The sequence below is a fragment of the Loktanella sp. S4079 genome (assembly GCF_000967725.1).
Lineage (GTDB): Bacteria > Pseudomonadota > Alphaproteobacteria > Rhodobacterales > Rhodobacteraceae > Yoonia.
In genome coordinates this window covers 1-115343 of sequence record NZ_JXYE01000004.1, presented here as the reverse complement: position 1 = coordinate 115343, position 115343 = coordinate 1, and the positions used below count along the sequence as shown (strand labels likewise).

At 54.5% G+C, this 115343-nt stretch carries 108 protein-coding genes, 2 tRNA genes and 1 pseudogene (1 of these 111 running past the window's edge); 74 read left to right on the top strand and 37 right to left on the bottom strand.

Annotated features, from left to right (window positions below; all coding sequences use genetic code 11):
- The 4 genes in view from TW80_RS12565 to TW80_RS12550 are tightly spaced (at most 55 nt apart) and all read right to left on the bottom strand, a layout consistent with a single transcriptional unit that may run on beyond the window.
- Window positions 1-228, bottom strand: partial view of a hypothetical protein gene (locus TW80_RS12565; protein WP_045997783.1) — the 5' portion only. It extends 138 nt beyond the left edge of the window; 228 of the gene's 366 nt are visible here — the first part of the coding sequence; the start codon lies at window positions 226-228; its stop codon lies off the left edge, out of view.
- A gap of 55 nt (window positions 229-283) precedes the next feature.
- Window positions 284-1180: an adenosylcobinamide-phosphate synthase CbiB gene (gene cbiB, locus TW80_RS12560; protein ID WP_239450546.1), complete on the bottom strand. Its 897-nt coding sequence runs from the start codon at window positions 1178-1180 to the stop codon at window positions 284-286.
- A complete protein-coding gene (locus tag TW80_RS18405; protein WP_045997781.1) occupies window positions 1177-2112 on the bottom strand; it encodes a threonine-phosphate decarboxylase in 936 nt (311 codons plus the stop codon). Before TW80_RS18405 ends, cbiB begins: the two co-directional genes overlap by 4 nt.
- Entirely contained in the window at window positions 2109-2483 is a 375-nt protein-coding gene (locus TW80_RS12550) for a DUF1636 family protein (RefSeq protein ID WP_045997780.1), read from the bottom strand. Before TW80_RS12550 ends, TW80_RS18405 begins: the two co-directional genes overlap by 4 nt.
- A gap of 206 nt (window positions 2484-2689) precedes the next feature.
- On the opposite strand from TW80_RS12550, the gene TW80_RS12545 reads away from it, so the two are divergent.
- Window positions 2690-3070, top strand: coding sequence for a response regulator (locus tag TW80_RS12545; protein ID WP_045997779.1), 381 nt, complete (start codon window positions 2690-2692; stop codon window positions 3068-3070).
- Here the strand turns inward: TW80_RS12545 and TW80_RS12540 are convergent.
- Entirely contained in the window at window positions 3045-4019 is a 975-nt protein-coding gene (locus TW80_RS12540; RefSeq protein WP_045997778.1) for a glutathione S-transferase family protein, read from the bottom strand. The genes TW80_RS12545 and TW80_RS12540 overlap by 26 nt on opposite strands.
- A 174-nt stretch (window positions 4020-4193) precedes the next feature.
- On the opposite strand from TW80_RS12540, the gene TW80_RS12535 reads away from it, so the two are divergent.
- From TW80_RS12535 to TW80_RS12490, 10 genes are all read left to right on the top strand, one after another.
- Entirely contained in the window at window positions 4194-4964 is a 771-nt protein-coding gene (locus TW80_RS12535) for an HAD-IIB family hydrolase (protein ID WP_045997777.1), read from the top strand.
- Between the two features lie 19 nt (window positions 4965-4983).
- Window positions 4984-6204, top strand: a complete 1221-nt coding sequence (locus tag TW80_RS12530; RefSeq protein WP_045997776.1) for a glycosyl transferase — start codon at window positions 4984-4986, stop codon at window positions 6202-6204.
- 205 nt (window positions 6205-6409) lie between these two features.
- Window positions 6410-6631 carry a DUF6732 family protein gene (locus TW80_RS12525; RefSeq protein WP_045997775.1) on the top strand — a complete coding sequence of 74 codons (222 nt, stop codon included), beginning with the start codon at window positions 6410-6412 and terminating at the stop codon, window positions 6629-6631.
- Window positions 6628-7863 (top strand): sirohydrochlorin chelatase, encoded by a 1236-nt coding sequence (locus TW80_RS12520; protein ID WP_045997774.1) that lies wholly within the window; start codon window positions 6628-6630, stop codon window positions 7861-7863. The genes TW80_RS12525 and TW80_RS12520 overlap by 4 nt, the downstream gene beginning before the upstream one ends.
- Window positions 7864-7900: 37 nt before the next feature.
- Complete coding sequence (locus TW80_RS12515; protein WP_045997773.1) at window positions 7901-8536, top strand: precorrin-8X methylmutase; 636 nt, start codon at window positions 7901-7903, stop codon at window positions 8534-8536.
- The gene (locus TW80_RS12510) at window positions 8529-9731 is read left to right on the top strand and encodes a bifunctional cobalt-precorrin-7 (C(5))-methyltransferase/cobalt-precorrin-6B (C(15))-methyltransferase (protein WP_045997772.1); all 1203 of its coding nucleotides are present in this window, start codon (window positions 8529-8531) and stop codon (window positions 9729-9731) included. Before TW80_RS12515 ends, TW80_RS12510 begins: the two co-directional genes overlap by 8 nt.
- A 46-nt stretch (window positions 9732-9777) precedes the next feature.
- Window positions 9778-10479 (top strand): precorrin-2 C(20)-methyltransferase, encoded by a 702-nt coding sequence (cobI, locus tag TW80_RS12505; RefSeq protein WP_045997771.1) that lies wholly within the window; start codon window positions 9778-9780, stop codon window positions 10477-10479.
- Window positions 10470-12305, top strand: coding sequence for a precorrin-3B C(17)-methyltransferase (gene cobJ, locus TW80_RS12500; RefSeq protein ID WP_045997770.1), 1836 nt, complete (start codon window positions 10470-10472; stop codon window positions 12303-12305). Before cobI ends, cobJ begins: the two co-directional genes overlap by 10 nt.
- A gap of 21 nt (window positions 12306-12326) precedes the next feature.
- On the top strand, window positions 12327-13094 hold the full coding sequence (cobM, locus tag TW80_RS12495) for a precorrin-4 C(11)-methyltransferase (RefSeq protein WP_045997769.1): 768 nt from the start codon (window positions 12327-12329) through the stop codon (window positions 13092-13094).
- An 88-nt stretch (window positions 13095-13182) separates the two neighbouring features.
- Window positions 13183-13530 carry a hypothetical protein gene (locus TW80_RS12490; RefSeq protein ID WP_045997768.1) on the top strand — a complete coding sequence of 116 codons (348 nt, stop codon included), beginning with the start codon at window positions 13183-13185 and terminating at the stop codon, window positions 13528-13530.
- 6 nt (window positions 13531-13536) lie between these two features.
- On the opposite strand, the gene TW80_RS12485 is transcribed toward TW80_RS12490, so the two are convergent.
- On the bottom strand, window positions 13537-14706 hold the full coding sequence (locus tag TW80_RS12485; protein WP_045997877.1) for a MalY/PatB family protein: 1170 nt from the start codon (window positions 14704-14706) through the stop codon (window positions 13537-13539).
- A gap of 110 nt (window positions 14707-14816) precedes the next feature.
- Between TW80_RS12485 and def (TW80_RS12480) the strand changes: the two genes are divergently transcribed.
- The 6 genes from def (TW80_RS12480) (at window position 14817) to TW80_RS12455 (ending at window position 18576) form a co-directional block, all read left to right on the top strand.
- Window positions 14817-15338, top strand: a complete 522-nt coding sequence (gene def, locus TW80_RS12480; protein WP_045997767.1) for a peptide deformylase — start codon at window positions 14817-14819, stop codon at window positions 15336-15338.
- A 4-nt stretch (window positions 15339-15342) separates the two neighbouring features.
- The gene (def, locus tag TW80_RS12475; protein WP_045997766.1) at window positions 15343-15804 is read left to right on the top strand and encodes a peptide deformylase; all 462 of its coding nucleotides are present in this window, start codon (window positions 15343-15345) and stop codon (window positions 15802-15804) included.
- Complete coding sequence (def, locus tag TW80_RS12470; RefSeq protein WP_045997765.1) at window positions 15801-16301, top strand: peptide deformylase; 501 nt, start codon at window positions 15801-15803, stop codon at window positions 16299-16301. Before def (TW80_RS12475) ends, def (TW80_RS12470) begins: the two co-directional genes overlap by 4 nt.
- 69 nt (window positions 16302-16370) lie before the next feature.
- Complete coding sequence (gene fmt / locus TW80_RS12465) at window positions 16371-17270, top strand: methionyl-tRNA formyltransferase (protein ID WP_045997764.1); 900 nt, start codon at window positions 16371-16373, stop codon at window positions 17268-17270.
- Window positions 17271-17335: 65 nt separating this feature from the next.
- Window positions 17336-18145 carry an aldo/keto reductase gene (locus tag TW80_RS12460; RefSeq protein WP_045997763.1) on the top strand — a complete coding sequence of 270 codons (810 nt, stop codon included), beginning with the start codon at window positions 17336-17338 and terminating at the stop codon, window positions 18143-18145.
- Complete coding sequence (locus TW80_RS12455; RefSeq protein WP_052700982.1) at window positions 18142-18576, top strand: VOC family protein; 435 nt, start codon at window positions 18142-18144, stop codon at window positions 18574-18576. Before TW80_RS12460 ends, TW80_RS12455 begins: the two co-directional genes overlap by 4 nt.
- Window positions 18577-18584: 8 nt before the next feature.
- Here TW80_RS12455 and rtcR read toward each other — a convergent pair whose 3' ends face one another.
- Window positions 18585-20159, bottom strand: coding sequence for an RNA repair transcriptional activator RtcR (gene rtcR / locus TW80_RS12450; RefSeq protein ID WP_045997761.1), 1575 nt, complete (start codon window positions 20157-20159; stop codon window positions 18585-18587).
- Window positions 20160-20335: 176 nt separating this feature from the next.
- Between rtcR and TW80_RS12445 the strand changes: the two genes are divergently transcribed.
- The 5 genes from TW80_RS12445 to TW80_RS12425 all read left to right on the top strand — a co-directional run bounded on the left by TW80_RS12445 (window position 20336) and on the right by TW80_RS12425 (window position 25288).
- Window positions 20336-21892, top strand: coding sequence for a vWA domain-containing protein (locus TW80_RS12445; protein WP_045997760.1), 1557 nt, complete (start codon window positions 20336-20338; stop codon window positions 21890-21892).
- An 879-nt stretch (window positions 21893-22771) separates the two neighbouring features.
- Window positions 22772-22846: transfer RNA gene (locus TW80_RS12440), tRNA-Asn, on the top strand.
- A gap of 4 nt (window positions 22847-22850) precedes the next feature.
- Window positions 22851-22926: transfer RNA gene (locus TW80_RS12435), tRNA-Gln, on the top strand.
- A gap of 106 nt (window positions 22927-23032) precedes the next feature.
- The gene (locus tag TW80_RS12430) at window positions 23033-24445 is read left to right on the top strand and encodes an RtcB family protein (protein ID WP_045997759.1); all 1413 of its coding nucleotides are present in this window, start codon (window positions 23033-23035) and stop codon (window positions 24443-24445) included.
- Window positions 24446-24700: 255 nt separating this feature from the next.
- A complete protein-coding gene (locus TW80_RS12425; protein WP_045997758.1) occupies window positions 24701-25288 on the top strand; it encodes an ankyrin repeat domain-containing protein in 588 nt (195 codons plus the stop codon).
- A 192-nt stretch (window positions 25289-25480) separates the two neighbouring features.
- Here TW80_RS12425 and TW80_RS12420 read toward each other — a convergent pair whose 3' ends face one another.
- Window positions 25481-26491: a serine hydrolase domain-containing protein gene (locus TW80_RS12420; protein WP_045997757.1), complete on the bottom strand. Its 1011-nt coding sequence runs from the start codon at window positions 26489-26491 to the stop codon at window positions 25481-25483.
- 184 nt (window positions 26492-26675) lie between these two features.
- Here TW80_RS12420 and TW80_RS12415 point away from each other — a divergent pair, with 184 nt between their 5' ends.
- The 11 genes from TW80_RS12415 to TW80_RS12365 all read left to right on the top strand — a co-directional run bounded on the left by TW80_RS12415 (window position 26676) and on the right by TW80_RS12365 (window position 37895).
- On the top strand, window positions 26676-27881 hold the full coding sequence (locus TW80_RS12415; protein ID WP_045997876.1) for an aminopeptidase P family protein: 1206 nt from the start codon (window positions 26676-26678) through the stop codon (window positions 27879-27881).
- 181 nt (window positions 27882-28062) lie between these two features.
- The gene (locus TW80_RS12410; RefSeq protein ID WP_052700981.1) at window positions 28063-29715 is read left to right on the top strand and encodes a Hint domain-containing protein; all 1653 of its coding nucleotides are present in this window, start codon (window positions 28063-28065) and stop codon (window positions 29713-29715) included.
- Window positions 29716-29833: 118 nt separating this feature from the next.
- Complete coding sequence (locus tag TW80_RS12405; protein ID WP_045997756.1) at window positions 29834-30625, top strand: L,D-transpeptidase; 792 nt, start codon at window positions 29834-29836, stop codon at window positions 30623-30625.
- Between the two features lie 128 nt (window positions 30626-30753).
- Window positions 30754-31833, top strand: coding sequence for a hypothetical protein (locus TW80_RS18215; protein WP_045997755.1), 1080 nt, complete (start codon window positions 30754-30756; stop codon window positions 31831-31833).
- A gap of 3 nt (window positions 31834-31836) precedes the next feature.
- A complete protein-coding gene (locus TW80_RS12395) occupies window positions 31837-32058 on the top strand; it encodes a hypothetical protein (RefSeq protein ID WP_045997754.1) in 222 nt (73 codons plus the stop codon).
- On the top strand, window positions 32051-33166 hold the full coding sequence (locus TW80_RS12390) for a hypothetical protein (RefSeq protein ID WP_045997753.1): 1116 nt from the start codon (window positions 32051-32053) through the stop codon (window positions 33164-33166). Before TW80_RS12395 ends, TW80_RS12390 begins: the two co-directional genes overlap by 8 nt.
- A 66-nt stretch (window positions 33167-33232) precedes the next feature.
- The gene (locus tag TW80_RS12385) at window positions 33233-35173 is read left to right on the top strand and encodes an AAA family ATPase (protein ID WP_045997752.1); all 1941 of its coding nucleotides are present in this window, start codon (window positions 33233-33235) and stop codon (window positions 35171-35173) included.
- 61 nt (window positions 35174-35234) lie between these two features.
- A complete protein-coding gene (locus TW80_RS12380) occupies window positions 35235-35576 on the top strand; it encodes a hypothetical protein (RefSeq protein ID WP_045997751.1) in 342 nt (113 codons plus the stop codon).
- A gap of 13 nt (window positions 35577-35589) precedes the next feature.
- Window positions 35590-36939 carry a DUF6638 family protein gene (locus TW80_RS12375; protein ID WP_045997750.1) on the top strand — a complete coding sequence of 450 codons (1350 nt, stop codon included), beginning with the start codon at window positions 35590-35592 and terminating at the stop codon, window positions 36937-36939.
- The gene (locus TW80_RS12370; RefSeq protein ID WP_045997749.1) at window positions 36939-37214 is read left to right on the top strand and encodes a hypothetical protein; all 276 of its coding nucleotides are present in this window, start codon (window positions 36939-36941) and stop codon (window positions 37212-37214) included. Before TW80_RS12375 ends, TW80_RS12370 begins: the two co-directional genes overlap by 1 nt.
- A 9-nt stretch (window positions 37215-37223) precedes the next feature.
- Window positions 37224-37895, top strand: coding sequence for a DUF1523 family protein (locus tag TW80_RS12365; protein WP_045997748.1), 672 nt, complete (start codon window positions 37224-37226; stop codon window positions 37893-37895).
- 83 nt (window positions 37896-37978) lie between these two features.
- On the opposite strand, the gene TW80_RS12360 is transcribed toward TW80_RS12365, so the two are convergent.
- From TW80_RS12360 to TW80_RS12345, 4 genes are all read right to left on the bottom strand, one after another.
- Window positions 37979-38554 carry a DUF6882 domain-containing protein gene (locus TW80_RS12360; RefSeq protein ID WP_045997747.1) on the bottom strand — a complete coding sequence of 192 codons (576 nt, stop codon included), beginning with the start codon at window positions 38552-38554 and terminating at the stop codon, window positions 37979-37981.
- Between the two features lie 135 nt (window positions 38555-38689).
- Entirely contained in the window at window positions 38690-41005 is a 2316-nt protein-coding gene (locus tag TW80_RS12355) for an aldehyde dehydrogenase family protein (protein WP_045997746.1), read from the bottom strand.
- A 4-nt stretch (window positions 41006-41009) separates the two neighbouring features.
- Window positions 41010-41909, bottom strand: coding sequence for a deoxyribose-phosphate aldolase (deoC, locus tag TW80_RS12350; protein ID WP_342585906.1), 900 nt, complete (start codon window positions 41907-41909; stop codon window positions 41010-41012).
- Between the two features lie 198 nt (window positions 41910-42107).
- Window positions 42108-42875, bottom strand: coding sequence for a helix-turn-helix transcriptional regulator (locus TW80_RS12345; protein ID WP_239450545.1), 768 nt, complete (start codon window positions 42873-42875; stop codon window positions 42108-42110).
- A 178-nt stretch (window positions 42876-43053) separates the two neighbouring features.
- Here TW80_RS12345 and rpe point away from each other — a divergent pair, with 178 nt between their 5' ends.
- The 4 genes from rpe (at window position 43054) to TW80_RS12325 (ending at window position 46817) form a co-directional block, all read left to right on the top strand.
- Entirely contained in the window at window positions 43054-43737 is a 684-nt protein-coding gene (rpe, locus tag TW80_RS12340) for a ribulose-phosphate 3-epimerase (protein WP_045997743.1), read from the top strand.
- A gap of 145 nt (window positions 43738-43882) precedes the next feature.
- Entirely contained in the window at window positions 43883-45229 is a 1347-nt protein-coding gene (locus TW80_RS12335) for a DUF4153 domain-containing protein (protein WP_162197172.1), read from the top strand.
- The gene (locus tag TW80_RS12330) at window positions 45226-45906 is read left to right on the top strand and encodes a response regulator transcription factor (RefSeq protein WP_045997742.1); all 681 of its coding nucleotides are present in this window, start codon (window positions 45226-45228) and stop codon (window positions 45904-45906) included. The genes TW80_RS12335 and TW80_RS12330 overlap by 4 nt, the downstream gene beginning before the upstream one ends.
- The gene (locus TW80_RS12325) at window positions 45891-46817 is read left to right on the top strand and encodes a sensor histidine kinase (protein WP_045997741.1); all 927 of its coding nucleotides are present in this window, start codon (window positions 45891-45893) and stop codon (window positions 46815-46817) included. Before TW80_RS12330 ends, TW80_RS12325 begins: the two co-directional genes overlap by 16 nt.
- 23 nt (window positions 46818-46840) lie before the next feature.
- Here TW80_RS12325 and TW80_RS12320 read toward each other — a convergent pair whose 3' ends face one another.
- Window positions 46841-48061, bottom strand: a complete 1221-nt coding sequence (locus TW80_RS12320) for a urate hydroxylase PuuD (RefSeq protein WP_045997740.1) — start codon at window positions 48059-48061, stop codon at window positions 46841-46843.
- Between the two features lie 89 nt (window positions 48062-48150).
- On the opposite strand from TW80_RS12320, the gene TW80_RS12315 reads away from it, so the two are divergent.
- The 9 genes from TW80_RS12315 (at window position 48151) to TW80_RS12275 (ending at window position 57193) form a co-directional block, all read left to right on the top strand.
- Window positions 48151-49071: a LysR family transcriptional regulator gene (locus tag TW80_RS12315; RefSeq protein WP_045997739.1), complete on the top strand. Its 921-nt coding sequence runs from the start codon at window positions 48151-48153 to the stop codon at window positions 49069-49071.
- Window positions 49072-49131: 60 nt separating this feature from the next.
- A complete protein-coding gene (gene puuE / locus TW80_RS12310) occupies window positions 49132-50532 on the top strand; it encodes an allantoinase PuuE (RefSeq protein ID WP_446720135.1) in 1401 nt (466 codons plus the stop codon).
- Window positions 50529-51008 carry an ureidoglycolate lyase gene (locus tag TW80_RS12305; protein ID WP_045997737.1) on the top strand — a complete coding sequence of 160 codons (480 nt, stop codon included), beginning with the start codon at window positions 50529-50531 and terminating at the stop codon, window positions 51006-51008. Before puuE ends, TW80_RS12305 begins: the two co-directional genes overlap by 4 nt.
- Before the next feature lie 58 nt (window positions 51009-51066).
- The gene (locus TW80_RS12300) at window positions 51067-52377 is read left to right on the top strand and encodes a uracil-xanthine permease family protein (RefSeq protein WP_045997736.1); all 1311 of its coding nucleotides are present in this window, start codon (window positions 51067-51069) and stop codon (window positions 52375-52377) included.
- Window positions 52378-52537: 160 nt separating this feature from the next.
- Complete coding sequence (gene phnC / locus TW80_RS12295; RefSeq protein WP_045997735.1) at window positions 52538-53359, top strand: phosphonate ABC transporter ATP-binding protein; 822 nt, start codon at window positions 52538-52540, stop codon at window positions 53357-53359.
- A 57-nt stretch (window positions 53360-53416) separates the two neighbouring features.
- Window positions 53417-54325, top strand: coding sequence for a phosphonate ABC transporter substrate-binding protein (gene phnD, locus TW80_RS12290; RefSeq protein ID WP_045997734.1), 909 nt, complete (start codon window positions 53417-53419; stop codon window positions 54323-54325).
- A 69-nt stretch (window positions 54326-54394) separates the two neighbouring features.
- Window positions 54395-55264 (top strand): phosphonate ABC transporter, permease protein PhnE, encoded by an 870-nt coding sequence (gene phnE, locus TW80_RS12285; protein WP_045997733.1) that lies wholly within the window; start codon window positions 54395-54397, stop codon window positions 55262-55264.
- Window positions 55261-56562, top strand: a complete 1302-nt coding sequence (gene phnE, locus TW80_RS12280) for a phosphonate ABC transporter, permease protein PhnE (RefSeq protein ID WP_045997732.1) — start codon at window positions 55261-55263, stop codon at window positions 56560-56562. The genes phnE (TW80_RS12285) and phnE (TW80_RS12280) overlap by 4 nt, the downstream gene beginning before the upstream one ends.
- 1 nt (window position 56563) lies before the next feature.
- Window positions 56564-57193 (top strand): chloramphenicol acetyltransferase, encoded by a 630-nt coding sequence (locus tag TW80_RS12275; protein ID WP_045997731.1) that lies wholly within the window; start codon window positions 56564-56566, stop codon window positions 57191-57193.
- A 116-nt stretch (window positions 57194-57309) separates the two neighbouring features.
- Here TW80_RS12275 and TW80_RS12270 read toward each other — a convergent pair whose 3' ends face one another.
- The gene (locus tag TW80_RS12270) at window positions 57310-58500 is read right to left on the bottom strand and encodes an alpha-D-ribose 1-methylphosphonate 5-triphosphate diphosphatase (protein WP_045997730.1); all 1191 of its coding nucleotides are present in this window, start codon (window positions 58498-58500) and stop codon (window positions 57310-57312) included.
- A gap of 70 nt (window positions 58501-58570) precedes the next feature.
- Window positions 58571-59281: a phosphonate metabolism transcriptional regulator PhnF gene (gene phnF / locus TW80_RS12265; RefSeq protein WP_045997729.1), complete on the bottom strand. Its 711-nt coding sequence runs from the start codon at window positions 59279-59281 to the stop codon at window positions 58571-58573.
- A 104-nt stretch (window positions 59282-59385) separates the two neighbouring features.
- On the opposite strand from phnF, the gene phnG reads away from it, so the two are divergent.
- From phnG to TW80_RS12250, 3 genes are read left to right on the top strand one after another with little or no spacing between them, the layout of a single operon-like run.
- Window positions 59386-59838 carry a phosphonate C-P lyase system protein PhnG gene (gene phnG / locus TW80_RS12260; RefSeq protein ID WP_045997728.1) on the top strand — a complete coding sequence of 151 codons (453 nt, stop codon included), beginning with the start codon at window positions 59386-59388 and terminating at the stop codon, window positions 59836-59838.
- Window positions 59838-60395, top strand: coding sequence for a phosphonate C-P lyase system protein PhnH (gene phnH / locus TW80_RS12255; RefSeq protein ID WP_045997727.1), 558 nt, complete (start codon window positions 59838-59840; stop codon window positions 60393-60395). Before phnG ends, phnH begins: the two co-directional genes overlap by 1 nt.
- Window positions 60395-61477 (top strand): carbon-phosphorus lyase complex subunit PhnI, encoded by a 1083-nt coding sequence (locus TW80_RS12250; protein ID WP_045997726.1) that lies wholly within the window; start codon window positions 60395-60397, stop codon window positions 61475-61477. Before phnH ends, TW80_RS12250 begins: the two co-directional genes overlap by 1 nt.
- 2 nt (window positions 61478-61479) lie before the next feature.
- Here the strand turns inward: TW80_RS12250 and TW80_RS18130 are convergent, their stop codons facing one another.
- A complete protein-coding gene (locus TW80_RS18130; protein WP_157033268.1) occupies window positions 61480-61725 on the bottom strand; it encodes a hypothetical protein in 246 nt (81 codons plus the stop codon).
- Between the two features lie 44 nt (window positions 61726-61769).
- Between TW80_RS18130 and TW80_RS12240 the strand changes: the two genes are divergently transcribed.
- The 4 genes from TW80_RS12240 to phnN are packed head-to-tail and all read left to right on the top strand — an operon-like array spanning window position 61770 to window position 64626.
- A complete protein-coding gene (locus TW80_RS12240) occupies window positions 61770-62603 on the top strand; it encodes an alpha-D-ribose 1-methylphosphonate 5-phosphate C-P-lyase PhnJ (RefSeq protein WP_045997724.1) in 834 nt (277 codons plus the stop codon).
- Window positions 62600-63370: a phosphonate C-P lyase system protein PhnK gene (gene phnK, locus TW80_RS12235; RefSeq protein WP_045997723.1), complete on the top strand. Its 771-nt coding sequence runs from the start codon at window positions 62600-62602 to the stop codon at window positions 63368-63370. The genes TW80_RS12240 and phnK overlap by 4 nt, the downstream gene beginning before the upstream one ends.
- 34 nt (window positions 63371-63404) lie before the next feature.
- Window positions 63405-64082, top strand: coding sequence for a phosphonate C-P lyase system protein PhnL (gene phnL, locus TW80_RS12230; RefSeq protein WP_045997722.1), 678 nt, complete (start codon window positions 63405-63407; stop codon window positions 64080-64082).
- 1 nt (window position 64083) lies between these two features.
- Window positions 64084-64626, top strand: coding sequence for a phosphonate metabolism protein/1,5-bisphosphokinase (PRPP-forming) PhnN (gene phnN, locus TW80_RS12225; RefSeq protein ID WP_045997721.1), 543 nt, complete (start codon window positions 64084-64086; stop codon window positions 64624-64626).
- On the opposite strand, the gene TW80_RS12220 is transcribed toward phnN, so the two are convergent.
- Window positions 64608-65285, bottom strand: a complete 678-nt coding sequence (locus tag TW80_RS12220; RefSeq protein WP_045997720.1) for a DUF1045 domain-containing protein — start codon at window positions 65283-65285, stop codon at window positions 64608-64610. The two genes, phnN and TW80_RS12220, sit on opposite strands and share 19 nt — an antisense overlap.
- 34 nt (window positions 65286-65319) lie before the next feature.
- On the opposite strand from TW80_RS12220, the gene TW80_RS12215 reads away from it, so the two are divergent.
- Window positions 65320-66465, top strand: a complete 1146-nt coding sequence (locus TW80_RS12215) for an alpha-D-ribose 1-methylphosphonate 5-triphosphate diphosphatase (protein WP_045997719.1) — start codon at window positions 65320-65322, stop codon at window positions 66463-66465.
- A 54-nt stretch (window positions 66466-66519) separates the two neighbouring features.
- Here the strand turns inward: TW80_RS12215 and TW80_RS12210 are convergent, their stop codons facing one another.
- The 4 genes from TW80_RS12210 to ettA form a co-directional block, all read right to left on the bottom strand.
- Window positions 66520-66729, bottom strand: a complete 210-nt coding sequence (locus TW80_RS12210) for a cold-shock protein (RefSeq protein ID WP_045997718.1) — start codon at window positions 66727-66729, stop codon at window positions 66520-66522.
- 240 nt (window positions 66730-66969) lie between these two features.
- Window positions 66970-67176, bottom strand: coding sequence for a cold-shock protein (locus TW80_RS12205; RefSeq protein WP_045997873.1), 207 nt, complete (start codon window positions 67174-67176; stop codon window positions 66970-66972).
- A gap of 407 nt (window positions 67177-67583) precedes the next feature.
- Window positions 67584-68300 carry a S1 family peptidase gene (locus TW80_RS12200; RefSeq protein ID WP_162197171.1) on the bottom strand — a complete coding sequence of 239 codons (717 nt, stop codon included), beginning with the start codon at window positions 68298-68300 and terminating at the stop codon, window positions 67584-67586.
- Window positions 68301-68432: 132 nt separating this feature from the next.
- A complete protein-coding gene (ettA, locus tag TW80_RS12195) occupies window positions 68433-70088 on the bottom strand; it encodes an energy-dependent translational throttle protein EttA (RefSeq protein ID WP_045997716.1) in 1656 nt (551 codons plus the stop codon).
- A 330-nt stretch (window positions 70089-70418) separates the two neighbouring features.
- Between ettA and TW80_RS12185 the strand changes: the two genes are divergently transcribed.
- From TW80_RS12185 to TW80_RS12175, 3 genes are all read left to right on the top strand, one after another.
- Window positions 70419-70859, top strand: a complete 441-nt coding sequence (locus TW80_RS12185; protein WP_045997714.1) for a universal stress protein — start codon at window positions 70419-70421, stop codon at window positions 70857-70859.
- Window positions 70860-70894: 35 nt separating this feature from the next.
- Window positions 70895-72421, top strand: coding sequence for an alanine/glycine:cation symporter family protein (locus TW80_RS12180; RefSeq protein WP_045997713.1), 1527 nt, complete (start codon window positions 70895-70897; stop codon window positions 72419-72421).
- A 310-nt stretch (window positions 72422-72731) separates the two neighbouring features.
- Window positions 72732-73133, top strand: coding sequence for a GFA family protein (locus TW80_RS12175; RefSeq protein WP_045997712.1), 402 nt, complete (start codon window positions 72732-72734; stop codon window positions 73131-73133).
- 123 nt (window positions 73134-73256) lie between these two features.
- Here the strand turns inward: TW80_RS12175 and TW80_RS17875 are convergent, their stop codons facing one another.
- The 11 genes from TW80_RS17875 to TW80_RS12120 form a co-directional block, all read right to left on the bottom strand.
- The gene (locus TW80_RS17875) at window positions 73257-74696 is read right to left on the bottom strand and encodes a type IV pili methyl-accepting chemotaxis transducer N-terminal domain-containing protein (RefSeq protein WP_084625784.1); all 1440 of its coding nucleotides are present in this window, start codon (window positions 74694-74696) and stop codon (window positions 73257-73259) included.
- A 197-nt stretch (window positions 74697-74893) separates the two neighbouring features.
- Window positions 74894-76486, bottom strand: a complete 1593-nt coding sequence (locus TW80_RS12165; protein WP_162197170.1) for a phosphate ABC transporter substrate-binding/OmpA family protein — start codon at window positions 76484-76486, stop codon at window positions 74894-74896.
- Window positions 76487-77021: 535 nt separating this feature from the next.
- A complete protein-coding gene (locus TW80_RS12160; protein ID WP_045997710.1) occupies window positions 77022-78095 on the bottom strand; it encodes a BMP family ABC transporter substrate-binding protein in 1074 nt (357 codons plus the stop codon).
- A 24-nt stretch (window positions 78096-78119) separates the two neighbouring features.
- The gene (locus TW80_RS12155) at window positions 78120-79034 is read right to left on the bottom strand and encodes an ABC transporter permease (protein WP_045997709.1); all 915 of its coding nucleotides are present in this window, start codon (window positions 79032-79034) and stop codon (window positions 78120-78122) included.
- Entirely contained in the window at window positions 79034-80113 is a 1080-nt protein-coding gene (locus tag TW80_RS12150; RefSeq protein ID WP_045997708.1) for an ABC transporter permease, read from the bottom strand. Before TW80_RS12150 ends, TW80_RS12155 begins: the two co-directional genes overlap by 1 nt.
- A gap of 45 nt (window positions 80114-80158) precedes the next feature.
- Complete coding sequence (locus TW80_RS12145; protein WP_045997707.1) at window positions 80159-81682, bottom strand: ABC transporter ATP-binding protein; 1524 nt, start codon at window positions 81680-81682, stop codon at window positions 80159-80161.
- The gene (gene xdhC / locus TW80_RS12140) at window positions 81679-82419 is read right to left on the bottom strand and encodes a xanthine dehydrogenase accessory protein XdhC (protein WP_045997706.1); all 741 of its coding nucleotides are present in this window, start codon (window positions 82417-82419) and stop codon (window positions 81679-81681) included. The genes TW80_RS12145 and xdhC overlap by 4 nt, the downstream gene beginning before the upstream one ends.
- Window positions 82416-84716 carry a xanthine dehydrogenase molybdopterin binding subunit gene (gene xdhB / locus TW80_RS12135; RefSeq protein ID WP_045997705.1) on the bottom strand — a complete coding sequence of 767 codons (2301 nt, stop codon included), beginning with the start codon at window positions 84714-84716 and terminating at the stop codon, window positions 82416-82418. Before xdhB ends, xdhC begins: the two co-directional genes overlap by 4 nt.
- On the bottom strand, window positions 84713-86068 hold the full coding sequence (xdhA, locus tag TW80_RS12130) for a xanthine dehydrogenase small subunit (RefSeq protein ID WP_045997704.1): 1356 nt from the start codon (window positions 86066-86068) through the stop codon (window positions 84713-84715). Before xdhA ends, xdhB begins: the two co-directional genes overlap by 4 nt.
- A 353-nt stretch (window positions 86069-86421) precedes the next feature.
- Window positions 86422-86709, bottom strand: coding sequence for an ArsR/SmtB family transcription factor (locus tag TW80_RS12125; protein ID WP_045997703.1), 288 nt, complete (start codon window positions 86707-86709; stop codon window positions 86422-86424).
- A 294-nt stretch (window positions 86710-87003) separates the two neighbouring features.
- Window positions 87004-87996: a hypothetical protein gene (locus TW80_RS12120; RefSeq protein WP_045997702.1), complete on the bottom strand. Its 993-nt coding sequence runs from the start codon at window positions 87994-87996 to the stop codon at window positions 87004-87006.
- 367 nt (window positions 87997-88363) lie between these two features.
- Between TW80_RS12120 and dnaE the strand changes: the two genes are divergently transcribed.
- A complete protein-coding gene (gene dnaE / locus TW80_RS12115) occupies window positions 88364-91867 on the top strand; it encodes a DNA polymerase III subunit alpha (RefSeq protein WP_045997701.1) in 3504 nt (1167 codons plus the stop codon).
- On the opposite strand, the gene TW80_RS12110 is transcribed toward dnaE, so the two are convergent.
- Window positions 91864-92169 carry a hypothetical protein gene (locus TW80_RS12110; RefSeq protein ID WP_157033267.1) on the bottom strand — a complete coding sequence of 102 codons (306 nt, stop codon included), beginning with the start codon at window positions 92167-92169 and terminating at the stop codon, window positions 91864-91866. The genes dnaE and TW80_RS12110 overlap by 4 nt on opposite strands.
- 344 nt (window positions 92170-92513) lie before the next feature.
- Here TW80_RS12110 and TW80_RS12105 point away from each other — a divergent pair, with 344 nt between their 5' ends.
- Window positions 92514-93434 carry a Hint domain-containing protein gene (locus TW80_RS12105; RefSeq protein WP_162197169.1) on the top strand — a complete coding sequence of 307 codons (921 nt, stop codon included), beginning with the start codon at window positions 92514-92516 and terminating at the stop codon, window positions 93432-93434.
- A gap of 4 nt (window positions 93435-93438) precedes the next feature.
- Here the strand turns inward: TW80_RS12105 and TW80_RS12100 are convergent, their stop codons facing one another.
- Window positions 93439-93642: a SlyX family protein gene (locus tag TW80_RS12100; RefSeq protein WP_045997870.1), complete on the bottom strand. Its 204-nt coding sequence runs from the start codon at window positions 93640-93642 to the stop codon at window positions 93439-93441.
- A 147-nt stretch (window positions 93643-93789) separates the two neighbouring features.
- On the opposite strand from TW80_RS12100, the gene hisS reads away from it, so the two are divergent.
- The 4 genes from hisS to TW80_RS12080 are packed head-to-tail and all read left to right on the top strand — an operon-like array spanning window position 93790 to window position 98477.
- Window positions 93790-95280 carry a histidine--tRNA ligase gene (gene hisS, locus TW80_RS12095; RefSeq protein ID WP_045997699.1) on the top strand — a complete coding sequence of 497 codons (1491 nt, stop codon included), beginning with the start codon at window positions 93790-93792 and terminating at the stop codon, window positions 95278-95280.
- Window positions 95280-96353 (top strand): ATP phosphoribosyltransferase regulatory subunit, encoded by a 1074-nt coding sequence (locus TW80_RS12090; protein ID WP_045997698.1) that lies wholly within the window; start codon window positions 95280-95282, stop codon window positions 96351-96353. Before hisS ends, TW80_RS12090 begins: the two co-directional genes overlap by 1 nt.
- Window positions 96350-97042, top strand: coding sequence for an ATP phosphoribosyltransferase (hisG, locus tag TW80_RS12085; protein WP_045997697.1), 693 nt, complete (start codon window positions 96350-96352; stop codon window positions 97040-97042). Before TW80_RS12090 ends, hisG begins: the two co-directional genes overlap by 4 nt.
- 46 nt (window positions 97043-97088) lie before the next feature.
- Window positions 97089-98477: a pyridoxal phosphate-dependent decarboxylase family protein gene (locus TW80_RS12080; RefSeq protein ID WP_045997696.1), complete on the top strand. Its 1389-nt coding sequence runs from the start codon at window positions 97089-97091 to the stop codon at window positions 98475-98477.
- Between the two features lie 3 nt (window positions 98478-98480).
- Here the strand turns inward: TW80_RS12080 and TW80_RS12075 are convergent, their stop codons facing one another.
- Window positions 98481-98912 (bottom strand): DUF1489 family protein, encoded by a 432-nt coding sequence (locus TW80_RS12075; RefSeq protein ID WP_157033266.1) that lies wholly within the window; start codon window positions 98910-98912, stop codon window positions 98481-98483.
- Between the two features lie 148 nt (window positions 98913-99060).
- Between TW80_RS12075 and TW80_RS12070 the strand changes: the two genes are divergently transcribed.
- Window positions 99061-101343 (top strand): adenosylcobalamin-dependent ribonucleoside-diphosphate reductase, encoded by a 2283-nt coding sequence (locus TW80_RS12070; protein WP_045997694.1) that lies wholly within the window; start codon window positions 99061-99063, stop codon window positions 101341-101343.
- 248 nt (window positions 101344-101591) lie between these two features.
- On the opposite strand, the gene TW80_RS12065 is transcribed toward TW80_RS12070, so the two are convergent.
- On the bottom strand, window positions 101592-101849 hold the full coding sequence (locus TW80_RS12065; protein ID WP_045997693.1) for a helix-turn-helix domain-containing protein: 258 nt from the start codon (window positions 101847-101849) through the stop codon (window positions 101592-101594).
- Window positions 101850-102044: 195 nt separating this feature from the next.
- Between TW80_RS12065 and TW80_RS12060 the strand changes: the two genes are divergently transcribed.
- From TW80_RS12060 to TW80_RS18540, 3 genes are read left to right on the top strand one after another with little or no spacing between them, the layout of a single operon-like run.
- Complete coding sequence (locus tag TW80_RS12060) at window positions 102045-102467, top strand: hypothetical protein (RefSeq protein WP_157033265.1); 423 nt, start codon at window positions 102045-102047, stop codon at window positions 102465-102467.
- On the top strand, window positions 102374-103057 hold the full coding sequence (locus TW80_RS12055; protein WP_239450544.1) for a metallophosphoesterase: 684 nt from the start codon (window positions 102374-102376) through the stop codon (window positions 103055-103057). Before TW80_RS12060 ends, TW80_RS12055 begins: the two co-directional genes overlap by 94 nt.
- Window positions 102945-103268 (top strand): type II toxin-antitoxin system Phd/YefM family antitoxin, encoded by a 324-nt coding sequence (locus tag TW80_RS18540; protein WP_084625782.1) that lies wholly within the window; start codon window positions 102945-102947, stop codon window positions 103266-103268. Before TW80_RS12055 ends, TW80_RS18540 begins: the two co-directional genes overlap by 113 nt.
- A 195-nt stretch (window positions 103269-103463) precedes the next feature.
- Here TW80_RS18540 and TW80_RS18400 read toward each other — a convergent pair whose 3' ends face one another.
- A complete protein-coding gene (locus TW80_RS18400; RefSeq protein ID WP_239450543.1) occupies window positions 103464-106607 on the bottom strand; it encodes a Hint domain-containing protein in 3144 nt (1047 codons plus the stop codon).
- A 605-nt stretch (window positions 106608-107212) separates the two neighbouring features.
- Between TW80_RS18400 and TW80_RS18395 the strand changes: the two are divergent.
- The 7 genes and pseudogenes from TW80_RS18395 to TW80_RS12005 all read left to right on the top strand — a co-directional run.
- Window positions 107213-107350: pseudogene (locus TW80_RS18395) on the top strand (IS30 family transposase); the annotation flags it as partial.
- A 523-nt stretch (window positions 107351-107873) separates the two neighbouring features.
- A complete protein-coding gene (locus TW80_RS12030; RefSeq protein WP_045997687.1) occupies window positions 107874-108158 on the top strand; it encodes a helix-turn-helix domain-containing protein in 285 nt (94 codons plus the stop codon).
- A 177-nt stretch (window positions 108159-108335) separates the two neighbouring features.
- On the top strand, window positions 108336-109028 hold the full coding sequence (locus tag TW80_RS17685) for a hypothetical protein (protein ID WP_157033264.1): 693 nt from the start codon (window positions 108336-108338) through the stop codon (window positions 109026-109028).
- Window positions 109025-111202, top strand: a complete 2178-nt coding sequence (locus TW80_RS12020) for a Mu transposase C-terminal domain-containing protein (protein WP_045997686.1) — start codon at window positions 109025-109027, stop codon at window positions 111200-111202. Before TW80_RS17685 ends, TW80_RS12020 begins: the two co-directional genes overlap by 4 nt.
- On the top strand, window positions 111195-112211 hold the full coding sequence (locus TW80_RS12015; protein WP_162197168.1) for an ATP-binding protein: 1017 nt from the start codon (window positions 111195-111197) through the stop codon (window positions 112209-112211). Before TW80_RS12020 ends, TW80_RS12015 begins: the two co-directional genes overlap by 8 nt.
- Before the next feature lies 1 nt (window position 112212).
- Window positions 112213-114042: a TniQ family protein gene (locus TW80_RS12010; protein ID WP_045997684.1), complete on the top strand. Its 1830-nt coding sequence runs from the start codon at window positions 112213-112215 to the stop codon at window positions 114040-114042.
- A 180-nt stretch (window positions 114043-114222) separates the two neighbouring features.
- Window positions 114223-115011 carry a metallophosphoesterase gene (locus TW80_RS12005; RefSeq protein ID WP_045997683.1) on the top strand — a complete coding sequence of 263 codons (789 nt, stop codon included), beginning with the start codon at window positions 114223-114225 and terminating at the stop codon, window positions 115009-115011.
- Window positions 115012-115343 lie beyond the last annotated feature (332 nt).

Below are 115343 nucleotides of genomic sequence, written 5' to 3'. Positions count from 1 at the left end.
TATGTCTTCGACGACCCGAGGTGGCACATGTTGGGACATGGCGATATAGCGTGGTGACATCCAGCTTTCGATTTGTTCGGGCGGTGCGTGATACCACGCACGCGACGAACTGACGGCGCGGACGCCAAAGACGACAGCCCCTAAAATACCAAGCACAAGCAAGACGAGCAGCCCGCGCCGAAGTAGCCGCAGGTGTCGATCTGAAATGCTGTGTTTCCGTTCGGGCATGTCGGTTTCTCGCGCGGTGGGACTGGGGAGGTGGATTAAAATCCACCCTACGTGACTACAGAATACTGATGAGAAGCGCGAAGCACAGCCCCAGTCCCCAAGTTTTCCAGAGGACCTGCACGGCTTGATCGATATGGCTTGCGGATAGCTCGTGCTCACCGGCCTCGTTCACAAACGGAAAGTCGCGTATCTCGCCGTCATAGCTGCGTGGCCCACTCAGCGCGATATCGAGGCCATGTGCCATTGCGGCCTCTGGCCAACCGGCATTGGGCGAGCGGTGCAAGGGTGCCTCGTTGATGATCAAGCAGAGGTTTTTGCGCCCCGTGACAGCCCAAATCATGACTGCGCTAAGCCGTGCTGGAATGATGTTCAGCAGATCATCGAAACGGGCGGCCGCCCATCCAAAGGCTTCGTGTTTTTCGGTGCGGTAACCGATCATACTGTCAGCTGTATTGGTGATTTTATAGATCAACAGTCCGGGTAACCCGCCGACTGCAAACCAGAACGCTGGTGCGATAACCCCGTCCGAGAGGTTCTCAGCCGCGCTTTCGATTGCGGATCGGGCAACCGCGCTTTGGTCCATGTCCTTGGTGTCGCGCCCCACGATCATGGAAACTGCCATACGCCCATCGCCAACCGATAACCGGAGCGCTTGTGCGACCGCAGTGACATGCTGGGCGAGTGATTTTTGCGCCAAGAGAACTGCAAGGATCAATACATCTGCAAGCCCTGTTGGAAGACATTGGAGAAGCCATCCCAACAAGCCTGCCGTGCTGACCAAGCTCGCCATGACGAGGAAACCCTTGAGACGTTTATGTTGCCCGGCGTTAAACTGTTGGTCACACCAACCGATCAGTTGCCCCATAACCACAGCAGGGTGGCGTACCCGTGTCCAAAGCCATTTGGGCTCCCCTAGGGTGGCGTCTAGGATCATACCTAAGAACAGGGTCAAAACGCGGCTTCCAATTGCGCCCAACGATCTGCGGGCGGCAACCCAAGGCGCAGCCAGTCTGGGGCGTAGGGAAATATCCGTGACCAAACGTAGTGCTGCGCGAGTTGATCTTGGGCGGCTTGGGCGTTTTGCACTTTGTACAGCCGGAACAAGCTGGTTCCACCGATCAATACGGCTCCATGCCCGGTCACAAGCGCGTCTAGGCGTGCGGCGTCTTTGTCTAGTCGCTTGCGTGTTTGATCGGCCCATGCCGGGTCGGACAATGCCTCTGCCCCGATTGTCAGCGCGGGGCCCGAAATTTGCCATGGCCCCAATAAATCCCGAAGCTGCGCAATAATCTGGGGATCGCCAATCGCAAAGCCCAGGCGCACACCGGCAAGGCCCCAAAATTTACCAAAACTCTTGAGCACAACAGTGCCGGGACGGGCGGCCAGATGGATCAGTGATTGATCTGGCGTCACATCGGCAAAGCTTTCGTCGATGATAGTGAAAGGCGCGTCGAGCGTATTTTTGGTCCAGAGATGCCCATCTGGATTATTGGGATGCACCGCGACCATCGCTTGCGACGTGCCTTCAGAGATTTGCCAGCCAGCGGCCTGAAAAGCAGCGCCATGTTCGTTGTAGGTTGGTCCGGGGATATGGACCTGACCCGCAGGGGCAGTGCGCGGCAGAGCAGCGATAATGGCCGAGGCGCCTGTCGCGCCGATAATGTCGGCCGTGTCAGGAATATTCCAGAATGTACGGGCGCGGGCATAGAGCAGATCAAACGCACCGTGGTCAGGCAGCGCGGTCCAAGCATCGTTGGAAATATTGGGGATCGGATATGGGACTGGGTTAATGCCAGTGGATAGATCCAGCCACTGCGCACGGGTGCCGCCGTATTGCGCAATTGCGGCGTCTATTCCGCCGCCGTGATCACGTGTCTTTGTCATGCGTCTTTGGGCAGAGGCGGGTGACGGGTCACGAAGTGCCCTTTGATGGCTTGTGGCCAATCGCGGAAGGGGACTTGCCCTGTTTCGCTCTTGCTGTGGGATAATGCGTAGGCGACGATGCCCGATGCAGCCTCGGTTGTGGCCTCAAATTCGCCAAGCGTATAAGATAGCTTGCCTTCAGCTTGAATTGCGATATTGCAGCCGCGCTTGCACCCCATCAGGCATGAAACGCGACGCGTCTTGACCCCGGACAGGCCGGTTGCGGTCGCTTCGATCAAATGCGCAAGGCGTTCGCCGTCGGTATGGGACATGTCGCCCTGGTCCCAGCCTTCGCGTTTGCAGGTGTCACAAATGGTGATCCATGTGGTCATAGGTATTGCCTGTCGTTGGTCGTGCGTGTTTCAAGCGGATTCGCGCCTGAACCGCAAGGTTTAGCCGAGTAACCTGTCTTTTGGTATAGGTCGGCCTTGCGCGTTAACTATTCGTTAGGGATTCGGGCGGAATTGAGGATATGTGCGATCCAATTTCGGAGATTTAACGCACAAAACATAGTATAAGTCCTGTAATCGGAGAGAAAATGCACGTCTTAATTGTCCAGAGTAACGTAAACTTGGGTGAGCTGTGGAAGCGCCACCTAGAGCGTTTACGTGCGCGAGTGACATTGGTGCAAACCGGTGCCGAGGCGCTATTGGCGCTCGAAAATGATTCTTTTGAAGTAATTGTCCTAGATCTTGTGCTGCGCGAGGGGAGCGCATTGGCGGTCGCCGATGTCGCGCAGTATCGGCAACCGAACGCTAATGTCGTCTTTGTCACAGACACCACCTTTTTTTCAGATGGGTCCATCTTTAACCACAGCGCAAACGCGCGTGCATTTATCGAAAGCACAACCCCGCCAAATGACTTGGCGGCGATTGTTGAACACTATGGTCAGCCTAACCCCGACCGTGCGGAGCGCTAAAGTCGATCTGCGGGTTCACAGGGATGATCCGATTGGGATTAATCGTATCGTGGCTATAGTGATAGTGCCGGACAATGTGATCCATATGAACCGTCGCGGCGACGCCAGGGCGCTGATATAGTTCGCGCGTAAATCCCATGAGGTTGGGGTAGTCGAGGATCCGCTTGCGGTTACACTTGAAATGCAGGTGGTAGACGTTGTCGAACCTGATCAATGTGGTCCACAGCCGCCAGTCTGCTTCTGTCAGGGGGTCGCCAACCAAATAACGCGACTCGCTAAGGCGTTGTTCAAGCCAATCGAGGCTCTCAAAGAGAGGATGTACTGCCTCGTCATAGGCCTCTTGGGTGGTGGCAAAGCCAGCCTTGTAGACGCCGTTGTTCACGGTGTCGTAGATGCGGTTGTTCACCGCCTCGATGTCGTCGCGCAAATGTTCCGGCCAGTAGTCATCTGTGTTGCCGGTGATCCCGTCAAACGCGCTGTTTAGCATACGAATGATTTCGGCGGATTCGTTGGAAACGATTGTATTGCGTTGTTTGTCCCACAGGATGGGCACGGTGACGCGGCCAGAAATCTTAGGGTCGGCTTTGGTATAGATGTCGCGGGCGTAGGCCATGCCAAACAGTTCATCGCCAGTTGCACCGTCAAAATCAGTGGCAAAGGTCCAGCCGTCTGACAACATATCGGGATGCACGACAGATACCCCAATGTGATCCGTTAGGTCCTTGATCGCGCGAAAGATCAGGGTGCGGTGCGCCCATGGGCAGGCATAAGAAACATAAAGGTGATAGCGGCCGCTTTCTGCCTGAAAGCCACCTTCGCCAGAGGGGCCAGCGCTGCCGTCTGCGGTAATCCAATTGCGAAATGCTGTGGTAGAGCGGATAAATTTGCCGCCTGATTTCTTAGTGTCGTACCAAGCGTCATCCCAGACGCCGTCAATCAACTGACCCATCGTGGCCTCCTGTTTCTGCGTTGGGACTATAGTTATCCCATGTTCATTTTGTGACAAATCCCGCCTAGGGCGCAGGCATCGTGCGCAGTCGCACAGGCGGATTATGCTGCAACTGCAAAAAGAATCTCTGTTCAAGGGTTGCATCCTGCGCGATCACGTATGAACCTGCTTTGTATGAAAGCATCTTCTTCTCTTGTCGTTTTTTCGGATCTCGACGGGACGCTATTGGATCATCACAGCTATTCATGGAACGCGGCCCAGCCCGCGTTGGACATGCTTCGACAGATCAATGCAGTGCTGGTTCTATGTAGCAGTAAGACCGCAGTTGAAATTCGCGAGATCCAAGATGCGCTGAATATCACCGATGCACCGGCAATCGTGGAAAACGGGTCGGGTTTGCTGACAGATGACCCAGCGGGCGCAGATCAGTATCAACAGCTGATTGCAATCCTGAATACGCTGCCTGTTGACTTGCGCCAACACTTTGAAGGGTTCAGCGACATGGATGCCGCGCGCCTGTCTGATGTTACAGGATTGGATCACGATGGTGCTATCGCCGCTAAATCCCGCGCGTTCTCTGAGCCCGGATTGTGGGGCGGCACTGACCATCAAAGGCAGAAATTTATCGCGGCTTTGTCCGATAGGGGCGTTTCTGCACGCGAGGGCGGGCGTTTTCTGACCCTGTCTTTTGGTGCGACCAAGGCCGACGGTATGGCAAAAGTGATCTCTGCCTTGCAGCCACGCCATACAATTGCGCTGGGCGATGCACCTAATGACATCGAGATGCTGAATGCCGCTGATTATGGCGTAATCGTCGCCAATCCCGCGCGTCCTGCATTGCCACTGCAGCCGGGCGAAGAAACGGGCCGGATTATTCGCACCAAACTGCCCGGACCAGAAGGCTGGAACCAGGCCATGATACAGTTATTGGCCCAATTGAATTGAACTTAAAGAAAGCGAGCACATGGTCGATTTTCATCAAAACGGTAACATCGCGACACTTCATAATCTGCGCACGCGTTCTCTTGCTGAAATGACTTATGAGCTCGAGACATTCTCTCAGTCGCGGAAAATGTCACTGATCCTGCCCTGTCTTTATTCAGAGCTTGAGACTGACGCGATGCCAAATATCTTGGCCGAGCTGTCAAAGGTGACGTATCTGCACCGCATTATCATTGGGCTAGATCGCGCAACCGAGGATCAGTTTCGTCATGCGCAAGAATTCTTTACCGGGCTAAACCAGAACCATGTTGTTATCTGGAATGACAGTCCGCGGATGAAAGCGTTGGAAAAGCGGCTTGATGATCTGGGGCTTGCGCCCAATGAACAGGGTAAAGGCAAGAATGTTTGGTCGTCGCTCGGGTATTTGATCGGCTGCGAAGATAGCGCGGTTATGGCGATCCACGACTGCGATATTCTGACCTACACCAATGACATGTTGGCGCGGCTGGTCTACCCGGTTGCGAACCCAACCTTTCCCTATCAGGTCGCCAAAGGATACTACGCACGTATTGGCAACGACAAGCTAAACGGCCGCGTCACGCGTTTGCTGGTCAGCCCGTTGCTAATCGCGCTCAAGCGCGTTGTTGGGGATCGCGATTATCTCGATTATCTGCGCAGTTTCCGCTATCCCCTATCGGGTGAATTCGCGATGCGCACGAATATCTTGCCGGATTTGCGGATACCCTCTGACTGGGGACTCGAGATTGGGGTGTTGTCAGAGGCATGGCGCAACCTAGCACCCAAAGCTGTCTGTCAGGTCGAAATTGCTGATGCCTATGACCACAAACACCAAGAGCTAAGCCCAGAGGATGCCGCAGCCGGGCTGAACCGTATGTCGACGGACATCTGCAAGGCTATTTTCCGCAAGCTTGCCGCTGATGGCACGATCTTTACTGCCAATGTGTTCCGTACACTGAAGGCGACTTATTACCGCAGCGCTTTGGACTTGTTGGATGCCTACTACAACGACGCGCTCATGAATGGGCTGTCGATTGATCGCCACGCAGAGGAACGCTCGATTGAGCTGTTTGCAGAGAATATCATGCGTGCGGGGCAGTTTTTCTTGGAAAATCCGCATGAAACCCCGTTTATTCCGACTTGGAACCGGGTGCATGCGGCGGACCCCGATTTCTTGCGGGATATGCAAGAGGCTGTCGCTGCCGACACGGCTGAGTATAGTTGACGCCGCGGATAAAACATCAATCGCCGCATATCGCATTGCCCGGAGGGTGATGTCGCTTTATACGAATCCCTAGACGAAGCCCCTCAGGGCCAGAACGGTTGGAGGCGCGGCGGTCGACCCAAAACGGGGACCAAAGCACCACGTCGTCACATCCTACGCTGCCTGCGTGGGGTCTCTGGTCATGAGCCGAAAACGGAGAGACCAGATGCGCGCACTGCTTACACTCACCCTTGTGATGGTCGGTTCGGCCGCCACCGCCCATCCCGGCCATTGGGCTGATGCGGCGGGTCATGATCATTGGGTCGCGGGTGTGGCTATTGGTCTGGCAGGGCTTGCGGCGATTTGGGGCGCGCTCAAGGGCAAAAAGGCCCAAGACGACGCCGAAGACATCGACAACGAAGAAGAAGCCGAAGGCGAAGCAGCATGAAAACCGGTGTAATGATCTGCGGGCACGGGTCACGCAGTCAGTCCGCTGTTGATGAGTTTGCGACGCTTGCTGAAAAACTGCCGGCCTATTTGCCCAAAGATTGGTTGACCGATTACGGGTATCTAGAGTTTGCGAACCCGGTCATTCGGGACGGTCTTGATCGTCTGCGCGAGGCGGGCTGCGACCGCATTCTGGCCGTGCCGGGCATGTTATTTGCCGCGATGCACGCCAAAAATGACATACCGACTGTGCTGAATACCTATGCGACAAAGCATGGCGTTTCCGTCAGCTACGGCCGTGAATTGGGCGTCGACCCCAAGATGATCGCCGCCGCTGCCGGACGTATCCAAGAAGCGGTTGATGCCGCAAATGCGGAACACGGCGCGCTGCCGCTCGAGGAAACATGCCTCGTGGTGATCGGACGTGGGGCGTCTGACCCTGACGCGAATGGTAATGTGTCAAAAGTTGCACGTATGCTCCAAGAGGGCATGGGCTTTGGCTGGTGCGAAGTTGGATATTCCGGCGTCACCTTTCCTTTGGTCGAGCCGTGTTTGCAGCATGTCGCGATGCTGCCCTACAAGCGTGTCATTGTCTTCCCGTATTTCTTGTTCTCCGGGATTTTGATCGACCGGATTTACGGGTTCACGGATCAAGTGGCTGCTGAACATACCGATATTCAATTCGTAAAAGCAGGTTATCTAGGGGACCACCCTAAAGTGCTGGAAACCTTTGCAGAGCGGATCATGGAGCAGACCAGCGATGCGCCGCCGCCTAACTGTGGTATCTGTGGCTACCGTACGCAGGTGCTTGCCCTCGAAGAAGGCAAAACCCATAGCATTAGTGTCGCTGAGCGGCGTCACCCTGCCTTTGGCGCGGTGCCACCGGCGACATGCGTTTTGTGCAAATATCGGACACAAGTGCTTGGGTTCGAGGGAGAGGTCGGCGCCGTTCAAGAAAGCCACCATCACCATGTCGAAGGGCAGGGCGCGAATGCTCCGGGTTCCAACGTCAGTGATTGTCAGATGTGTGATAGCTTCTGCACGGGGATGTGCCGGCTAGAGATGGTGCACCATCACCACCATCATCATGATCATAACCACGGCCATGATCACGGGCACCATCACCATCATGACCATCACCACGATCATGACCATGATCATCACCACGCGCCTTACCCGCATGCCAAACACCCACACGGTCCGGAAAGCGCGCGCAAAAATCGCAAGGGCTAAGGCCCTGCGATCTGTCCTGTTAACTGAAAGCTAGAATTTGCGTCCCTACGAAAAAGACCCAAAAGCCATCTACGCGCAAAGCTTTGCCACCGTCCGTGACGAAGCGCGACTAGATCGTTTTGCTGCTGATATGCGCCCTTTGATTACGCGGGTCATTCACGCCTGCGGAATGGTCGAGGTTGCTGATCGCTTGGCGTTTTCACCAGCGGCCTATGCGGCGGGTCACGCTGCGCTACAGGCTGGTGCGCCAATTTTGTGCGACTGCGAGATGGTTGGAGCCGGGATTATCCGTCGCTACCTGCCCTCTCAGAATGAGGTGATCGTCACGCTAAATGACGCCACAGTGCCAGATCGCGCCGCAACAATTGGCAATACGCGCTCGGCCGCTGCGGTAGAGTTGTGGCGTGATCATATCGAAGGCGCAGTTGTCGCAATCGGAAACGCACCTACTGCCTTGTTTCATCTGCTAGAACTGATTGATCGGGGCTGGCCAAAACCCGCTGTCATTCTTGGTTTTCCGGTCGGGTTTGTCGGCGCCGCAGAAAGCAAAGCAGAGCTTGCCGCGCGCCCAAGGGGATGCGAGTTCGTCGCCTTGCGCGGACGACGTGGGGGATCAGCGATTGCATCAGCAGCCGTCAACGCATTAGCAGCGGGGTTGCCCGAAGATGTCTGAACCTTGGTTGCACATTGTTGGTATTGGTGAAGATGGGCTTGATGGGTTGACGCCTGCAACGCGCGCGGTTGTCGCAGCGGCCGAGGTCATCATCGGCGGTGAACGGCACCATAATCTCGCTGGAAATACCTCAGCAGAGCGGATGGCTTGGCCGTCCCCCTTTGACGCGATGATCGAAAAAATCGAGAACCTTCGTGGACGCCGTGTCGTTATCTTGGTCACGGGCGACCCCTTGTGGTTTTCGGTCGGCGCGCGCATTGGCCGTGCGATTGATCCAAAGGAAATCATCTATCATCCGCAGCTTTCGGCCTTTCAATTGGCGTCTGCACGGATGGGCTGGTCGCTCGCTGATGTTGAGACACTGACAGTTCATGGTCGCCCAGTTGAGCAGATGATCGCGTTTATTCAGCCCGATGCCCGATTGCTCGTGCTTACGACCGGGGCAGAGACCCCGGCACAAATTGCGCATTTCCTGACAGAACGCGGATTTGGGCGTTCAAAGATGACCGTTCTTGCCGCGATGGGTGGCAAGGATGAGGCCCGCTTTGACGGCTTGGCGGAAAGCTGGGCGCATGAGGTGCCTGCATTCAATACGCTGGCTGTTGAATGTGTTGCCGCCCCAGATGCGGCTTTGCTACCGCGTGTGCCGGGGCTTGCGGATAATCTGTTTCAGTCAGACGGCACCATGACCAAGCAAGAGGTGCGCGCCGCGACCCTTGCAAAGCTTATGCCAATGCGCGGCGCCCTGTTGTGGGATATTGGCTGTGGTTGTGGATCTGTCGCAATCGAATGGATGCGTGCCGCCCGCTATGCGCGTGCGGTGGGTATTGAACCGCGCGCTGATCGCCGCGCGATGGCGGCTGCAAATGCCTTGGCGCTTGGTGTGCCAAAGTTAGAGATTGTCGAAGGCACCGTTCCGGCCGCATTGGTTGGTTTAGAAGCGCCCGACGCGATTTTTATCGGCGGTGGTCTGAGCCGCGAAACATTTGACGCCGCATGGGCCGCTTTGCGGCCCTTAGGGCGGTTGGTTGCGAATGCTGTAACGCTTGAGAGTGAGGCCGCACTGATTGCGCTTCATGCGGAATTTGGCGGAGATCTGGTTAAGATTGCGACCCATCGGGCAGAACCAGTTGGGCGGTTGACTGGGTGGCGACCTGCGATGCCAGTCACGCAATGGAGCCTCGTGAAACGATGATGGGGTGCCTCCGGCGGGAGTATTTTGACCAAAGCGAGGATGGGCAATGAGCGGAACCTTATACGGGGTTGGGCTTGGGCCAGGGGCGTCAGATTTGATGACCTTGCGGGCGGCGCGCCTGATCGAAAATGCACGCGTCATTGCCTATCCAGCCTTGGCGGGTGGTGAGAGCTTTGCCCGTGCGATTGCGGCGGACCTTATTGCGTCTGACACGCGGGAAATTGTGATGGATGTGCCCATGACCGTCGCGCGTGCGCCGGCGCAAGAGGCCTATGACCAAGGCGCCGCAGAGATCGCTGCGGCGCTGGAGACCGGGCAGGATGTTGTCTGTCTGTGCGAGGGCGATCCGTTCTTTTATGGGTCGTTTATGTATATCTATGCCCGCCTTGCTACGCGGTTCGCGGTTGAGGTCGTACCCGGTGTGACCTCGATCACGGCTTGCGCTGCACGTGCGGGTATGCCGCTGGCTGCCCGCAATGAGCGGTTGACCGTATTGCCTGGGCCGTTGCCGGAGCAAGAATTGCGCGCGCGCATCGAAGGTGCAGAAAGCGTTGTGATTATGAAAGTCGGTCGCCATTTGCCCAAGATCAGGGCTGTGATCGACGCATTGGGGCTAACAGACGGTGCCGTCTATGTTGAGCGCGCGACATTGCCCCAAGAAGTGGTGTTGCCGCTGTCCGAGGCACCGGAGAAGGCGCCTTACTTTTCTATGATTTTGCTGACGAAGGGGGCCGATCCATGGCTTTGAATTCTGCTGCGCGTGATGCGCAAAAGCCAGTTGTTTTGGCCTTGTCCCGATCCGGTGAAAGCACTGCACATCGCGTTGCAGAACTATTGGGCTGTCAGGTTCATGGGCGTGACGGGCGCGTTGATCGTGCTGATGCGTATTTTGCCAATGCGCTTGATCATGTTCGCGACCTCTTTGCGGCGGGTGTTCCTGTGATTGGCGTTTGTGCTTCGGGGATATTGATCCGGGGGGTGGCGTCATTGCTGGCGGATAAGACGGCGGAACCACCTGTGGTTTCGGTGTCTGATGACGGTGCAGTGGTTGTTCCACTGCTGGGTGGGCATCGCGGCGCGAACCGTTTGGCGCGTCAGATTGCGGATGGGATTGGCGCGCAGGCCGCCGTGACGACCGCGGGTGATGTGGCGATTGGCGTCGCATTGGATGAACCGCCCCTTGGATACCGGCTTCAGAATCCGCAGAACGCCAAGAGCGTGATGGCGGCGATCCTATCGGGTGGCGGCGTGACTTGGTCGGGTGAGCAAATCTTTGACGCCGATTTGCCTGCGGGTGATGCAGTCAACATTGTTGTCACAGAGGCTGATGAAACAGGTGATGATGCCAAATTGGTTTATCACCCGCAGCGCATTGCGCTTGGTCTTGGGTGCGCGCGCAATGCCGATCCCGAGGAAATGTGGGCGCATGTACAGCAATCGCTTTGCGCGGCCAACCTCGCAGCGGGTGCAATTGCTTGTGTGGCCTCAATTGACCTTAAGGCGGATGAGCCTGCCATCATTGCAGTGGCTGAGCGTTTGAGGGTTCCACTACGCGTCTTCACAGCGGCTGAGCTTGAGGCGCAATCGGACCGTTTGGCAAATCCATCTGATGTGGTGTTTGCCGAGGTCGGTTGTCATGGCGTTTCAGAAGGGGCGGCTTTGGCGGCGGCGGGCACGGATGCGGTGTTGATCGCAGAGAAAAGCAAGACCGCGAATACCACTTGCGCTTTGGTGCGCGCACAAGCACCGATCACGCAGATGCAGGGGCATTCTCGTGGGAAACTGTCGATTGTCGGGATTGGGCCGGGGCAAGCGTCATGGCGTACGCCTGAGGTGTCCAAACTGGTTGCTGATGCCGAAGAGCTTGTTGGTTACGGGCTTTATATTGATCTGCTCGGGCCGCTGGCTGCTGGTAAGACCCGGTCAGACTTTCCTTTGGGTGGCGAAGAAGACCGCTGCCGTTACGCGCTGGAACAAGCGGGCCAAGGCAAGAACGTTGCATTGGTTTGTTCTGGGGATGCGGGCATTTATGCAATGGGTGCGCTGGTCTTTGAATTGTTGGATCGTGGACCAGATCAGATGGGTGTTTCTGACGCGGCGCGCCGGGTCGAGGTCGTGTGTTCGCCGGGTGTGAGTGCGTTGCAAGGCGCGGCAGCACGCGCGGGTGCGCCTCTTGGGCATGATTTCTGCGCCATTTCGCTGTCGGATTTGCTGACCCCACGCGAAGATATTGTCAAACGGCTGCACGCAGCGGCGCAGGGCGACTTTGTCATCGCGTTCTACAATCCAGTCTCGATGCGTCGCCGGACGCTCTTGGCTGAGGCGCGCGATATTCTGTTAGAGCACCGCCCAGCAGATACGCCAGTGATGCTGGCGTCGTCGCTTGGCCGCCCCGACGAGAATATCCGCTATCGCCGTTTGGACGAATTACAGGTTGATGAGGTCGACATGTTGACCGTCGTGTTGATTGGGTCATCCCATTCAAGACTGGCGCAATTGGGCACAGGCCCACGGATGTACACCCCGCGTGGTTATGCGCGCAAAATTGACGGCGATTTGTCGGATGCCGGATAAGGCTGAATAAGGAACAACAAGATGACAGTCTTTTTTATTGGTGCTGGGCCGGGTGACCCCGAGTTGCTGACGCTCAAGGCCGCGCGGGTCATTGGCGAATGCCCGGTGTGTCTTTATGCGGGATCCTTGGTGCCAGAGGCCGTTGTGGCCTGCGCCCCCAAAGATGCGCGGGTGATGGATACGGCCCCTATGACCTTGGGCGAAACCCACGCCGAAATCGTAGCAGCCCATGAAAAAGGGTTGAACGTCGCGCGTGTTCACTCGGGCGATCCGTCGCTTTACGGCGCGATTGCCGAGCAGATTCGACTACTCAAGGCCGAAGGAATTGATTACCAGATCATCCCCGGTGTTCCGGCCTATACAGCCGCTGCGGCTGCGTTGGGAACCGAACTGACGATCCCCGAAGTGGCGCAATCGATCGTGCTGACCCGCGTTTCGATGAAATCGACCGGCATGCCCGCTGGTGAAACGCTTGAGAATTTCGCGCGGACAGGGACAACATTGGCAATCCATCTGGGTATTCGTGCGCTCAAGGATATCGAACGCAAGCTGACCCCATTCTATGGCGAAGATTGCCCCGTCGCCGTTGTCTACCGTGTGGGCTGGCCAGATCAATTGATCATCCGTGGCACATTAAGCGATATTCGCGAAAAAGTACGGGCCGCAAAGCTAACGCGCACGGCGCTGATCATGGTGGGTCAGGCCCTGTCGGATAACAATGGGTTCCCAGATTCTGCGCTTTATGATGCGACGAAACCGCATGTATTGCGTCCGGTGCGTACCGAATAGGCAGTACTAAATTCCTAGATAGAATCTGAATTCGTCACTTGATGTTTACCAAATGGTGCGCATGCTAAGACGTAGAGGAGGGGGAACGATGTATGAATTCTTGCCAGAGGCTGTGCGTCTTGGCCTCGAAGAGGCCCGTAAAGCCGCGCTAAAGCGCAAAGATCGGCTATCTGTTCACGACGGTGAAGACACCTATCGGATTCGTAGGTTCTGGGATGGTGGGTTTGCTCTCGATCTTGATGGGTCTGATCGTTTGCGTGGGCATGTCGATATTTATGATGGCCCGAAGCATCTTTATCAGTGTCTTGTTGTGTCTTCGGTCGCCGAAGACAACGAACGTGTTTTCGAATTTAAGTGGCTGCGTCCTGTTACGGATCGGCCTGCTGCAGATTATGAAACGCCGGAGTTTGCTCCAGCAGGGCTGCTGGAGCGTTAAGCGCATTTACTGAAGGTCGCTGAACGCCTTTTGTAAGCGTCCGACCGCATCTTCGATCTGTGCCTTGGGCGCACCGATGTTGAACCGCAGAAAATCGTCGCCACCTTTGCCAAAGGTAGGGCCGTGGTTTGCTGCGATTTTGGCGGATTGTTCGACACGTTTGGTGAATTCTTCTTGTGGCATACCGGTGCCGGAAAAATCCACCCAAGCAAGATACGTGGATTCCAGGTTCATCGAGCGTAACCCTGGAATGCTGTTGATCCCGGCATCAAATATTTTGCGGTTTTGATCCAAATAGGCGCGCAGGTCATCCACCCATGCGGCGCCTGCCGGTGAATAGGCGGCTGTGGCCATATGTAGGCCAAAACTATTCGGTGAAATCCCAAGAGCTGCCATACACCGCCCGAATTTGGCCCGCAGATCCGGGTCTTCGATGATGACATTGCCCGAGTGGCTGCCGGCGATGTTAAAGGTCTTGGTTGTTGCGGTCATCATGACCAGACGGTCTGTGATCCCTTCGATGTGCGTCATCGGGGTGTGGGTTTGACCGGGCATTGTCAGATCATGGTGGATTTCGTCGGATACCAAAATCAGATCGTGACGTTTGGCGAACGCTGCGACCTCTTGCAGTTCTTGCTTGGTCCAAACGCGGCCACCGGGGTTATGCGGTGAACACAGGATCAACATCCGCTCATTGCCCAGCATCTGCGCGTCATAGGCATCAAAATCTAGCTCGTAGCGTCCATCATTATTCACGAGCTCGCATTCGACAACTTGGCGGTTGGCGGCATGGATGACGCGCGCAAAGGCATGGTAGACCGGGGTAAATAGGACAACACCATCACCCGGACGCGTAAAGGTTTCGATACAAAGTGCAGTGCCGTTTACCAGCCCATGCGTGGTGAATATCCATGACGGATCAATGGTCCAACCGTGACGCTCTTGCATCCACCATTGAATGGCGCTGCGATATTTGCTTTCGTCGCCAAAGTAGCCGTAGACACCGTGGTCTACCATGTTTTGCAGAGCGTCCTTGATTGGGTCCGCGGCGCGGAATTCCATATCGGCGACCCACATGGCCAGACCGTCATCTGGAGAGACGCCATAGATATCCTGCATTGCGTCCCATTTGACGCAGTGGGTGTTCCGGCGGTCAACGGGGGTATCGAATGTCATGGGGCTCTCCTTGAAACTTGGGGGCAGGGTTGCCCAGCCAGAAATCATGTGCAAGTGCGATATTGTACCCTTTGCTTGCGATACACTGGCAGAGCGATTAGATCAGCGACATGGCTTTACGAAAAATACTCATTCACCCTGATCCGCGGCTCAAGAAGGTGACCGATCCGGTCCCGGCTGTCACTGACGACATCCGGCGGCTCGCTGATGACATGCTGGAAACCATGTATGATGCGCCGGGCATTGGGCTCGCTGCGCCGCAAATTGCACAGATGATGCGCATAATTGTGATGGACTGCGAAAAGGACGAAGGGGCGACGCCGTCACCCATGGTTCTTATCAATCCGCAGGTTGTCTGGTCATCCGATGAACGCAGCACCTATGACGAAGGGTGCTTATCGATCCCTGATCAATACGCCGAGGTCGAACGCCCTGCCGAGGTTGAGGTCGAATGGCTCAGTCTCGACGGCAAGACGCAACGCGAAAAATTCGATGGGCTGTGGGCGACATGCGTTCAGCATGAAATCGACCATTTGGATGGAAAGCTATTCATCGACTATCTCAAGCCGCTCAAGCGTCAGATGATCACGCGCAAAATGCAAAAGCTAAAGCGCGAATTGGCGCGGAGCTAGGCGCGTGGCAATCCGTGAGTTGCGCTTTGAAGGTGATCCCGTGCTGGATGCGATTGCCGCCCCGGTCACGGTATTTGATGACGCGCTCGCTGATCTCGCGCGTGATATGCTTGAGACAATGTATGACGCGCCCGGACGCGGTTTGGCCGCGCCGCAGATCGGTGTGGGTCGGCGTATCTTTGTCACAGACGTCACGTGGAAAGACGCGGACCCAACCCCATTGGTATTTGTGAACCCCACGATTATCAGCGCGTCTGAAACACATGCAGTAGGACCCGAGGGGTGTCTGTCCATCCCCGGTCGCACCTTTGCTGTGCCGCGCCCAACGTGGGTTGAGATGCGCTGGCAAGTGCTGGACGGAACAATTCAAACTGCCCGTTTTGAAGGGGCGCAGGCGATTTGCGCTTGCCACGAATTGGACCACCTGAACGGCATATTAATTACACAGACAGGACAAGAACAATGATGCATCGCCCCTATGTTATGTGGCCGCACGAAGTGTTGCGCACCGCCGCCAAGCCTGTTGAAGAAATTACACCCGATGTGCGCGCGATCTGGGATGAAATGATCGTCGCAATGGATACGATGCCGGGCGTTGGCCTTGCGGCGCCGCAACTGGGGATCGGGTTGGCCCTGGCCGTGGTTGATGCCTCTGAAACCCGCGGCAAGGCGGTACGCATGGCGAACCCTGAGGTCCTGCATGCGAGCGTAGAGCCGCGTGTGCACGAGGAAGGATCGCCAAATCTACCGGGCGTCTGGGCTAAGGTGTCGCGCCCACGCGCCGTGACTGTCAGGTTTCTAAACGAAGACGGGACCCTAGAGGAACGCGATTTCGTCGGCCTTTGGGCGACATCGGTCCAGCACCAAATTGATCATTTGGCTGGCAAGATGTTCTTTGATCACTTAGGGCGGGTTAAGCGCGATATGCTGATCAAGAAGTCGCGCAAATTGAACAAAGGCTAGCGGCGATCAAATTTAGCTAAATTTGATCTATCTGGTCGCGCAAATTATTCGGCTGACAAGAGGTGCATCATGCGTGTCGTCTTTATGGGAACTCCAGATTTTTCGGTACCTGTGTTGGACGCATTAGTTGATGCGGGGCATGAGGTCGTTGCTGTTTATTGCCAGCCGCCGCGCCCTGCTGGTCGCGGTAAAAAAGATCGACCCAGCCCAGTCCAGCAGCGCGCAGAAGCCTTGGGGTTGCCCGTTCGCCATCCGGTTTCCTTGCGCGACCCTGACGCGCAATCTGAATTTGCAGCGCTGAATGCAGATATCGCAGTCGTGGTCGCCTATGGTCTGATTTTGCCTCAGGTCGTGCTGGATGCGCCGCGTCATGGTTGTCTGAATATTCATGCCTCACTATTGCCACGCTGGCGCGGGGCTGCGCCAATCCATCGGGCGATTATGGCGGGTGACGCGCAGACTGGTGTTTGCATCATGCAAATGGAAGCGGGGCTTGATACCGGACCGGTTTTGTTGACCGAGGCCACTGAAATCGGAACAGAGGAAACCACAGGTCAATTGCATGACCGGCTTTCGCAGATGGGCGCGCGATTGATTGTGCGGGCGTTGGCTGAATATCCGACGCTCACACCGCAGGTACAGCCTGACGAAGGTGTCACCTATGCTGCCAAGATTGATAAATCAGAGGCGCGCGTGGATTGGTCCAAACCAGCAGCCGAAGTTGATGCGTTGATCCGTGGACTGTCACCGTTTCCCGGCGCGTGGTGCGAGGTCGCGGGTGAACGCGTGAAGCTCCTTGCCAGTCGCACTGTGCCGGGGCAGGCCGCTGCGGGCCGCGTGTTAGACGGATTTACCATTGCTTGCGGATCGGGTGCTGTCGAGATCACGCATGCGCAGCGCCAAGGTAAGAAAGCAATGCCTGCAGATGACGTGCTGCGCGGGCTGGAGCTGGGTGATCAGTTAGACTAGTCGGTTTGCCCCTTGGTTTGCGTGACGTAAACGTTATAGTTCCCTTTGCTACAGGGGGGAATCTGATGCAAAATATTCCGCAAATTGGCTACGGCACATGGAACCGTCCCGGCGAGGAGGCATATCGCGGGACGCTTGCCGCGCTAGAGGCCGGGTATCGCCATATTGACGGTGCTGAAGGGTATCAAAACGAAGAACACGTCGGGCGAGCGATTGCAGATTTCGCTTTGCCGCGCGAGGAACTGTGGGTCACGACAAAGGTCGCGCCTGAGAGCTTTGGGCCGGGGCAAATACGACCACATGTCGAGGCCTCGCTCGAAAAGCTCGGGGTCGGCCCCGTTGATCTTTTGTTGCTGCATTATCCGTCCATCGACGACGAGTACGACATCAATGATTACGTGGCCCAATTCGCAGAGGTCTATGATTCCGGGCTGTGTCGCAATATCGGTGTTTCGAATTTTACCAAACACTATCTGGGGCAGGCCCTCGATCTGTTGGGGGATCGGCCAATCTTGACTAACCAAGTTGAGCTGCATGTGTTTATGCAAAATGTTCCGATTGTTTCCTATTGCCGGGCGCAAAATATTCCGATCACGGCCTATTCGCCCTTGGCGCGCGGGGCGGTCAAAGATGATCCCGTTCTGACCGAAATCGCCAGAAACCACAGCGCAACCGCGAGCCAGATTGCTTTGGCGTGGTTGCTCAGGGAGGGGCATGTCATCATCCCGTCCTCTGGTTCGCCTGCCCGCATTCAAGAAAACCTCGCCGCCGCCGATATCACATTGTCAGAGGCTGAACACGCACGGATCACCAAGCTGGAACGCGGGATGCGGCTGGTCAATGGGCCATGGTGCCCTGAATGGGATACGGAATGAGCACTCCACCGTTTTCATTGGTTGGGATCGACCATGTGGTGTTCATCGTGGATGACATGCCCAAGGCGCTGGCATTTTACCATGACGTGCTTGGGTGCGTGGCTGGCTATTCCTACCCAGCAATGGGGATGGAGCAAGTCTGGGCTGGGGCGGCCTTGATTGTTTTGTGGGATGTTACGCATCCGGGCGCGCAAGCTGCTGTGCCGCCAGTTGCCGGTGGTCGCAATGTTGATCACGTCTGTATCGCCACCAGCCCCTTTGCGCCGGACGCGATGCGCGCGCATCTTGCTGCCCATAACGTGCCAATTGACCGAGAGGCCCAGCACGGCGGCGCGCGTGGCGTCGGACATTCGTTCTACATTTTTGATCCCTTTGGCAATAAGCTGGAAATCAAGGGGCCTGCCGAATATCCCGATGGGCGGGACGCTTGATCTGGTTGCTATTCTTGGCATTTGTTCCAATCGAGGTCGAACCGTTCAAGGTATTTGCGTAGACGATCAGAGTCGTTCTTGCTGGTTTTCGTCGCGCGCGAGGCCGCAAATAGACGCCGCCCTGCGGCACTCAGGCTTGCGCTTTGGCGGCAGGCGCGGATGACCGCAGCGAGTTGAACACGGTCAAATTCGTCGATGTTGTCGGCCCGTGATCCGATGACCGCGTGCAAGAGCGCCATATCAGGGTCTTGGTGTGCCGTGCGCCAAACACCACTGATCGTTGCAATTTCGGTCTGGACCATGGCCTTGGTAATCCGCCCTTGCGGGGCAAGCGTATACATACGCTGAATAGATGCGCCCAGATCGCGAAAGTTGCCAGGCCAGATCGTGCCGGGATCGGTCGCGAAGCGTTGGTAATGCTCTAGCGCATCGGCGTTAAAGGTCACGCGGGTGCCCGAGAGTTTCTCCATCCGGGTCATTTCATGTGCGATGTTTGGGGCGATATCCTCGGGGCGGTTGCGAAGCGCAGGCAGGGTGAATGTCCATAGGTTTAGCCGGGCGAACAAATCCGCACGAAAACGCCCAGTCGCAACGAGATCCGCAAGATCGCGGCCAGCGCCCGCGATGACATGAAAGCGGCTGGTGACTTCATAGTCTGATCCAAGCGGTAGGTATTTCCCGGTTTCGATCGCGTGCAGGATCATCGCCTGCTCATCGAGTCCAAGTTCGTCAATCTCATCAAGGAAAAGAACCCCACCGTCCGCCTCGCGCAAGAGGCCGGCGCGTTCAGAGTTGGCGCCGGGCAGGGCGTGCCGTCGATGTCCAAACAGGGTCGACATTGCGCGTTCGCCTCGTAAGGTCGAGCAGTTCACATGCACCAAGCGCCCCTTGATGCGGCGACGTTGAAGCTTGAGCTCATAAAGCCGTGCAGCGAGATCGGATTTACCAGTTCCTGTTGGCCCCATTAGCAACAACGGCGCGTCAGAGTTCGAAACGACAATTTCCATCCTGTCGATCATATCATTGAAGGCAGGGTTTTTGGTGTCGATCCCACCCTTGAGCAGGGTATTGTATTCTTTGGTCGTAAGATCAAACCGTTGCTGCAGGGCATTATATTTCGATAGATCGAGATCGACGACCTGTATTGATCCCGCATCTGGATCGTCGCCGCGTGGCGGACCGGATTGGACGAGCTTGGCCGGGATATGGCGCGCCTCTGCAAGGAGGAACCAACAGATTTGCGCAACGTGTGTCCCGGTCGTCAGGTGGATAAAGTAGTCTTCGCGTTCGTCATCAAAGCCATAGTCGCGTGCGAAGTCGTACATCGCGCCGTACATTTCCTCAAAGTCCCACGGATCGGCGACCTCTATTTGGTGCAGTAAGACTTCGGTCTTAGGAGAGCCGCTTTCGATATCTTCCTTGACCCGATTGGCCAGTTTCGACCAGCGACGGCTATGGATCAGCTCAATCCGATCGACAGGAAAATCATCATGCTGAGTGATTTGTACCGAAGGCCGCCATCTGCGGCGTTTGCCAGCGTCCAGAGTCGTCCCGAGGAAGCCAATAACCACCTGCGTTTTCATATGATTATCCAAATTTATAATATACGATATTCTTGTATCGTAATAATTGTTGTGGATTTGGCAATATTTAAAATAGTTGTTTTATATCAGTTCGCTAGCGGTAATTCATTTTTCTTTCGTTCTTTGCGACGGCTTGGGGCAAAACATCCTCACAAACGAAACGAAGGACGAAGACAATGGCAAACAAATCCGTGTTTGCATCGCTGAGAGGGCGGTTGCTGCCAAAAACAGACACAGTTAATGCTGTCGACGCAGCCGCATATCGGTACACAGATGCGCATGCGCTTGCTCAGGTCGCAATGACCGGAACATTCGGCGCGACATTTTATCAAACGCCGCTGGATGAACTGGCCCGCACGGTAGAGCTGGCAAATACGGTTGATCCGTCATTTCTGGCGCAGGCTGCCGTGTATACCCGTAAAAACGGGCATATGAAGGATATGCCGGCTGTGCTTTTGGCGGTTTTGGCGGGGCGTGACCCGATTTTGTTCCAGCGCGTCTTTGGGCGCGTGGTGGACAACGGCAAAATGCTGCGGACCTTTGTGCAGATCATGCGGTCTGGGCAAACGGGGCGTAAATCGCTTGGTACTGCGCCAAAGCGGATGGTTGCGAACTGGCTGAACGCGGCGTCTGATCGTGCGATCTTGCAGGCGAATGTCGGCAACGACCCATCGCTTGCTGATGTGATCAAGATGGTCCACCCGAAACCGGCAAGCAAGGAACGTGAAGCCTTGTTTGCTTGGGTGATCGGAAAACCATGTGACGTGGCATTGCTGCCGCAAGCTGTGCAGGATTTCCTGCGGTTCAAAGAGACGGGCAAAGGCCGCGTGCCGGACGTTCCGTTCCAGATGCTGACTCAGCTACCGCTGTCGACAAAGCAGTGGGCGACAATTGCTGAAACGGCGTCTTGGCAGATGACCCGCATGAACCTGAACACGTTCTTGCGTCATGGTGTCTTGGCCATACCAAAGATGCGCCGCTTGATCGCGGATCGTCTGCGGAACCCAGAGCTGATCGCAAAGGCGCGGGTGTTTCCGTATCAGCTGATGACTGCCTATCAGGCGATGTCGGCCGATATGCCGCAAGAGATCCGGGACGCGTTGCACGATGCGATGGAAACATCGGTGCGCAACGTACCGCGATTGCGTGGTCAGGTGGTTGTGTGTCCAGATGTGTCTGGGTCCATGTCCGGTCCGGTCACAGGCTATCGCCATGGTGCCACAACGGTGACACGGTTTGTCGACGTTGCCGGGTTGGTGTCTGCCGCAATATTGCGTCGCAACCCTTCGGCCACTGTGCTGCCGTTTGAATTGCGAGTGCGTGATGTCCGGCTAGAGCCACGCGACACCATTATGACCAACGCAATGCGTTTGTCTGAGCAATGGGGTGGCGGGACAGACTGCACCGCGCCGTTCAAGTGGCTAAAGGTCAAAGGGCGCGCGCCGGATCTGGTGATCATGGTGTCGGATAACCAATCTTGGGCGCATGCCCAATATGGTGACAACGGCACAGCGATGATGCGCATGTGGGAAGAGCTGAAACAGCGCAACCCAAAGGCCAAATTGGTCTGCATAGACATCGCCCCATATGGGACGACACAGGCGAAAGAACGCGACGATGTTCTGAACATCGGTGGGTTCTCGGACACGGTCTTTGACCAAATTGCAGCTTTTGCGAGCGGCGAGATGGGACCAGACCACTGGGTCGGCCAAATCAAGGCTGTTGAGGTCTAAAAAACGGGGTCAGGCGAAAAAGCCTGACCCAACCCGAGAATTCTGGCGTGAACGCGCCATTGACGAACGTAAACTGAAAGGAAGAACACCCGGCGAATGCCGGTGGAACTACAGGTTAGAGCGTCGGCTGATATGTCGAAGGAGCGGGTTCAAGTGCCGCCGTCATGCAAATGATGTAGCTTATTATCGTTTCACCCCGTCTTGTCGTCGGAACCGATAGATAAATACCTTGGCAAATGCTGATGGAACTACATGCACGGGAGATGTCGCAGGTTCAAATCCTGCATATCGTATCCAGGAAACTGGTTCGATTTTAGCTCAGTGGTCAGAGCACTCCCCCTCGTTTCATCCCAACCTTGTTGCCAAGGCCCAGACATTATCTTGGCGAATGCCAAAGGAACTACATCGCACCAAATGCGGGAGCATCCGAGCGGGTTCAATTCCCCTCCTTGCGTGCGCCCATACGGCAAACCGTTCCGTTTGGAACGGGGGCGGGACCCCGAGACTGTTTCTTTACTCTTGTCGCCAAGACTAAATCATTTCTGGCAAATGCTAGTGGAACTACAATTGGTCGCGGGTTCGAACCCCGCCGCTGATTTTGTTGGTGTAGCTCAGTTGGTAGAGCAGTTCTTTGTTTCACGCCTTGTTTGTTGCCAGAGTTAATTTTTTGCTTAGCGAATGCTGAGTGGAACTACATTTTGGATGTCGAGGTCGTGGGTTCGAATCCCACTCCTGCTACCATGGCAGGATAGCTCAGTGGCAGAGCGCGTAACGTTTCACTCTTTCATTGTCGCTAGGCACCATGTTTCGACTGGGTAGGTTCGAATGCAAATTCGCATTTGCGGCAGATGCATATGTGTCTGGTCTACCCACCACTATTCGGCTGTAGCTCAGTGGCAGAGCGCCTGACTGTTAATCAGGATGTCGTAGGTTCGACCCCTACCAGCCGAGCCAATTTTGGAAGGTAGCTCAATTGGCAGAGCACCGGTTTTTGGTACCGTAGGTTACAGGTTCGAATCCTGTCCTTCCAGCCAGATAAAAGGATTGTCCGGGGGAATGCCCGTGGGAATACATCGCTTAAAACGGTCGCGGAAACGCATCTCACGAAGACTTGTCCCCCGGACTAAAGAGACAAAGAAAATGACGAACGTAGAAGTCACTGGTGAACATCTGAAAGAATGGGGGCATACCCCGGGGCCGGAATTCGGTCGCCTGTTGGAATTTGCCCAAGCGGCAGCCGCAGCGGGCTATGATGCGGCACAAATTCAGACCAAACTGGATGGTATGAAACCGCCAGCGCCTCCGCCGCAGCTTCCGTTGCAAAAAGCGGACGAGGTGCCATTCCACTTTAATATCGAAGCTGGGGATGACGCGGACGAGATCACCAATCTTGAAATGGTGCGTGAAACGATGATGGCTGTCATGCGCACTCCGACGGTGACGGCAGCGGCTGTAATGCCAGATGCTTGTCCTGCGGGTCCCAAAGGTACAATTCCTGTAGGTGGGGTTGTCGCGGCCAAAAACGCCATTCATCCCGGCATGCACTCTGCGGATATCTGTTGTTCGGTGATGATGACGGACTTGGGCGATATCGACCCCAAAACCGTCTTGGATGCCGCCGAGAAGGTCACACATTTTGGTCCGGGTGGGCGTCAAAATGGTAATCGCTTTACCCTGTCGCAAAAGCTGATGGATGCGTTTAGAGAAAACCGTTTCCTGAGCAATCCCAAGATTCTCCGCATGGCGGTTGAGCATCTTGGAACGCAAGGCGATGGGAACCATTTCCTGTTCGTTGGACGCTCGCGCAACACGGGGCGCACGGCCATCGTGACGCACCACGGTTCACGTGGGCCAGGTGCTGTGCTGTACAAGCTTGGCATGGAAGTGGCAGAGAAATACCGCCGCAAGCTGTCTCCTAAGACGCTCAAGCAAAATGCGTGGATTCCGGCAGATACGGACGACGGCCAAGACTACTGGGCCGCGCTTCAATTGATCCGCAAGTGGACCAAAGCAAATCACAACGCCATCCATCAGGCGACTGTCGAGGCGTCAGGTGCGCAGCCGGGTGAGCGGTTCTGGAACGAGCATAACTTTGTCTTCAAACGGGGTGATTTGTTTTTGCATGGCAAAGGCGCAACGCCAGCATGGGGCGAATACGCCAATGATGCGACTGGGCTGACGCTCATTCCGTTGAATATGGCGCAGCCAGTTCTTGTCGTGCGCGGGAAAGACGCCGACCATGGTCTTGGGTTTTCACCGCATGGCGCTGGGCGTAACTTTTCGCGCTCTGAACACAAACGCCGCATGGGTGAGATGACCGCACAAGAGGCGCTCGAACAAGAGGCTCAGGGGCTCGACATTCGATTCCCGGCGGGTGGTATCGACGTGTCAGAACTGCCGTCTTCGTATAAGAACGCAGCGAATGTTGTGAGGCAAATCGAGAAATTCGATTTGGCAGAGATCGTCGACTACATCGACCCCTACGGCTGTATGATGGCTGGCGATGTGCCACCATTCTGGCTGAACAAGAAGAAAAAGAAAGGGCGGCGCTAGAGCGAGCCCTTTGCCCTAAATAGTGCAGCGTGGGGCCGAACACCCGATTGGCCCTACGCTATGTCGTTTTGCTGCCTGCCAAAATACCTGAGGGAACTGTCTGCGACAGGGGTCGGCAATGCGGACAAAGCACTCTTTCGCTGCGGTTGCTCCAATGTCGGCCTGCAGAGAGGCTTCAACAAACACTTCTTTTGGGAGCGTTTAAGGCTAAGGCTTGAAAATCAAAATATTGACTGACAAGGGAAGGTCAGAGCTTTGTTTAAGGATGAAGATTTCCCCAAATTCGAAGAGGCTTGGGACGCATTCAGTAACGCCGATATTGCGCGCCTCGAGAAGATAGCGGCGACAAGTGAATTGCCGCATGGGGTTGATCCGTGGTCAGGACGCTATTGGTTAAGCCTTGCAATAGGATCGGGAGAACCAAAGTCTGTAGAGTGGGTACTTAGCAAGGGCGTTGATGTTCACTATATCGAGGACGGATTTTCAGCGTTGATGGACGCCCTGCAACTTGAGAGCGATTACCATCTTACACATAACGGTGATCCAGCTGGTGCAACCGCAATTGTGCTCAATATAATCGACCAACTGGTTGCTGCTGGCGTTGATGTTAACCAGTGTCTGAATCTAAACTATACGGCATTTCATTCAGCTGTAGCATGGTCGTCGATCACTGTTATACGACACCTCCTAGACCTCAACGCGGACCCGAGTGTTTGTAACACAGATCATTGTACAAGTTATGGTAGTCCAGTGGATCAGGCAACCCTTCTAAAGCGCTGGGAAGTTCATGCAATGTTGTGTGAAGCACTGGGCCTTGCACCGTCTGGTAGGCCCCTACAGTAGACTCCGTTCAGTAACCAAGTTGTTGTTGTACGTTTTTGTCGTCTTCCGTAATAGCAACCGCTCGCGGCAATTCAGAAATTTGGCAAAGAGGGCTCAAAGCGGCCATTGCGCTTCGGGGTTTCGAGGGCTTAACTTGCTTCATTTAACGCACAGCATTGGCTGTTAGAGCGCGGTTCTTTGATCTGGGTTTGTTTATGCCATGAACAGGTCAGGGGTTAGCTGATCAAGAAGTGCATCACTTTGTTTGGGTGCAAAGACGTTGGTGGCAATCGCTGTAACTGTTTGCTGCTCTGGTGCGATCCACAGTTTTGCGTACCACATGGTATTTGACCCGTTATGCCAGATGACGGGCGCCTGCGCGTGCTGCGGGTCTACGACCCAGCCAAGCCCATAATCCCCGGGCCCCGCTTTCTGCATCAGTTGCAGCGTCTCATCTGATAAAACGCCGGGAACGATATCTCCTAGCTGCGCTTGCCCCCAACGGATCAGGTCTGCCATGCTTAGGTGTATGCCGCCGGCTGGTCCCATCCATTTTGGGTTGTCTGATCTGGAATGGTCAGGGGGAATTGGGCGTTTGAAGCCAAGGATGCTTTGGTGCCCATATGCGACCTGGGGGTGATCCGGGGCGCCAAACCCAAGCGAGTTTAGCCCCAATGGTTTCGCGATTTTTGTTTGGATCAGGTTGTCCCAACGCGACTGGCATATCGTTTCAGCGATGAATCCCGCCATAACATACCCGATGTTGGAATAGACAAATTGCCCTGTTTCAAGGGGAGTTGGCTGTTTCCAAAGGTTTGACAAGATGCTGGCGCGGTCGTGGCCGCTTTGCCGCATAAGGTGCGGTGGGGCATTCGCCATAAGCCCAGCACTATGCCCAAGAAGTTGCTGTAACGTGATGTTCTGCCAGTCGGCATGCATTTGATCGGCATGTTGAGGCAGATATTGTACGATGGGTTCGCTCAAGGAAAGCAGCCCGTCTTGCGCCAAAAGCATGATCAGCGTGGCGGTGAAGGATTTGCTAATTGAACCAATATGCCAGGCCGCGTCATCGGCGACCATTTCTGTGCCAGATTTAACCGTGGGCCCCGCGGTTAAAACAAAGGGTTCGTCTGTGCCTCGGGCATAGGCGACAGCGGTTGCGAATTTGGGTCGCGGTCCAATGTTACGGGTAAATGTTTCGGCGAATTGTTGTTGAATGGGCATGTCGTGCTCGGTTGGTTTGGGTGCGATTACGCTAACCGAAGATATGTGCAGGCCCTAGCATTGATTGGCCCTTTTTATTGCATTGCGAAACTTCGCGGCTTAGCCTTGTTTTGCAGCGATGGCGTCGTTGCGATTTCTTTACATTTCTGTCCTGAACGCCGGGACCTTTTCGCAAGGGTCTGACATGACGACACGTCCACAATATTATCGTTTTCACCAAGGTGCCGAAGTCCTACCGTTTCCGGCGTCCGAATATGAGGCGCGCCTGACTAAACTTCGTACAGCGATGCAAACCCAAGGGATTGAGGCGGCGGTTTTTACGTCGATGCATAACATCGCCTATTATTCGGGGTTTTTGTATTGTGCCTTTGGGCGGCCTTATGGGTTGGTGGTGACGCAAAATGATTGCGTAACGATTAGTGCAGGCATCGATGCCGCGCAGCCTTGGCGGAGGTGTTATGGCGATAACATCACCTACACCGATTGGGAGCGTGACAATTATTGGCGCGCTATTGTTTCCGTTACGGGGCAGGGCGCGCATGTCGGATATGAAGCCGATCACATCGCGCTGTTGCAGTTTGAAAAACTGATGGCGTTTATGACACCGGCCGAAACCACTGATATTGCGCCAATCACGATGCGTCAGCGCATGCATAAATCCTCTGCTGAACTCGAACTGATCCGCGCTGGTGCCGCCGTCGCCGATGTCGGTGGTTATGCAATCCGCGATGCGATCAAGCTGGGCGCGCGTGAAATTGACGTGGCAATGGCTGGGCGCGACGCGATGGAACTTGAAATCGCAAGACGGTTTCCTGATGCAGAGTATCGTGACACTTGGGTGTGGTTTCAATCTGGGATTAACACCGATGGCGCACATAACCCTGTAACTGCACGTGTGCTGGAACGGGGTGATATTCTGTCGCTCAATACATTTCCGATGATTAGTGGCTACTACACCGCGCTTGAGCGCACGCTATTTGTACAGGATGTCGATGCTGCCAGCCTCGCCATTTGGGAGGCGAATGTCGCGGCGCATGAATACGGTATGTCGTTGCTTGTTCCTGGCGCGCGTTGTTCAGAGGTCACCGCTAAGATCAATGCATTCTTTGCAGAGCGTGATTTGCTGCAGTATCGAACGTTTGGATACGGACATTCGTTTGGCGTTCTGTCGCATTACTATGGACGCGAGGCGGGGTTGGAACTTCGCGAAGATATCGACACGGTGCTGGAACCTGGCATGGTGATTTCGATGGAGCCGATGTTGACAATCCCCGAAGGAAAACCCGGAGCGGGCGGCTATCGGGAACATGATATCCTTATAATCACAGAAGATGGAAACGAGGATATTACCCAGTACCCATACGGGCCCGCGTTCAACGTGGTGGGGTAATTTCCGATACATTTGCCAAAAAGGGGGACGCCATAGTAGTAATTGTCGCTGAATTGTCTAGGGTTTATTTATTAACTATTGGCCCTTACGATTCAGGGGCGAAATTGAATAGTGAGCAGCATGCAGTCATTGTATTTGCGGTAAAGAGTAAATTGCCGCTTTGCTCATAAGGGCGGCCTATATGGCGGATAACGATAGCAATAACCCTGCGACCGAAAAGGATCAGAGTATTGCCGGAACATCTGGCGCTGATCAGCTAACGGGCGGATATGGGAACGACAACATCGCTGGCGGTGCCGGCGATGATGTTTTGCGTGGTGATGGGCCGGTCGGGAACGCTTGGCATTTTGAAACCTTTGATCACGATTTTGGATCGAGCGATAATCAGGCGTTTGACATCGGCCTTGATACGAGCGAGCGCACAGCATCGGGCTATGTGACCGACTTTAACGTCGAAGCGATTACCAACACGGTGCGCGGCACAACGGGCGATCCAAGCGATTTTGGCGTAATCTACACGAACACAATTACCGTCGGTTCGGGCGGTACTTATCAGTTTTCGACGACCTCTGACGATGGCTCGACGCTGCAGATTTTTGATTCATCGTGGAATTTGGTGACTTGGGATTCTCAGACGTCACCGGGCGCAAGCAATACTTACCTCGATAACGATGACCACCAGCCGCCCGAAACCGAAAGCGGAACGGTGACGCTCGCTGCCGGCGAAACCTATATCATCCAAATTCGATACTGGGAAAATCTTGGCGGGAACGTCTTGGGGGCGACGGTCAATGGGCCAGATACCGGTGGGGCCAACCAAGATTTGGCAACGTCTTCGATGCTTAGCGGCGCGCCGGGGCCATCCTATTCAACAACAGGGGTTCCAGCCGGAGTAGAAGGTGACGATGTCATTGACGGTGGCGCAGGTAATGACGTCATTGACGGTGATGCGGGCAATGACACCCTGATTGGCGGGGCTGACAACGATACGCTAACCGGCGGCGAAGGCAACGATACCTTTGTCTATAATGCGGGTGATGGCGATGATGTAATCACCGACTTTAACACCGGTTCCGGGCAGGTGTTGGATGACGGCGATGCCACAAACAACGATGTGCTTGATCTGTCGGCCTTTTACAGCAACCTCGCAGAAGCGCGCGCCGATCTGAATGACGATGGCGTCCTGAACAACGCGTCGCTTGGTGGTGGTTCGATCACATTGACTGGGGTGAACGCGAGCGACCTGACCTCGGACAATGTTAATCTGGCGTGCTTTGTACGGGGTAGTCGGATCATGACAACGCGCGGTGAGATTCCTGTCGAGGAACTGACCGCAGGGGACAAGGTGCATACTGTCGACAATGGCGTGCAGCCGGTGCTGCATGTCGTGTCCCGCACGGTTTCAGCGCGCGGGCGCTTTGCGCCGATTGTGATATCGAAAGGCGCACTGGGGAATGAGCGTGACTTGCTCGTCTCTCCGCAGCACCGGATGCTGATGTCCGGCTGGCAGGCCGAGGTGATGTTCGGCGAAGGCGAGGTGTTGGTCGCAGCAAAGCATTTGGTAAACGGCGACAGCATTTACCAACAGCGCGGCAAAGAGGTGGAATATTTCCACATCGTCTTTGAACGTCACGAGATTATTTACGCAGAGGGCATCCCAAGCGAAAGCTTCCTTGTCTCGGCGCAAAGCGTCAGTCAGCAGGAAAAAGAAACGTTTGATGAACTGATCGCTCTTTTCCCGGAATTGGTCACTGCGCCGGACAAGTTTAACCGTTCTGCACGGCGCACGCTCAAGCTACACGAGGCGAGCCTTCTTACTGCTACGCAACATTAATCTGTCGAAATTCGGTTGTGTCACGGATATGGCGCATCTGCAGAATTCCTCTGGCTTGCGGTTTTGTCTTGTCAGGTCACAATGCTAAGACAGACAGGTTGAACCACGGGAATTACTCATGCGACCCAAGACTTATCTCACTCGCCGTTCGTTTGGCGCAATGTTGTTGGCGAGCACGGCTGCCGCTTGTGCCGATCCAGATGCTGATCCGGATGCGCAGCCAGCCGCAGAGGATTTCGTCGAAGGGTATGGCCCGATTGAGGATGCGGGCTATCGGCTGCCGGGGATCCCATCTGAGTATCTACAAGGTGTGAACCGGCGCGCTTCGGGGATCTACAACGGGGAACAGCGCGGCAACACGATTGACGTCGATCCCTTTGCTAAATTCCTGTACCACGTCCGCGAAGATGGCACGACAACGCGCTATCCCGTGGGCGTTGGGCGTGCAGGTAAATCTATCCGTGGTACGGCAACGATCCGTATGAAGCGCAAATGGCCAAGCTGGACACCAACCGCAAATATGCTGCGCACAGAACCCGAGGTTTACGGCGATCTGGCGGCAGGTATTCCCGGCGGACTACGCAGCCCTCTGGGCGCGCGCGCCTTGTATCTCTATCGTGGGTCACGCGATACCTACTACCGTATCCACGGCACCAACGATCTCGAATCTATCGGAAATTCCGGGTCTGCCGGCTGTATCCGCATGTTCAATCAGGATATCATTCATCTGTTCGACCAGATTGATGTTCCTATGCGGGTCCACATTCGTGATGAGGCAGAATCGCTGCGGGTTGATCCAGAAAACTTTGAACGCGGGATCGAATTGCCTCCGAAAATTATCGACGCCGAAGAGTTGCTTGGCCCAGAGGCCGTGGCCGCAGATCATCCACCGGTTTTTGATGACGCTTAGCGCTTTATTTTGGCGGCACGTCTTGTAAGAATTGCGCCTGACACGCACGGATTACTTTGCCGTGCGTTTGAAAATGATGTTAACAGTTCCTACATTACTGTTATCACAGAGTTATAGAGGAATTTTGAATGGCGGATTTTCAAACTCAGATTCAGGAATCACAAGCGCAAGTTGCCGAAGCGCAAAGCAAGATTTCAGAGCTGACCAGCCGAATTGAAGTGGCTCGCACAAAGATGGCCGAAGGCACAGATATTTCGGTCGACATCGAAAATGCGACATTAGAAGACGTCCACGCCCACACCGAGGAAATGACCGCGAATATTGCCGAGCTGATTATGGGCTTGGATGATGTGACGGCTGCCTTCTCCAAGGACTTTGAGGACATGCGCTCAAAGACCGGGATGGAGACCTTTATCGGTATTTTTAGCAAGGCAAAGTCCGAAAGCATGCGTCAAGAGCGCATGCGTACCGCGTCAATTGATGACAAGTTGCAAGACCTGATCAGCAAATCTGATGTGATTATGAAGTTACTCGAAGGGCAGTTGAATGTCCTGAACGAGCAAAAGCAAAGCGTTGAAACCAATTTGGGCGGAACCCTGCAAGAACGTGAACTGGTCGTTAGTGAACTTGAGGCGGTGCGCGCTGAAATTCTGGCCGTTGATCCTGAAATCATCACGCTTGAAGGCAAAATCTCTGTCGAACAAGACGCTGCCGCCCGCACCAAACTGGAAACAGAGCTGGCTGCGCTGAACACGCGCTACAATGAGATGGTTCAACAAGAGCAGGTCAAGCTGGCCAAGTCGCAGACGCTCGAGCGTTATATCGAAAAGGGTAAGACCTGGATCGACAGCTTGCAGAACCAAGCGGCCACTCAGATGGTTCTCATCAACAAACTGCAGACAGACACCAAACAGCGCGTCGTGTTGTACGATGCATTGTCGAAGTCCCTTAAGACTGCGCAACAGCAGGATGTGGCGCATAAGATTAACGAAATTGGTGTGAAAACCGACCAAGAGGCCCAAACCGCAATGGCCGCCATCGGTGCCGCTACCAACGCGCGTATGGCCGACATGATGGAAGCCCACGAAGATCACATGGTTTTCGCCCGCGAAGTGCTGGAGCAAAAAGCCAAAGCAGATGAGCGTTTCGTGCGCCGCTTTCAGGCGATCGTGGACAAGCACGATAGCAATCAATACGGGGCCGAGTAGGGCGTGAAACGCCGGAATATTTTTCTTGTTTCATTGTTTGGTGGGTTGGCATTTACGGATGCGTTCCACCCATGGCCCTACGGTTGGTCAGGGCTGCCCGAGCTGACAGAGCGGCTCTTTGAGGCTTCGGTTTTTGCGGTGCTAATGGCGCTAATTGGTCCAAAAGGATACGAGAATTTGTTGATGCAGGGTGCTGGTGGACCGAGGATTGCGAAGGATGACTAACCTTCAAGCTGACCACATGAAGCTCGAAGATACCCATGTCACGCGGCGCTATTTCGGCAAGTTCGCGCGGATCACGGGTTACCTGACCAAGGTTGCGGCAACAATGGAGGCCGAGGGGCGTTTTACCCGCCGCGATATTGAGGCCTTGGCGGGATATCTAGTCGGGTTGAACTGGACCTTTACCGCGTTGGCGCACAAATACCATTTTGCGGGCCGTTTTGCGCACGCAGGGGCGTTGACCTTTGATCGGGTGGAAAGCGGGTTTCCGGTCTATCAAGAACTGCTCGAGATGGCCAACGACGCGCAGCAAGCGGAGCGTCATTTGGCAACCATGCCCGATGTTGAAACACTCAAAGACCAGATGGTCCGCGTTATCCTAGGTGATCAAACGATCCCAACAAAACTGCAATACGCCCTGTCACAGCGGCTTTATTACGAAGAACTCGCCCGCGGTGACCAATTTTGGGCGCGCAATGACCCGCAGGCCGTCTGGGTTCGCAATCAAGAAGATAGGCGCGAATTCTTGGTGCATTGGGCTGTCTATGATAGCCAAATCAATCTGCCGACCATCTATTTGATGGAGCTTGAGGATACGGGCCGTACGGGCCTACCCAAAGATGAACGTCGCTGGCCCGAGGCGCAGGCGCATCTTATGGCGCAATCCGTTGCGGGCCTGAAATTGCTGACCATCGCCAAAGGTTTTGACGAGGATTTTGACGATCTGCATCCAACGCGGCTGCGGCGTTTGCATATCGGCCCGATGTATAGTCACGCCTTTACCCGTCAATCAGGTCCGCTGCGGGAAGTGCTCGAGGCAGCAAATTCACCCGTGGGCGAAGATTGGGCGCTGGTTTGGACTGAGGAAGAGTTGGTTTCGGAGCGGGTCGAGCATGTAAAGTCGGGTTGGTTTGGGTCGGTCGAGCGTCAGATATTTTCGCGTGACGTTTTTGAGGCTGGCGGGTCCGCGACAGGTGCAACGCGGATGGAACGGTCTTTGATCATGCCTGAACGACCTTATCAGGCCCTGGCTGAGCGAAACCCACCGGGGTTTGGGAGCGTGCGCAAATTTGTAGTGAGCGAAAACGGTCGCGTATTGAGCTACCGGTAGAACAACAAATTTCTAGAAATTTGTTGGCCTCCGGCGGGAGTATTTTGAACAAAGCGAGGGTGGGCAATGAGCCAGACAAGTGATCAAATGGAATTGCGCGAAGAAGATATTCGCAAGCATTATGTGCCTGCCGCCGAAATGCTTATGCGGCTTGATCACTCTCCGCGATTGGCCAAGGCACGGCTGTCACTTGAGGCGCCTGAGAAATCGCCAGATGTCGCGGCGACCCGTCGTCGGTTTCGTTCGACCACGCCTGGGTTGCTATCGCGTACGACTGCGACTGCTGGCGGTGTTCGGTTGTTGGACCGTTTGGCTGAGACAGATGATGATGATCCGTTGACATCACCTGCGCAGGCTGCGGTGGCACATGGATTGCGTCGCGCGATGTCGATTGCGCTGGCTGTGGCGGATGCATATGCGGATTTGACCCCGCTGACAGAGCTGAAGCGTATCAACCTTGAAGGGCGATTGTCATCTGAACGGTCCGTAGAGTTCACAGAATATCTTGCTGCAGAAAGCTTGATTGCTTTGTACACATTTGCCAATGCGACGGCCTATTTGCTTGCCAGTCATAGCACTGAGGCGAGTGTTGAGGTTGGAAGTGTCGATGAGGTGCTGACCGACAACGCTCCTTTGGCTTTGCATGGTGCCATTTGGGAACTGGACCAGAAGCTAGGACAGTTTGCCAAGGATGAAGCTACGCTCATTGCGACGGTTCTAGCCTATTGTGAACAGTTGATGGATCGCGTTTCACAGCGCGCAACTACCGCAGGTCGACTGGAGCCTTTTGGCAATGCGACTTGGCGCGTTGAGGCGGACGACTTTACTGTTCAGGGGTTTACCCCCGCCCGTAAGGCCAAGGGCAGCAGTTTAACCATGACCTTCAAAAAGCCGAATGAGGTCGTGGGCAATCACATTGCCAAGTATCAGGCGATGAAGCTGGCCAAAATGCTGATGGCTTATGATTTTGATCGCAAATTAAATCCCTTTGCCGAATTGGGTGGATTTATCTTTACCTTTATGGGTGATGGTAAGCCCGGAACGGGTAAGACGACTCTGATCCAGATGATGGCGGGTCTAATCAATGATTACTGTCAGGTTGCGGGCTATCCGTTTCGCTATCAGAACCTGTCGACGGATAATATTGACAGCTATCAGGGGAAATCAGGACAAAACGCTAAGGCCTTTATCAATAATGTCATTGACCCACATGTAATCGGTTTTGGGACGATTGATGACATTGACCAGCTCGCTGGTAAACGTGGTGACAGACAGTCATCGGCCGGGCAATTGGAGATCACTGCCGTCTTGATGGAGAGTTTTGCAGGGGCAAATACCGTTGTGCGTGGAAACTGTACTTTTGGGATGTTTTCGAACTATCCCGAGAACGTCGATGATGCCCTGCGTCAACGTGCGGGTGCCCGGTTCTTGGTTGATGGGCCGCAGACGCGCGAGGATTACATCGATATCCTGTATCTGCTCATGGGCAAAAATCACGACATCCCGGTTGGCGAACACACGGTGTTTAGCGCTCAGGAAATCCAAAAGGCGGTTGCGGCGTCATTTGATGCACATGCCCGCCCCAAAGAGGTTGGCCTGTTGAATGTCTATGACCGTGTTTCAGCGCAGATCGGAGAGCTTGATACCATTGCGAAACTTGGGACCTATTTGAAAGCCATCCAAGAAGCGGATGAACGGTTCACCGGTCGTGCGATCAAGAATATCACCGACGCAGTCAAAGTTCGCGCGATGGACTTCGAACTGCCAGACGAGTGGATGGAGAACCCAGAGCTATTCCTGTTCAAGGATTACGATACCAAGAAAGCAATGATCAACGATCTGCGCGTGCCAATTACTGTTGATATGGTGGTTCAGGAAATCAACCGCTACGCCGATAGTGAGTTCCGCTATGCGGATAAATCTGACGAAGTCGCGATCGAAAATATGGTGCGCGATTTCGGCCGGCAAGAAGAGGCAAAGAAGCGTTATCTGGAGGGCAAGGGGTGACGTCTACGCAACGCTGTCCCAGACGTGTTCCGGGACCACATCGTAATGCGGAATTTGTGATATGGCGTTAGTGTCCGACAGCCTGTTTTTGCCTGCGTTGGTCATCGCGGTGATTGGCTATCTTGTGCCACGCTTGTTGGGGCGTATCCTGCCAGAAGGTGTGGCCCCACTAATGCTGAATGCGTTTTTGTCAGCCGTTTTGCTGGTGATCATTGCAGCAGGTTTTTTCGTCTGCTTGTACCAGTGGCAGGGCGCATCATGGGGCCAATTCGCGTCGGTCGGCATGGCTGAGAATATTGCATTCTTTGTGCGGCTTGGCCTTATGTCGGCAATCATCTGGGCGCCGATTATGCTACTGTCGGTCGCATCATTACCCCGCAAATGGGTCGAGAAAACATGGTAGATGGGGGCGCATCATGCACCGGCTAATTGAAAAAGGTCTGATGTTTGGCAACTTGGTCAGGGTGGATAGCCCGATCTTGGTTGAACGGTACAATCGTGCGCTTAAACATCTCACTGGCAAGGAAACCGCGCTGGATGTGTTTCATATTGATATATCGGGTTTTAGCCCTGAGATCGGGGATGAGTTCGACGATCAGCTTTACCTCAACCACGCGGGGGTGAACCGACAGTTCATCTTGTTGACGACCGATCAGGCGAGCGCGCCTTTGCTGAATGCAAAGTTCTCAATGGCGCGGGGGATTCTCAAGCAGTTCATAGCTGAAAATCGATCGCAACTCTTTGCTTTGACGACACGCGATGCAGTGGCAGGAGAGCTGGTTAATTCGGTGTATTTGGCGGACACACCAGCGCGGCTGTTTGATATCCGTTCGATTAGGATCGAGGCTGATACCACACGCGGCACCGTTGCGATGGCAGAAAAGCTGGGCCGCAAAATTGATCGTTTCAAGACAGAGCCAGACGCTTGGTTCGATGATGTTTTGATCGCCGAAATGATTGGGATCGCGAAAAAGACTGGTGACGTGGTGCGCAATCCAGTTCAGCTAAAGCAGATGGAGTTCGTCCAAGATAACTTTTGGACGGATCTGTTTGGCAGCATGTATTTGTTTCGAGGCGTCGAACATCCAGCCGCGATTGTCCCCAAGGGGAAAGAGAAACTCGGCAAGCTGCCCATCCCATTTACCTTTGAGTTTTCAGATCGCTCGGCCATCGCGAAATTCTTGCATCTGAATGATTTGGTCGAACCAATCATCGCGGCGCGCGGGGTCGATGCGGCGGCGATTTTGAAGCAAAAGATGGATTTCATCGTCGCTTCGCTTGCTGTGGAAATGGGCGAAAGCCTTCGCGGTGCAACCCGACGCGATCTGCGCAGACTTGGCCGCAATTACGCGCGGCAATTGCCAGAGGCGTGGCAGGGGCTGGCCGCATTGTTGCGGTGGGCGTCAGATGATGGTCCATGGCCCAAAATCACGTCAGAGCACCCCGCATATTTCTATACCCTACGGGCAAAGAACCACGCCGATGCGGATTTGGTGAATATGCTACTGGCCGAGCTGACGCCGCTAGATGTGCGCCAGCTATTCATTTGTCACAAAGATGCGTTTTATCGCGCTTATGCGACGTGGCCCGACGAAAAGCGGGCTTATGTTGCTGATTTTCTTGATCGTGAGTATCAAGTCGATAAGGCAGGTACACGCAAGGCGCTGTATGGGCATGAAGAACCGATGGAAGAGCCAGTTCCAACGCGGCAACCGGATATCATTCATCGGGTCGGCCCATGGGGCGCGATGAATAGGAGGGGCTGATGGGATTTATACGTCTGGTCGTTTTTGGTTTTGTTGGGCTAAGCATTCTCTATCTGATGATTTCCATCTATTCGCGCTCGGTTCGGCGTGAACGGCTCGAGAAAGAATTTGACGCCGATCACCCGGATAGCATTGATCAAGATGCCCGCGATGCCTATGTCGCCGAGGGAATGGCGGCCTACAACAGTTCGATCCGGCCTAAGCTGATCGGTCTTGTTTACGTCGTCCCAACCATTGTGGTCGCGTCGATCATCTATGTCATTAACACGAACTAAGGACTTCTCATGCACCGGATTAAGATCGCTTTTCGTGTTCTCGTCTTTTTGATTTTCGGTCTCTTTTGTCACTATGTGCTGCCTCAGCATGACATCGTGAAACTGACCTCGACCGAGGTAATTCGTACCGACTTTAGCTCTTATAATCGGTTGTTTTATGCGCAGGCAGACAGCGGAGCGACCGAGCAGCCGACACGTGATTTGCGGCTCATCAATACCAGCAAACAGAAGACATTCTTGCTTGGCTTTATCCCGCGCGACAGCGCTGAGGTTATGGTCTATCGCAACGAAGACACAGGGTGGATTTGGCCTCCTTACTTTAAGTTCGACAGTTCCGATCTTCAGGCCGAGGCGGCAAATCTGGCCAAGGGCGACGATTGGGTTGTGATTACGCACTATGGTTGGCGTATTCGCTGGGCGAGCATCTATCCCAATGCGATTGCGATCCGTACGGTGTCCGGTCCTGATGCGACCGTGATCCCATGGGCGAGCATCGTGTTCTTCTTGTCGCTGATCTGTGCGATTGTCTTTGTGCGGGCGATGTGGCGCCAGTTCCGCGAACGCACCGTTGATCCACTGCTTGATAGCGCAGGCCACAAGGTTGATGAGGTCCAAGCCGATATGGCTGAGCGTCGTGGGCGGATATCTCGCTGGCTGGATACTTGGCGATCAAAGAAATGACCAAAGGCCCCGCATTTCGGGGCCTTTTCTTTTGGTTGATAGCGGATCAATCCGTGTTCAGTTGTCTATAAAGCTGTCAGCAATTAGGTTTCCCAGACGGGTGTATCAATTGCAAAAAAGGACCACGCTTTTTCATTCACCTTTGCGCGGTAGACCATAGGGTATTGCGCGAGCGATGCGGCGTATTCGGTCAAGTGCCAAGCCTCATGATCATTCAGCAACAGCATTGCTGTGGTGAGGCAAGGCCAGTCATTCTCAATCCCTTTAGCGCGCGCTAGATCGGGCGCTTTGCGATTGGCGTCAGTGATATGCGTATCGGGCAAACCCCAGCCCCACATCCACGAATGTGTTTGCTCGATCCATGATCCGACGAGGCTGAAATCGGCAAAACAACGTCGCCCGTCTGAATTCGTAAAATAGAATGTGCCTTCTTCGGGCAGAACATTCCAGCGGCCGTCATGGCCACGAATTTTGAATGTCTCGTATAGGCGTTGGCTACTCTCGCTCAGTTGAGCACATGCCGCCTTTAGCGCGTCATCAAAATCTGGCAGATCAGGCGCGCGGTGATAGTTTTCGCATCCCTCGCATTTGATAAATATCCCTTCACCGTCATAAGTATCTGAGGTGCTGTTGTTTTTCTTTTTGAACCAGCCAAACATGAAGTCCCCATAAATAACTTGTTGTGAATGTGATTTGCATCTCAATTCGACAAATTTGTGGCCGCCGCCACTGACCGTTAGGCAAAGAGCGTCTCGAAGCACCCGAGCGCTTCGAGACGATTGTGTGTTTTCCAGCTATTCGCCGTAAGGGATCCAGATATTTTTGACCTCAGTCGCGGCATAGAGGTAATCCTTGGCCGTCGGGGCCAAGTCATGCCCGTTGTTGACCCATGTCCGCTTGAGGTTGCCAGCACTTGCCTTTTCGATTGGCCCAGAAATATCCGCGCTTGAGAATGACCATACGGCATCCACATCCATATGCGCGGCAAGCGTTGCCGAGAGCGCGGTGTGATCACCTGTGATAATGTTCACGACACCCGCGGGCACGTCAGAGGTTTCAAGGATTTGATAGAAATCTGTTGCAGCCAGCGGGTAAGCGTGGCTCGGAACGGTGACAACGCGGTTGCCCATCGCGATGGCCGGGGCGATCGCCGCGACCAACCCTGCAAGTGGCCGATCGTCGCACAAGATACCAATCGTGCCCACGGATTCTTTCATCGCCAAGGCAACGCCACGAATTGGCACACCATGCGCCTGACCATCGAATTTATCGGCCCATGCAGCAGCGCTAAAGAGAGACTGAATTGCTTCATCGACCTCTGCCGCGCCAGATTTTTTACCTGTCATCGCGTTGATCCGGTTGGCAAACTCTTCGGCACGGACAGATAGGTTTTCAGCAATGTAATACAGTATTTGCGCCCGTAGATGGCCGGTGGTTTTGGACCACCCTTTGGCGGCATTACATGCCTCTACCGCGTTGCGGATATCCTTGCGGCTACCAATCGCCGCATGACCGAGCAGTTTGCCCTTGGCGGAAAAGACAGGTTGCGAATATCCCCCGTCAGGACGGGCTTGTTTGCCGCCGATATACAGCTTTGCAGTGCGGTCGAGTGGATCGACGGGCGCGCCATCGGTCCCGGCAAAAATCTGTGCTGGTTTTATCGGTTTAGGTTTTGTTTTTGGCTTGGTGTAGCCTGACAAGCCTTCCCAACCGCCTTCGCGACCAAAGCCGCTTTCGCGTACACCACCAAAGCCAGCGGCGGCGTCCATCATATTGGTGCCGTTGATCCAAACGATGCCTGCGACCAGTTTCGGCGCGATATCAAGTGCGAGATTGATGTTTTCAGACCAGACCGATGCCGCCAGCCCGTAACGGGTGTTGTTGGCAACCTCGACGGCCTCGGATGGCGTGCGGAACGTTGTTGCGGCCAGAACCGGGCCAAAGATTTCCTCTTGCATCAGGGTCGATGCCGGCGACAGCCCTGTGATCAATGTTGGAGGGTAGAAACACCCGTCAGGTGCGGCGATCTGATAGGTTTCGCCTTCGGTATTTGCGCTGACCATTTTAGTGATCTGATCCAGTTGGATCGGGTCCACAATGGCGCCAACGTCGATACATTTGTCGAGAGGGTTACCAATCCGTAAACCATCCATGCGCGTCTTGAGCTTTGCATAGAAACGATCAGCAATGCCTTCTTGGACCAATAGACGCGACCCGGCGCAGCAGACTTGACCTTGGTTAAACCAAATGGCGTCAACCAACCCTTCGACAGCACTGTCGATGTCGGCATCGTCAAAGACGATATAGGGGGATTTGCCACCCAGTTCGAGTGATAGCGCCTTGCCCGATCCGGCAGTTGCTTCGCGGATTTTGCGGCCCACTTCGGTCGATCCGGTAAAGGCGATTTTATCGACTTCAGCCATTGCCAGCGCGGCACCCGTTTCACCGTCACCAGTGACGATGTTCACAACGCCAGCAGGCACACCAGCCTGTGTGCAAATATCGGCAAACACCATCGCGGTCAGCGGTGTGTATTCGGCGGGCTTTAGGACAACGGTATTGCCCATTGCCAAAGCAGGAGCGATTTTCCACGCCAGCATCAACAGCGGAAAGTTCCACGGGATGATCTGGCCGCACACACCCAATGCCTCGCGGTCGGGTAGCTCGTCGTCCATCAACTGCGCAAAGCCTGCGTGGTGATAAAAATGGCGGATCGCTAATGGCACGTCGATATCCCGGCTCTCGCGGATCGGTTTGCCGTTATCAAGGCTTTCCAAAACGGCCAATAGCCGGGCGTGTTTTTGCATCAAGCGCGCGATAGCATAAAGAACCTTTGCACGCGCATGGCCCGATTTCGCCCATGCGGGCTGTGCTTTGCGGGCGGCTTTGACGGCTTCGGCGACCTCATCTGCGGTGCCTTTTGTCACCCCGGCGAGTTTTTCGCCTGTCGCTGGGTTGTTCGTCGCGAAATCGTCGCGCAATGCACCCCATTTGCCGTTGATATAGTGACTTGCGATGCCACCGCGATCTGCGATCCATTTCAGCGCGTCAGTGGCGCTCTCGGGGGCGGGGCCATAGTCCATAGTGTCGAAGATTTCTTTGATGGTCATGATCTTATCCGATCGCGTGACGCCAATTGGCGGAATATGCGCCAGTGACGTGATGTTCGAGTTGCCGTTCGATATCGCCCAATAGGCTGGATGCGCCAAAGCGGAACAGGTCAGGTTGTAGCCAACGGTCGCCCAGTTCGTCTTTGATCATCGCCAGATAGACAAGCGCGTCTTTGGCTTTGGAGATGCCGCCAGCGGGTTTGTAGCCAACTTTGATCCCTGTGCGTTCTTCATAGTCTCGGATCGCGCGGATCATGGTTAGGGTCACAGGCAATGTGGCGTTAATGGGCTCTTTGCCAGTTGAGGTTTTGATGAAATCTGCCCCGGCCATCATGCAAACCAGCGATGCGCGCGCGACGTTGCGCAGGGTGCCCAGTTCGCCTGTGGCAAGGATTGCTTTGACGTGGGCGTCGCCACAGGCGGCACGCATTTCTTTCATTTCATCATAGAGGGCCTGCCAATTGCCCGTCAGCACATGGCGGCGCGAAATAACTATGTCGATCTCTTCGGCACCTGCTTTGACGCTTTCGCCGATTTCGGCGATGCGCAGGTGGAACGGGGATAATCCGGCTGGAAAACCCGTTGAGACGGCGGCGACGGGAATGCCGGATCCCTGCAAGGCATCGACGGCGGTTTCGACCATATCGTGATAAACACAAACTGCGCCTGTAGTCAGGCCGGTCATCCCCAAGGCATCAAGGATATCTGCCCGAACGGGTTGGCGTGCCTTGGCACAAAGGCGACGCACGCGTCCCTCGCTGTCGTCACCAGACAGCGTTGTCAGATCAATCAAGCTGATCGCCTTGCAAAGCCAAGCGGCTTGATAGTCTTTTTTGACGGATCTGCGGCCAGGGAGCGTGGCTGCGCGACGCTCGATTGCTGATGTGTTTGCCTGTGCGGCCATCACCCAATCAAGATCGAGCGGTATGCCGTCATTGCGTTGTTCTTGCACCTGCGGGAGCTGGTGCAAAGCTGTGGTTTCAGTCGTGTGCAAGGGGGCCTCCTGCGTTGCGCAGCAAGAGTGACAGTTTGACTGCCTAAAGGCAAGTTTTGATCAAATGATCAAAACCATTTTTTGAGTATTTTGAACAAAGCGAGGGGGTCAACCTTGGGGCTGGATCAGATTGCTTTGGAATTGGTGCCGGTATTGTAAGGGGGTCATCCCGTGGGCGTTTTTAAATAATTTGTGAAAATGCGACATATTCGGGATGCCGACCTGATCTGCGACGACGCTGACGGGGTCACTGTCGGTTATCAATACGCGCGCCGCATGGTTCATGCGGATATCGTTGATAAAGTCGGAAGGAGTCTGATCGTAGTATTTGCGCATGCTGCGGCTGACATGGGGGTGGGCTTTGCCGGTGATGGCGACAAGCCCAGAAGCCCCTTGGCGAAAGATTGTTGGATCTTTTGCGGCTTGGCAGGCTTGGGCCAGCCAAGCAGGCGTTTGTTCGGGTTGTTGGTCGCTAACGAGGTCCGCGCAGAGTGGCAGCAAGAACGCCTCTGCCGAGAGGGCGTTGCATTTACTGTGTTCCAGTAACACAGCGGCGTGGTTCAATGCGGCTAGCTGCCGAATGTCGCGTTTATGTTGCGACAGTTTGGACTGTGCCCAAAAGAGGTTGCCTTGTAATTCTGGATGGCGCGTACCAAGTGTCTGGATCACCTGTGGGTGGATGCAAAGCGATACAACGAGGGCATGTTCGCCTCTGCCTTGAAGTGCGTGCTGCTGGCCGGGTTGGATGAAATAAACCGTTCCTTCGCTAAGGACTTCGGCCTTTTCACCTAGATGATGCCGGACCTGGCCATTTTGCACCCAGAATAGTTCGTAAAAATCATGCGAATGCAGGTTTTTGGGGCGTTGCGTGGTCAATGTGGCCCGTGTGAGGTGAATACACGCGCCATTTTGAAGGATGTTTTTATGATGCAAAACATGAGCCATGCCCTAACGTAACATAGTGGTTGCTGCGATGCAGCATTAATCTTCTGGGCGTGACAATTCGGCAAACCCACGCTATCTGCTGGCGCAAGTTTATCTATGAGGTGCGCCCATGTCGTTTGATCGTTCTTTGAAGATCGCTCCGTCCATCCTGTCTGCGGATTTCGCGAATTTTGGGCTGGAGTGCGAAGCTATTGAGGCGCAGGGTGCGGATTGGGTCCATGTGGATGTCATGGACGGCCATTTTGTGCCAAATTTGACCTTTGGTCCGGCGACTTGTGCGGCCATCCGCCCGCATATCAAGGGCGTTATGGATGTGCATTTGATGATTGCGCCCGTTGATCCCTATATTCAGGCATTTGCGGATGCAGGTGCCGATGTGATCACCGCGCATGTAGAGGCAGGCCCGCATATTCATCGCACATTACAAGCCATTCGCGCTGCGGGTTGCAAGGCAGGTGTTGCACTGAATCCGGGCACCCCGGTGAGCACGGTGAAATACCTCATGGATATGGTTGATCTTATTTGTGTTATGACTGTGAACCCCGGTTTTGGCGGCCAAAAATTCATCCACAGCCAGATCGAAAAAGTCGCCAAGCTGCGCGCAATGATCGGTGATCGACCGATTCATATCGAGATTGACGGCGGTGTTGATCCAACGACCGCGCCCTTGGTCCGCGAAGCGGGTGCCGATGTTTTGGTTGCGGGTTCTGCCGTGTTCCGCGGTGGAAGCGTTTCTAAACCAGAGGTTTACGGTGAAAACATGCGGGCGATCCGTGCCGCTTGTGACAGCTAACATCTCTGCACAAGTTCTGCACATTTGATCGACGCGAGGTGCACCGAGCGCCCTTAAACCTTTGTTGGAATATCAACAAAGGAGCAGGCGATGATTATTCGAGGTGTGCCACGTAAACTGGCAAAAGATGCATGGTGGCTGGACGATGAATAGGCAGCGTGCAATTGTTTTTGTCACCTTGATTGCATTAACGGATTTCGCGTTCTGGCATGTATTTCCGGGGCTTGGGTTTGCCTTTTGGGTATTGTCGCTGGGGCTGGGTGCACATCTATGTGTCGGACAAGTGCCCCGCCGGAATATCATCATGGCCTGGGGCGTTTTAATCGCGGCTGTTTTGCCAGCGGTCGAACTGGTGCAGGTTCTATCAGTCGTCTTTGCTTTTGCAGGATTAGCGGTATTCGCCATTGTCTTGCTTGATGGGAAATTGCGGTTCTGGCCGATGGTGCGGTTGTGCTGGCTGGGTGTCGTACAGATCGCATTGGATATAGCGGCATCGCCAAAGTGTTTGCCGAAAGGTGGCGAAGTTCGTAGCCGTTTCGCTGCATGGAGCATGCCAGTGATGTTGGGCGGCGTTTTTGCTTTCCTCTTTGTCATCGCGAACCCTGTGCTGATGGGGTGGTTCGATCAATTGGATTGGGGGTACGAGTTCGAGCATTTAAATCTGGCGCGCTTCTATTTTTGGATTTTCTTTAGTGTTTTGATTTGGCCCGTCTTGCGGTTGCAGGCAATGGCGCCGCGATTGTTGCGCGGGCGCAAGACACGCGTGTCCAAGACCCCGAACCCCCTGATAAACGTGGCTTCGGTTACCCGCGCGTTGGTTTTGTTTAACGTGATGTTTGCGGTGCAATCGGTGCTGGACCTATCCTATCTTTGGGGTGGGGTCCGATTGCCCGATGGTGTCAGCTATGCCCAATACGCCCATCAAGGTGCCTATCCTTTGGTGGTTGTCGCGCTCTTGGCGGGTGGATTTGCGCTGTTGGTGCAGCCTTGGCTGAACGGTCGCCGAATTCTGAAGAGCTTGATGTATATCTGGGTCGGGCAAACCGTGCTTTTGGTGCTATCATCAATTCTGCGGCTTGATCTTTATGTTGAGGTCTACGGCCTCACCCGTTTGAGGTTTGCGGCTTTTATCTGGATGACGTTGGTGGCGTTGGGATTGCTGCTGATCGTGATGCAGATCGTAACCAGACAATCGCGGTCTTGGTTTATGGTACGGGTGTCGGGGCTTGGGGTGCTGTGTCTTTATGTTTGTGCCTTTATCAATATTGACGGGTTTGTCGCACGCCAAGGCATTTTGCATGAAAGAACGGATGCCTATTACATTTGCACCAAGCTAAGCGCTGGCGTGTTGCCTGCAATCGCAAAGTACGAGCCGGATTTATGTGGTAATTATTATCCGATACAATTGCGCAAACCTGCCGATTGGCGCGAATGGGGCTATCGGAATGCGCGGCTCCGGCGTAGTTTGGCGGAACTGGAGGCGGCGCAATGATCTTAGTAGCAGATGATGATACGCAAATTCGCGATGTTCTACGGATTGCGTTAGGTCAGGCGGGTTATACCGTTGCAGAGGCGTCAGATGGCCGTGCCGCGCTTGAAGCGGCGCAAAGCCTGTCACCAAATTTGATTGTGCTGGACATTGGCATGCCAGAGATGGACGGGCTAGAGGTATGCAGAGCCTTGCGGAAATCATCCGACGTGCCAATTCTGTTTCTGACAGCCCAAAGCGATGAGGTCGATCGGATCGTGGGCCTTGAACTGGGTGCAGATGACTATGTGGCCAAGCCGTTTTCGCCACGTGAATTGGTCGCACGCGTGAAGGCGATTTTGAAACGTAGTGCTGCCGTGGTGCCAGAGGCCGTGACGCTGCGCCGTGGGGTGCTGACGATTGACCCAGAGCGCCACCTTTGCCACGTTGGCCAGACCCAAGTACCGCTCACAGCACGTGAGATGGAGCTGGCACTGCATTTGATGCGCCGTCCTGACAATGTGTTATCGCGACCACAGATTGTCGATCAGATCTATGGGACAAACGTTCATGTATCGGACAGGACAATGGACAGCCATCTGCGCAACCTACGCGCAAAGCTAACAGCTGCCGGCTGCGCTGACGCAATCGAAACGGTGCATGGCGTCGGTATCAGGATGGGCGCATGCCGCGGCGTGTAATTGCAAAGTGGCGTCCGCCGCTAGCGCTGGTTCTGGGCGGCACCTTGGCTGCGGTATTCTTTTTGCCAATATTGGGCATTACCTATTTTCGGCTCGCGGGTGGCGTGCTTGGCTGGGCCGAGACAGCTTGGATGATTGGGCTGATGGCATTGGTTGCGACCCTATTGCTAGGTTTTTTATTGTGGCGATTGGTATTGCGTCCGGTCAAGACATTGACCCGTTTTACGCGCGCAGAAGGGGCGTTGGATGTGCCGCAGCACTTTGGAACACCCGAATTTTCGCGTCTTGGGCAATCACTGATTTCTATGACGGAAACCTTGCAGAACCGCGAGGCGGTGCTGCGGTCCTATGCGGATCACGTCACGCATGAATTCAAAGCGCCGCTCACCGTGATCCAAGGTGCGACCGAATTGCTCAATGATGATGGGTTGGCTCAAGAGGACCGGGCAAAACTGCTTGCTGGTGTGTCCGATGCGGCCAAGCGCATGCAGGCGCTGTTGGATAGTCAGCGCGCATTGGCCCAAGCGCAAGAACCAATGCCTGAAGGTGAATGCCAACTGTCCGACGTTGCGGCCGGATTTCGGGCTGTGGATGTCGAACAAGATGGGCGCGTGCCGCTCACGCAAGAGGTGTTGATGCTGGTTTTGGGACATCTGGTCGACAATGCTTTGGCTCATGGAGCGACTCAGATCAGAGTGGCCTTTGCCGACAATAAGCTGCGTGTGTCTGACAATGGTCCGGGCGTTTCGGATGGTAATCGCACGCGTATTTTCGATCCGTTTTTTACGACCCGGCGTGACGCGGGTGGCACGGGGATGGGCCTTCCGATTGTTGCCCGCATGTTGCAAGGGCAGGGCGCGCAAATTCGGTTGATCGAAGGTTCCGGTGCGGTTTTTGAAATCAGCTTTTGACTGGAGGTGGATCAAGATCCACCCTACGATCCAGCCCTGTACCAAGCGACCAGTTTGGCGCGATCCTCGTCCGGAAGGGATGTGATATTGGCGGGTGGCATGGCGTGGCTCAACCCGGCCTGTAGGTAAATCTGCCGCGCATGTTGGGTAATGTCGCCGGTGGTCTCGAGGAATACACCTTTGGGTGCGTGTTGCATGTTGCCCCAGACAGGTTCACGCGCATGACACATTGAACAGCGCCCGATGACGATATTTTCAACCTCGGCATATCCTGCGGCGTCAGCGAATTGTTGTTCGTAGCGCGTCAGATCACGCGCGCTTGCATCCTCGTAACTGTCGTATCCCGGCTCGGTCGAGAGCCACGCGATGATCAAAAATAGGATCACAGTCGCGGGCCACGTCCATGTTGGTTTCCCTTTGCGGGCGTGCATGGAGTTAAAATAGTGCCGAATGGTGACCCCCATGAGAAAGACAAGCGCCGCAATAATCCATGCGTATTTGGTGCCAAAGGCCAGTGGATAGTGGTTCGACAGCATCAGGAAAATCACGGGCAAGGTGAGGTAATTGTTATGCGTCGAGCGTAGCTTTGCGATTTTGCCGTATTTCGGGTCGGGGGTGCGTCCGGCTTTGAGGTCGGCCACCACGATCCGCTGATTGGGCATGATGATGAAAAACACATTTGCCGTCATGATTGTCGCCGTAAACGCACCCAGATGAAGCAGCGCAGCGCGGCCGGTGAAAATCTGGTTGTACCCCCATGCCATCGCGACCAGCAGGACAAAGAGAAGCACCATCAGAACCGTTGGCGTTTCTCCCAATGGTGATTTGCATAAGAAATCATAGACCAGCCAGCCCACGGCCAGCGAGGCTGCCGAGATAAAGATTGCCTGCCAAATGGCGAGGTCAGCCTTGGCGGGATCAATCAGGAACAGCTCTGCCCCAGCCCAATAGACCACGGCCAACATGGCAAAGCCTGACAGCCAGGTTGAATAGCTTTCCCATTTGAACCAAGTTAGATGTTCGGGCATCGCCTCTGGCGCAACCAGATATTTCTGGATGTGGTAGAAACCACCGCCATGGACCTGCCATTCTTCGCCATCGGCGGGGCCTGCGATATCACGGTTGAGCGACAGATCGAGTGCGATGAAATAGAAACTGGATCCGATCCACGCGATTGCGGTGATTACATGTAGCCAGCGCACGGCAAAGGCCAGCCAGTCCCAAAGAATAGCGAGATCGTACATAGGTATTCCTTTTTTGTGCCAGTCTAGGCAGGCTCTTGGCTTTCTTGTATTCCCTGATACTGTCTAGCTCTATCAAAAATTGCAGAACAATGTCCTACCTTGAGAATATCCGAACTTTTGTGCGCGTCTACGAATTAGGCTCGATGTCTGCTGCAGGGCGCGATTTGCGGATTTCGCCTGCGGTGACCTCTGCCCGAATTTCACAGTTAGAGGACCACCTGTCGGTGCGCCTATTTCAACGCACAACCCGTAGTCTGACCCCGACGGCACAGGGCAAGGCGTTTTATGGCGGTGCGTGTAGCGTGCTGGATGCAGTATCCTACGCAGAGGCGCAGGTGATGGAGTTGACGGAAAACCCCAAGGGGCAGCTGCATGTCGCTGCACCTTTGGGGGTTGGGCGCCGTCTGATCGCGCCACATGTGCCCGCATTCACAACGGATTATCCGCTGATTGACGTGCGTTTGCGCATGACTGATCGCAATGTCGATCTGACCGCCGAAGGGCTGGATTTGGCATTTCACCTTGGCCAGCCTGCTGACAGCAATTTGCGCCAACGCAAAATTGCAGAGGTCACGCGGGTTCTGGTTGCGTCGCCAAACTATATCGCCAGCCGTGGCAGGCCCGCCGATGGAAAGGCATTGATCAAGGACAAGCATGAATGCCTCAACCTGCGCTTTCCCGGTGCGACAGAGTTTCAATGGCAGCTACAAACCGATAACGGTCCACAGCGTTTTCGTGTGCAGGGGCGGCTGGAAAGCGACGATGGCGATGTGCTGACCGATTGGGCGCTATCGGGGCAGGGGGTTGCGATGAAGCCACGATTTGAGGTGGCAGAACACATTGCGTCTGGCGCATTGGTCGTTGTCGCAGAGCGTACTCCCCCGATGCCCGTGCAAATGTCTTGCCTATACACGCATCGCAGGCATCAAGACCCTAAGACACGCCTATTCATGGAGTTTATGGTTGATCGGGTGGCAAATGCTATTCGGACAGCCGAAAGTCTTTCGTAAAAGTTTTGAAAAAATCCCGGATTATTTCGGTCTAGGCTAAGAATGAAATAGGAGACCCGCGTGCAAAGATATCCGCGTGACATGATCGGCTATGGTGCCGAACCCCCCGCAGCAAACTGGCCGAACGGGGCAAAGATCGCTGTCCAGATCGTTCTGAACTACGAAGAGGGCGGCGAAAACAATATCTTGCACGGTGATGCCTCGTCAGAGGCATTCTTGTCTGAAATCGTTGGTGCAGCGCAGTGGCCCGGTCAACGGCATTGGAACATGGAAAGCATCTATGAATACGGTTCTCGTGCCGGGTTCTGGCGGCTGCATCGGTTGATGAAGGATTTGCCGATCACCGTTTATGGCGTCGCAACGGCATTGGCGCGAAGCCCTGAACAGGTCGCTGCGATGAAGGAAGCAGGTTGGGAAATCGCCAGCCACGGTCTGAAATGGATCGAATATAAAGACGCGCCAGAAGATGTCGAACGCGCTGACATGGCCGAGGCTATTCGCCTACATACCGAGGTCGTCGGTGAACCGCCACGCGGTTGGTACACAGGGCGGTGTTCTGACAACACGGTGCGGCTCGCTGCCGAAACAGGCCAGTTTGCCTATGTGGCTGATACCTATGCGGATGATGTGCCATATTGGTCCGAGTTTGGCGAAGCCGACCAGTTGATCGTGCCATATACCTTGGATGCTAACGACATGCGCTTTGCCACGCCGCAGGGGTTCAATTCAGGGGCGCAGTTTTTTGATTATCTCAAATCCAGCTTTGATGCGCTTTATCGCGAAGGCGGGCGGATGTTGTCGATTGGATTGCACTGTCGTCTGATCGGTCGTCCGGGACGGGTCGAGGCGCTGCGCCAATTTATCGAATACGCCCAAAGCCACGCGGACGTCTGGTTCGCTACCCGCGAACAAATCGCCGATCACTGGGCGGCGACCCATCCGCATCAGCGCTTTGCACGACCATCACAGATGGATCGCGCCACATTTGTCGAAAACTATGGCAGCGTGTTCGAACATTCCCCTTGGATCGCAGAACGTGCGTTTGATCTGGAGCTGGGGCCAGCACATGACACGTCGGTTGGGCTGCATAATGCCTTGGCTCGCATGTTCCGATCGGCAAGCGAAGAAGAACGTCTTGGCGTGCTCAAGGCGCACCCTGATCTGGCGGGGAAACTGGCAGCTGCAAAGCAGCTCACGGCGGAAAGCACGGCAGAACAGGCAAGTGCCGGATTGGATGTGTTGTCTGACGACGAACGCGCCGAGTTCACCAAACTGAACGCCGACTATATGGCAAAGTTCGGATTTCCCTTCATTATCGCGGTGCGCGACCATGATAAGGCGTCGATTAGGATAGCAATGCAGGTGCGTGTATTGAATGACCGCGACACAGAATTCAAAGAATCCTGTCGTCAGGTCGAACGGATCGCATTACATCGGCTCAAGGATGTATTACCCCGATGACACGCGACATCCCCATTAAGCCCCTGACGGCAGACGCCTTTGCGCCATTTGGGGATGTGATCAATTGTGCAGGTGACCCCGACAAAATCATCAATGCGGGGTTGTGCGGTCGGTTTCACGACCGCGCGGGCATCGATTTAGGGGACGGTAAGCCGGGGATCAGCCTGTTTCGATCTGAACTGCGACATTTGCCATATCAATTGGACATGATTGAACGGCACCCGCTGGGGTCGCAGGCGTTTATCCCGATGAGCATGGATCCATTTCTGGTGATCGTCGCAGGTGACGATCTGATCCCGCAGGCATTTATCACAAAGCCCGGCGAGGCCATCAATTTTTACCGGGGAACCTGGCACGGGGTGCTGACGCCTTTGTCTGGACCGGGCCTATTTGCGGTGATCGACCGGATTGGCCCGGAAACCAATCTCGAAGAACATTATTTCGACACGCCTTACCGCGTGTTTCGCGAAAATTAGCTGGCATCAAGATCAGCATCTAACGCGGCATGACCGCAGCAATTGAACGGGGAAAAAGATGACTGAAACAACTTATTCAGACCCAAACGTGACGCCGCCACTTGGGCAGGCGATCCCGCTGGGTTTTCAACATGTCTTGGCGATGTTTGCGTCGAATGTGACGCCTTCGATTATTGTCGGTGGGGCGGCTGGCCTGGCCTTTGGGTCGGATGATCTGGTGTATCTTGTACAGATGGCGATGCTATTTGCGGGTGTCGCAACGCTTTTCCAAACGGTGGGTATTGGGCCGGTGGGCGCGCGATTGCCGATCATGCAAGGGACGAGCTTTGCCTTTGTCGGGGTGCTGGCCGGAGTGGCCGCAACCATGGGCATGGGTGTCGCGCTAACGGCTTGTATCATCGGGGGCGTCATTCACTTTTGCCTTGGCGCGGTGATCCAAAAACTACGTTGGTTGTTTCCACCGCTGGTGACGGGCCTCGTTATTCTATCCATCGGTTTGTACCTGATGCCAACAGCCATCAAATATGCGGCGGGTGGGGCTGCACAGTTTCAGATGGAGGCCGAGAGCTTTGGTTCGTTGAAACACTGGTCTGTCGCATTGACGGTGGTGATCGTGTCGCTTGCGCTAAAGTTCTTTACCAAAGGGCCGCTGTCTAATGCCGCGATCCTGCTTGGGCTTATCGCGGGCTATATATTGGCTGCCATCATGGGGATGGTGAATTTTGGTGCGGTCGGGAATGCGGCATGGTTTTCGATGATCAAACCGTTGCCCTATGGGTTTGAATTCAACCTCGGGGCAGTCATCGCCGTGACATTGGTTTGTGTGGTATCTGCGATTGAAACAGTTGGGGATGCATCCGCCACGGCCAAGGCTGGTGCAGGGCGTGAAGCGACTGACGCGGAAATCGCTGGTGCGACCTATGCCGACGGTCTGGGAACGGCTGTTGCAGGTGTCTTTGGCGGTTTGCCCAATACCTCGTTTAGCCAGAATGTTGGCATCGTTGGCATGACAGGGGTGATGTCGCGCCACGTCGTCACGATTGGTGGTCTAGTCCTGATCGTTTGTGGGTTGATCCCAAAAATCGGGGCCGTGATTGCATCGATGCCGCTGCCGGTTTTGGGCGGAGGTGTAATCGTGATGTTTGGCATGGTTGCCTCGGCTGGATTGAACGTCTTGTCCGAGGAAAAGCTAGACCGGCGCAACATGATCATCATCGCGGTATCGCTGACATTTGGGCTTGGGCTGAACCTTGTGCCGACGGCGGTGCAATACATGCCTGATATCCTGCGCGTCTTGGCGACGTCGGCAGTTGCGCCAACAGCGTTGATCGCGATTGTACTGAACTTGGTACTGCCCAAGGAAATGTAATCTGCCGCTAAATTGATCAACTAGGCCTCGCTCTGCGGGGCCTTTTCATTTTGGGGTGCCGTACCCACACGCTCTGTGCTTGCGTTACAAAACATTCACGTTTCCTTAATAAAACTGCAATTCCACGGATCCAAACAGCGTCAGACTTTGGAGACTGGCGATGTTGCAAATCGAAAACCTGACCAAGACCTTTGGCGCGAATACGGCGGTTGACGCTGCAAGTATTCATGTCGCGAAACCGGCAATGATCGGGATCATTGGACGGTCGGGCGCAGGTAAGTCGACCTTGCTGCGGATGTTGAATCGCCTGACCGATGCGACCTCTGGCGCGATCACGTTTGAGGGGCAGGACGTCACCACCCTGCGCGGCACGGCCAAGCGGAACTGGCAATCGCAATGCGCGATGATTTTTCAGCAATTTAATTTGGTGCCACGAATGGATGTGGTTTCCAATGTGCTGCATGGCACTTTGAACCGTCGCAACACATTGGCGACAATGTTCAATCTTTACCCGACCTCAGATATCCACCGGGCCATCGAAATCCTTGAACGGCTTGGTATCGCGGAGCATGCCCCAAAACGGGCAGAGGCCCTATCGGGCGGTCAGCAGCAGCGGGTCGCCATCGCCCGAGCACTGATGCAGGACCCCAAGATCATTCTTGCGGATGAACCGATTGCGTCACTTGATCCGATGAATGCCCAAGTCGTGATGCAGTCTTTACGCCAAATTCACGAAGAAGACGGGCGCATGGTGATCGCGAACCTGCATACGCTTGATACAGCGCGCCGCTATTGCGACCGGGTGATCGGTATGCGGGCAGGGCGCATCGTGTTTGACGGCACGCCTGCGCAGCTCACCACTGGTGTGGCACGCGACATTTACGGCGCAGATGAAACCTTCTCAGAGGCCGCGACTTCGACGGAAATTGAGACATTGAACGAAGAAGTCGCAAAGCTGGCGGATATCGCCGAAAGCGTCTGATCCATTGATTTAACCCCAAAGCCCCGGTGCTTGGGGCGCATTAAAGAGAGAAGACCAATGAAAAAACTGATTGCTGCTGCGCTTGCAACGACTGCACTGGCAGGTACAGCCAACGCCGAGGGACATGCGATCGAAGAATTCCGCATCGGCATTCTGGGTGGTGAAAACGCGCAGGATCGTTTGAATTCTTACGAATGCTTGCGTGCCTATACCGAAGAAGCATTGGGCGTCGAAACCAAGCTGTTTGCGCCGGCTGATTACAACGGTGTTATCCAAGGTTTGCTGGGCGGAACGCTCGATATGGCGTGGCTGGGTGCCTCTTCCTATGCGGCGATTTATATCCAAGATGAAACCGCCGTTGATCCGGTCTTGGTGAAAATCAACCTTGATGGATCCTATGGTTACCATTCCATTGGCTTTGCACGTGCAGACAGTGGCATCACATCGCTGGAAGACATGCAGGGCAAGGTTTTTGGCTTTGGTGATCCAAACTCGACCTCGGGCTATCTGATCCCATCTATTGAAATCCCACAAACCACGGGTGCTTCGATGGAGTCTGGTGATTACTTCGGCGAGGTGAAATTCACAGGTGGTCACGAACAGACCATTGTTGCGGTAAACAACGGCGATGTTGATGGCGGTGTGACTTGGGCCGACGGCCAAGGTGAGTGGGAAGACGGTTTCAACTCTGGTGCATTGCGCAAGGCGGTTGATGCAGGCTTGGTTGATATGAACGATCTAGTTGAAATCTGGCGCTCTGCGCCGATCCCAGAGGGCCCGATTGTCCTGCGCCGGGCGCTGCCTGATGACGTCAAAGCAACGATGACCGCGCTTGTTGATGGGCTTTATGATGCGGACCCGGACTGTAACTATGGCGTTGCGGCAGGCGAAAGCCTTGGTTTTGATCCGATCACCCATGACGCCTATGTTTCGATTGTCGCCGCACGCCGCGCAAAGTCGAACTAACGAAATTTGATGAAGTTCTGCAGGCCTCAACCACGTGTTGGGGCCTGTAATTTATCTTTGAGGGTGGTGATGGGCAATCAACACAGATCACAGATCGAAGCTGACTATATGGCGCAGGTGCGATCCAAACGCATGATGAATGGGATATTGCTCATTGTGTTTGTCGCGCTTTTTGTCGGGGGCTTTGCCACTGCGAATGATCGCAATGCAGGCGGGTTTTGGAACGGGCTACCGATGCTCTTTGATTTCCCCGCCGATGTCATTTCCGAGGCAATATCGCGTGCCCATCTCATTCCTGGCTACCTAGCAAAGTATCTTCCGTCTTTGATTGAAACAATCAACATTGCTGGCGCGGCGACATTGGTTGGGGCGATTGTCGGCTTGGTGTTTTCGCTCTTGGTGACACGTGGTTTGGCGCCAGCGCCTTGGCTTGTGGGGCCATTGCGGCGGGTGCTGGACGTTTTGCGCGCGGTGCCAGAAATCGTCATCGCTTTAGTGTTGATTTTTATTCTTGGCGGCGGGCCGGTGCCTGCAATGATCGCCATTGCCTTGCATACGGTCGGCGCCTTGGGGAAATTGTTTTCTGAGGTCAACGAAAACGCATCGCTCAAACCGGTTGAAGGGCTAGCATCTGTTGGGGCGAGCTGGACACAGCGTATGTGGCTGGGCGTCATCCCCCAAGTATCGCCAAATTACTTTAGCTACGCGTTATTGCGTTTTGAAATCAACATCCGTGCCTCTGCGATTTTGGGTTTCGTGGGTGCTGGTGGGATTGGCTACGATCTGCGCAACACCATGAGCTGGGGGCAGGGTAAATTTGATGAAGCGGCGGCGATCTTTTTGCTGCTCTTTCTAACAATTGTGATTGTGGATCAGCTGTCGAGCTATGTACGCGCGCATCTGACACACGGTCGCACTATGTCGGAGAAATTGGCATGAGCGTCATGACTCTGCAGACACGAACCGTCGCCCGATTTAGGCGCAAACGTATGATGTCTTTTGCATTCCCGGTCGTGATCTTGGCCTATCTGGCCTATATCGCGGTTGCCTTTGACATGGCGGGGCTCGCGGAAAGGGCAAGCCTCGAGAACGCGCGGACGTTGGTTTCTGATGCCTATAGCTACAAAATCCACGTGACCCGCGATAACCGCAATGGTGCCGTTGATATCGCCATCGAAGGAGAGCGCAAAGGCCGCTACCCTGACGGCGAAAGCCCCGATTGGGTCCAAATCGGCACCGAAACCATCGTTGATCTTGGCGAGGGGCATGTCGTGACCTTTGGGCCATCGCAGGTAAGCTATGCAGTGCCTGGATATGGTTTGATCGCCGCCACCCCCGGATCAGGCGGCGTGAACGCCCAATTTCCTGCCGGTGCGATACCGGATTGGATCAATGCCTCAAAAAACCGGGTTGCGATAACGACCGAGGCTGGGCGACTGACCATCACCCGCAACCGTTCAGAGGTGTTTCGCTATTTCACTGGGTGGGAGCTTTTCTTTTTCACGCTTGATAGCTCCTATCACGGTCTCGGGCTTGGCGGTGTTCTCAATAAGGCGATCCACGGTGAGGCCGGCGAAATCTGGTCGGATTTCTGGTCAAATAAGATGTGGCGACATGCAGATGTCGCTTGGGCGCTGTTTGAAACGATCCTCATGGCCTTCTTAGGTACCTTTGGGGCTGCGATGATTGCTTTGCCGCTTGGGTTTTTGGCCGCGCGCAATTTCACGCCGCTTCGTGGGATACGCTTTGCGGCGCGACGGCTGTTCGATTTCTTGCGTGGTGTCGATGGGTTGATCTGGACGATTGTGCTGTCTCGGGCTTTTGGTCCCGGTCCCTTAACCGGAGCGCTCGCGATCTTGATCACGGACACGGGGTCATTCGGCAAAATGTTCTCAGAGGCGCTTGAGAATGTCGATGACAAACAGATCGAAGGGATCGCTTCAACCGGGGCAAAGCCGCTTCAACGGTATCGGTTTGGTGTGATCCCGCAGATCACGCCCGTGCTGCTGAGCCAAATTCTGTACTATCTGGAATCGAACACGCGCTCTGCGACGATTATTGGTGCGATCACGGGCGGAGGTATAGGTTTGTTGCTAACCCAAGCCATCAATACGCAAAAGGACTGGGAAGAGGTGACCTATTACATCGTTTTGATTATCCTGATGGTCATGCTGATGGATAGTTTCTCTGGGTGGTTGCGGCGCAAGCTGATCAAGGGCGGCGAGGGTGGTCATTAACATGGCACGTCTGTCCGCAGAACAGCCGTTCATCCACCCAGATGTAGAAGTGACGGATTGCACCTTTGGCCGCTACACCGAAATCGGCAAGGGTAGCCGTTTATCGCATTCCGAAATCGGCGACTATTCCTACTGTGATCGGTATGCGGATATTGCCAATGCCCAAATCGGCAAATTCGCCAACATTGCAAGCTTTGTCCGCATTGGTGCAACCGATCACCCGATGGACAAGGCGAGCCTGCATCACTTTCACTATCGTTCGGCTGATTATTTTGATGACGCGACAGATGATGCTGATTGGTTTGCGCGCCGCCGCGCACGTCGGGCAGTCATCGGTCACGATACATGGATCGGGCACGGTGCCCAGATACGTCCCGAAGTCACATTGGGTCACGGCAGTATCGTCGCAGGCGGAGCGATCGTCACCAAAGATGTGCCACCCTACATGATCGTCGCAGGTATTCCTGCGACACCATTGCGCGCCCGGTTTTCGGATCAAATCGCTGAACAGCTACTCGCGCTTGCGTGGTGGGACTGGCCGCACGCGCAATTGCGATCTGCTCTATACGATTTTCGGGAAATGAAGGTGGAAGCCTTCATTGAGAAATACGCCTTGGGCGAATGTGAATGACATTTTGATCGGTGGTTGGTTACCGCGATACGCTGGTCACGTGGCCCAAACTAAACGCCATGGCCAAGAAACGCAGGCATTCAGATCGCGGCAATCAGGGTTTTCCGCCACGATCACTACTCCGCAGCAATGCGCATTTTGGGTGCGGATTGGCTTAACTTATGTGCCAGACCACCTGAAAGGTGGGACCAGCGACCGCCTGCCATCGTCCCTTCGATTTGGCGTGTGGATTGGTTGATAAAAGTCAGGTCCGCACGTTTGCCCTCGGCAATGGCGCCGCGGTCGCCCAACCCCATAATCCGCGCTGGGCGGGTCGATATCATACCCCACGCGCGCGCCAGATCAACGGCACCCTCATCCGCAAGGTGAAATGCTGCCCGCGAAAGGGTTGCGTAGCTATAGTCAGAAACCAAGGCATCACAAAGCCCCTCGCGGATCAGCGCGATAGCTGCGATACCGCCAGCTTGCGAACCGCCACGCACCACGTTTGGCGCGCCCATTAGCACCGGATCGGCCCAAGTCTTGGCCAGAGCAGCGGCGCTGCGGCTGGTTGGAAACTCGCATATCTTGGCTCCGATCATTGAATAATATTCACGTGTTCTGCCATCGGGGTCGTCATGACTGCCATAACGCACAGCGAGCTGGTCAAACGCGGCGGCCAAATTGCACAGGTAGCGCGGGACTTGGGAGTTCAAGTCGCGTGTTGCCTCGACGAGGGCGAGGTGCTCTTGTGCGCTACGTCCGGATTGCGCGGCCCAAGCAGCAAAGCGGTCAGGCGCATTCTTGGCGAGCTCTACCGCTTCGTCCAGGTGATTGTTGAATATCACGTAATCAATACCAAAGGTTTCGATCGCGTCGCGCAGTCGGTCCTGCGTATCAACCGTGTGTGTTTCACAACGGATCTGAATGCGTAGATCCGTCAGCATTTGCGCTTTATACGCGGCATGCGCCTGCAAGAAGTCCTCGGCAAATGTAGGGCCGCGCCGACCACCTTCCCAAGACCAGCTTTGCGCCATCCATGCGGTCGTGACCCCGTTGGCGGCCGCGTCGCGGTCGGTACCACCCAGCCCAAAATGGGCAGGCATCGGGGCCGTTGGGCGCGGGGCAAGGTGCCGTTCAAAGGCATCGCCGTGCAAATCAATGATGCCGGGGAAAATGTAGTAACCGCCAAGGTCAATACTGCGTCCCCCGCCGTCTACTTCGTCTCGGATAAAGCCATCACGCACCACAATCGACCCGGTCGAAATGTGCTGATCTCTTAGAATATCTGCGCCGTGGAACGTCAGGAACGGAACTAGGGGTATCATTGCGCTACTCGCCTGAGGGTTGTTTCAAGCTTTATCGCGCACTCATGTATCGCCCGTGTGACATTTTGATTTAGGAATTGTTAACAGTGAGCGTTACCCGATCCCCAGCAAACCAAGTATGCCCGATTTCAATCGGTTTGTTATCAGGGTCAACGTTAATGCCAATTGATCGCAAAATCGGATCCCCTTCGCGAATGCGCAAATGCAAGGCCTGCGTTGCATTCGCTAATTTCGCCGTCAGTCGCGTTGATTGCCGCGTGTAGTCGTCGATCCCGTGACGAGCAAAGCTGGCTGTAACAGAGCGCGTTTCGCTGACGTCATTCAGCATGCTGGGAAAGCGATCAGCGGGAAACACGCTTTGAAAGAGAGCGATTGGTTGCTCATCCGCGAGTGATAGGCCCTGATAGACGTGAACGACGGAACCGGGTGAAAGCATGAGCGATTCTGCCTCACGTTGATCCGCAGCCCGTGTTTCAAGCGATAGAATTTCTTTGGCTGGTGACCGCCCTGCTGCTGTCAGGTTTTGATGAAATCGTACGCGCCGTCCGATGGGATAGTCGGTCGGTGTTTGGGCGACGAAAACACCAGCCCCTCGTCGCGCGTGCACCAGCCCTTCGTCCGCCATCGCGGCGAGGGCGCGTCGTACTGTGTGCCTGTTCACACCAAAGCGGGCAGAGAGCTCTGCCTCGGTCGGCAGTTTATCTCCGGGGGCATATCGGGCTTCGGCGATGTCGTGGGTTAGTGCGCTGCTGATTGCAGTCCAAATTGCGGTGCGGGCCATGGTGTCACGAAAACTTCACATCATTGGGGATTGCCAGTCGCGGACGACTAAGTCAATATTTGTCTAGTTGTATATTAATTTAGACAATTACGCAAGGTGTCTAGATGGAAGAAATCAGTCCCGATGTTGCCGCGCGCAAAGCATGGCTTGGCCTGTTGGCGAAATGTGATGCCGAGCAATTACAAGAGCTGTGGTGTTCAGTAGACGAACCAGAACATAGCATGCTTCGCGCCCCGGAAATTGGTGGCGTTATGGTGCGCGGACGGGCAGGGGCCGTCGGGGCCGCATTTAACCTAGGCGAAATGACGGTCACACGTTGTTCGGTGAAACTTGCCGATGGCACGATTGGGCATGCCTATGTGCAGGGGCGCGACAAGGCAAAGGCGCAGACCGCAGCAATGATTGATGCGCTGATGCAGACGGGGCAGGCCGCCGCAATTCGGGCGCAGATACTTACACCTCTGCAGCAAACATATGACGCAGCCAAAGCCACACGCGCCGCCAGGGCCGCCGCGACGAAGGTGGATTTTTTTACCATGGTCCGAGGGGAAGATTGATGCAGGTCTCTGTTCTTGAGGGTGGATTTGCGGACGCGCCGGTGCAGTCTGCACGGGCGTTTCGCGAAATCATGACGGCCATGGCGCAGCCGGGGCGCATTAATACCGTCGATGGTGCCCATGCGCCGGGTATTTCTGTTGCATCTAGTGTCGCGTTGCTTACGCTGTGTGATCCTGACACGCCACTGTATCTTGCGCCCTCGCTTGACACTGCGGATCTCCGCAATTGGATCGCGTTTCACACCGCTGCGCCTTTGGTCACTCCTGACAAAGCTAGCTTTGCGCTTGGGGCTTGGTCAGAACTGTTGGGGCAGGATTTTCCGATAGGCATCCCAGAATACCCAGATCGCTCAGCGACGCTGATCGTTGAAATGCCAGCGCTGTCTGCAACAGGTGCGACCCTACGCGGACCGGGCATTAAAGATATGGCAAGGCTATCTTTGCCAGACGCTGATGCAATGCGGGACAACACCAGACTTTTCCCCTTGGGCATGGACTTTATCCTAACCTGTGGCAGCCAACTGGCGGCAATGCCCCGCACAACAAGGATCGACTGATGTATGTTGCTGTAAAGGGCGGCGAAAAAGCCATCGATAACGCCCACGCGTGGCTGGCCGAAGAAAGACGTGGTGATCCGACTGTCACCGAACTTTCGGTAGCGCAAATTCGCGAACAAATGACGCTGGCGGTGAACCGTGTCATGGCCGAAGGGTCGCTGTATGATCCCGATCTTGCGGCGCTTGCGATCAAACAATCGCGTGGTGATCTGATCGAAGCGATATTCTTGATCCGCGCCTATCGGACGACGCTGCCGCGGTTTGGCGGATCGCATCCGGTCAACACGGATGAAATGGCCTGTGACCGTCGGGTTTCGGCAACGTTCAAGGATGCGCCGGGCGGGCAGGTGCTTGGGCCGACGTTTGATTACACCCACCGACTGCTCGATTTTAAACTGGCCGCTGACGGAGAGGTGGCTGAGGCCCCACAGTCACCCGCGCCCGATACTGCCACGCCTCATATCATGTCATTTCTGGACCGCGAAAGTTTGATCCAAGAAGAGGCCACCGGCCTTGAAACGCCTGACGATCTGACCCGCACCCCGTTAGAATTACCCGCCAGTCGCGCGCTTCGCCTTCAGGCACTGACACGCGGCGACGAAGGCTTTGTTCTGGGCATGGCCTATTCAACCCAGCGCGGTTATGCGCGCAATCACGCCTTTGTGGCCGAGCTGCGGATTGGTGCGGTCGCTGTCGAAATGGATATCCCCGAACTCGGCTTTGCCATTGAAATTGGCGAAATTACCCTGACGGAATGCGAAACGGTGAACCAATTCAAAGGTTCAAAAACCGAACCCCCGCAGTTCACACGCGGCTATGGGTTAGTCTTTGGGATGACCGAACGCAAAGCTATTTCCATGGCGCTCGTTGATCGGGCACTGCGTTGGCAAGAACTAGGCGAAGACAACATGGGCGCCCCCGCGCAGGACGAAGAATTCGTGCTGTACCACTGCGACAATATCCAAGCGACCGGGTTCCTAGAGCATATCAAGCTGCCCCACTACGTCGATTTCCAATCCGAACTGGAACTCATCCGCAAACTTCGTCGCGAAGCGATGCAAATGCAGGAGGCTGCGGAATGAAGTTAACTATCACGACCACGATCATCGCCGTATCCGCCGCCGTGGTAGCCGCCATTCTTGCCGCTATCATCAGGAAACTTGTTGCTCGTTCCGGGTTTGCGGACATGCGAAAAAAAGAAGCAGATCGCGATAAGCAGGCCAATGCAAACATATATCGTGAGTTCAAGATGTGCGTTCATCTGTTCACAGATAAACTTGGCGGCCGCAGTTCCAGTTTCACAGTCGAACAAAGTGGTTGGTGTAGCCATGAAGAGCGCCCTCGGCTTCAGTTGATCAATGAGATGGTATGAAAATGTCAGATTATAATTTTGCATATCTCGACGAACAAACCAAGCGGATGATCCGGCGTGCAATCCTGAAAGGGCTGGCGATTCCCGGTTATCAAGTGCCCTTTGCCAGCCGCGAAATGCCGATGCCTTATGGGTGGGGCACGGGCGGTGTGCAGGTGTCTGCTGCGGTGATGGTGCCCGAAGATACGCTTAAGGTTATCGATCAGGGTGCGGATGACACGACCAACGCCGTGTCGATCCGGCGGTTTTTCGAAAAAACCGCTGGCGTGGCCGTGACGGAACATACCGATCAGGCAAATGTCATTCAGACCCGTCACCGCATTCCGGAACAAGACCTGACCGAGGGGCAAATCCTAGTCTACCAAGTGCCGATCCCCGAACCATTGCGTTTCTTGGAACCGTCAGAGGTTGAGACGCGTAAAATGCATAGCCTTGAGGAATACGGGCTCATGCATGTGAAGCTCTACGAGGACATCGCGCAACATGGTGCGATTGCAACGGCCTATGCCTATCCGGTGCGCGTCGAGGGGCGCTATGTCATGGACCCATCCCCCATCCCAAAATTCGATAACCCCAAACTCACGATGGCGGGCATTCAGCTATTTGGTGCAGGTCGCGAACAGCGCATTTATGCGCTGCCGCCCTACACAGATGTCGTCAGCCTCGACTTCGAAGACTTTCCGTTTGAAGCAAGCAAAGCCGATCATGCGTGCGGTCTTTGTGGCGCGATAGATAGCTACCTTGATGAGCTGATTGTCGATGATCAGGGCGCGCGAATGTTCATGTGCTCGGACACCGATTACTGCGCAGGCCGCCAAGAGGAGACCGCCGCATGACACCGTTATTAAGCGTTGAAGGAGTTAGCAAATTTTATGGGTCGCGCATCGGTTGCAAGGATGTCTCATTCGATCTGTTTCCGGGCGAGGTTATGGGGATCGTCGGTGAAAGCGGGTCGGGAAAATCGACGTTGTTGAATTGTTTGGCCGGGCATCTCGTGCCCGATCAAGGGACGGTTGGTTTTGATACGCGCACCGATGGTTTGCGCGATACTGTGACGATGTCCGAACCTGAACGACGGATGTTGTCGCGGACGGACTGGGCCTTTGTGCATCAACACGCGCGTGATGGTTTGCGGATGAACGTCAGCGCAGGCGGCAATGTTGGCGAACGGCTGATGGCTGTCGGGGCACGGCACTATGGCGATATTCGTGCGCAAGCGACAGATTGGCTGGGCCGTGTTGAAATCAGTGCGGACCGGATTGACGACCGCCCCAGCGCCTTTTCTGGTGGGATGCAGCAACGTTTGCAAATCGCACGCAATCTGGTGACTGGTCCGCGGCTTGTGTTCATGGATGAACCCACAGGCGGTTTGGATGTCTCGGTCCAAGCCCGTCTATTGGATCTACTGCGCGGGTTGGTACGCGAAATGGGCCTGAGCGCGATTATCGTCACCCATGATTTGGCTGTTGTTCGGCTTTTGGCGGATCGTTTGATGGTGATGAAGGACGGGCATGTCGTGGAAACGGGTCTGACCGATCAAGTGCTGGATGATCCGCAGCATGGGTACACCCAACTACTGGTGTCTTCGGTCTTGCAGGTTTGAAAATGAGTATTTGGAACAAAGCGAGGGCAGGATCATGATCCACGTCGAGAACGCCGCGAAGTCGTTTACGCTCTTTAATCAGGGGGCTGCTGTCATTCCTGTGATGCGTGGTGCTCAGCTAAACGTGGCGCGGGGTGAATGCGTTGCCTTGGTTGGGCAATCGGGGGCGGGTAAATCAACGCTCATGCGCATGCTATATGGGAACTACCTCGCCTCGGCAGGCAAGATTGAGATTGGTGGTCTAGATGTCGTTCAGGCGGCGCCACGCGAGATTTTGGATCTGCGGCGCAAGACGCTGGGTTATGTCAGTCAATTCTTGCGCGTTGTGCCACGTGTCCCGACCTGCGAAGTCGTTGCCGAGCCTTTGTTGTTAAATGGCGTGGATCGCGGTGCGGCGATCCACAAGGCAGAGGAGTTGTTGGCAAAACTGCATATTCCAGAGCATTTGTGGGCATTGAGTCCGACGACATTTTCAGGAGGAGAGCAGCAGCGTGTCAATATTGCACGTGGTTTTGCCTATGATTTTCCAGCGCTGTTACTAGATGAGCCGACTGCGAGCCTTGATCAGAAAAATCGCGATGTTGTTTTGGATATGATCATGGCTGCCAAGGCGCGCGGTGCGGCGATTATCGGGATTTTCCATGATGAGGTCGCCCGCGTGCGGGTCTGTGATCGCGAGGTTGATGTGACGCACTTTGCGGTGAGGCAATAGGATGGCGGGTCGGTTTATTGCGGTGGTCGGCCCCTCAGGGGTGGGCAAGGATACGGTGATGGAGGCGATGGCCGCGCGTGATAGGCGTATCAAGTTGGCCAAGCGCGTGATCACCCGTCCAGAAGACGCAGGTGGTGAGGATTTCAATGGCGTGACCCGCGCAGAATTTGCGGCGATGCGTGAAGGCGGAGCATTCGTTCTATCGTGGGAGGCCCATGGTTTAGCGTATGGCATCCCGCGCGCGGTCATTCAGGATATGAGCGACGGCAAGGATGTGTTGGCCAATTTGTCGCGTGCACAGCTGTCGGTCACACAATCCCTGTTTCCGCGACTCGAAGTTCTGTCATTGACGGCAACCGAAGAGGTGTTGTGCGCACGTTTGATCGCCCGCGGCCGAGAGCCACGCGCACAGGTGCAGGCACGTCTGGACAGGGTGTCTTGCCCAATCCCAGAGGGGATCAAGAAACATGTGATCGACAATAGTGGTGCGCTTGACGCTGCGGTTTCAGCGGCTTTGGCCGCGCTTTACCCTGAGAGGTCGTAGCGATGGATTTCGTGAAACATTCCATTTCTTGCCTCGCCCATCAGAGTGATTTGATTGATGGGAAACGGGCGTGGGATCAGGGGCAGCAAATGCGGTGCCAAAGCATCGGTGACTTCGGCGCCAATGGCAGGGTCAATGCGCCCCGAAAGCGTCAGGTGAAAATGAAAATCTTTGGCCACATATGGGTAGCCCCATTGCGTCAGGTTTTCCTCTTGGCGTTCGGTCAGATTGGCCTGTCGTCGGCGGGCAAGTTCGGAGGGCGCAGCGGGCGCGCGAAACTGATCGAGCGTTTCGACGATATGCTGTGCAGTGCGGTTCAGCATCGTGACGTTCCCGCGTGGCCGCAGCGCAAGGAAACCGCGATGATGTTTCAACGCAAGCCCATCAAGGCGAAAGGCGGGCAGGGCCGCAGCCATTTGCGTGCATGCGGCCTGAAGAGAGGTTTGATTGGTCCCCGTGGCGAGCCGAAAGGGCGCCTTGAGGGTGCCGTGAATCCCGTATTTGCGCGGGGTTTCAGTCAGTTGGGCGATATCAATATCCGCAATTTGCGGGTGATTGCATTCGGTCCCAGCCCGACTGTCCCAGCCCAGCCAGGATGCGCAGAAATCGGCGAATGCGCCGGGGGGTGGGGTGTAGAAAATTGCGTAACGTTCGAACATAAATTAGTCTTTGCCAAGGTCGCGTGACAAATCCATGACAGAAGAAACTATTCTCGCCAATGCCCGCATCATTCTTGCGGATGAAGTCATTACCGGCAGTCTGCACCTGCGTGCAGACCAAATCGTGGATATTGATACAGGCGCCGCTGTGCCGCGGGGGGCTGTGGACTGCCGCGGTGATTTTGTTGCGCCGGGTATGATTGAGCTCCACACCGACAATCTTGAACGGCATTTGCGCCCACGCCCCAAGGTTAACTGGCCGCACCGCGCTGCCATTGTCGCCCACGATCGAGAATTGGCTGGCGCAGGGATCACCACCGTTTTTGATGCCATTCGGGTCGGCTCCATCGTGTCTGATAATAGTAAACGCTATGGTAAGTACGCACGGCAAATTGCCGATGAGATATTGCAGATGCGCGCAGCTGGGGCGCTGAGTATCAGTCACCATTTACACCTGCGCGCCGAAGTGTGTTCTGAGACCTTGATCGAAGAACTTGCGGAATTCGGTGCCTCTGATCGAATCGGTATTGTGTCATTGATGGATCACACGCCCGGGCAAAGACAGTTTTCGGATCTAAAGAAATACGAGGACTATGTTTGCGGGAAACATGGTTTGGATCGGGCGGCATTTCCTGAGTATGTCGCCTTCTTGTCTGGGCTTCAGGCGCAGCTTGGGCATAAACATGAACAGGCAACTGTTGCTGCGGCCAAACGATTTGGTGCAAAGCTGGCGAGCCACGACGATACAACAAGTGCGCAGGTGACGGCTAGTCACGCGCATGGTGTGACTTTGGCAGAGTTCCCAACGACGATCGAGGCGGCAAATGCATGCCATGATGTAGGAATAGCAACCATCATGGGGTCCCCAAATTTGGTCAGAGGTGGGTCGCATTCGGGGAATGTTGCAGCCAGTGAGTTGGCGCAACTTGACCGCTTGCGGATCTTGTCCTCGGACTATGTGCCGGCCTCTTTGCTAATGGGTGCGGTGTGCCTTGCCGATATATGGGGGGACTGGGCCAAGGCGATGGCGACGGTCACACACGAACCTGCCGCGCAGGTCGGGCTAAATGATCGCGGTCAGATTGCCATTGGCAAACGCGCGGATCTAATACGGTTTGGCGTTGCCGCCGATCAGCCGCTTATTCGATCGGTTTGGGTGGCGGGTGCGCGGGTATCATAGCCAACAGAAAAGGGCGCCCCAGCAGAGCGCCCTTAAATTCATAATAAATACTGATTAATCAGCGACGGTCAGGTTAATGGCGCTTTCGCGCCCATCACGTCCTGCTGCGATCTCAAAGTTAACCTTTTGATCGTCCCGCAGGCCCGTGAGACCAGATCGCTCAACAGCAGAGATATGGACGAAAACGTCCTTTGTTCCGCCATCAGGAGCAATGAAGCCGTAGCCTTTAGTTGTGTTGAACCATTTGACAGTGCCTGAAGCCATGTCCTTGTCTTCCTTCAATATCGTCCGCTCGCGGAAATGCAGCGGTGTGGCTCGGTCAAACTTAGATCGAGTGACTGGGCCGAAAGAGGAGACAGTGGTCGATAATTTAACGTCGCGACTCAACCATGGCAGAGTCCGCAACAAAATCAACAATTTTGAGGGATTGTCGGTGAAGAGCTGTTAATTTCGCGTAAAGATTGCGACGCATATGAATTAATGCGCCGCAATTTCATGAGGCGATTACAGTGCTTGCAGATTAACCGCAGATTCGCGACCGTCGCGGCCTGCTTCGATGTCGAAGCTTACCTTTTGATCGTCGCGCAGGCCTGTCATGCCAGAACGCTCAACAGCGGAGATGTGTACAAATACGTCTTTTGCGCCGCCATCAGGTGCGATAAAGCCGTAGCCTTTGGTTGTGTTGAACCATTTCACGGTGCCAGTAGCCATCGTGTTTTCCTTTATAATCAATGCCATCCACGAAATTGCGATGGCCCGGCTTAGTCAGTGCAATATCGAATGACTGTAGCCGATTGGGAAAACAGTAGGTCGAGTTGGATAACGTCTGCTCAACTTGTGTGGGACTTAACCGATCATAAAGCAAGTAAAATCGACGTGTCGGCGTCGTGTCTGCCTAGGGGGTAATCATGATGAAAGCTAATGTAGTAGATCCAATGCTCCGTTAGTTCAGTGGTTCAAAGCGTAGATTAGACTGAACTATCCTTTGCGCTGTACTATAAGGTGCTCCCGACGGGGCACACGCTAGATCGCGATCTGAACTCCAATGAAGATTGGGAAAAAATTGTGTTGTGAGTGGAAGAGTGAGACGCAAAACTATTACCGGAGGATAGATGGCATCAGGGGCAGCTCTTGGTTAACAGGGTTTTCACGGCTTCGACGGCCTTTCCAATCGGGATGGCGACAGTGAAACCGCTATTAGGCTTCAAGTTGCTGGTTGTTGCCTCGCCGCCTAGAGGTCGATCATAGAAGTACTCACTGACCATCGCGACTACGTGTACATCGGTAGTGCGTGTATTACGATTTTTTGATGTAGCGAATACAGGCCCACCGCTGAAACCTTTGTTGTTGTGAACGTCCAAAAAATACTGAGGGTGTTTCGTTCTGCTAGCAGCGCCCTCAAACGAACGTTCTAACATCCCGGAAAAAATGCCTCCCTTTATGAGCGGCATTGGTTTGTTCCCGAACAAAGTTTCGTGCCTTGGTTCTAGTCCAAGCGGAAAACCTGCGATGACGACCTCTTGTCCGAGCAGTAGTTGACCTGTTTCTGGCACAATTGGAGAGGACATTTCCCAGGGGTAAAACGGATTCCCCAGCTTTATGACTGAAATGTCAGTTTCGTCGGTTCCGTGTTCTATATCGACGGCCTCTGAATACACGTCGTTTTCAAACGTCAAGCATAGGATGTTATCACCGGGCTGGGTGGCGCAAGCCAAGTGCTTTGCTGTAACCAAAAAGTTCTGGCGCTCGTACCGCATAAAGAAAGCAGTGCCCTTACCTTTAGCGGTTTCGATCTTAATCACGTGGTTTAAAATGGCAGAGGTGAGAGGAACCATCAGAAATAACCTTGTTGGAATTGATTCCTTACCTTTACAATAGAACGGTCCTAGGACCGCCCTAATCATTTCACGACATTTGTACGCGATTGCTGCGCAATCGCTTTCGCGTACCCGTTGATTGCGATGTGATCAGCGCACAAACTTCTTATGTTTCATCCGCTTAGGTTCCAGTGCGTCGGCGCCGAGGCGGCGTTTTTTGTCTTCTTCGTAGTCAGAGAAGGCCCCTTGGAACCACTCAACGTGGGCATCGCCTTCGAATGCGAGGATATGTGTGCAGATCCGGTCGAGGAAGAAGCGGTCGTGCGAGATAACCACGGCGCAGCCAGCGAAATCGACCAATGCGTCTTCGAGCGCGCGGAGCGTTTCGACATCAAGGTCGTTGGTCGGTTCGTCGAGTAGCAGGACGTTGCCGCCGGATTTCAGCAGCTTTGCCATGTGCACGCGGTTACGTTCACCGCCGGAAAGCAGGCTGACTTTTTTCTGCTGATCGCCACCTTTGAAGTTGAACGCAGAGCAATAGGCGCGGCTGTTCATTTGCGCGTCGCCCAGTTCAATGATCTCGGCCCCGCCCGAGATTTCTTCCCAGACTGTTGTTTCATCAGAGAGCGCGTCGCGCGACTGATCGACATAGGACAGTTTGACAGTTTCGCCGAACTCAACAGATCCCTCGTCGGGTTCAATCTGACCTGTCAGCATACCGAACAGCGTGGACTTACCTGCGCCGTTTGGACCGATCACACCGACGATACCGCCGGGGGGCAGGTCAAAGGACAGATCTTCGACCAAAAGCTTATCGCCCATGGCTTTCTTGAGGTTGTTAACCTCGATCACCTTAGAGCCAAGGCGGGGTCCGTTCGGGATAATGATCTGGGCGCGACCGACCTTTTCACGTTCGGATTGGTTGGCCATTTCGTTATATGAGGCGATACGCGCTTTGGATTTGGCTTGGCGTGCTTTGGCGCCCTGACGCATCCATTCCAATTCGCGCGCAAGCGTGCGCTGGCGGGATTTGTCGTCTTTGGCTTCGCGTTCCAGACGTTTGGCTTTGGCCTCGAGCCAGCTGGAATAGTTACCTTCGTGCGGGATGCCCGACCCTCGGTCGAGTTCGAGAATCCAACCGGTGATCGCATCAAGGAAGTACCGGTCGTGGGTGACGATCAGGCAGGTGCCTTTGTATTCGATCAGGTGCTGTTGCAGCCAGGCGATGGTTTCCGCATCAAGGTGGTTGGTCGGTTCGTCGAGCAGCAGCATGTCTGGTGCTTCGAGCAGCAGTTTGCACAGCGCAACACGGCGTTTTTCACCGCCGGACAATGTGGTGACGTTGGCCTCATCAGGTGGGCAGCGCAGGGCCTCCATGCTGATGTCGATTTGCGCGTCCAGATCCCACAGATTCAAACTGTCGATTTGGTCCTGAAGCTGGGCCATTTCGTCGGCGGTTTCTTCGGAGTAGTTCATGGCGACTTCGTTATAGCGATCAAGGATCGCTTTTTTGTCAGCCACACCAAGCATTACGTTTTCACGAACTGTCAGGTTTGGGTCCAGTTCAGGTTCCTGCGGCAGGTAACCCACGCGCGCGCCTTCGGCGGCCCATGCTTCACCGCTGAAGTCTTTGTCTTGGCCGGCCATGATCCGCATCAGGGTGGATTTACCGGTGCCGTTCACACCGACCACGCCGATTTTCACACCGGGCAGAAAGTTCAGCCGGATGTTTTCGAATACCTTCTTCCCGCCGGGATAGGTTTTGGACACGCCGTCCATGTAATAGACGAATTGGTTGCTGGCCATCTGGGACGCTCCGCTAATCTGAAAAGTTGGCCTTAAATAGCGAGACTCAGCAATGGGGGCAATCGCGGATACAGCGGATTGTCGTACGTGAGGGTCGAAAATCGCGTCAGTACATTGTCCTGAATTGCAGATATTCGCGGTTCAATTGGTTTAAATTTTCATCAGTTTCGGTGCTTTGTTTTGTAATGGTCGTGGTTTGCCAATTTTTTGCGCAGAATGGGTGCGTTCGCGTATGATAGAGGCTATCAGCCGCCAGAAGCTGACAATGTGAAGTGGTCATTTTTGCCAGTTTCAAACTTTCCAAAAACTTCAAAAACACAGGGATATGCAATGACTGAAACAGTATTTGTCGTCGGGATTGACGGCTCTGATGCGGGGGAAAGGGCGCTTGCCTTTGCCAAAGAACGCGCCAAGGCGGTGGGGAATTGTACCCTCGTCTTGTGCTATGTGATCGAATGGTCCCCATTTAGTTTTCAAACCAAAGAAGAAAATGAAATGCGCCACAAGCGGCGCGAAGAAGAAATTAGCCTTGCGCATTCGCGGGTGCTGGACCCGGCTGTGGTTGCGACAGCAGATGATGATGTCAGCGTTATCGGCGTCGTCAAGCATGGCGATGTGGCCGAGATACTTGATGGGCTCGCGAAAAAGCACGGCGCAGCGCAAATCTTTGTCGGACGTGTCGGTATTCGCGGTCTGAAAGAGCGCGTCTTTGGCGGTGTGACCGGACGGTTGGTCGCTTCGGCGTCGGTTCCGGTAACGATTATTCCATAAGGGGCAGGATCATGAAAAATCTATTAATCGCGGTGATGCTTGCCGTTTTGACGCCTCTCGCAGCCTTTGCGCAGGATGCGTCGCTCGATGATAAAATCAATGACGCATTTGCGTCTTCGACAGGGTGGTTTGTGTCTCTGATTTTCTCACCACTGCCTTTCGATGTCGCTGGGTCCAGCTTCCCTTGGATTGTAATGTGGCTGGTGATCGGTGCAACTGTGTTCACCATCTACTTTGGCCTTGTGCAATTGCGGGCCTTTGGCCATGCGATTTCGCTGGTGAAAGGTGACTATTCTGACCCAAATGATGCGGGCGAGGTCAGCCACTTCCAAGCATTGGCAACAGCGCTGTCAGGTACTGTGGGCTTGGGCAACATCGCGGGTGTTGCCGTCGCGGTGAGCATCGGCGGCCCCGGCGCAACATTCTGGATGATCTTGGCGGGCCTTTTGGGCATGGCGTCAAAGTTCACCGAATGTACGCTGGGCGTCAAATACCGGAACGAATACGATGACGGCTCGGTCTCTGGTGGGCCGATGTACTATATGACCAAAGGTTTCGCAGAGCGTGGCCTGCCCGGTGGTAAAGTGCTTGCTGTTCTGTTTGCGATCTTTTGTATCTTTGGTTCGCTGGGCGGCGGCAATATGTTCCAAGCCAACCAAGCCCATGCGCAGATCTCAGGCATTGTGGGTGATTATCCCGGCTGGATCACAGGTGTGATTTTCGCGATCGTCGTTTTCTTGGTCATCGTGGGCGGGATTAAGTCCATCGCACGGGTCACTGAAAAGGTCGTGCCATTCATGGGTATCATGTATGTGCTTGTCGCATTGATCATCTTGCTGGTGAACTATGACAAAATCGGCTGGGCGTTCGGTCAGATTTTCGCGGGTGCCTTTACCGGGCTTGGCGTTGCAGGCGGATTTGTCGGGGCATTGATCCAAGGCTTCAAACGGGCGGCGTTCTCGAACGAGGCGGGTGTTGGTTCTGCGGCGATTGCGCACTCGGCCGTACGCACCAAAGAACCAGTCACCGAAGGCGTCGTTTCGCTGCTGGAGCCGTTCATTGACACGGTTGTTATCTGCACCATGACGGCATTGGTCATCACGATCTCTGGCGTTTTGGTTGTGGACCCAGCAACCGGAAACTACGTGCTGAACGAAGCTGGCTCTGCGATCCAGACCATTGACGGCTCGTCAGGCGTACAGCTGACCTCTGCCGCATTTGCGACGGGCTTTAGCTGGTTCCCATATGTGCTGGCGATTGCAGTGATCTTGTTCGCGTTTTCAACAATGATCAGCTGGTCCTACTATGGCCTAAAGGCGTGGACATATCTGGTCGGTGAAGGTGCCGCGAAAGAACTGACATTCAAAATCATCTTTTGTCTTTTTGTCATCATCGGTGCTGCAGCCAAGCTGGGTGCGGTGATCGACTTCTCTGACGCGATGATCTTTGCGATGGCGGTGGTCAACATCACAGCGCTGTATTTCTTGATGCCAGTCGTTAAGGCCGAGATGAACAGCTATTTCGCCCGCCTAAAATCGGGTGAAATCGTGAAACACAAATAGGTCGATCAAGACCAGAAGGCGCCTCAGAAAACTGAGGCGCCTTTATAGTGAGTTCGCCAACAGTCTGCTCACGCCAGCCCGCTCATATTTTGCGGCTAAACCTGCCACAACCCCGCAAACACCCGCTGAGTAGCCTCCGCCAATGACGAGATTGCGCCCAAACTAAAGAATGGTGCAGTTTCCACGAATAGGCAGTTTATAGGCTTTTTGGACATCTCGTAGACAGTGCCCCTATGCCGAGATAAGGTCGCGCACAGAGCGTTTTCTGAAGTTCAATTTGACTGGCGCTTTGCTACGAGAGGGTGGAAGAATGAACGTGATCAGTTGCAACTGCGGTTCTGTATCCTTCGAGATCAAGGCGCAGCCGTCGGATATCTATGTTTGTCATTGCAGTATCTGCCAACGATTTTCAGGCGCTGGCGGGATGCCAGTGGTCATCCTGAAGAATGATGATTTCAACTGGTTAAGCGGCCAAGAGCACATCAAGGTGTGGAGGAAACCCGATGCAGACTGGGAAGCAAACTTCTGTTCGATCTGCGGCTCCGCGCTTCCCGGCATGAACGATCCTGATCGTATGTTTGTTCCTGCGGGTATACTTCCCCCAGATATCGAGGGCTTGGAGATCAAGCATCACATTTTTGTCGGTTCGAAGGCATGTTGGGATGAAATCGCTGGTGCCGGAAAACAGCATGACGGCCCGTTCACAGGATAGCGAAGCGGACAATTGCTGGAGTGGTTGAGTGGTCGCTTTGGGGCTCGTTCTAAGGTAAAGTTTATAAGAAAAGACGCGGGCATTGCTGCGCCGCGCCTCTCCGTAGACCTGGTTTCGGAGGAATTACATCAGGCTTTGCACGTTTATCCCAAAGGTCATCGCGCCGATGACTTGGTTTGTTGCGGGATCAACGATGGATAGTGATGCTTGGGCCTGATAGAAACCCGTGCTGTCGTCGAACTCTATATCGCTGATGTGCAGCGCATCGGGGCCGACGTGGTAGGTTTCTTGGTGCTTGGCTTCGTCGCCTTGCCAGAAATCAGAGGTTGGCACGCTTTGGGCGACGTTCAGGCCGACGTGATCCATGATAAAGACTTCGGTGACAAAACCAGCGGTCTCTGCCTGATGCTGGCGCAGCCATTCTGACAAGTCGTTATCAAGAGCGGCCGTCATGAGTGGACCGCCATCGCCAGAGGCTTCGGCACGCCATTGTTGATCAAGCGCGATGATCTCGTCCTCTGAGATATTCGCGTGTTTTGCGTTTTGCGCGTTTACGGCAGCGATGACCATTGGATCAGAGGCCCATGTGCTCAGCTCGGCATCGGCATATGCCTCAAGAGGTACGCGGTAGATGCCATCTTTGCCGGGGGTCGCGATCAGGTAGAGAGTGATGGCGTTATTCATCCCGACTGTGAGCTGTTGTGTCAGGGTGTTCGACGCAATCACATCTTCGGGCGTTGCGGGCTGGCCGGATTTGATCGCGTCATAAATGCCGCGGCCTGCCTGCCAGATTTCATAGGTGCTCTCGAGGCTGGATTTGACGGTGTCATTAGGCGGAGGGTTAACGCCCGCCGCTTCGTAGCCATCGCGCAAAGCAACCAATGTCAATTCAAACATATCCACTGTGGCGATCAGTTCGCTGAGTGCGGTTTCCGCATGCACGCCGGTGGCCAATTCGCAAACGGCACGTGTCATACGCTCGGCCAAGGCGCGCTGGCGTCCAGCAAAGTTCAGGACGGTTGCGTCGCTTTGCAATAGCTCTTGAGGGTTGGTGTATTCGCCCGATACATCCGCAGCGAGGTTTGTGGTTTGGTCAAACAGCGCATGGTAGCCTTCGCTGATAATCGCGACATCCGCGTCAGTGGCACTGCCGTCGAGCATGGCAAGGGCGGCATGTTCCATAGGGTCCCAGATTTCGTGGGTCTGTTGGATTGCCTTCAGGATACGTGGAGCGCTTTCTTCGCCGGGCATGCCCAAGGCGCGATCGCCAAATTCAAGCCCCTTAAGGATCGCGTCAAAGCTGTCGTGGACGTGCTGAAGGTCGTATTCAGCGGTTTCCAGATCAATGCCCGCGTTATAGCGGCAGCTCGCGGATGCGATGGTTTCCGACAGGCCACGCAGGCCGAGTGCGCGATTTACCCGTGCTTTGCCGCCATCGTAGAGGTTGGTGTCGATTGGCTGGGCGAGGGCAGGGGTGGCGCCGGTTGCGAGAACTGCGGCGCAGACAGTGGACAAGATCGCAGCGCGACCTGTGTGCAATTTTGTTGAACGTTGGGTCTTCATTGTGAACTCCTAAGGTTGCGACCGCTTGAAACCATTGAGGTCAGTCAAGGGGCGCAGTGATGGATGTCCTGATGATGGTTCTGGATACAGCGGTGCTGTGAACTGCATCAGGCAAGAAGGCAGGGCTACAAAGGGTATTAATGAAAATGCAGCGCGCTGCGCAGGCGCCGACGATGCCGGCGCCCATGGCCTAGGGGTTACCCGTTGGCCGCTTCGATCCATACTTCAACGCGACGGTTGATCTGGCGTTCGTTTTCCGAAGTATTACAAGCCGCTGGTGCGATTTCGCCGTAGCCAGCAGTTGCCATTTCGATCCCGGCAAGGCGGTCACCCGCAAAGCTTTGCAGTTCAGCGCGCACCTGTTCGGCACGTGATTGGGACAAGGTACGGTTGCTGTCAAAAGCACCAACATCGTCTGTAAAGCCGACGAACATTACTTTGGTGCCTTCCTCTTGGGTTTCGAGGTAGTCAGCAAGGCGCTGCATGTTCAGCAGGCCACGTTCGTCTAGCTTTTGCGACCCCGTGCGGAAGCGGAATGTCGTGGACAGGCGGTCATAGTCAACCATCTGCGACAGCATTTCGCGCATGAACCCACCTTCGTAGGCATCCACATTCGGGTTCAGCAGAGCGCGGGCGCGATCACCATCAAGCGGTTGCGCACGACGGTCGATACCCAGATCGATAAAGCCAGCTTTTCCGATAACCTCGTCAGCGGCGGCTGACTCTGCATAGTGAATAAAGTCCATTGTCGCCTCGTCGGCTGTGTCGTCACGGGTATAGAGATACATCAAGCGTTGCAGCGCATATTCTGCGGTACGTGCAGAGAATGCGTCGGGTGTCATGGTCAGACCGCAGTCATTGACCAAAGACAGGGCGCTTGCCCCGCGTTGGAAGGCATAGCCGACATAACCGATAGCCGTTTCATCAGCGTTGACCTGTGACGCCATTTGGTTGTTGTCGCTGACAAGGATGGTGTCAGACAGCGGTGCGGGGGCTTGGTCCCCGAATACGCCGTTCATAAAGACACCACGGGTACCAGAGCCTTCAGCGCGATCAACGATGGTAATCGGTGCGTTTTCGCCGCCAACTTCGGACCAGTTTGTGATTGCGCCGCTGTAAATCCCGCGCAGCTGTTCCAATGTCACTGTTTTGACTGGGTTATCTGGGTGCGTGATCACAACAAGGCTGTCCACCGCGATAATATGTTCGCTGTCAGTGCTGACCATGTTGCCTGCGCCGTCTGCGCGTAGGGCGCGTGCCTCGTCTGGGGTGATGCGGCGGGCGGACATCCCGACCTTTGCGCTACCATCTAAGAGTGCAGTGAATGCGTCAGCAGACCCTGACGAAGAAATGAGGTAGGTGCCCATTGGGTCGCCAAAGCCTTCGTCGCCGATCATTTCGGTCAGAAACTGGCCGTCGATGCCGGTTGCCGTTTGCGTGGCTTCTGCGCCAAGGAACGCACCGTAGCCTGACATGAGCAGAGGCATCATGCCTGTACCAATAGCGTCTGAACCAGCAATGTTGATGTCAGCCTCAGCGGTGCCAAAGTCAGGGCAGTCCGCGCCTGAGCAGCTAACACGCGAGGCCGAAATGCGCAGATCACCCAGACCTGTGCGGATGACATAGTTGTTATCTGTAAATTCAATGAACTCGCCAACAAGGTTCACTGTGCCGTCTGCTGACTTCAATGTCACTTCGCCGGCCATTGTTGCAGCAGGGGTAACGAGCGCTGCGGATAAAGCAAAAGATGAAACTAGGTTTCGGTATTTCTTGTAGACTGTGAGGTCCATAAAATTCTCCATAACTCGTTGAGATAACTACACTTTACAATAAGCGGTTTCCCGCCTTCCTGCCCTTAAAACAACCTGTACTTTTGTATAAGTCGATTGCCTTATTTCAAAAGCACGTAAGGGTTGTGATTGGTTCACGTTGTTCGAAGGGGCGCGCAAATAGTGATTTTCCCCCTAACGAAAGGGGCGATTTCTGGGGTGCGAGGGAGCGCCGCATCCCCGAAAACGATTTCGGTGAAATTATTCGTATATTATAAATTCTTGCATAAATTATGCGTTACGGGCATCTTGGTTAACGATTTGGGGTGACATGTTAACGCAGTTTGCGGCATCTTTTGATACTGCTGCGTTAATAATTTCAACAACCCATGCGGGACAATATGGCATCAATGTGTCGTGTTAGGCGGCGAAATATGCCGCGCGTTTGTATTGGAACAGGGTAATTTCAACCGCGAGTCGCGAATTCTCGCCTACTGAGACCATGAAAAAAGCCCCGCAAATTGCGGGGCTTTCGGATCATGGATTGGGTGATCCCTTATTGTGGGATCTCGCCAGTCAGACCTTCAACGTAGAAGTTCATGCCTGCCAGTGTGCCATCGTCAGCTGTTTCACCTTCGGCCAACCAAGCTGTACCGTCTTGTTTGTTCAACGGACCTGTGAACGCGTGGTATTCGCCAGAGGCAAGGCTGTCACGCAGCGCTTCTGCGGATGCTTTAACTTCGGCTGGAACAGCGTCAGTGATTTCACCGATGCCGACCATGCCAGCGCCGATGCCATCCCATGTGTTTGTGCTTTCCCATGTGCCATCGATGACGGCTTGGGTCCGAGCAATATAGTAAGGTGCCCAGTTGTCGATGATTGAGGAAACACGTGGGAACGGGCCAAACTCTGCCATGTCAGAGGCCTGACCGAATGTGACAACGTTTCCTGCAGCTTGTGCAGCAGCCTGTGGCGCGGTCGAGTCGGTGTGCTGCAGGATCACGTCAGCACCTTGTTCGATCAGAACTGTCGCGGCTTCGGCTTCTTTTGCAGGGTCGAACCATGTGTAAGCCCAGACGATTTTGAATTCGACGTCAGGGTTCACTGCTTTGGCGTGGATATAGGCAGAGTTGATGCCGCGGATCACTTCGGGAATTGGGAAAGACCCGATGTAGCCGATCACGTTGCTCTCAGTCATTTGACCTGCGATGTGGCCTTGAACCGCGCGGCCCTCGTAAAAACGCGCTGAATAGACAGACACGTTGTCAGCCATTTTATAGCCGGTTGCGTGCTCGAACATGACGTCTGGGAATTTTTCCGCAACGTTGATGGTCGGGTCCATGTAGCCGAATGATGTCGTAAAGATCAGGTCCGCACCGCCAAGTGCCATCTGCTGCAGAACGCGCTCTGCGTCAGCGCCTTCGGGGACGTTTTCAACGTATACTGTTTCAACAGCGTCGCCGAATGCTTCTTCGACGGCAAGGCGGCCCTGGTCGTGTTCATATGTCCAGCCACCGTCGCCCACTGGGCCAACGTAAACGAAACCAACTTTGGTTGGATCGTCGGCAAAGGCCGTTGTGCTAAGGCTGGCTGCAATTGTTGCCCCTGCCAGAATTGTTTTCATTGTCATAGTCATCCCCTTGGTGGTGACGCCTCAGCGTGAGGCATGGAAAGATTGGCCCAGTGATCCCGGCGCCCGTCCGGCACGCATGATAACAAGAACCGCTATTGTTGCCAGATACGGCGACATCGAAAGATACTCGACCGGGATCGCCATCCCGGCTGCTTGTAAGTTTAGCTGCAACACGGTGACGCCGCCAAATAAATAGGCACCAAGCAAAAGCCGCAGTGGTTTCCAGCTTGCGAAAACGACAATCGCAAGCGCGATCCAGCCTGCGCCAGCGGTCATGCCTTCGGTCCATTGCGGCACACGAACGAGGCTTAGGTAAGCCCCGCCCAGTCCAGCACAGGCACCGCCAAACATGATCGCCAGCATCCGCACGCGCACAACGTGATAACCAAGCGCATGGGCCGCCTCATGGTTTTCGCCGACTGCGCGCAAAATCAGACCCGCGCGGCTAAATTTTAGAAACGCCCAGACGGCTGCGACCAGCCCAAGCCCCACGTAGACCATAGGATCGTGCTGAAACAAGATTGGCCCAAGCACTGGGATGTCGCCGAGCAGAGGAATATGCCAGTCGGCAAATTCAGGCGCTTTGATCCCGACATAGCTCTGGCCCATCAATGCAGATAGCCCAAGCCCAAATAATGTCAGTGCAAGGCCGGTGGCGACTTGGTTCGACAATAGGAATTGAGTCAAGAAGCCAAACAAGAGCGATAAGATTGCACCGCCAACCGCCGCCCCGATGAACCCGAGCCAAGGCGATCCAGAATTCACCGCAACGATGAACCCACAAACCGCGCCTGTGATCATCATGCCCTCGACCCCGAGGTTCAACACGCCTGCGCGCTCGACAATCAATTCCCCGACAGAGGCGAGGATAATCGGCGTCGCCGCCACCATCAGCGAGGCTAACAACAAAATCGGGTTGATTGCTGACCAATCCATTAGACAATCGCCTTCTTGCCAAGCCGTAAGCGGTAGTTGCTCAGAACATCCACCATCAAAAGGAAAAATAGCAGCATCCCCTGCATCAATTGAATTGCTGCTCCGGGAAGACCAAGGTTTGACTGCGCGATTTCACCGCCAATATAGGTCAGGGCCATCAGACCCGCAGCCAGCAAAATTCCGATGGGATGCAAGCGGCCTAAGAACGCAACAATGATCGCGGTGAAACCATAGCCGACGTTGAAATCAATGCTGATCTGACCGGCAGGGCCCGCAACTTCAAACAGCCCCGCGGCACCAGCCAGCCCACCCGAAATTGCCATACAGATAAGCACCAGCGCCTGTGGGTTCACGCCACCAAATCGTGCCGCACGCGGGCTCTGCCCGGCAAGCCGAACTTGAAACCCAAATAAGTGCCGCGAGAGGGTCACATAGGCAAAAATCACTGCGACGAAGGCCAGCACGACACCCCAGTGCATTCCCGCATTTTCAGAAATCCAGCTCGATGCGCTGTCATATTTGGCAAGATTCCGCGATCCTGGAAAACCCATCCCGTCTGGATTTCGCAAGGCCCCCAACGCCATTGACGCAAGCAATTGTTCCGCGACATAGACCAACATCAATGACACAAGGATTTCATTGGTGTCGAATTTCACCTTGAGTATCCCTGGGATCAGCGCCCAAAGCGTACCGCCCAAAATCCCGGCGACAATCATCAATGGAAAGATGAAAATCGACTCGGTTGGATAAAACGCTAGGCCAACAGCAGCGCCGCAGATTGCGCCAACGATATATTGCCCTTCAGCGCCGATATTCCAAATCCCAGCGCGAAAACCAAAAGACAGGCCAATGGCAATCAAGACCAGCGGAGCACCCTTGATCAAAAGCTGTGGGCGATAGAACCATGCAAACTCTGAGAACAGTGGATCAAAGAAAATGGTGCGGATCGTTTCGACTGGGGATTTCCCGAGCGCCGCAAACAGCAACCCACCACAAAGCATCGTTAATACGACGGCCATGACCGGTGCGGCAAATGCCCAAACGCGCGAGGGCTGAGACCGTTTCTCAAGCGTGATCAAACGGCCATCCTCGCTTTGGTTAAAATACTCCCGCCGGAGGCAGCACTAGGCTTCGACATGTGCGACCTCCATGTCATGCGCACCGCCAAGCATCAGACCAATTTCTTCGACGGTCAAACCTTGCGCCGGGCGTGGGGCAGATAGGCGCCCCTCGTTCAGGGCAGCAAAGCGATCAGAGATTTCCATCAGCTCATCCAGATCCTGCGAAATACATATGATGGCCGTGCCCTTTGCAGCCAAATCCAACAGCGCCTGCCGGATCGCCGCCGCTGCCGAGGCATCAACGCCCCAGGTCGGTTGATTCACCACCAAGACGTCGGGGCTTTGCATGATTTCACGGCCGATGACAAATTTTTGGAGGTTCCCACCTGACAGCGAACGCGCGGCATTTTGCGGGCCGGGAGTGCGCACATCAAATTGGGCGATCACCTCTTCGGCAAATTTGCGGGCCTTGCGCCAATTGACGAAACCTTTGCTGGTCAGCTGCTGCCGGGTGGTGGCGGTCAGAACTGCGTTTTCGGTCAGGCTCATGTCAGGGGCAGCAGCATGGCCCATGCGCTCTTCGGGCGCTGTCAGTAGGCCGATTTTGCGACGCGCATTTGGCCCAAAATGACCAATGTTCTGCCCGTCAAACGTAATCATGTCCCGCGCAACACGTGTTTCCCCAGCGAGGACCGCGACCAATTCGTCTTGACCGTTACCTGCAACGCCGCCGATACCTAGGACTTCACCCATGTGAACCGTCAGTTGGATGTCGCGCAGGGCAGTGCCGAACCGTGTCGGGGCCTTGGCCGAGACATTGTTGAGCGACAAAATGGTTTCACCATCAGTATGTGGGGCACGCTCTGGCACCAATAACGCGGAGCCCACCATCAGTTCAGCCATATCGCGTGCAGTTGTCGTACGCGGATCGCAAGTGCCCACGACTTGCCCCAAACGCAGTACCGTCGCGTTTTCGCAAAGCGCACGAATTTCCTCTAGCTTATGCGAGATATACAAGATCGCGGTGCCCTCCGCGCTAAGCTTGCGGAGCGTTTTGAACAGGATTTCAACTTCTTGCGGAGTAAGCACCGATGTTGGTTCGTCCATGATCAACAGTTTGGGATCTTGGAGAAGACAGCGGATAATTTCGACTCGCTGGCGTTCACCTGCAGAAAGTTCCCCAACAATGCGCGCCGGGTCGAGCGGCAAACCATATTGATCAGAAACCGCACGCACACGCTCTGCGATTTCGCGTTGGGGCGGTGGATTTTCCATGCCGAGCGCGATGTTTTCTGCGACGTTCAGCGCGTCAAACAGCGAAAAGTGCTGAAACACCATAGCGACCCCGGCGGCACGTGCCGCGCGCGGTTCGGCTGGTGTAAAGGGTGCCCCATTCAACGTCATGGTGCCGCTATCTGGTTTCACCAACCCGTAGATCGTTTTTACAAGTGTTGACTTGCCCGCACCGTTTTCACCCAAAAGGGCGTGGATTTCGCCGGGGGCGATCTCGAACGAGACATCCTTGTTCGCGACCACGCCCGGGTAGGCTTTGGTCAGCCCGCTGAGGGCAAGCAATGGGGTGCTCATGCGGTTTTGTCCTCGGTCCGCTGCGATTGAGGCGCGATCATCGCTGTTGCGACGCCAAGCGCAAGTGCTGCTGGGTGTTTCCCCAGTGATGGATCGCCAATTGGACACGCAATGCGCGACAGTTGTTCGCCGCTATGCCCTAATGCGGCGAGCCGCTTGCGAAACCGGGCCCATTTTGTCGCCGAACCGATCAGTCCCGCGTGGTGAAACGGCCCTGACAGAATCGCGTGACACAGGGCGAAATCCATGTCGTGGCTGTAGGTCAGAATCAGGTGATCGGCATTATCAGGGGCGTGTTTCACCACTTGTTCCGGACTAGCCGCGACAAGGATGGTCTGATCCGTCTTGGGAAAACGATTTGCGTGCGTATCAACCCAGGTAATTTCGAAATCGGGCAGGGGGGCCATAACATTGACGATCGCGCGGCCCACATGCCCTGCCCCATAAATCCAAAGGGGCCGTGTGTCTTGAGGCGCGAGCGCATCCGCCTGTTCCCAGCGCAGTGACACCGACCCGCCACAGCACTGGCCTAGCTGAGGTCCAAGCGAGATGGTTTGCGATTGTTGAGATTTGCCCTGTGTCAGCATTTGGCGTGCTTCGCTGATGGCGTCCCATTCGAGCCGACCACCGCCAATCGTGCCTTCGATCCGGTCAGACCAAACCATCATTTGCGTGCCCGCATCGCGGGGCGTTGACCCGGCGGTTTTGGTAATGGTGATCCGAATGCCTGTGCTCATCCACGTGCCCTTTTTATGGCACGTAGTATTTCTTCGGCCGTTGCGGGGGCTTGTAGGTCTGCGTATTGCGGGCCGCAATGGGCTACCGCGTCGGCCAGCGCAAGAAACGCCGAAATACCCAGCATAAACGGAGGTTCACCGACAGCCTTAGAGCGATAGATCGTCTGCGCCGGATTGGGTTCATCCCAAAGGTTGACATTGAACACATCTGGTCCGTCCGAACAGGCAGGAATTTTATAGGTCGATGGGGCGTGTGTCCGCAGGCGGCCCTTGTCGTCCCAAATCAGTTCTTCTGTCGTGAGCCAACCAGCCCCTTGGACGTAACCGCCCTCGACCTGACCAATATCGAGCGCAGGGTTTAGAGATGCGCCTGCATCATGCAAAATGTCGGTACGCAAAATGCGGTTTTCGCCAGTGAGCGTGTCAATGACGACCTCGGTCACAGCAGCCCCTTGGGCAAAGTAGAAAAATGGCGTGCCGGTGCCTTTGGCACGATCCCAAGCAAGGCCGGGGGTTTTGTAGAACCCAGTCGCTGACAGGCTGACGCGGTTTTGGTAGGCGGTCATTGCTGCCTGCGCGAATGACATGGTTTCGCCGCCAACGGTGACAGTGTTATCGGCGAATGTGACCTCTTCCATCCGGCATTGATGAAGCGATGCAAGGCACTCCGCGATCCGGTCGCGGATGATGTCGCAGGCATTTGCGACGGCCATACCGTTTAGGTCTGATCCTGATGAGGCGGCTGTGGCCGAGGTATTGGGCACCTTGCCTGTGTCGGTCGCCGTGATCTTAACGGCGCTGACGTCGATGCCAAAGCGGCTGGCGGCGACTTGGGCGACCTTTTGGAACAGGCCTTGCCCCATTTCGGTGCCACCATGGTTCATATGGACAGAGCCGTCTTGGTAGACATGCACCAGCGCCCCGGCTTGGTTTAGGTGCGATAGGGTAAAGGATATCCCGAATTTGACCGGGCTGATCGCGATCCCTTTTTTCAAGATCGTTTGGGAGGCGTTCCAATCAGTGATCGCGGTGCGTCGGTTGGTGTAGTCAGAGGCCTCTAACAACCGTTCCGTCATTTCATGAAGGATGAAATCAGTGACAGGCATGTGGTACGGCGTCGTTTGCGGGGCAGGTGGATCAAGATCCACCCTACGGTGCGCCGAATTGTAATAGTTGCGTTGGCGCACAAGCGCAGGGTCAAGACCGAGGTCCCGTGCAATGTGGTCCATCACCCGTTCAACGCCCAGCACCCCTTGCGGACCGCCAAAACCGCGATAGGCGGTTGCCGATTGCGTGTTGGTTTTGAGCCGATGTGACGTGATCCGCACCGCGGGCAGATGGTACGCGTTATCGGCATGCAGCATTGCCCGGTCGGCGACAGGCAGCGACAGGTCTTGGGCCCAGCCGCAACGGGTGAGCTGTGTAAAATCTACACCTGTCAGTTTGCCTGTCGCGTCATAACCCGCAATATAGTCGATCCGGAAATCATGCCGCTTGCCCGTGATCATCATATCGTCATCACGGTCATAGCGCATCTTGCAGGGGTTGCCCGTGGCACGTGCTGCGACGGCACATGCGACCGCTAAGGCGTTTCCTTGGCTTTCCTTGCCGCCAAACCCGCCGCCCATCCGGCGGACTTCGACCCGAACACTGTGCATCGGAATGCCGAGCGCCTCTGCCACCTTATGTTGGATCTCGGTTGGGTGTTGGGTCGAGCTATGCACCAGCATGTCGCCGCCTTCTTGGGGGAGGGCGAGTGCGGCCTGTCCTTCGAGGTAGAAGTGTTCTTGGCCACCCATGGTGATGCTGCCCCGCACTTGATGCGGGGCGTTTTCTAGGGCTTGATCCACGTCGCCCTTTTTCCAGATGACGGGGCCGTCCTCAAATCGGCTATTCGCAGCAAGAGCATCATCTATCGTAAGGATCGGGGTTTCTTCAGCATATTTGATCTTGGCCAGACGCGCGGCTTTGCGGGCGTTGAGATGGCTGTCTGCGACAACCAGAAACAGCGGTTGGCCCAGATAATGTATGCTGCCCGTGGCAAGAAGTGGTTCATCATGGACCGATGGCGACACATCATTCGCAAAGGGCAAATCGTCGGCGGTAAGTACGTCAACGACACCGGCTGCCGCGCGCACTGGATCAAGATCAAGCGTATAGCTGCCAAATGCGATTTGCGCGAGACCAAAGGCCAAATGCAATGTGCCGTTCGGTGTCGGGATGTCGTCGATATAACGTGCTGTCCCAGTAACATGAAGCTGCGCCGCGTCATGGGGAAGTGGTTTGGTGACGCTCATGATGTCACCTCAAGCACGTTTGTGGACTGGCCCATGATTTCAGCAAAATACCTGCGCAAGAGGTTTTGTGCGATCTCAATCCGATAGCTGGCCGAAGCGCGCATGTCGGACAGTGGTGTGAAGTCTTCGGTGAATTTCGCACATGCGGCCTCGATTGTTGCCGTGGTCCACGGTTGCCCAATCAGGGCCGCTTCGACATGGCTGGCATGTTTGGGGATACCGGCCATGCCGCCAAATCCGATCTTGGCCTCTTTCACGATGCCATCTGCAACGGTGATATTAAAACACCCACAGACGGCGGAAATATCTTGGTCAAACCGTTTCGAGATTTTGTAGCAGCGCAGGTCCGGCGCTGACTTCGGAATGCTGACCCCGGTGACAAGTTCGCCTGGTTGTCGATCTTGTTTGCCGTAGTCGATAAAGAAATCCGCAATCGGCATTTCGCGGGTCTTGTCACCGTGGCGCAAGTGAAGCGTTGCGCCCATTGCGATCAGGGCAGGTGGGTTGTCTCCAATGGGGGAACCGTTTGCGATATTGCCGCCAATGGTCGCGGCATTGCGCACTTGTTCGGACCCGTAGCGCCGGATCAGGCTGGCCCAATAGGGCAGATGTCGTCGCGCGAGCGCGAGAGTTTCCGTCATCGTGACCGCTGCACCGATATGGATCGTGTCCGCCGTTGCGGTGATTTCGCGCAATTCGTGGCAGCGGTTCACAAATGCGACCTTACCCAAGTCGCGCAATTGTTTCGTGACCCATAGCCCCACATCCGTGGCGCCGGCAATCAGCGTTGCATCGGGGTTCGCTGCATACCACATGGCTAATTCGTTTAGTGTTGTTGGCGCATAGCTGTTCGGTGCAATGTCGGGGGGCGTGTCTTGCAGCCATTCGGGGGCCGGGTGTTTCGCCGCAGCTTGCGCAGCCCGAATGATAGGGGCGTATCCGGTGCAACGGCACAGGTTCCCAGCCAATACATCGTCGTGGTCTGTGCGTCCTTGGGCGTGGCCGGCTGCCATCGAGGCGATGAAACCCGGGGTGCAGAAACCGCATTGTGAACCGTGATGATCAATCATCGCTTGCTGAACCGGGTGCAACTCGCCTTGTGGTCCTGCGATCCCTTCGACAGTCCGGACGGCTTTGCCATTGAGTTGCGGCAGAAACAAGATGCATGCATTCATCGCCCGGATTCCGTCGCCATCTTGCACAACGACCGAGCAAGCACCGCAATCGCCTTCGTTACAGCCTTCTTTGGTGCCGCAAAGGTTGCGCTCCACGCGGAGCCAATCCAGCAGGGTTTGCGTCGGCTGCGCTTCCACCTGCACGGTTTGCCCGTTCAGAAGAAACGTGACTTCCATAATGTAAACCTGCCGCCTTACCAATACGCTCCGTTTGGCACGGGACTGTCGATGCGGCGTAGACAGCGCGGCCAAGCTTTGACCTATGAAAGCGGTGCGCGCGACATTTGGCAAGGTTAATTCGCTGGCGGCGCGCTTGATATTTGACTGATTGATCAAAATTTAATCGCTTCACCGCGCAAGAAACTTGATCAGATTGCATGGATAGGGGGTGGGCATGCGAAGGTGTTACATTACGTCTTGCTCGCGTTCGGGGCGAAGCCGCCTAAGCAGACCTCGCAGCACACAATTCACACTGCCTAGGGCAGGGATGGGCCAGCGACGCGGCGTAGGGTGGATCTTGATCCACCCATCTAGTCAGTGCGATTTTCCCAAAGATGGCGTTGCCAAGCGAGCCAGCCTTGCGCTTCGACAAGAGGCGCATACTCTAGATGGCAGGTCCGAACGCGCCCCTTTTTGACCGAATGAACGATCCCCGATTTTTCCAAAACGCCGAGGTGGCGCATGAATGTCGGCAGCGCCATATCATGTGGCGCATGTAGCTCGGTCACGCTGGCCGGGCCACTCACAAGCCGCTCAATCACAGCCCGTCGGGTCGGGTCAGACATGGCAGCAAAAAAGGCGTTCAACTGTTGTGTCATCGGACCGTCATATTTCCGATTCCATAGCACCACGTCAATGCAAGAGCGTAAACATGCGTCAACCTAGGCAACGGACTGCTAGAAATTGGCTAGCCGAAATTAACCAAACGACACGATGAAGGCTGGGCTGAACTCAATACATTTGAAACTGCGCTTTGCTATGCGCAGGTATTGAGCCTTGTAAAATTTGGCATGTATCAAAACAGCGAACGCTCCTGCGATGCGCGACGAATGGCGGGTCGGAGCCCAAACTCACCGAAACTGCTGCAGTTACGAATGGTGGTTTTGGCGGAGCTAAGGGAAGTGTCGACGGTTCTGGCTTGTGAATTTCTCTAGGTAGTATGACATCCAATGAAAATGACTATTAACGCCATGCCGTGAACGATGAACCCTGAACGAGTTTTTGTTGTTCGATTCAAGCTTCATTTTTCGTATGAGTTCATCGGTAAGAGTTTCAGGCACATCGCCGCTCTTCTTGATATGCGCGAATGCCAGGGCCAATTCGACTTGCAACGCCTTAATTTTGTCGTCGTAGACAAGCGCATTGTCATATGTTGAGAGCCCCAAACTCGTCAGTATGCCGATGAGTGAAGTGTTCTCATAGTAATCAAAGTTCTTCAGAATACCCTTCCCGAGTTGGTTGCCAGGAGGCATTCTCTCATCTGTATCGTTCCAAAGATCGGGGTGATAAAGAAGATAGGCTGCGTCTTCGTGCATTGAACTCCAGTCAATGTCGAATTTTTTGTGGAAGTCTTTTGTACGAACGAGATGGAGGTGCTCCTCTGAACGACGAGAAAGAACAGAGCGTAGGTCTTCGTCAGTTGTAGGTACGTGGACTTGAGCGACTTTCACCCACTCCAAGCAAGCCGAAATGTCAAAATCATCTCGCCCCGAAAGACGTTCGTTCAAGCCCCAAGCCAGCGCATCATGAACATCTCGAACGGCTCTGATGAACACAGATCGGGTGGCATTTTGCCATCCTGAAATTTCCATTTCATCTTCGGTCAGGTTTTGTGACTGCCACTTGATACCGAGCTTTCTTTCCTTTTTGCGGTAGACGACGCTAGGCAGCTTTGCCTCATGAGGTTGTCTGATGCCCTTCCGTCGCAAACTTGAGTTTGGCGGCTTTCTGAATTCTTGAGGTTGCGGGTTTGAAAAAACGGTTACTTCGAGGCTATTGATTGCCTGACCGAAATTGGACTCTTTGTAGCCAATGAAATCACCAACCCAAGCTATTGGTCCGCCGCCGATAGCCCATTCGGTTTGCTGAAAGGTCCAAAATATCATTCTACACCAAGCGACTTAGAAGTTAACTTAGCATAAGGTTAGGTCTGATTAAGGGCAGTGGCAACAAAACAACGGCGCTTTGAAGCGGTCATTATCGCGGCTGCAGCGAAAGGCATAAAAGTCCCGCAGGTTACTCATCCGCAACCCGCTAGATGAAGCAGTTATCACAGTTTTGGGTGAGCGCCGTGAGACCGTAATGGGCTGTCTTGGGCCATTGTTGTCCATTGTTCCGAGGGTGTTTGTGGCCCCGGCGGAATTGATGTGAGATCATTTCACATTTCAAGATTGCTGTGATGTTGCCGGAAGTATGCTTCGCCAGCCGGTTTTGTCGTCTTGTATGCCCGTCTGCATCAGATAGTTTGGGGACATGAGTACTGATCCCCGATTCATTCACCTGCGTGTCCACACTGAGTATTCCCTTCTCGAGGGGGCGATACCTGTCAAGAAATTGCCCGGCATGGCGGCGGCGATGGATATGCCTGCTGTTGCGGTGACGGACACGAACAACATGTTCTGTGCCTTGGAATTTTCTGAAGGTGCATCAAAGGCAGGTATACAGCCGATCGTCGGCTGTCAGGTTGATCTTTGTTACACGACGCCCGAGCCGGGTAAGCGCCCGGATGATCCTGCGCCAATCGTTTTGCTCGCGCAGTCTGAGGCGGGTTATATGAACCTGATGAAGCTGAACTCTTGCGAATATGTTGACGCAGGTGGGCAGTTGCCGCAGGTGACTTTGGATGATTTGAGCCGCCACCACGAGGGGCTGATTTGTTTGTCGGGTGGTCCTGACGGCCCGGTTGGCCGTCTGCTACGTCAAGGGCAGCGTCCTAAGGCCGAAGAGCTGGTCGATCGGCTGGCGGTAACCTACCCAAATCGTCTGTATATCGAATTGCAGCGTCACCCCGGCGAGGATGGGTCGCCTGAGGCAGAGCGCCTGTCAGAGCGTGGTCATGTCGAGATGGCCTATGCCAAGGGGCTGCCACTGGTCGCCACCAACGACGTTTATTTCCCTAAGACCGATTTGTTCGAGGCGCATGATGCGCTGCTTTGCATTTCCGAGGGTGCCTATGTCGATCAGCAGGAACCCCGCCGTCGATTGACCCCGCAGCACTATTTCAAGTCGCCGCAAGAAATGGTGACCCTATTTGCGGATTTGCCAGAGGCCGTCGCGAATACTGTAGAAATCGCCAAACGCTGTGCGTTTAAGACCTACAAACGTGATCCAATTCTACCGAAGTTTGCAGATGACGAGGTTGTCGAACTACGTCGTCAAGCGAATGAGGGGCTTCAGGCCCGTTTGGCGGTGATCCCTCATGCGGTTTCGGTCGAAGAATACCAGAAGCGGCTCGATTTTGAATTGGACATCATCGAGGGGATGGGGTTCCCCGGTTACTTTCTGATCGTTGCGGACTTTATCAAGTGGTCCAAGGATAATGACATTCCTGTTGGGCCGGGCCGGGGGTCTGGTGCGGGTAGCCTTGTGGCCTATGCGCTGACTATTACCGACCTTGATCCGCTGCGCTATTCACTGCTGTTCGAGCGGTTCTTGAACCCTGAACGGGTGTCGATGCCCGATTTTGATATCGATTTTTGCATGGATCGCCGCGAAGAAACGATCCGCTATGTGCAGGAAAAATACGGGCGCGATAAGGTGGGGCAGATCATCACCTTTGGTGCCTTGCTATCCAAAGCAGCCGTGCGCGACGTGGGGCGCGTCTTGCAAATGTCTTACGGTCAGGTGGATCGCCTATCCAAGATGATCCCCGTCGAAGGCGTCAAACCAGTTTCCATTGAAAAGGCGCTCGCGGATGAGCCGCGTCTACGCGAAGAAGCCCAAAACGAAGAGGTTGTCGACCGCCTGTTGACCTACGCCCAACAGGTCGAGGGCCTGCTGCGCAACGCATCAACCCACGCGGCGGGTGTTGTGATCGGTGACCGCCCGTTGGACGAACTGGTCCCTCTGTATCAGGATCCCCGGTCAGACATGCCCGCGACCCAGTTCAATATGAAGTGGGTCGAGCAAGCGGGATTGGTGAAGTTCGACTTCTTGGGCCTTAAGACCCTGACCGTCATTCAAAACGCGCTCAATTTGATCCTGAAATCCGGACGGCAGTTGCACGAGGCTGCTGATGGCACCGTTCTGTACGAGCCTGCGGAAGGTGCAGAAAATCAGATGAACCTCATCCCGCTGGATGATGAGGTGACATATAAGCTCTATGCGAGCGCGAAGACGGTCGCCGTGTTTCAGGTGGAATCTACGGGGATGATGGATGCGCTCAAGCGCATGAAGCCGACCTGTATCGAAGACATCGTTGCACTTGTGGCGTTGTATCGTCCGGGCCCGATGGAGAATATCCCGACCTATTGCGAGGTGAAAAACGGGATTAAGCCGATTACTTCGGTTCACCCGCTGATTGACCATATCCTTGAAGAAACCCAAGGGATTATCGTTTATCAGGAACAGGTTATGCAGATCGCGCAGGTCATGGCGGGTTACAGCCTTGGTGGTGCGGATTTGCTGCGCCGTGCGATGGGTAAAAAGATCAAAGAGGCGATGGACGCCGAACGCCCGAAGTTCGAAGCGGGCGCCGCTGAGAATGGCGTCGACAAAAAGAAAGCGAGTGAGGTCTTCGACCTTCTCGAGAAATTCGCGAACTACGGGTTTAACAAATCGCACGCGGCGGCCTATGCGGTTGTGTCGTATCAAACCGCTTGGCTCAAGGCGAACCACCCGGTCGAATTTATGGCCGGGGTGATGAACTGCGATATTCACCTGACAGACAAACTGGGCGTCTATTTCCAAGAGGTGAAAAAGGGCCTTGGTATCGAATACACCCCGCCTTGCGTAAACCGTTCACAAGCGACCTTTGACGTAGAAGACGGCAAATTGGTCTATGCGCTGGGCGCGCTGAAAAACGTGGGCGTTGAGGCGATGAAGCTGATCGTCCAAGCCCGCGAAGAGGGCAAGCCCTTTGTGAACCTGTTTGATTTTGCACGGCGTGTTGATCTGAAGCGGGTTGGGAAACGTCCGTTGGAAATGCTGGCGCGGGCAGGGGCGTTTGACGTTTTGGATCGTAATCGCAAGCGCGTTATGCTGAGCCTTGATGCGCTTTCGGCCTATTCTGCCGCGATCCACGATCAAAAGGCATCAAATCAAGTGTCTCTCTTTGGTGACGCGGGCGAAGACTTGCCCGAACCGCGCCTGCCAGGTGGGGATGACTGGTTGCCTGCCGAACGGCTTGCTGAAGAATTCAAAGCGATTGGTTTCTACCTGTCCGGTCACCCGCTTGATGATTACATGAGCGCGCTCAAGCGCAAGCAAGTTCTGACCTTGGATGAGGTCACCGAAAAAGCAGAACGCGGGGCATGTATTGTCAAAATGGCAGGCACCGTATCCGGGCGGCAGGAACGAAAATCAGCACGCGGAAACCGCTTTGCCTTTGCGCAATTGTCTGACCCGACGGGGCAATATGAGGTGACGCTGTTTTCTGATACTTTGGATGCCGCTCGTGATTTCCTCGAGACCGGCAGCCGTGTTGTCCTTCAATGCGAAGCGACCATGGAGAGCGATCAGCTGAAATTGCTGGGCCGTTCGGTCGCGCCGATTGATAACGTCATTGCAGATGCGGGCGGTGCGTCTTTGCGTATCTTTATCGACACGCCGGACGCTATCCCGTCCGTGTCTAGCATCCTGACCAATGCGATCAAAGATGGCGTGCGGGCTGGGCGCGGGGCGATCTACTTTAATCTGATGCACCCGGATTTGCCGGGTGAGGTCGAACTGGACCTGGGCGAAGAATTTCCGGTCAATCCGCAAATCAAAGGCGCATTGCGCAGTTTGAATGGCGTTATTGAGGTTGAAGACGCTTAGATCGTTTGGTCAAAGAATGGGTCAAGCTTGGCGATGGCGCGTGGATTATTGATGAAGCAATAGTTGCGCCGCTCGTCTTCGAATTCGGGGATAGCGTCGGTAATGATGGCGAGCGTCGACGCGGCGAGGATCATCGCCTCGCCAGTTTCACCGTGGAATTCGGAGGTTTCTTGGTCCGTAAAGACGATGCCTATCACCACCTGCTGCGCTGGAAATAGCTTGGCCCCCTTGTTTTTGACAAGGCTACCGATCCGAGTTTCCAATCGTTGCGCGGATTCTCGCGGTAATGTGACTATAGGCATTTGAATCTTCCCCTCGATCCGAGGATATAGGCGTTGAATCGGATTGTGAGCCTATCTTTTCGGATAGGTGTAAACAGTCTGTACACATTTTTGCCCCAAAGTTCCGCTAGGTCAAACCTCGGAATACCTGATTGTAGTGAGTTGAAGTGATGCCGTTCTTGTTCGATTGGTCTGATTTTAGCAGTCCCAATGGGTCTGCGACCATCAATGATGGTGCGAATTCGACTAATTTTACTTCCAGTGGTTTTGGGAGCGGCGGGGCAAACGCACCGGGTTTCTATTCGAATTTTGGTGGTTCGATTTTTGCGAGCGGTGTCGGGTCCAATCAGGAATCCGGCCTTCAAATGAACTTTTCGACAGCGGTCGATAACCTCAGCTTTGAAATTCTGGATTTGGATTCCAACCAGAGCGGCTGGGATGACCAAGTGCAGATTTTGGCGTTTGATGCTGCCGGAAATTTGCTGAACCCAACGTTCTCTAACCTGACCGGAAACCATGTGGTTGTGAACAACACCACGGTTGAGGCGAATGGTAACGCGAGCACTGGCGTCGAAGGACCAGGTGCGCCGGATTCGATCACGGTTTCGTTCGACGTTCCTGTCGCCAGCGTTCGCGTCATCTTTTCGGGTAGCGATAGCAGCGGTATCCGCAGCGGCTATGTGGGGATTGGCGATTTCAGCGGCGATGTGGTCTGCTTTGGCCACGGCACTCTGATCGAGACGGACAAAGGCAAAGTCGCCGTGCAGGACCTGCAAGAGGGTGACATGGTCATGACGTTGGACCGTGGATTGCAGCCAATTCGTTGGATTGGTTCGCGCACTGTGCCTGCGGTCGGGAAATTCGCACCGATTGAGCTGGCCTCTGGTACGATTGGTAACTCACGCGCCTTGATTTTGTCGCCGCAGCACCGTGTGCTGATGCAAGGATGGCAAGCCGAACTCTTGTTCGGCGAGGTCGAGGTGCTAGTAGCAGCAAAGCAGCTTGTGAATGGGCACACGATTGTGCGTCGCGAAGGTGGTGAAATTACATACTACCATATGCTGTTTGATCAGCATGAGGTGATTTACGCTGATGATGCGCCTTGCGAAAGTTTTCACCCCGGTCATGTCGGCATCGATGGTATGCACGCAGAGCAAACGGCTGAGATTTACGCGCTCTTCCCTGAGTTGGAGGACGATATTGCAGCATTTGGGCCGACTGCACGCCTTGCCCCTAAAGCGAGCGAAAGCAGCTTGTTGGGGTCAATTTCGCTAAACGCGGCCTAGCGTACTACCAATGCGGTGGGCGCTGATCCGCGAGAGGGATCGTGCCGCCAGCATCATATTCGCGCGTTGCTTCGCGTTCCATCAACATCGCAATCCGCCTTGTCGCGAGCGCGAGTTCAGATTCTTGGCGTGCGACAATATCTGACAGTTCTTCGACCGTGCGTGTCAGATGCGCGATTTGCTCTTCGAGGTGTAAAGTATCTGTCATGCTGATCATCTAGCCCAACGCAGATGATGTGCATAGATGGCATTTTCGCATTAATCACACGTTTCACCAGTTTTTCCAGGACTGCATTGCTCCTGTGACGTTGCCGCGTTAAACGGCGACCTAAGATCCGTAAAGGTAGGACCCGATATGGCCAAGGTTAAGAAACAGCCCCGTCCCAAGGCGCAGACACCAAAAGGTTTCCGCGACTATTTCGGTGCGGAGGTGGCAGAACGTACAGAAATGCTCTCCAAGATTGCCGGGGTTTACCATCGTTACGGGTTCGATGCGCTGGAAACGTCAGCCGTTGAAACGGTTGAAGCATTGGGTAAATTCTTGCCCGACGTCGATCGTCCGAACGAAGGCGTTTTTGCGTGGGAAGAGGATAAAGACTGGCTTGCGCTGCGTTATGATCTGACTGCCCCACTCGCGCGCGTGGCTGCGCAGTATCGCAATGATTTGCCATCGCCGTACCGTCGCTATGCGATGGGTCCGGTTTGGCGCAACGAAAAGCCGGGACCCGGTCGTTTTCGTCAGTTTTACCAATGCGATGCGGATACAGTGGGCGCGTCAACAGTTGCAGCGGACGCTGAAATCTGCGCGATGCTGTCTGATACCCTAGAGGTCGTTGGCATTCCGCGCGGCGACTATGTTGTACGTGTGAACAACCGCAAAGTGCTGAACGGTGTGATGGAGGTCGCAGGCGTTTTGGACCCAACTGACCCAGATCGTTTTGCCGCCGAGCGCGGGATCGTCTTGCGCGCCATTGATAAGCTGGACCGCCTTGGCGTTGATGGCGTGCGCGCATTGCTTGGCGAGGGCCGCAAGGACGACAGTGGCGATTTCACCAAAGGTGCTGGACTTGCCGCTGAGCAAGCTGAAATCGTTATGGGCTTTATGGAGGCTAAACGCGACACGGGTGCCGCGACTGTTGCGCGTCTGCGCGAGCTTGTCGGCGCGTCCAAAGTGGGCGGCGACGGCGTTGCAGAGCTGGAAACCATGGCTGAGCTGCTTGATGCGGGCGGATACAACGCGGATCGTATCGAAATCGACCCATCTGTTGTGCGTGGTCTGGGCTATTATACCGGTCCCGTGTTCGAGGCCGAGCTGACCTTTGAAGTTACTGACGAAAAAGGGCGTCCACGCAACTTTGGTTCTGTGTCTGGCGGTGGTCGCTATGACGATTTGGTCAAACGCTTTACTGGCCAAGAGGTCCCGGCGACAGGTGTTTCGATTGGCGTTGATCGTTTGCTCGCCGCGCTGCGCGCAAAGGGTCGTTTGGACACCGTTGCTGCTGGTCCTGTCGTTGTGACAGTGATGGATCGCGCGCGTATGGCTGACTATCAGGCGATGGTGGCTGAACTGCGTAACAACGGTATCCGTGCAGAGGTTTATTTGGGCAATCCCAAGAATTTCGGCAATCAGTTGAAATATGCGGACAAACGTAACTCGCCCGCTGCTGTGATTGTTGGCGGTGATGAATTTGACGCTGGGAAAGTCCAGATCAAGGATCTTATTCTGGGTGCCGAAATTGCAAAGAACGCGACGCTTGAGGAGTGGAAAGACCGCCCGAGCCAGTACGAAGTGCCGCGTGATCAAATGGTCGCGAAATTGCGCGAGATTTTGGACAGTCAAAGCTAATGCCAAATTCACCTGAAACTCGGGCCGAGGCCCGCCGCCTACGCGATCTATTTGCCGCCCAAGGTGCGCAAGTTATCGAAGCGGATGTGCTGCAATCTGCTGAGACGCTGCTTGATCTCTATGGCGAAGATATTCGTGCGCGGGCCTATCTGACATCAGATCCCCTGCGCGGTGAAATGGTGTTGCGTCCAGATTTTACTGTTCCAGTCGTCCAAATGCATATGGAAAGCCACGCTGACCCGGCGCGCTACGCCTATGCGGGCAAGGTATTTCGTAAGCAAGAAAACGACGAAACCCGTGCCAACGAATATATGCAGGTCGGTTACGAGGTCTTTGACGGACAAAACGCAGCGGCGGCTGACGCCGAGGTATTCGCTGTCATCGCCGAAGGTCTGGCAGGTTTACCCGTGCGTGCGGCGACTGGCGATATCGGTATTTTGACGGCTGCGGTACGTGGATTGCAGACGACAGACGCGCGCAAGGCTGCCTTGCTGCGTCATATCTGGCGCCCACATCGCTTTAAGGCGCTGCTCAAGCGGTATGCAGGTGGCAAGGTGCCGGCGAGCCGTAAGGCGTTGCTGGCCGCTAGCGACCCGTTCGCGAATGCCGGTCCAGAGGTCGGGCTGCGCAGTCGCGCGGAGGTAGCGACGCGGATTGCCGCATTGCGTGATGATGCCCAACAACCACCGTTGTCCTCTGACGAGGTGATGCTGATTGATGCGATTTTGGATTTGCGTGAGACCACGCCCAATGTCCTCAGTCACCTACGTGACATCGCCGTTGATATGCCCGCAATTTCCGAGGCCGTCGCCCGGATGGAGGCGCGTGTCAGCGCGCTGGATGCGCGTGGCGTTGACGTTGATAACCTCGAGTTTGAGGGCAGCTATGGCCGTACGTCATTGGAATATTATGACGGGTTTGTTTTCGGGTTTTATGCAGCGAACCGCCCTGACTTGCCGCCGGTTGCGACTGGTGGTCGCTATGATGCGTTGACGGCGCGTTTGGGCGAGGGGCGCGCTGTTCCAGCCGTTGGCGGCGTCATCCGCCCTGATTTGGCCTTGGGGATTTCGTGATGCTGAAACTTGGTGTGCCGTCAAAGGGGCGGCTGATGGAAAAGACCTTTGACTGGTTTGGCAGCCGCGGTGTGACGCTTCGCAAATCGGGGGCTGACCGCGAATACGCTGGCGCAGTTGATGGTATCGAAGGTGTCGAACTTGTGCTGCTTTCGGCAGGTGAAATCCCGCGCGAGCTTGCCGCTGGGAATATCCATCTGGGCGTGACCGGGTCAGATTTGGTGCGTGAAAAGCTGGCGAATTGGGATAGCCGCGTGAGCGAGCTGGCCCCGATGGGATTTGGTGGCGCTGATTTGATTATTGCCGTGCCGCAGGGCTGGGTTGATGTCGATACTTTGGATGATTTGGATGCCGCAGCCGCTGCGTTTCGTGCAAAACACGGGTTCCGTATGCGGATCGCGACCAAATATCACCGGCTTGTTCGCGAGTTTCTGCGTGAACAGGGGGTCGCCGACTATCAGTTGATCGACAGTCAGGGCGCGACCGAAGGAACGGTCAAGAATGAAACGGCTGAGGCAATTGCAGATATCACCTCAACCGGGGAAACCCTGCGGGCGAATGGCCTAAAGGTGCTGGATGATGGGTTGATCCATGCGTCTCAGGCGACATTGTTCCGTGGGCGGCGCAAGGACTGGACTGACGCGCAGCGCAAGACACTTAAATCGCTCCAAGATATTCTGGCGATCTAGGTCGGGGCCTGTTGCCGCATAGCTGTTGCTGTGGCTTAGTGCCCTGATGAACCACGATGAACTTTATGAATGGTCGCGTCGTGCGGCTGAATGGGCGTTGGATTATCATACCAACTTGCGCGATCGCCCTGTTCGGGCGCAGGTTGGCTATGGTGAAACGGCGGCCAAGTTGCCGACGTCCGCGCCAGCCGATGCTGAACCCATGGCGCAAATATTTGCAGATTTTGAAGCGATGGTGCCGGATGCGATGACACATTGGCAACATCCGCGCTTCTTTGCGTATTTTCCGGCGAACGCTTCGCCTGCGTCTATGTTGGCCGAACAGCTGACCAGCGCGATAGCGGCACAGGCGATGCTTTGGCAGACGTCGCCGGCTGCAACCGAGATCGAGCAGGTCATGATCGGATGGTTACGCGACGCGCTGGGGCTGTCATCGCATTTTAGCGGAACAATCCACGACAGCGCGACAACGGCGACTCTGGCCGCAGTGTTGACCATGCGCGACAGAGCCATGGCGTGGGATACGATCCAAGATGGCTTGTTTGGCGGACCACGATTACGGGTCTACGCCTCGGCGCAAACGCATTCATCGGTGGATAAGGCGGTACGCGTTGCAGGTATCGGGCAGGCAAACCTTGTCAAAGTCCCAACCTTATCAGATCACGGCATGGACCCGGCACAATTAGAGGCAGCGATTCTAGCGGACCTCGCGGCGGGGTATAAGCCAGCAGGCGTGGTGATGTGCACAGGCGGGACTTCAATCGGGGCTTGCGATCCGATTGATGCATGTTTGGCAATTGCAAAGAAATATGACCTTTATACCCATGTTGACGCTGCATGGGCGGGTTCAGCGATGATCTGTCCAGAGTTCCGCGAGCTTTGGTTGGGCGTTGATGGTGCCGACAGCATCGTCTTTAACACGCATAAATGGCTTGGGGTCCAATTCGACTGTGCGGTCCAGTTCTTGGCCGATCCTGTGCCTCAGATTAGGTCACTTGGGTTGCGACCAGAGTATCTACAAACCCTTGGTCAGGATGAAGTCGTCAATTTTAATGAGTGGACCATTCCGCTAGGGCGGCGGTTTCGTGCGCTCAAGCTATGGTTCGTGTTGCGGGCCTATGGGCTGGACGGTTTGCGCCAGCGTATCCGCAATCACGTTGCCTGGGCGAATGAGCTTGCAGACCAAATCGCGCAAATTGATGGGTGTGAGATCACGACTGATCCGATTTTATCGCTGTTTACATTTCGCTTTCGTGATGACGAGCAGACGGAGCGTTTGCTCGGGCTGATCAATGATGATGGGCGCGTCTATCTGACCCAAACACGGCATGACGATATGTTTGTGATCCGGGTGCAGGTGGGGCAATTTGATTGCACGCGAGCGGATGTCATGACCGTGGCAGAGGTCGCATCACAAATTTCTAGAAATTTGTGATGTTCAGAGAACACCGATATCGGCAAGCGCCTTTGATAGCTCTGGCGGAAGCGGATCTTCGTCCAGCTTTCCAGCGCTCAGGTCAGGTGGGGAGTCTTCGGTCTTGAGGTAGCGCCAACCCTGAAATGCGCGTCGCGGAGTTGTCGCCACACGGATTAAGCCGGGTTTGCAGACCACGGCGCAGCGGCGGATACCGTCAACGCCGATCACCTCGTCTAGGCGTAGAATGGGCTGGCGACATTGGATCAGCCCTTTGATCACCCAGAAAATGGACCCCCCGTTCAAAAGTTCGCTCTCGCGCTTTGGCCACATGCGGGTTATGTGCCTTGGGTAGCCGTCAGAGCTCTGCGCATGTTGCGTTTGCTGCCATGCCTCTAACCCGGTGACATCTTCTGTCCCTACGGACAGCTTCACCATATTTACGCATTTTGTCACATTTCACCCCTAGATGTGGTATTGTGTTGTGGGTATAGACCGGCTTCTACGATTCTGAAAGTAGGGCGGCCGCCCTTGCTTTCAATCGCTTTGACCTTATCCTTTGCAGTTGTGCTGCAGCCAATCAGAATCACACGAGGATCATCCAATGACCGCTTTTGCCGCCCCGATTGCCGAACAAATCTGGGATATGAAGTACCGCTTCAAGCAGGCAGATGGAACGCCAATCGACGAAACGGTCGAGGATACTTGGCGTCGCATCGCAAAGTCTTTGGCCGCGGTCGAAAGCGATCCCGCCAAGTGGGAAGCAGAGTTTTACGACGCGTTGTCGGATTTCAAATACCTGCCAGCGGGTCGCATTACCGCAGGCGCAGGGACTGCGCGCTCGGTCACATTGTTCAACTGCTTTGTCATGGGCACAGTTCCAGACAACATGGGCGGCATTTTCGATATGCTCAAAGAGGCCGCGCTGACGATGCAGCAAGGTGGCGGAATTGGCTACGACTTTAGCACGATCCGACCCAAAGGTGCCTCTGTCATGGGGGTTGCGGCGGATGCATCTGGTCCGCTTTCATTTATGGATGTCTGGGACGCGATGTGCCGTACCATTATGTCTGCCGGCTCGCGCCGTGGGGCAATGATGGCGACCATGCGTTGCGATCACCCTGATGTCGAAGATTTCATCACGGCAAAATCAGACGCAGCCCGCCTGCGCATGTTCAACATGTCGGTTCTGATCACTGATCCATTCATGGAGGCGGTGAAAGCTGACGCGCCATGGGATTTGGTGTTCAACGGCAAGACCTACAAGACCGTTCAGGCTCGCGCGCTTTGGGACGCAATTATGCAGTCCACCTATGATTATGCCGAGCCAGGTGTGATCTTTATCGACCGTATCAATCAGATGAATAATCTGAACTATTGCGAGACGATCGCCGCGACGAACCCCTGCGGTGAACAACCTTTGCCGCCGTATGGCGCGTGTTTGCTGGGGTCGATTAACCTCGCGCGTCTGGTTGCGCAGCCCTTTGAAAGTGGTGCCGCACTTGATCAAGAGATGATGACCGAATTGGTCGCGACTGCCGTGCGCATGATGGATAACGTCGTCGATGCGTCACGCTTCCCGCTCGAGGCACAAGCGCGTGAAGCCGCCGCAAAGCGCCGGATTGGTTTGGGTGTAACCGGATTGGCCGATGCGCTGTTGATGGTTGGCCTGCGCTATGGATCAGAAGAAGCGGCGCGTCAGACCGACCAATGGATGCACGCAATCGCGCGCGCCGCATATCTGGCCTCGGTGGATTTGGCGAGGGAGAAGGGCGCGTTCCCATTATTCGACGCAGATAAATATCTGGCGAGCGGTGCAATGCAGAACATGGATAGCGATGTATGTGAGGCTATTCGTCAACATGGCATACGAAATGCGTTGCTGACTTCAATCGCGCCGACTGGGACGATCAGTCTCTACGCCGGAAACGTGTCATCCGGGATCGAACCCGTCTTTGCCTATGCATATACCCGGAAGGTGCTGCAAAAAGACGGGACGCGTACCGAAGAAGAAGTCGTCGACTATGCAGTTCAGCTATGGCGCGATCTAAAAGGTGATGCGCCACTACCTGACTATTTCGTCAATGCACAGACACTGGCTCCACTGGATCACGTCCGCATGCAGGCAGCAGCGCAAAAATGGATCGACAGCTCTATCTCAAAAACGATCAACTGCCCCGAAGACATCAGCTTTGACGATTTCAAAGAGGTCTATATGGCCGCTTGGGATCAGGGCTGCAAAGGTTGCACGACCTACCGCCCCAACGACGTAACCGGGTCGGTCCTGAGCGTCAGTGAAGAGACGTCACCTTCAGAGGCCCCAGAGCAAATCCGCGAGAGCGCAGAAGGTTCAGAAGTCATCTATATGTCTGAACCTCTGGATCGCCCGAGTGAGTTGGAAGGGGCAACCTACAAGCTGAAATGGCCTGATTCCGAGCATGCGATCTATATCACGATCAACGATTTGGTTATCGCCGGTCACCGTCGCCCATTCGAGGTCTTTATCAATTCCAAGAACATGGAGCACTTTGCCTGGACCGTGGCCCTGACGCGTATGATTAGCGCAGTCTTCCGCCGCGGTGGCGACGTGTCGTTTGTTGTGGAAGAATTAAAGGCAGTCTTTGACCCTCGGGGTGGCGCCTGGATGCAAGGCAAATACGTGCCGTCAATCCTCGCCGCAATCGGCGGCGTTATTGAAAAACACATGATCGCCACCGGCTTCATCGAAGGCGAAGGCATGGGTCTCAAAAGCGACCCGCAAGCGGACGTCGTCGCACTGAACAACAAACCACGCGGCAAGGCCTGCGGCTCATGCGGGTCCTACGACCTGCGCATGGTCGAAGGCTGCATGACCTGCGGATCCTGCGGCTATTCGAAATGCGGATGAGTGTGTTAGACGGGTGTTGTGGAACTGTGAAGTGACCTATAGTTTGCCCATTTCGTTCTAACACGGGTCCATTATCTACACATAGGTTGTACATTGAGCGGCTTCACAACGATGCTTTCGGGGTGAAGCCGTTTCTATTTTGGGTATGGGGTTTGAGTAAATTTTGGACGTGAAAATCATGCTTCGGTCACACCCAAAGCCGTTAAAGCCCTTTGTGGATTGTGTGATTAGCCAACGAAATCAGGTCGTTAAATCCGTTCATCAGGTGGCACAGCCTTAATGACGGCTTCAAAAAAGTGTTCCGCAGGAACATCGAGCGCCCGCGCAATGATCACCAATTCTGGCACATCAATACGCCGCTGCCCCGACTCGATCCGTGCGACGAACGATTGATGGCACCTTAACCGCTCTGCCAAGGCTGCTTGTGAGAGATTTTGGGATTTACGGGCAGAAATGAGCGCTTCAATGAGCGCCAAATGTCCGTTGGTGTGGAGTGTTTTGGTCAATTGCGTGTCCGTAAGATGCTACGGACACTTCCAGTAATCTCATTTTCAGATTATCTAAAAATCAGATTATACATATAAGGTGGGTAGTGATGCCAAATATACATATAACCCTTGCGGACCTGTATTGCGCTTTGGGTGTTTCGCAAAGCGCTCTGGATTCAGCTGCCATCGACGACATACAGATTGGGTGTTGAGATGACAGGCGTGAAAGCAGGCGATACCTCAAACACCAAGGAAGCCATCCTATCGAAGTTTGCACCGGTACTGGCGCTAAAGTCGACAGCACTGCAGCCGATCTCTAATTCTCGAACATTGAATCTGCAGGAGCAACAGCAGGCATGGGCTGTCTTCACGGAAGTATTGCCAACAATCCTTGCTCAGTGTTCAGGCCTTTCGACACATCCAAAGAGTGGGGAAGGTTCGTTTTCCGAGCTCCTTTGGGATTTTCTAAACGGACGTGAAATTTGCATTTCCCTGAACAAATTTGGCGGCTTCGATCTAAGCATCAACGCTGAAAGAGTGCATTGGATAGAGACACAATTGCCGCTGGATCTGCTTTTTCTGAAATTATTGGCGCTGGATTACATGCCGGAGGAATTTCGCGCTCTGGCGGGTTAACTGAACCGAGAGAACACTCAATGACAATCTGGTATACGGCTGACACGCATTTCGGCCATGAAAACATCATGCGATTTTGCAATCGCCCCTTCGTGTCGGCATCACAAATGGATGCTGCAATGTTGGAAAATATGTGGAAGGCGATCGGCCCGGAAGACCAGCTATGGATTCTGGGCGACTTCGCTTTTGGTTCCAAAGCCAAAGACAGCGCTTATGTTGAGCAGATATTCAATCAGTTGCCGGGCGCTGAGCGCCACTTGGTCGTTGGTAATCATGATCACAAACCAACACTGGAACTACCCTGGGATTCCATCTCTCACTTCGTTGAATTGCAGGATGGTCCCGAAAACCAGTCCAACACATTGTGCCACTACCCAATGATTACCTGGAACCATGCTCGCAAAGGTGCACTACAGTTCTTTGGCCATGTTCACAACAATTGGCGCGGGTCTCGCAATTCTGTGAATGTAGGCGTCGATGTGTGGGACTTTATGCCGGTTACCTTTGCCGACATCGCGCGCCGGGCAAACAAGTTGCCGCCGAACAAGCATTGGGGCGATGTTGAGCATAGGGCGAAACTCAACACTTAGACCGCTACGAGGGCAAGATATGAAGGTCTTTTCAACGACCCAATTGAGGCGCAACACATCTGAAATTCTGGAGGCGGTTCAGTGTGAACCCGTTATGATCACCAGGTACGGAAAATCTCTCTTTGCGATGATTTCACGCGAACACTTTGATGCCATGCAACGCGGGCTAAACTCCGCCACCTTAGGTATGGAGGCAGAGCATCCACGCTGAGGGCGGGTTGCGGTCATTCGCTGCGGACGCGAAACTTTAGCTAAGTCGTGCAGAAGCGGACGTTTAGCACTACAAATTGTTTAAGGATCATAATCGGAAGTTCAGGATCCGACGTGTGAGCTGCCGTTGCTGCGCATCACCTGTCTTCCTCGTTCACGCTTGAGGCTGCCGAGCAGCCATACAACAAGCTCGACTCTAAGCATGTTCAACCAATGCGACCTGGTTTTTTTCGTGCCGAAACGCCAATTTGCGCCCCCTGCGTCCAGATACCAGTTGCCGGCAGGGCTGAGCTTCGTAATTGCGTTCAATAAGTTCTGGGAAGAGCGCCATGATTTCCGCGCGTGCTTCCGGTCCGACCGATTTCAAGGCCTGTGGACCAGTGAAGAGACTCTCCGTCCATGCCCCGTTTGACCAGATTACTTCATGGCGTTCGAACAAGAGGTGGAAGTATTCGACGCCGTCGCAATCTGTGATTTCGGATACGCCGTCGACGGACTGAAGGAACTTGGCCGCTACCAAAATCTCGGAAGCGTCAAACATTCTGCGGGCGATCTTGGAACGTACGAGCACGCGGTGCTGGGGTGATACGACGAGGTCACGGGACGGCGTGTTATCCCCCAAGGCACCTTTGCGGATTCGAATAGGGCACAGGTTTGGTTCGTCTTTAAGACGGCTTGCCGACACCTTTTGGCTGCCGATCCATCGCAGTTGCTGGTAGCCGTTATCTGCCGTCAGAACCAAGTCGCCTTCTGACAGGTCCTCTACCGCGACTTCGCCTCGATCGGTCATAATCTGTGTGCCACGCGAAAAACAAATTGTATCGCGGAAATCTAGATCGCTGATCAAGGGCACCGCGCCAGCGCCATCGGGGGCGGTGTCATTGTCGGTGTCGGCCAGCGTGAAATTGCCCGAAGCGTCGATGTCGGCGTCGTTAGCGTCGTAGCCAACCACGTCATCTACGACATCCTTGATCCCGTCACCATCGGTATCCGCAGAGGCATCGATGGTGGCCTGCGTAACACCATGGCCGGCCTCGTCAGTATCGCTAATGCCATCGTTGTCACTGTCGGTATCAAGAACATCAGCAATGCCGTCCCCGTCAGTGTCTACCGGAGTAAGGCCGCCAGTTTCATATGCGTCGTCGAGCCCGTCGCCGTCAGAATCAATCCCGGTGGGCTCAATATAGCCCGCTGTTGTCTGCGCCTCGACGTTGTCGGTGATCCCGTCATTGTCACTATCCAGATCCAAGTAATCGGCAATGCCGTCGCCGTCGGAATCCGGTCTCGTTTCCAGTTTGAGGAACAGATCGTCGAATGCGAGCGTGTTGTCGGGTGAATAGCTATTCTGTTCGTCAAACAGGTAGAAACGCAAAGTGTATTGCTGACCAGCTACCATTTCGAAGGGTTCGATGGACTCGATGCTGATCCCATATGACCCGTTCGGTGGGCTGGGCTGATACCCATCATCGTAAATTGTGGTCGATGTAATGAAGCCATCGTCAGACGCGCTTACGGCGACATTATAGCTGCCAGCGGCCGTGCCGCCCCAATCGGTTGGAATAATACCGTGCTGAATTTCGGTCAGATATGCATCTTGGGTAAGTGTGAAAGAGACCTCGACATACTCATCCAACGCGACCGCTTCGGCGAGAGTGTTCGCGTCGGCGCCCTGAAGGATATGTTCCCAAGAACTGGTAGGTGCAACGAATCCTGAACCAAACGAAATGGAGCTTGTGGAGCTGAGGATCGAAGCCGCATCTCCGTTAGTGTTGGCGAGGTACGACGTCCCGCTGCCGTCATTGTGATCCCAGTAGACTTGGCCGCTGCTAAAGCCCTCGTCCGTGTCTAATATCCCGTCGTTGTCGGAATCGAGATCCGCGCTGTTGACGATGCCATCCCCGTCTTTGTCGAAAGCGCTTGCGGTGTCGCGATAGTCAAGGTCGGTGGTGGTTGGCGCGGCGTTGTTGCCATTTGGTGCGGTGTCAAAATCGCTATCGGCCAGCGTAAAGTTGCCCGCGCCGTCGATATCGGCGTCGTTGGCGTCGAAACCAACCACGTCGTCCACGACATCCTTTATACCGTCGCCATCCGTATCGGCAGAGGCATCGATAGCGGCCTGCGTAACGCCATGGCCAGCCTCGTCAGTATCGCTGATGCCATCGTTGTCGCTGTCAGTATCTAGAAAGTCAGCGGTACCATCGGCGTCAGTATCCACGGGAGTAAGGCCGCCAGTCTCGTAGGCATCGTCGAGCCCATCACCGTCACTGTCAGTACCAGTAGGTGCCACATATCCTGAGCTGGTCTGTGCCTCGACATTGTCCGTGATGCCGTCATTATCACTATCGAGGTCAAGATGGTCAGCGATACCATCACCGTCTGTGTCGACTTCGGTTACGACTTCAGCAACCGGAAAGGTATGGCTCGTTGAGCCGCCGAAATTTGGGTTCGGCCCTGAATCGACAACGGTTACTCCGTCAACTTGGACGACATAGCTGGCGGGGTCGCTGCCATTAAGCCCGTTGCCAAAGGATAAGAAACCGCCATTATCATTGACGGTGAAGGTATAATCACCCATCCCGTTTACCGGAACGTCCGTAATTTCGATCACATTGTTGGCAATTGTCGTGTCACTTGCGATTACGGTCCCACTTGGATCACGCAATTCCCATCTTGTATTGTCGCCATCAGCCCTTTCATCGGCGTCAAAGATGATTGTGATTGTCGTCGGTACTGTGGTGCTCGCACCCTCATCAATGTCGAGGATTCCATCGCCGTCATCATCGATATCTTCGGAATCGATGATCCCATCGCCGTCGGTATCAACGTAATTGAACTCCAGAACGTAACGATCAGCGGTCATACCGTAAGTATCTGTTCCGCCAGAGGGTGCCGCAGTGCCAAGTGTTACCGACTCGATCGGCTTTGCCTCTAGCGCGTCCGAGTAGGCGTTGGGGCCGGATGTCGGTGGCAGCAGATACAGATTACCGCCTGTATCTTGCATGACAATCGCATCGACTGTCGCGGTCGATCCATCCGTGTATTGGATCACCGTGCTGTTATAGAGCATCGTCGTGTCATGCGTTTGGAGCGCACCGCCATCGATCGAAAACGTCTCGTTCTCTATTAGATTTTCGGCCCCATACGCGTCCGCATTCACACCTCCAGTGTAGGAGTTGGTCGCATCAGGTGACAACGTCTGGAGGTTGCCCGAAATGATGTTGCTGGGCCCGCCAAACACTAATCCGTTCAGCGCATTGTGATTCTCGGACGTCAGATTGCCTTCGACGGAGTCGATTTCTGGCGCTATGCCAAGATAGAACAGAGAGAATGTCGTTGCCATAGTGCCAGCTAGTGCCTTCAGTAGCTATTCTTGTTTTTCAGTTTAGGTCCGACTTGATGCACGCGCAAGTGGCAGATCGGTCAATTGTATCGCGTTTTGAGTTAGTGTGGTGCTCCACGGCTTAAGTGGAGGTCTGTGAAGATATAGATAGCCTCAAGCCGAATTCGGCGTACGGTTTGAAACCGTGCCATGGTCCATCTCCACTCCCATTCCCGACATGTTAGGAATAACGCGATTCCTAGTTCGCACGAGCGTGCGGAAAAGATAGGCGGAAGTGCAGAAAGATTACGCCACTATTCGTAGGTGTAAATTTGATCGGGAGGATCGATCGCCATTTGGAAGAGAGGCAAGTCTTTAGGATTTCCTGCAAGCCCAAGCTGAGCCCGGATTGTACGGTCTTGAAAGCTGGCGGTATCGTTCAACTTGTGCACCACAGCAGTCTGAATGCTAGAGTCAGCATCACAGACAGTTAGGGCACACGCGCCACAGTCTGCTTTGCGCGCGCAATAACGCAACGCCTCATCCTGGTTTGCGCCCGTTCGCGGCGTTTTATAGGCACGGCGGTATTGCTTGAGCTCTTTGCCGCCCGGGAAAATGTATAGGTCAAAGGCACTGATATATCAGGCTTTAGCCAAGCCAAACTCAGCGCCGTCGCCCGCCAGCTTGACGAGCGACCTAGAAAGACCTTGCAATACCAAACCCCTGCTAAGAAATTTGAAGCACGTGTTGCAGCGATCAGTTGAAACCACCCCGGCATTTTGTGAATTCGCGGATCACCTGATTTCGCAGTTGCAGCGAATGGCTGGTCTGGCAGGCCGCACCGCAGCATCTGGAAGACATGGTCAACGGCGGCTATGGGCCGTCATGCGCTTCGAAAGCGGCGCCGGACGTACTTGATGTGTGGTGAGTCGAATTGTCGCACTTTCGGGCAACTTAACTTCACTAGGGCCGTGTTTCATACATGAAGCATTTGAAATTCGGTGTGACTGATCGGTAGCCCCAATTTAACGTTAGAACGCAATTCTGATATTTAACTGTTAGATTTCCTTGGCAATTGGTGACGTTTCTGAAGTTAATTATTAAAACTACCCTTGGGAAAGTCGCGAAGACACTGAATCAAAAGATATTTTTTCAACAATCAGTTCCATGTCTGCCATGTGGGAAAATCTTGCCTGTTCGATGATTCCCGCCTCTTGCCAGCCGAGAATCACCCGCATAGAGATCGGTATGAAATCATACTACATCTAGCGGTTTGGTGTCGAAGCGATGCAAAAAGAAGTGGCCTTGAGAGAAAACCTGAAGTACCGGCTTCGGCTGCTCGGACATAGCTTTAGTAGCATCGCGGCGGAGCTCAAAATCAATACTGGGGCCGTCTCAAACTGCTGTTCGGGGGTTATTAAAAGCAAACGAATTCAGGGCGCTATCGCCGCCAAGCTTGGCGAAGATCCGGCCGCCATATGGCCGTCGCGATATGCTGACCATCCAGATCAATCACAACACGAAAATCTGCAAAAGGAGGTTCAGAACAACAAAGCTCCTGGGGTTCCGTAAAAGGCAAAGGCCGAAGCGTTGGAGCGCTCCGACCTTTGTAAGCTGTTGTGAAAAATCTGGTCGACCCATCACACTGCTTTGATCCCTCTTTCAACGCCAAAAGTCAAGTTAACGCAGCTCCACCTCGGGCAGCGACAGGTGGCTTTTGGTCAATTTTACCAAAAGAAGGGAGACAGCATGTCTTCGATAATTTCTACCCAAGGCTTTCCTCAACCCGTTTTCCTGCCCGGTGCGAGAGCTATCAATCGGCGAACAAAGGGACACGGTACAAGCAACGTGGTATTACCAAATGAAGGTTGGGGCCCCAATCACGTGGTTTCGGTCGAAGCGATATTGGAGCGAAAAGGGCTTCAGCATTACCTGTCTCAACCAGGCATTGTTAAAGTTACTGGGCAGGCTGGCCCAGTTGGATACGTGGATGCTGATGGTAACCGGAAGAAGCACACTTTCGATTTACTTGCCCATCGTTCAGACGGCTACAAAATCGCAGTTGCCGTCAAACCATTTGAAACAGCTGTACGAGACCGGCTTGATCTCACCCTTCAGCAAATCGCTGCCTGCGTCCCTGCAGGATTTGCAAACGAAGTCGCCTTGTTCACGGACCGCACGATTTCGCGCCAACAACAGGTCAATAACTCGCGGTACCATGCCATCCGGAGGATTGCCGACCAGGAAGCAGAGTTAGCAGTTGAGCGGGTAATACGCCAACTGAATGGGAATACCACAATCAGCGACCTAATTGACGCTGTAGGGCTCGCTGGAAGAGCTTATGGGGCGATCCTAAATTCCATCTATCGTGGCGTCCTTCATCAAGTCTCAGCTGGACTGATCGACTACGGCACAGTTGTCCGCGTGGGGGCACTGTCATGAGTTTTGTCAATCATAACTTCTGGAACTACTGCACCGGCGACAAATTCGTAATCGACCAGACCGCTTATAGATTTGTCAGACAAGACGCCAAGTGCGTCATGCTTGAAACGGTGACCGAACCACGCGTGGTTGAGACATTTTCACACGAAGAAATCTACGAACTCGGCCAGGCCGAGCGGTTGGTTTACAAGCGCGACGACTACAGCCTTCGCAAGTCACGGAAACCGCGAATTGATGATGGCCTGCAGTTCGCTGACCTCCCCGAAGACGAGCGCAAAGATGTGTTTTGGAAGAAGCTCTTTTGCGATGATTTACACCGCGCGTTTGAACTGAAAGAGGCTGTTCGAACAGATGTCTCAATCGCAGCGCTTCTGCCGAGTATCACGGCATCGGTGACAAAGAAGTGGAAAGCTTTCCAGCGTAACGGCAAGAACAAGCGGGCTGGAAAGATATGCGAGGTTCCGGATGAACCGGGGGCTCGTACTTTGCTCCGATGGTATTGGGACTATGAAGATGCGGGATTTCGCATTGAAGGTCTGAGAAGCCGCGTTGGCGAGTCAGGAAACTATACACAGCGGTTTGAACCCGGAGTGGTGGCGTTGCTGACAAAGTGTGTTCAAGAATACGCGACCCGTCGCAGAAAGAGCCAAAAGAAAATAGCGGAAGAGACCGAAGAGGCGTTCACTAAGGTCAATGCTGAACGCCGTGAAGCAGGCCTGCACGAATGGAAGATCCCAAAACTCAGCGCCGTGCGCCGAGCGATCAAAAAGATGGATGCGTTCTATGTCTATTGCCAGCGTCGGGGGCTCGATGCTGCTCGCAAGAAATATGCTCTGTTTGAAAGAGGGATTCCTCTTCAGTTTCCAGGTGAGCATGTCGAGATCGATGAAGGCAAAATCGACTTGATGACACTGGCAACGACAACCTTCATCTGGGAGCACCTGACAGAAGAACAACGCAAGAAAATCCCAAAGCAACGGCGTTGGATGTATGTTGCGATTTGCGCGACGACCAAGTGCATTTTGGCGATCCATATATGCAAAAACCCATCCGGCGCAGAAGCCGTTAAATGCTTATCACTGGCAACGAGAGATAAAACAGACATTGCAATCGCAGCCGGTGCGCAAGACCGCTGGGATAAATATTGCGGGCTGTCTTTCGTATCGACGGACCAAGGAACGGCCTTTCTTTCGTATCAGTTTGCGGAAGCTCTGGCCGCGTTGGGCGCCACGCACGATACGCCTGCAGGGGCAACTCCGTGGTTGCGCCCGTTCATCGAACGGGTGTTCGGAACATTCAATACCGACTTGTTCCAAGAGGCCAATGGCAGGGTGTTTTCAAATCCTGCTGAAAAGGGAGATTTCGATTCTGAGGGAACGGCAACGTTAACCGATGACATGCTCGCGATGATGTTGGTACGTTTTGTTGTCGATGTTTACCACAATCGGCCACATGAGGGCTTGAATGGCGAAACGCCAAACAACGCGTGGGATCGATTGAGCCAGCGGTACCCGATGTGTCCGCCGCCGCTGCCAAAGGATCGCCGCGCAATATTCGGTCTGAATGTGCGCAGAAAGGTGCGCGGGAACGGCGTCCTGGTGTGCGGTATTCAGTATCGATGCGCCCAACTTGATCAATTGTTCCTGCGTCGACCAGACAATGAACACAATGTCAAAGTGCGGATTAACCCCGAAAACATCGGAACTGTTGACGTGCTGATCGACGGGATGTGGTTTCCTGCCAAGGCTGTCGGTGGTGGGTTTGATGGTATTCGAATGGATCTTTGGATCGCTAGAGTGAGGGCCATTCGCCAACACAATCATGATCAATCCCTACTGAAGCGACACGTCGTTCTGGAGGCGCTGGCAGATATTCGAGCAATGAATAACGAGCCATTTCTGTTGATGGACATGACCCCGTTCGGCTGCACGGCGAAGCAGATAAACCGGGCTGAGAAATCTGTTTTCTTAGGGCTTGAAGCCGAAGCTTTGTCCTCGGCGGAGATGGAGAAACATTTCGTCGCCACCTCGTTTAAGGTGGGTTCTGCTGTGTCTGAGGCAGCAGCTCCTGAAGCCAGCGAGGTCGATCAGCAACCGGAATGCCCAACCATAGATGACGAAACTATTGTTGAGGCAAGTGGTCTGGTTTTTCATGGGACAGGCCACAATGGATGATTTTGATAATGCAATGCGGGTCTCGAAAGAGACCCGCAAACTCAACGACATCTTTGTTGAAAACCAACTTCATCGAGACTTTTCAAGGGCATTCACATCCATTTTGTCTGACTTACGGCTGGATATCGAGCTTGCTGCCCCAAAACGCCGAAAGTGTGAGGGTATTGTTCTTTTCGGTAATTCGGGCTCAGGGAAAAGTACGGTCATCGACTATGTGTTGGATCACCATCCGCATCTTCAGCCAAAGCGAGTTGTTAGGCGCGGCGTGGAGCGGATAACCAAAACTGACATATGTGCAATCAAAGCATCTTCTCCTGCAACGCTGAAATCGGTTGGCCAAAATATCTTAGCTGAGCTTGGGTATCGAAGCGATGATGATCCTCTTAACCTCAACAACAAGGAAGCCCACTACATCTGGAACCTTGTGCGGCAGTATCTAAAGAAATCTGGGGTTCTGGTTCTATTCATTGATGAAGCGCAGGACTTTATCATCAATCAGAACCGCATTGAGATCACTAAAGTGATCAATACTCTTAAATCTCTTTTGCAGGACAAAGAGTGGCCAGTGTGCGTGGTCCTTGCTGGCATGCCTGAGCTCAACACGTTGGTTCAGCGCGATGATCAACTGGTGAACCGAACGACGAGAATTTCATGTTCAAAACTGGTGGCCGAAACGCACAAATCGGACGTGATGTCGATCGTCTCGCACTATGCCTCAGTGGTCGATGTTGACCTGCACCCGGATCTGAGAAAAGTGAGTTTCGTCCGTAGACTGCTTCATGCTTCCAGCGGTGATTTCGGTAAAACCATTCAGGAAATTATTCGAGGTTTGACCGTTGCAGTCAAAAACCGAGCCAAGGAGGTTACCGTCGCTGACTTCGCTGCGGGATTCCAGGAGAAGTATAAACTGGTTGATGCGGCCAACCCTTACATCGTTCCCGATTACCTCAATATCGTAGTCCCGAGTTCCGGTGCAAATGGCAACGTCAACCTCGGCGGAGAGAGTTGAGATGCCATTGCCGTTCCTGATCGACTTACAGCCGTTTGAGACACAGACCTCATTTGGGTCACGTTTGGCTGCGGCAAACTTAGCAGAGTATGCCCAATATTTTTACACTGACGTGAAGATTAAGTTTCCTGCACTGGTCCGTGGTGAAACAGCCCAGCTTAATCGCCTTTCAGAGCTCGGTGATGTTGATCGCGAGCTGCTGCAGTCAAATGCAGTCTGCAGCGGAGCTGGTGAAGGGCATACGATTGGAGACCAGTTTTTTGAGAAACGTACCTTGCTACGTTCTACTCAACGCGTATGCCCGGCCTGCATCATTGCTGACATCGAAGCAGGAGGCGAGTTTGGAGCCTATGGCCGAAGCTACTGGCATATGGCAAGCGTGAGAACCTGCGTTGCTCATTCTAGGCCGTTGCTGGGCCTCGACGCCCTGAAGAGCCCTCGCAATGCCCATGACTTTCATGGGCGCATTATCGATGATTTCGCAATGATCTCCGGCGCTGACAAAACAAGCACCAGAAGATCCCCTACGGATTTGGAAAGCTACCTAGTCTCCAGATTCCAAGGGCGGATCGAATATAATTGGCTCAATAAGTTCAGTATTCAGGTTGCAAGCAAAACCTGTGAAATGCTCGGAGCGGTTATGATGCGCGGCCCAACAGCAAATCTGGCAGCATTCCAAGCAGAAGATTGGCTGGCAGCGGGATCAGCTGGATTCTCTGTCGCGTCGCAAGGCGAAGAAGCGTTTCGCGCCGCGCTTACAGACCTTCAGCGCCGCCCAGGTGTCCCGTCAGGCGGGCCGCAGGCCCATTGGGGGCGTTTTTACCAATGGTTGGCATTCAGCGGAAAGCCACAGTCTTACAACAAAATGTTGGATATCGTTCGTGACCACATCATTTCAAACTACCCGATCGCTGCAGATGAAACGGTCCTTGGAAAGAAATGCCTAAGACGACGAGTTCATTCGCTGGCATCTGCTCAACGAGAGACAGGATTGCACCCAAAGCGTTTGAGGACACTGCTGATCGAAGAGAAATTTCTACCAGTAGACGATGGACAGACCCAACATGGTGCAGTGGGGTTCTTTGACGCGATTGGAGCCGAGGAATTCTTAAAAGAGACGTCCGTTTCTGTTGGCCAGCCCCAGGCTCAGAAGGTGTTTAATATGTCGCGCAGCCAGTTCGATGTTATGCGGAAGTGGGGTTTCATTGTGCCCGTCACAGTTGGAGCTCGCGCTAAGCCGCGATATTCGCTCATCGCTTTGAAGGAATTTCGACATCGCTTAGTAAGGCAGGCGGTTCCCGTCAGGCATCTGGGTCGGACGCATGCCGATATTCAAACAGCAGCAAGAAAGGCTGTATGCAGTACTGGTGAGATCGTAACCCTCATCATCGAGGGTCGATTGAATTGGGTCGGTTTTGCCAATGGTCAGCGGACATATCGAAACCTTGTTGTTGATGTGGATGAGGTCATGTCAAAGTTGCACACTGCGGTCGTGGAAGGCCTCACAAAGAAAGAGCTGAAGAGCCTTCTCGGGGTCAATGATTGCGTCATCAAATGGCTCTGTGACAGTGGGTATCTGCCGCTTCGAAAGAGCCGATCACCAATCTCGCGTAAATCTCAGTCCGTGGTGCGTCAGGAAGATCTGGACAACTTCAGTAGGCGCTACGTGACACTTAGAAATCTGGCGCGGCAGAGTGGATGCAGCTCACAAAGGCTTAAATCCATCCTGAAAAAGGCGTCGATTGAACCGCTTGATCAGTCAAATGAGAATGGTCGAAATATCTATCGTCGCAGGGACGTCGAAAATGTTCTAAACAAGGTGCTTTCTTAACCCACTTTTGTTAATGAGGTTGCCGAGGTTGTTTGATTTATTCAGTGAGCTGGCTTTAATTGGGATCTCGCCACTCAGTATGCCGAAGGTGTGCGTCCGCACGCTGTATGATCGTGAAAAGGTATTGGCCGTTGTGTAGAAGCGGCCGTAGCGGACTGCGCCTATCACTGGGAGATTGACGTGAAACTGCTTTTCCTTTCAGACTTGCACGATGACTTCTGGGTGGATGCCGACCGTGATCTTTTTGAAGGCATCGAGGATCAAATTGGCGGGCTCGACCACCTACTGATTGCAGGCGATCTTACCAACAAACCAAAGGTGCGGTGGAAGTACGCGTTTGAGAGATTGTCGAAGCTGCTGCCGCTTGAAAGAGTTTCGGTTTTCCCAGGCAATCACGACTTTTATGATTTTTGCCTCGATGGCGAGGACCGTCTGGAGCAAATCGCATCCGCATTTGGGGTCGGGTATGTGCAAAAGAAGCAGCTCGTATTTGGCAGCACACGTGTTCTTTGTGCGACACTTTGGACCGACTTTGAGTTGGGAGCAGGTAGAACCATCAACGAAAGTCACGCCTCCGCGCGAATGAATGACTTTAGGCACATTCGCGTCGCTTCCAAGGGATATCGAAAGCTGAGGCCGTCCGACCTAGTTTTAGCCCATCGCAATCAACTCGATTGGCTGAGTGGCGCTCTCGCCGAGGATTTTGACGGCCAAACCTTCGTGGCAACCCATCACGCGCCTCATCCTTCCGCTCTTGATAGCCAGCACGATAATATTGCCGCAGCATACGCCAGCGATCTGAGTGAGCTTATTCTGAAGCATCGACCTGAGCGCTGGTTCTTCGGGCATTGCCATGGAGGTAAAAATTCAAGTGTTGGCGATACGCAGCTGATCAATGTATCCCTCGGATATCCCGACGAAATTGCAGATCCAGCAGCGCGGATAAGAGATCTGATTTTTGAGATTTGAACAGCGGGCATTCAACCGGAAGGCGGTTAACATTACACCCGTTAAGCGACGTTCCACGCCAATCAGCTTGGCGATTGTTACCCGAAGGCGCGAACCGCTGAGATAGTTGAGGTCTTCGAACTTCTCGCCTTCTCACGTTAATCACCTCTAACTACTAGACGGCTATCTTACTAGGGTTGCGCTGCAGCGTTACTGAAAAAGTTGTGTCAGTTAGGTGAGAATACGCACCCAATCGCCGTTATTAGCCACCGAATTTGTGTACATATCGAGTACGGAAGCGTACCATTCTTGGAATTTCGCTATGACGCAAAAGTTGCGTTCACCTCACGTAG

Coding starts and splice junctions, on each gene's coding strand:
- TW80_RS12030 (WP_045997687.1), top strand. CDS start 107,874: ATGCAAAAAGAAGTGGCCTTGAGAGAAAACCTGAAGTACCGGCTTCGG.
- TW80_RS12070 (WP_045997694.1), top strand. CDS start 99,061: ATGACCGCTTTTGCCGCCCCGATTGCCGAACAAATCTGGGATATGAAG.
- TW80_RS12490 (WP_045997768.1), top strand. CDS start 13,183: ATGTATGAATTCTTGCCAGAGGCTGTGCGTCTTGGCCTCGAAGAGGCC.
- ettA (WP_045997716.1), bottom strand. CDS start 70,088: ATGGCCAGCAACCAATTCGTCTATTACATGGACGGCGTGTCCAAAACC.
- TW80_RS12100 (WP_045997870.1), bottom strand. CDS start 93,642: ATGACAGATACTTTACACCTCGAAGAGCAAATCGCGCATCTGACACGC.
- TW80_RS12145 (WP_045997707.1), bottom strand. CDS start 81,682: ATGAGCACCCCATTGCTTGCCCTCAGCGGGCTGACCAAAGCCTACCCG.
- phnE (WP_045997733.1), top strand. CDS start 54,395: ATGGGCAATCAACACAGATCACAGATCGAAGCTGACTATATGGCGCAG.
- TW80_RS12180 (WP_045997713.1), top strand. CDS start 70,895: ATGCTTGCCGTTTTGACGCCTCTCGCAGCCTTTGCGCAGGATGCGTCG.
- TW80_RS12120 (WP_045997702.1), bottom strand. CDS start 87,996: ATGATATTTTGGACCTTTCAGCAAACCGAATGGGCTATCGGCGGCGGA.
- TW80_RS12020 (WP_045997686.1), top strand. CDS start 109,025: ATGAGTTTTGTCAATCATAACTTCTGGAACTACTGCACCGGCGACAAA.
- phnG (WP_045997728.1), top strand. CDS start 59,386: ATGGAAGAAATCAGTCCCGATGTTGCCGCGCGCAAAGCATGGCTTGGC.
- phnE (WP_045997732.1), top strand. CDS start 55,261: ATGAGCGTCATGACTCTGCAGACACGAACCGTCGCCCGATTTAGGCGC.
- TW80_RS12080 (WP_045997696.1), top strand. CDS start 97,089: ATGAACCACGATGAACTTTATGAATGGTCGCGTCGTGCGGCTGAATGG.
- TW80_RS12530 (WP_045997776.1), top strand. CDS start 4,984: ATGGTCGATTTTCATCAAAACGGTAACATCGCGACACTTCATAATCTG.
- TW80_RS12370 (WP_045997749.1), top strand. CDS start 36,939: ATGGGATTTATACGTCTGGTCGTTTTTGGTTTTGTTGGGCTAAGCATT.
- TW80_RS12275 (WP_045997731.1), top strand. CDS start 56,564: ATGGCACGTCTGTCCGCAGAACAGCCGTTCATCCACCCAGATGTAGAA.
- TW80_RS12550 (WP_045997780.1), bottom strand. CDS start 2,483: ATGACCACATGGATCACCATTTGTGACACCTGCAAACGCGAAGGCTGG.
- TW80_RS12540 (WP_045997778.1), bottom strand. CDS start 4,019: ATGGGTCAGTTGATTGACGGCGTCTGGGATGACGCTTGGTACGACACT.
- TW80_RS12375 (WP_045997750.1), top strand. CDS start 35,590: ATGCACCGGCTAATTGAAAAAGGTCTGATGTTTGGCAACTTGGTCAGG.
- TW80_RS12445 (WP_045997760.1), top strand. CDS start 20,336: ATGGCAAACAAATCCGTGTTTGCATCGCTGAGAGGGCGGTTGCTGCCA.
- TW80_RS12270 (WP_045997730.1), bottom strand. CDS start 58,500: ATGATACCCCTAGTTCCGTTCCTGACGTTCCACGGCGCAGATATTCTA.
- TW80_RS12535 (WP_045997777.1), top strand. CDS start 4,194: ATGAAAGCATCTTCTTCTCTTGTCGTTTTTTCGGATCTCGACGGGACG.
- phnL (WP_045997722.1), top strand. CDS start 63,405: ATGATCCACGTCGAGAACGCCGCGAAGTCGTTTACGCTCTTTAATCAG.
- phnF (WP_045997729.1), bottom strand. CDS start 59,281: ATGGCCCGCACCGCAATTTGGACTGCAATCAGCAGCGCACTAACCCAC.
- TW80_RS12110 (WP_157033267.1), bottom strand. CDS start 92,169: ATGCCTATAGTCACATTACCGCGAGAATCCGCGCAACGATTGGAAACT.
- cobI (WP_045997771.1), top strand. CDS start 9,778: ATGAGCGGAACCTTATACGGGGTTGGGCTTGGGCCAGGGGCGTCAGAT.
- TW80_RS17685 (WP_157033264.1), top strand. CDS start 108,336: ATGTCTTCGATAATTTCTACCCAAGGCTTTCCTCAACCCGTTTTCCTG.
- fmt (WP_045997764.1), top strand. CDS start 16,371: ATGCGTGTCGTCTTTATGGGAACTCCAGATTTTTCGGTACCTGTGTTG.
- TW80_RS12240 (WP_045997724.1), top strand. CDS start 61,770: ATGTCAGATTATAATTTTGCATATCTCGACGAACAAACCAAGCGGATG.
- cobJ (WP_045997770.1), top strand. CDS start 10,470: ATGGCTTTGAATTCTGCTGCGCGTGATGCGCAAAAGCCAGTTGTTTTG.
- TW80_RS12385 (WP_045997752.1), top strand. CDS start 33,233: ATGAGCCAGACAAGTGATCAAATGGAATTGCGCGAAGAAGATATTCGC.
- phnN (WP_045997721.1), top strand. CDS start 64,084: ATGGCGGGTCGGTTTATTGCGGTGGTCGGCCCCTCAGGGGTGGGCAAG.
- rtcR (WP_045997761.1), bottom strand. CDS start 20,159: ATGAAAACGCAGGTGGTTATTGGCTTCCTCGGGACGACTCTGGACGCT.
- TW80_RS12410 (WP_052700981.1), top strand. CDS start 28,063: ATGGCGGATAACGATAGCAATAACCCTGCGACCGAAAAGGATCAGAGT.
- TW80_RS12430 (WP_045997759.1), top strand. CDS start 23,033: ATGACGAACGTAGAAGTCACTGGTGAACATCTGAAAGAATGGGGGCAT.
- TW80_RS12420 (WP_045997757.1), bottom strand. CDS start 26,491: ATGCCCATTCAACAACAATTCGCCGAAACATTTACCCGTAACATTGGA.
- TW80_RS12335 (WP_162197172.1), top strand. CDS start 43,883: ATGAATAGGCAGCGTGCAATTGTTTTTGTCACCTTGATTGCATTAACG.
- phnC (WP_045997735.1), top strand. CDS start 52,538: ATGTTGCAAATCGAAAACCTGACCAAGACCTTTGGCGCGAATACGGCG.
- hisS (WP_045997699.1), top strand. CDS start 93,790: ATGGCCAAGGTTAAGAAACAGCCCCGTCCCAAGGCGCAGACACCAAAA.
- TW80_RS12365 (WP_045997748.1), top strand. CDS start 37,224: ATGCACCGGATTAAGATCGCTTTTCGTGTTCTCGTCTTTTTGATTTTC.
- TW80_RS12060 (WP_157033265.1), top strand. CDS start 102,045: ATGACAGGCGTGAAAGCAGGCGATACCTCAAACACCAAGGAAGCCATC.
- TW80_RS12015 (WP_162197168.1), top strand. CDS start 111,195: ATGGATGATTTTGATAATGCAATGCGGGTCTCGAAAGAGACCCGCAAA.
- TW80_RS12220 (WP_045997720.1), bottom strand. CDS start 65,285: ATGTTCGAACGTTACGCAATTTTCTACACCCCACCCCCCGGCGCATTC.
- TW80_RS12320 (WP_045997740.1), bottom strand. CDS start 48,061: ATGTACGATCTCGCTATTCTTTGGGACTGGCTGGCCTTTGCCGTGCGC.
- TW80_RS12460 (WP_045997763.1), top strand. CDS start 17,336: ATGCAAAATATTCCGCAAATTGGCTACGGCACATGGAACCGTCCCGGC.
- TW80_RS12415 (WP_045997876.1), top strand. CDS start 26,676: ATGACGACACGTCCACAATATTATCGTTTTCACCAAGGTGCCGAAGTC.
- TW80_RS12125 (WP_045997703.1), bottom strand. CDS start 86,709: ATGACACAACAGTTGAACGCCTTTTTTGCTGCCATGTCTGACCCGACC.
- TW80_RS12330 (WP_045997742.1), top strand. CDS start 45,226: ATGATCTTAGTAGCAGATGATGATACGCAAATTCGCGATGTTCTACGG.
- def (WP_045997767.1), top strand. CDS start 14,817: ATGGCTTTACGAAAAATACTCATTCACCCTGATCCGCGGCTCAAGAAG.
- TW80_RS12205 (WP_045997873.1), bottom strand. CDS start 67,176: ATGGCTACTGGCACCGTGAAATGGTTCAACACAACCAAAGGCTACGGC.
- phnH (WP_045997727.1), top strand. CDS start 59,838: ATGCAGGTCTCTGTTCTTGAGGGTGGATTTGCGGACGCGCCGGTGCAG.
- TW80_RS12210 (WP_045997718.1), bottom strand. CDS start 66,729: ATGGCTTCAGGCACTGTCAAATGGTTCAACACAACTAAAGGCTACGGC.
- TW80_RS17875 (WP_084625784.1), bottom strand. CDS start 74,696: ATGAAGACCCAACGTTCAACAAAATTGCACACAGGTCGCGCTGCGATC.
- xdhA (WP_045997704.1), bottom strand. CDS start 86,068: ATGGAAGTCACGTTTCTTCTGAACGGGCAAACCGTGCAGGTGGAAGCG.
- TW80_RS12090 (WP_045997698.1), top strand. CDS start 95,280: ATGCCAAATTCACCTGAAACTCGGGCCGAGGCCCGCCGCCTACGCGAT.
- TW80_RS18215 (WP_045997755.1), top strand. CDS start 30,754: ATGGCGGATTTTCAAACTCAGATTCAGGAATCACAAGCGCAAGTTGCC.
- TW80_RS12485 (WP_045997877.1), bottom strand. CDS start 14,706: ATGACATTCGATACCCCCGTTGACCGCCGGAACACCCACTGCGTCAAA.
- phnK (WP_045997723.1), top strand. CDS start 62,600: ATGACACCGTTATTAAGCGTTGAAGGAGTTAGCAAATTTTATGGGTCG.
- TW80_RS12305 (WP_045997737.1), top strand. CDS start 50,529: ATGACACGCGACATCCCCATTAAGCCCCTGACGGCAGACGCCTTTGCG.
- xdhC (WP_045997706.1), bottom strand. CDS start 82,419: ATGAGCACAGGCATTCGGATCACCATTACCAAAACCGCCGGGTCAACG.
- TW80_RS12300 (WP_045997736.1), top strand. CDS start 51,067: ATGACTGAAACAACTTATTCAGACCCAAACGTGACGCCGCCACTTGGG.
- TW80_RS12165 (WP_162197170.1), bottom strand. CDS start 76,486: ATGGACCTCACAGTCTACAAGAAATACCGAAACCTAGTTTCATCTTTT.
- TW80_RS18130 (WP_157033268.1), bottom strand. CDS start 61,725: ATGGCTACACCAACCACTTTGTTCGACTGTGAAACTGGAACTGCGGCC.
- TW80_RS12525 (WP_045997775.1), top strand. CDS start 6,410: ATGCGCGCACTGCTTACACTCACCCTTGTGATGGTCGGTTCGGCCGCC.
- TW80_RS12545 (WP_045997779.1), top strand. CDS start 2,690: ATGCACGTCTTAATTGTCCAGAGTAACGTAAACTTGGGTGAGCTGTGG.
- phnD (WP_045997734.1), top strand. CDS start 53,417: ATGAAAAAACTGATTGCTGCTGCGCTTGCAACGACTGCACTGGCAGGT.
- TW80_RS12105 (WP_162197169.1), top strand. CDS start 92,514: ATGAACTTTTCGACAGCGGTCGATAACCTCAGCTTTGAAATTCTGGAT.
- TW80_RS18540 (WP_084625782.1), top strand. CDS start 102,945: ATGTGTGGGACTTTATGCCGGTTACCTTTGCCGACATCGCGCGCCGGG.
- TW80_RS12010 (WP_045997684.1), top strand. CDS start 112,213: ATGCCATTGCCGTTCCTGATCGACTTACAGCCGTTTGAGACACAGACC.
- TW80_RS12185 (WP_045997714.1), top strand. CDS start 70,419: ATGACTGAAACAGTATTTGTCGTCGGGATTGACGGCTCTGATGCGGGG.
- TW80_RS18405 (WP_045997781.1), bottom strand. CDS start 2,112: ATGACAAAGACACGTGATCACGGCGGCGGAATAGACGCCGCAATTGCG.
- TW80_RS12455 (WP_052700982.1), top strand. CDS start 18,142: ATGAGCACTCCACCGTTTTCATTGGTTGGGATCGACCATGTGGTGTTC.
- TW80_RS12520 (WP_045997774.1), top strand. CDS start 6,628: ATGAAAACCGGTGTAATGATCTGCGGGCACGGGTCACGCAGTCAGTCC.
- TW80_RS12215 (WP_045997719.1), top strand. CDS start 65,320: ATGACAGAAGAAACTATTCTCGCCAATGCCCGCATCATTCTTGCGGAT.
- TW80_RS12250 (WP_045997726.1), top strand. CDS start 60,395: ATGTATGTTGCTGTAAAGGGCGGCGAAAAAGCCATCGATAACGCCCAC.
- TW80_RS12405 (WP_045997756.1), top strand. CDS start 29,834: ATGCGACCCAAGACTTATCTCACTCGCCGTTCGTTTGGCGCAATGTTG.
- TW80_RS12510 (WP_045997772.1), top strand. CDS start 8,529: ATGTCTGAACCTTGGTTGCACATTGTTGGTATTGGTGAAGATGGGCTT.
- TW80_RS12390 (WP_045997753.1), top strand. CDS start 32,051: ATGACTAACCTTCAAGCTGACCACATGAAGCTCGAAGATACCCATGTC.
- TW80_RS12325 (WP_045997741.1), top strand. CDS start 45,891: ATGCCGCGGCGTGTAATTGCAAAGTGGCGTCCGCCGCTAGCGCTGGTT.
- deoC (WP_342585906.1), bottom strand. CDS start 41,909: ATGGCCGCACAGGCAAACACATCAGCAATCGAGCGTCGCGCAGCCACG.
- TW80_RS12355 (WP_045997746.1), bottom strand. CDS start 41,005: ATGACCATCAAAGAAATCTTCGACACTATGGACTATGGCCCCGCCCCC.
- TW80_RS12160 (WP_045997710.1), bottom strand. CDS start 78,095: ATGACAATGAAAACAATTCTGGCAGGGGCAACAATTGCAGCCAGCCTT.
- TW80_RS12200 (WP_162197171.1), bottom strand. CDS start 68,300: ATGGTTCCTCTCACCTCTGCCATTTTAAACCACGTGATTAAGATCGAA.
- xdhB (WP_045997705.1), bottom strand. CDS start 84,716: ATGAGCGTCACCAAACCACTTCCCCATGACGCGGCGCAGCTTCATGTT.
- cobM (WP_045997769.1), top strand. CDS start 12,327: ATGACAGTCTTTTTTATTGGTGCTGGGCCGGGTGACCCCGAGTTGCTG.
- def (WP_045997765.1), top strand. CDS start 15,801: ATGATGCATCGCCCCTATGTTATGTGGCCGCACGAAGTGTTGCGCACC.
- TW80_RS12380 (WP_045997751.1), top strand. CDS start 35,235: ATGGCGTTAGTGTCCGACAGCCTGTTTTTGCCTGCGTTGGTCATCGCG.
- TW80_RS12360 (WP_045997747.1), bottom strand. CDS start 38,554: ATGTTTGGCTGGTTCAAAAAGAAAAACAACAGCACCTCAGATACTTAT.
- TW80_RS12315 (WP_045997739.1), top strand. CDS start 48,151: ATGTCCTACCTTGAGAATATCCGAACTTTTGTGCGCGTCTACGAATTA.
- TW80_RS18400 (WP_239450543.1), bottom strand. CDS start 106,607: ATGGCAACGACATTCTCTCTGTTCTATCTTGGCATAGCGCCAGAAATC.
- TW80_RS12155 (WP_045997709.1), bottom strand. CDS start 79,034: ATGGATTGGTCAGCAATCAACCCGATTTTGTTGTTAGCCTCGCTGATG.
- rpe (WP_045997743.1), top strand. CDS start 43,054: ATGTCGTTTGATCGTTCTTTGAAGATCGCTCCGTCCATCCTGTCTGCG.
- dnaE (WP_045997701.1), top strand. CDS start 88,364: ATGAGTACTGATCCCCGATTCATTCACCTGCGTGTCCACACTGAGTAT.
- TW80_RS12175 (WP_045997712.1), top strand. CDS start 72,732: ATGAACGTGATCAGTTGCAACTGCGGTTCTGTATCCTTCGAGATCAAG.